Raw genomic sequence first — 113,019 nt, forward strand, 5'->3', positions numbered from 1 at the left:
CTCCAGACCCCCGGGGGCCCTCACCCCCGCCCCGCGTACATCCGCGCGATCACGTCCTCGATGTCCGGCTCCCGCACCGACAGGTCCAGCAGCGGGTACCGGGCCGCCACCTCCGCCACCAGCGGCGCCGCCGACGTCCCCGCCGGGAACGCCAGCCACTGCCGCGGGCCGTCCACCTTCACCACCCGCGCCCCCGCCACGCTGATCTCCGGAAGCTCCCGCTCCAGGTCCACCACCAGCGTCCGCTCTCCGCCGCCCTCCCCCATCGAGTGCAGGCCGGCCAGGGCCCCGTCGTACATCAGCCGCCCGTGGTCGATCACCATCACCCGCTCGCACAGCTGCTCGATGTCCTGCAGGTCATGGGTGGTGAGCAGCACGGTCGTGCCGAGCTCCGCGTTCAACTGCCGCAGGAAGCCCCGTACCTTCGCCTTGCTCACCACGTCGAGCCCGATCGTCGGCTCGTCCAGGTACAGCACGTCCGGATCGTGCAGCAGCGCCGCCGCGATGTCCCCGCGCATCCGCTGGCCCAGCGAAAGCTGCCGTACCGGGACGTCCAGCAGCTCGGCCAGGTCGAGGCGGTCCACGCAGCGCTCGAGGTTCTCCTCGAACCGGGCCGCCGGGATCCGGTACATCCGCCGCATCAGCCCGTACGAGTCCTTCAGCGGCAGGTCCCACCACAGCGTGGTCCGCTGCCCGAACACCACCCCTATCCGGTGCGCCAGCCGCATCCGCTCCCGCGCCGGATCGATGCCCGCGACCCGCAGCCGGCCGCCGCTCGGCGTGAGGATGCCGGTCAGCATCTTGATCGTGGTCGACTTCCCGGCGCCGTTGGGCCCGATGTAGCCGACCACCTCGCCCCGCGCCACCTCGAAGCTGATCCCGTCAACCGCTCTGACCTGCCGTTTCTCCCGCCGCAGCAGGCCCACCCGGCGCCGTACGTCGAAGACCTTCTCGACGTCGTCCAGCTCGATCAGCACATCCGTGCCCACAGCCGCTCAGCTCCCCGTACTCCGGTACGAACGAAGACCCGCACGCCACACCAGCGACGCGGGTACGAACACCACCACCGCCACCAGCGGGCTCAGGAACGCCACCCACCCCGGCAGCCCCAGCGGATCGGGCCGCCCCAGCACGTACAGGGCGGGCAGCCAGTTCACGAAGGCCAGCGGCACGACGAACGTCACCCCGCGCAGCAGGTCCTTCCCGAACACCGTCGGCGGGTACTGGAGCATCGTGTTGCCTCCGTACGTGAAGGAGTTCTGCACCTCCGCCGCGTCCCCGGCGACGAACTGGAACGCCGCCCCGGCCACCATCACGGCCCCGAAGATCGCCGCCCCGGCCACGACCATCACCGGCATCAGCCAGACCTTCCCGGCCGTCCACTCCACGTCCAGCGCCGAGACGGCCCAGACCAGCACCGCCACGCCCTGCCCGATCCGCCCCACCCGCCGCAGCGCGAAGCGGTCCGCCGCGACCTGCGCGAGCACCGGGACCGGGCGCACCAGCATGGAGTCGAGCGAGCCGTCGCGGATCCGGAGGCCGACCCGGTCCGCATTGCCGAGGAGCAGGTCCGCGAGCCCGAGCGAGGCCGAGGCGGACCCGTACAGCAGGGCGGTCTCGGGCAGCGTGAAACCGCCGAGCACGTCCACGTGCGAGAACATGATCCAGATCGCGACGAAGTCGAGGAGCGTGATCGCCGCGTTCCCGAAGGTGGAGAGCAGGAACGACGTCCGGTACGTCATCGTCGAGCGGACCCACATCGCCACGATCAGCCCGTAGCCGCGCAACCCCTCCACGGCCCGGTTCCGCGCCGGTACCTCCATCGGTTCTCCGGGCCGCCGCGCCGCGGCCACCACCGCCTCAGCCACCCTGGACCACCGCCTTCCGCGTCGCCGCCGACTGCAACAGCCGCCCCGCGCCCAGCAGTACGAGCACCCACCCCGCCTGGAAGCCCAGCGCCCGGACCGCGCCCCCGGCGCCGGCGCGCTCGCCCATCAGCACGTCCAGCGGCACCTGGATCATCGCCGCCCACGGCAGCACGCGGACGATCTCGCCGAAGCCTCCCGGGAAGACCGTCAGCGGCAGCAGCATCCCGGAGCAGAAGATCGTGACGACGACGGCCACCAGGTTGATCCCGGCCCCGTCCATCAGCCAGAACGCCGCCAGCCCCAGCAGGTACCGGATCCCGAAGCTGACGACCAGCCCGAGCAGTACGGACACCAGGAACAGCAGCCAGCGCACCGGATCGGCGGGCAGCGCCAGCTCGAACGCCAGCGCCCCCGCGAGCAGCGGCACCACCCCGCGCCCGAGCAACTGGAAGCCGGCGCGCCCCAGATCGGCCGCTAGCCACCACAACTGCAGATCGGCCGGCCGGTACAGGTCGACGGCGATGTCACCCGTACGGATGCGCTCCTGCATCTCCTCCTGGAAACCGCCGCCGATGAGCGCGCCCGCGGCGAGCAGCGACTGGCTCACCCAGACGAAGGTCAGCGCCTGCGCCTGGTCGTAACCGCCCAGTCCGGGCCGCTCGTCCCACAGCGCGACGTACGTGTACGCGAGGATGAAGCCGAAGACGGTGTTGGTGAACACCCCTGCCGCCGTCGCCGTCCCGTACGTGGCGTAGCGCCGGAACCCGCCGGCCGCGACGGCCGGATAGAGCCACGCTCTGCGAGCCGTTGCCTGGCGCACCGTATCCCTCCGATTTCCCTGGTCGTTCCTACGTCGGCCAAAGCGCGCGAGCTTAGTGCGGAGGGGCGATCCACGCGACCGGTTTACGCCCGTCCGAAGCGGAATGAGCGGTCATCAGGTAGACAGCACGGAGTACAGATGTGGATATTTCGTACGGCATCGAGGAGTCCTGGCGATGAGCGACCAGTCACCACCACCGGGCTGGACCCCTCGTGACCCGGACACCCCCGCAACACCTCCCGCCCAGCAGCCGCCGCCGCAGGAGACGCGGAAGTCGCAGGCGCCTTCCAGCGGGAAGCAGTCGCGCAGCGCCGCCAACAAGGCCGAGCGGAAACGGAAGCGGACCGGCTGGCGCCGCCTCGTCCCCACCTGGCGCATGGTCCTCGGCACCCTCCTGCTGCTCGCCCTGCTGGTCATCGGCGCCCTCGTCGCCGGCTACCTGCTGGTCCGCATCCCGCCCGCCAACGCCGCCGCCACCGCCCAGTCCAACCTCTACCTCTACGCCGACGGTTCCCAGCTCGCCCGCGACGGCGAGGTCAACCGCGTCAACGTTCCCCTCTCGCAGATCCCCCGCACGGTGCAGGAAGCCGTACTCGCCGCCGAGGACCGGGACTTCTACTCCGAACGGGCCGTGGACCCCAAGGCGATGATCCGCGCCGCCTGGAACACGGCGACCGGCAAGGGCACCCAATCCGGTTCGACCATCACCCAGCAGTACGTCAAGAACTACTACCTGGGCCAGGAACAGACGATCAAACGCAAGGTCAAGGAGTTCTTCATCGCGATCAAACTCGGCCGCGAGAAATCGAAGGACTACATCCTCGAGGGCTACCTCAACACGAGTTACTTCGGGCGCAACGCCTACGGCATCCAGGCCGCCGCCCAGGCCTACTACGGCAAGGACGTCGGCAAACTCACCACCGCCGAAGGCGCGTACCTCGCCACGCTCCTCAACTCCCCCAGCGCCTTCGACGTCGTCGCCCACCCCCAGAGCCGCACCCGCGCGCTCGCCCGCTGGAACTACGTACTCGACGGCATGGTCAAGAAGCAGTGGCTGCCCGCGGCCGGGCGGACCGCGACGCAGTTCCCCGAACCCGGCAAGGTCCGCCCGGCCGCCGGCCTCTCCGGACAGCGCGGCTACCTCGTCGAGGCCATCAAGGACCACATCGTCGAGCGCAAGATCCTCGACGAGAAGACCCTCGCCGAGGGGGGCTACCGCATCACCACCACCATCGACAAACGCCGCCAGAACGCCTTCGTCGACGCAGTCGACCAGAAGATGGCCGACGAGCTCGACCCGGAGACGCGCAAGGCCGACCGCGTCGTACGGGCGGGCGGGGTCTCCATCGACCCGGCCACCGGCAAGGTCGTCGCCATGTACGGCGGCATCGACTACACCAAGCAGTACGTCAACAACGCGACCCGGCACGACTACCAGGTGGCCTCCACCTTCAAGCCGTTCGTGTTCGCCGCCGCCGTCGAGAACGACTCCCGCACCCAGGACGGCCGCCCGATCACCCCCAACACCGTCTACAACGGCGACAACAAGCGCCGCGTCGTCGGCACCCGGACCCCCTACGCCCCCGAGAACGAGGGCCAGTTGTCGTACGGGGACATCACCGTCAACACCGCCACCGACCTGTCCGTCAACGCCGTCTACGCCCAGATGGTCGTCGACGTCGGCACCGCCAAGGTCAAGAAGACCGCCATCGACCTCGGCATCCCGGAGAACACCCCGAACTTCGTCGCGGGCCCCGCCATGGCCCTCGGCACCATGCAGGCCAGTGTCCTGGACATGACCCAGGCCTACGCGACGCTCGCCGACCACGGCCGCCACACCCCGTACACGTTCGTCGAGAAGATCACCAAGGGCAGCGACAGCGTCCCCCTGCCCGACCGCACCCCGAAGCAGGCCGTCAGCCGAGAAGCCGCCGACACCACCACGTCCATGCTGGTCAGCGTCGTCGACAACGGCACCGGTACGGCCGCCCTCGCCGCCGGGCACCCGGCCGCCGGCAAGACCGGCACCGGCGAACTGGACCGCTCCGCCTGGTTCGCGGCGTACACCCCCGACCTGGTCACGGTCGTCTCGATGATGGGCCAGGACCCCGACACCGGCGCCCTGGAATCCCTGTACGGGGCACTCGGCGAGGCCCGGATCGGAGGCGGCGGCTACCCGGCCCGGATCTGGGCGCAGTACACGAAGACCGCCCTGGAGGGCAGCGACCCGCTGGACTTCGACCTCGAACTCCAGCCGGGCGCCGCCCCGTCCCCGCCGCCGTTCGTCCCGGGCAGCCCGGAGCCCACGGCGGACGAGGACACCCCGCAATCCCCGGCACCGCCGAGCCGGCCGAACCGCCCGAACCGGCCGAACCGGCCGACACCGCCGGACGGCGACCAGGACGAGGGCGGCCGGAACCAGGGACAGGACACCGAGGGCCGGACCACGGAAGGCGACACCACCGGGGGCCAGAGCAACGAGGGCGCCACCACGGGAACGACGTCCGGGACCACCGCAACCACCGGAGGAACGGCATCGGGCACCACGGCCGGCACCACCGCAGGCGCCCTGGGCGGCATCACCGGCGGCCGCCCGCGCGGCCGGCCCCGGTCGGATTACCTGGAATGACCGGAAGCGCGGGACTAACCCGTACGGGGGGGGATCAGTGACCGGAGGTCGCCTTCAGCCCCACCACGGCGACCAGCAACAGGCAGATGAAGAAGATACGGGCGGCAGTGACGGGCTCACCCAGCACCGCCATGCCCAGCACCGCGGCCCCGGCCGCACCGATGCCCACCCAGACGCCGTACGCGGTACCGATCGGCAGGCTCTTGGCGGCGCACGAGAGCAGCACCATGCTCGCGACGATCCCGGCACCGGTGAACACGCTCGGCCACAACCGGGTGAAGCCCTCCGTGAACTTCATACCGATCGACCAGCCGACCTCGAGCAGACCGGCGACGAGAAGCAGAACCCAGGCCATGACAGGCACCTCCGGAACGAGAGCGAACGGGGTGCGTCGTCTTGTCGTACAGCCACGGCTACCCGGTACGGCGCGTCTCGTCGGGGGTTCCCCACCACCGTAGCAAAACCCGTGCAGAAGGGCCGGTGACCCCGGTCACCGGCCCTTCAACGATCGATCCCCACAGGTTCCAGCAGTTCCGGCAGATCTCTACGGGGCTCCTACAGGTACAGCCCGGTGGAGTCCTTGGACCCCTCCAGCCGCTCCGCGGCCACGGCGTGCAGATCCCGCTCGCGCATCAGCACGTACGTCGCACCCCGCACCTCGACCTCGGCCCGGTCCTCGGGGTCGTACAGCACCCGGTCGCCCGGCTCCACGCTGCGTACGTTCTGCCCGACCGCGACCACCTCGGCCCAGGCCAGCCGCTTGCCCACGGCAGCGGTCGCCGGAATCAGGATGCCGCCGCCCGAGCGCCGCTCGCCCTCCGGCGAGTCGGACTTCACGAGCACGCGGTCGTGCAGCATGCGGATGGGCAGCTTGTCGTGGGTGGTGGTGTTGTCGCTCACGCCACGAACCTACCCGCCCGCGCCCCGCCCGTGCGCCGCAGGGTCATCAGCGCTTGCGCCGCGCCGACACCACGAGCAGGCCGATCACACCCGCCGCGAGCAGCGCGACGGGCGCGATCCGCGCGGGACGCGGCGTACCGTCCTCGTGGCGGAAGCTCGCCCGCACATCCGTCAGCAGACGGTTCACGGCGACGACGGCACGCCCGGCGGTGTGGTCCACGGTCGAGGCGACCCTGGCCTTTGCGTCCCCGATGATCGTCTTCGGGTGCATGCGCACGCCGATCTCGTCGAGCGTCTCGGCGAGCTGCTCGCGGCGGCGGACGATGTCCGCCTCGATCTGTGCGGGGGTCCTGGCTTCCGGCACCGCGCTGCCTCCGTCGTCGTGGTCGTGGTCGCATGGGGGCGTAGTCCGCCATGAACAGTCTGTCAGCTTAGTCTCGGACCGTACCGATCCCCTCCCGAGGAGACTGTTGACATGAGCGAGCGACTCCAGCCGGGCGACACCGCCCCCGCCTTCACCCTGCCCGACGCGGACGGCAACGAGGTCTCGCTCGCCGACCACAAGGGCCGCAAGGTGATCGTGTACTTCTACCCCGCGGCCCTGACGCCGGGCTGCACGAAGCAGGCCTGCGATTTCACGGACAACCTGGCGGTGCTGGCCGAGGCCGGCTACGACGTGATCGGCGTGTCCCCGGACAAGCCGGAGAAGCTGGCGAAGTTCCGCGAGAAGGAGCACCTGAAGGTCACCCTGGTCGGCGACCCGGAGAAGAAGGTGCTCGAGTCGTACGGCGCGTTCGGCGAGAAGAAGCTGTACGGCAAGACGGTGACCGGGGTCATCCGCTCCACGGTGATCGTGGACGAGGAGGGCAAGGTCGAACGCGCCCTCTACAACGTCAAGGCCACGGGCCACGTAGCCAAGATCATCAAGGACCTGGACATCTGACCCCGGCCGGCCCTCCGCACCAGCGGCCCGCACCGACACACCGGTGCGGGCCGCTCCGTTTATCGGACGTAACTGTTCACATATCGGTTCGTTAACCCGTACGAGGCCACGAACGCGTGGCCGGACCGGAGGGGCAACGATGGCGGTGCGATACACACGGGACCTCTTGGAAGAGGCGGCTCGGGCCACGACGAACTTCAACGACGCGGTGATCTGGTGCGGGGGCACCCCGACGCCGGGCTCCAGGCGTTACCTGCGCGCGAAGATGCAGGAGGCAGGCGTCGACTTCTCCCACTTCCCGACGCAGTGGGTGCGGCACACGGAAGAACGACTGCGGGAGTTGGTCGCAACCTCGACGTCCGTCAGGGAGGTGGTCTCCCGGCTCGGCATCAGCCAAGTCGGCGGCAACCACACGCACATCAGCCGACGGATAGCGGCGCTGGACATCGACACCTCGCACTTCACCACGACGCGGAAGCAAAGGCCAAAAGGATCTCTGGGCCCCACGCTCGCCGTGCGGACACCCGAAGAGGGCAGGATCCCAGGCGAGCGGCTGCGCAGGGCTCTGCTCGGGTCCGGAGTGCCGGAGGAGTGCGCGGAGTGTGGCGTCGGAGTGGAGTGGAACGGCAAGCCGCTCCGCCACGAAGTCGACCACGTCAACGGCAATTGGTGGGACAACCGGGCAGAGAACCTGCGGCTCATGTGCCCCAACTGCCACGCCGCGACCGATACCTACCGCGGTCGGAACCGGCGGCGCTCAGCATGAACAGCCGACGGTACACCCGCGATCTGCTCGCAAGGAGCGCCCGAGACGCCGCCAGCCTCGTGGATCTGATGCGCCGACTTGGCGTCTCGCTCGAGAGCGGCCCTCGCAACTACCTGCGCAAACGACTGGCCCACTACGGAATCGACACGTCACACTTCGTCGACGAGGCGCTTCCCGCCCGAATCCCGCAGTCGTACACGAAGGAGCGGCTGGCGGAGGCCGCAGCCCACTCGCACAGCATCGCGGAGATGCTCGCTTACATGGGCGTCACACCCTACGACAGCGCGTTCGGCCACCTTCGGATGAAGCTCGATCGCTTCGATATCGATACGTCGCACTTCACCACACAACTGCGCGCCAGAGAGCGGCTCTTCCCAGGCGAGGAGATCACCCGTGCCGTGGCCGAGTCCCAGAGCCTTGCGGGAGTAATGCGATCACTTGGGCACCACGAGCTCAGCGGGGCCGCTCGCGGCAAGGCGAGACGGAGCATCGAGGAGTACGGCATATCGACAGAGCACTTCACAGGGCAGGGCCACACCGCAGGACGGACCTCACCGTCCCGCAGGCCGCCGGAGGGCATCCTCCAACGGCTGGAAGCCGGCTCCAACCGCGAGAAGACAGCCGTACTGCGCCGCGCACTTGATGACCTCGACGTACCGCACGTTTGCGACGAATGCGGAATCGGCGATACCTGGCGAGGCAAACGGCTCGTCCTGGAGATCGACCACATCAACGGGGACCGGCTGGACAACCGACGCGAGAATCTCCGCTACCTCTGCCCGTCCTGCCACAGCCAGACGGGTACGTTCGCGAAACGATCTCGCCGCACAGCACAGGGGTAGGCACAGTAAAGTAGCCGCGATGGGTCCGTACCCCAGCTGGCCGAGAGGGCGCCGGTTTAGGTCCGGTGTGTCGTGGGTTCGAGTCCCACCGGGCCCACTCCACGGAGGCCCCGTGCGCGATTTCTGCGTACGGGGCCTTCGGCGTGGCAGACCCGGGCTCAGCCCAGCAAGGCGCGGATGAACGGGACCAGGGCTCGGAAGGCCTGGCCGCGGTGGGAGATGGCGTTCTTTTCCGCCGGGGTGAGTTCCGCGCAGGTGCGGGTGTCGCCCTCGGGCTGGAGGATCGGGTCGTAGCCGAAGCCGCCGGTGCCGGAGGGGGTGTGGCGGAGGGTGCCGGGGAGGCGGCCTTCCACGACGCGTTCGGTGCCGTCCGGGAGGGCCAGGGCCGCCGCGCACGCGAAGTGGGCTCCGCGGTGTTCGTCGGCGATGTCCCCGAGCTGGGCCAGCAGCAGGTCCAGGTTCGCCTTGTCGTCGCCGTGCGTACCCGCCCACCGCGCCGAGAAGATGCCGGGGGCGCCGTTCAGGACGTCCACGCAGAGGCCGGAGTCGTCGGCGATCGCCGGCAGGCCGGTGGCCCGGGCCAGGGCGTGGGCCTTGAGGAGGGCGTTCTCGGCGAAGGTGACGCCCGTCTCCTTGACGTCCGGGATCTGCGGGTACGCGTCCGCGCCGACCAGCTCGTGCGGCAGGCCGGCGTCGGACAGGATGGCGTGGAGCTCGGCGATTTTGCCCGCGTTGCGGGTGGCGAGGATCAGGCTGCTGGTCATGCCGTCCATTATCCGGTCCCCTCCGGGCGGGTGGCGGTTCAGCCCGGGGTGCAGACCTTCGACAGTTCCTGCGCCGCGTCGGCGACGGGCTGGATGTCGGGGTTCGGGTTGCCGTTCTCGATGGCCGTGCGGACGTTCTTCACCGCCGTCGTCATGGAGGAGACGGCCTTGCTGAGGTCGGCGTTGTCCGTCTGGTCGCCGACCTTCTTGAGGTTCGTCTCGATCTGGTTCAGCGCGTTCTGGGCGTCCTGCGGGCTGTTGCCGGCCTGGGAGACCGCCTGCTGGAGATCGTTCGCGCCGTCCGTGATGGCCACCGCCGTGTTCGCGCAGTCCATCGCCGTCGAGATCGCGTCACAGGACGTCAGCGCCGGGACGGCGAGAGCCGCGGCGAGCACGACCGCCGCTATGCGGTGCTTCGGGTTCATGGTTCGGGTCTCCCAGGATCGGCACGGATGCGAGGACGGGCGCACGGCTTTGACACCGTGCGCCCGTATGCAAGGGGACGCAGGAGCGCGCCCCGTGGTTCTGCTTAGAGCTGGAGCGCGCCGAGCTGGATGGCCTCGAGGTCGGCGCAGCCGCCGGCGGCCAGGTCCAGGAGGGCGTTGAGCTCCTTGCGGTCGAAGGGCTCGCCTTCGGCGGTGCCCTGGACCTCGACGAAGCGGCCGTCGCCGGTGCAGACGACGTTCATGTCGGTCTCGGCGCGCACGTCCTCCTCGTAGCAGAGGTCGAGGAGGGGGACGCCGTCGACGATGCCGACGCTGACGGCGGCGACGGTGCCGGTGAGCGGTTTGCGGCCGGCCTTGATCAGCTTCTTCTGCTGGCCCCAGGCGACGGCGTCGGCGAGCGCCACGTAGGCGCCGGTGATGGCGGCGGTGCGGGTGCCGCCGTCGGCCTGGAGGACGTCGCAGTCCAGGACGATGGTGTTCTCGCCGAGGGCCTTGTAGTCGATGACGGCGCGCAGGGAGCGGCCGATGAGGCGGGAGATCTCGTGGGTGCGGCCGCCGATCTTGCCGCGTACGGATTCGCGGTCGCCGCGGGTGTTGGTGGAGCGGGGCAGCATCGAGTACTCGGAGGTGACCCAGCCTTCGCCGCTGCCCTTGCGCCAGCGGGGGACGCCTTCGGTGAAGGAGGCGGTGCAGAAGACCTTGGTGTCGCCGAAGGAGATGAGGACGGAGCCCTCGGCGTGCTTGCTCCATCCGCGTTCGATGGTGACCGGGCGGAGCTGTTCGGGCGTGCGGCCGTCGATGCGAGACATGCGTCCGAGCCTAGTCGGTGCGCGGATACGCGAAGACCCCGTCCGGGCGGGTGCGGGACGGGGCCTCGTGGAGGGTGTGCGAGCGGGAGTTCGGCTCGCGCGGCGCTGACTGCGTGGTTACATCATGTCTTCGATGTCGGCGGCGATCGGGTCGGCGTCGGTGCCGATGACGACCTGGATCGCGGTGCCCATCTTGACGACGCCGTGGGCGCCGGCGGCCTTCAGGGCGGCTTCGTCGACCTTGCTGGGGTCGATGACCTCGGTGCGCAGGCGGGTGATGCAGCCCTCGACCTCTTCGATGTTGTCGATGCCGCCGAGCCCGGCGACGATCTTCTCAGCCTTGGTGGCCATGTGTTTCTCCCTGGAGTTCTACGAAGAACGAGTCTCGGCGGCCCTGTTCCAGCCAGCGCGGTCCGCTTTGTCACGGTAGCCCACTGTTGGCCCAGCTACGCGAGCGCGGGTCCGGCTTCTGTCGAATGATGACGATCAGCGGCAACCTGCCCTCCGGGCGGGTGAGTGCGACCGCACCATAAGTGGTCTACACCAGTGTGCCGTACGGGGCGCACCTGCCCAAACGGGCCCGCCAGGAGGACGCCGATGAGCGCGAGCAGTGCCGAAGCAGCACCGCAGCCGAAGTGGTGGAGCGGCTTGTACCCGGGGTTGCAGAAGATGGGGCGCAGTCTTCAGCTGCCGATCGCGGTGCTGCCCGCGGCCGGGCTCCTCAACGGGCTGGGGCAGCCCGGCGTCTTGGGCGAGGAGGGCCTGAACTGGACGATCGTGGCCAAGGTGATGGTGGCCGCGGGCGGCGCCCTGCTGAACGCGGACATCGGACTGCCGCTGCTCTTCTGCGTCGGTGTCGCGATCGGCATGGCCAAGAAGGCGGACGGTTCGACGGCCCTCGCGGCGGTGGCGGGCTTCCTGGTCTACCGGGGTGTGCTGCACGCCTTTCCCAACATCTGCCCGGTCGGCACCGCGGACATCGGCGGCGGCTGCCTGGGGCCGAACAACACGTTCGTGGAGTTCACGTACCAGAACCCCGGGGTGTTCGGCGGCATCGTCATGGGGCTGCTGGCCGCCTGGTTCTGGCAGCGCTTCCACCGGGTGAAGCTGGTGGACTGGCTGGGCTTCTTCAACGGCCGCCGGCTGGTGCCGATCATCATGTCGTTCGTGGCGATCGGGTTCGCCGCGCTCTGCCTGTGGATCTGGCCGCCGGTCGGCAGCGCGCTGGAGAGCTTCTCCGACTGGCTGGTGGGGCTGGGTTCTTGGGGCTCCGGCATCTTCGGCGTGGCCAACCGCGCGCTGCTGGTGATCGGCCTGCACCAGTTCCTGAACGTGCCGGTGTGGTTCCAGTTCGGCAGCTACACCAAGCCGGACGGGACGACGGTGCACGGTGACATCAACATGTTCCTGGCGGGTGACCCGAACGCCGGGCAGTTCCTGACCGGCTTCTTCCCGATCATGATGTTCGCGCTTCCTGCGGCGGCGCTGGCGATCACGCACTGTGCGAAGCCGCAGCGGCGCAAGGAGGTCGCCGGTCTGATGCTGTCGGTCGGCCTGACCTCGTTCGTGACGGGCATCACGGAGCCGATCGAGTACTCGTTCCTCTTCGTCGCGCCGGTGCTGTACGCGATCCACGCGGTGCTGACGGGCGTGTCGATGGCGGTGACGTGGGCGCTGGGCGTTCACGACGGGTTCAGCTTCTCGGCGGGCCTGATCGACTACCTCATCAACTTCGGCCTGGCGACGAAGCCCTTGCTGATCATTCCGATCGGCCTGTGTTTCGCGGTGGTGTACTACGTCGTATTCCGCTTCGCGATCACGAAGTTCGACATCCCGACCCCGGGCCGGGAGTCGGACGAGGAGATCGCGGCGATGCAGGCGGACAACACGAAGGCGTAACGGACGCTCCACCGTGTCGAGGCCCTCGGATCCACGGGATCCGGGGGCCTTCCGCTTGTGCCGGGCCGCGGGTGGCCCACTGGAGCCGAGTGTGGTGTAGACCACAGGAAATCGAAGGTTCCTTATCTATCCCCGACCATGCTACAACTGGTCTACACCACGGATTGGTGTAGACCACGCAAGCCCGGTCCGGAGCTCGCGTACCCCCGTTCTGAGACGCCGCCATCCCCCGGTTGCACCCCCTGGGCGGCGCCTTGCCTTCTGGAGGAAGCCCATGTCCACAGCCACCGCTGCGGAAAAGAAGAAGGGCGCGGGCGTGATGGCCGTCATGCAGCGCATCGGCCGGAGCCTCATGCTCCCCGTTGCGGTGCTCCCGGCCGCCGCGCTGCTCGTCCGCCTCGGCGACAAGGACATGCTCGGCGACCCCTCGCTGCCGACGTTCCTGACCAAGATCGCCGGATACATGTCCGCCGGCGGTGGCGCGATCCTCGACAACATGGCGCTGCTGTTCGCCGTCGGCATCGCCATCGGCTTCGCCAAGAAGTCCGACGGCTCGACCGCGCTCGCCGCGGTGACCGGCTACCTGGTCTTCAAGAACGTGCTCGCCACGTTCACCGACTCGAACCTGCCGAAGATCGCCAAGGCGGTCGACGGCAAGGTCGTCATGATCGACGCGCCGGTCGACGCCAAGGTGCTCGGCGGTGTCGTCATGGGCATCGTGGTCGCCCTGATCTACCAGAAGTTCTACCGGACCAAGCTGCCCGAGTGGGCGGGCTTCTTCGGTGGCCGCCGTCTGGTCCCGATCCTCTCCGCGTTCGCCGGTCTCGTCATCGGCATCGTCTTCGGCCTGATCTGGCCGGTCCTCGGCACGGGTCTGCACACCTTCGGTGAGTGGCTCGTCGGCTCCGGCGCCGTCGGCGCGGGCATCTTCGGTGTCGCCAACCGTGCGCTGATCCCGGTCGGCATGCACCACCTGCTGAACTCCTTCCCGTGGTTCCAGGCCGGCGAGTTCCAGGGCAAGAGCGGCGACATCTCCCGCTTCCTGGCGGGTGACCCGAGCGCCGGACAGTTCATGACCGGCTTCTTCCCGATCATGATGTTCGCCCTTCCGGCGGCCTGCCTCGCGATCGTGCACTGCGCCCGCCCCGAGCGCCGCAAGGTCGTCGGCGGCATGATGTTCTCCCTCGCGCTGACCTCGTTCGTCACCGGTGTGACCGAGCCGATCGAGTTCACGTTCATGTTCATCGCCCCGGTCCTGTACGCGATCCACGCGGTGCTGACCGGTGTCTCCATGGCCCTGACGTGGGGGCTCGGCATGAAGGACGGCTTCGGCTTCTCCGCAGGCGCCATCGACTACCTGCTGAACCTGGGCAAGGCCACCAACCCGCTGGGCCTGGCGGTCGTGGGCCTGTGCTTCGCTGCGGTCTACTACGCGGTCTTCCGCTTCGCGATCACGAAGTTCAACCTCCCGACGCCGGGCCGCGAGTCCGACGAGGAGCTCGCCGAGCTCCTCAAGGCCGAGGCCAAGTAGCCACGGCGCCGCCTGCGGCGAAGCCCCCGCCCTCCCTTCCCGGGAGAGCGGGGGCTTCCTCGTGCGTACGACCGCAGCGCCGCACTCAGACCTCGTAGACGGCGCCCGCGTACGCGAGGTCGACCGGACCGTCGTAGGCCGCGCGGGCGTCTGCGAGGTTCTGGCGGGCGTCCGTCCACGGCGGGATGTGCGTCAGGACGAGCCGGCCGACCCTGCCGCCGCGCGCGAACTCCCCGGCCTCGCGGCCGTTGAGGTGGAGGTCCGGGATGTCCTCCTTGCCGTGCGTGAAGGAGGCCTCGCACAGGAACAGGTCCGTGCCCTCGGCGAGCATCCCCAGCTCGGGGCAGACACCCGTGTCGCCGGAGTACGTGAGGGAGCGGCCGCCGTGCTCGACGCGGATGCCGTAGGCCTCCACGGGGTGGCTGACCCGCTCGGTGCGCACCGTGAACGGACCGATCTCGAAGCTGCCGGACTTCAGGGTCCGGAAGTCGAAGACCTCGCTCATGGAGCGCTCGTCGGGGACGTCCTCGTAGGCGGTCGTCAAGCGCTTCTCGGTGCCCTCGGGGCCGTAGACGGGGATCGTGCCGCAGCGGCCGCCCTCGTGCCGGTAGTAGCGGGCGACGAAGTAGCCGCACATGTCGATGCAGTGGTCGGCGTGCAGATGGCTCAGGAAGATCGCGTCGAGGTCGTAGAGACCGACGTGGCGCTGCAGTTCGCCGAGGGCGCCGTTGCCCATGTCGAGGAGCAGCCGGAAGCCGTCGGCCTCGACGAGGTAGCTCGAACAGGCCGATTCCGCGGACGGGAACGACCCCGAGCAGCCGACGACGGTGAGCTTCATGGAGCGAGAACCTCCGGGGACGGTCCGTGGACGGAATGCGGGCCGTGCGTGGGTCGAGCGTAAGGCGCAAAACGTCGGGTCGCTCCTCCGCGGCAGGCCGTTGTGGGGGGAATCACCTGTGCTGTCACCCGGGGGAGCGACGGTGGGCACGGGCGTGCCGGTGCACTGCCGTGCTGAGGGGTCCGGGCGCGGCTACCTTCGGAATATGGACACGTCCTGGTGGCCCGCGGCGGCCGCGGTGGTGGCCGTGGTTCTGGTCGTGCTGGTCGCGGGGCGGCGGCCGGGCATGCCCCGGCGGGCCCCGCCACCGCACGGGCCGGGTGCGGCGCCGCGGCCCCGGGCGGGTGAGCTGTGGTGTCTGGCGGACGGGCGGCTGTGCCTGGTGCTGGCCGTGTCGTCCGTGCGGGCCCACCGGGCGCGGGTCGCGTGGATCACCGGGAAGTACGACGACCGGCGGGCCGGGGTGATCCCGCTGCCCCCGGGGACGGTGGGCGCGCAGGGCCGGGCGAGCTTCCTGGAGGCGGACCGGCCGGCGGAGGTGTGGGTGTGGGAGTTCCGGAGCCGGCTGGGCGTGCTGGATCCTGCGGTGTGGGACGAGGTCAAGGGACTCGGAGGTGGCTCGTGATCCGGTTGCGGCGTGTGTACGACCCCCCGGAGCCGGAGGAGGACGGCGTACGGGTGCTCGTGGACCGGCTGTGGCCGCGGGGCCTGGCGAAAGCGGCGGCGGGGGTGGACGAATGGCCCAAGGCGGTGACGCCGTCCGGGGAACTGCGCAAGTGGTTCCACGGGGGCGGGGGCACGGCGCAGGAGTTCCGGGCCCGCTACGAGGAGGAGCTGGCGGCGCCGGACGCGGCGGCGGAACTGGACCGGCTGCGCACGCTGGCCGAGGCGGGCCCGGTCACACTCCTGACCGCGGTCAAGGACCCCGCGTCGAGCCACGCCGCCATCCTGGCGGAGCTGTTGACCGGGTGACGTTCCCTGCCGGGCACCGGGGCCTCCGTGGAGGGGCCTGGTGGCCCGGCTTTCGGGCTCATGGGCGAGGCCTCGGCCGATCACCGTCCGGGGGCCTCTCCCCGGTGCCTCGTTTCCGGCGGGGCTGCATCCGGCGGCTGGTAGGAGCACCGGGGGGTGAGGGCACTGCGGTGGTGAGTCGAGGACGAGCGGTCACCGCCGAACGCGGGCCGGATGCGGAGAGGATCCGCGAGCCGACACGAACGTCCGGAGTGGCACCGCCCGGCCGCGGACCGCTCCCGCTCCGTGAGGCGGCGCTGCGCCGAAACCTCCGCCGCGGGACGGTCCGGGCCCCGTGGGCCCCGGGCCGGTCCCGCCCGCCGCCGGACCGCTGCGCGGTGCCTGCGCCCCGCCCCGTCCTCTCGCCGTTTCCCGGGCCACGCCCCGGGCCCCGTTGCGTCTGCGGCGCCGCTGTCGGGGCGCCGCCCCCGAACCCCCGCGCCTCTGACGCCGGCGGGGCTGGATTTCGCCCGGCGGAGCGGGGCGGGCTGCGGGGCTATGCCCAGAGCTGGCCCTGGAGGGTTTCGATCGCCTCTTCCGTCGTCTTCGCCGTGTAGACGCCGGTCGAGAGGTACTTCCAGCCGCCGTCGGCCACGACGAAGACGATGTCCGCCGTCTCGCCGGCGGCCACCGCCTTGCGGGCCACGCCGATCGCGGCGTGCAGGGCGGCGCCCGTGGAGACGCCCGCGAAGATGCCCTCCTGCTGGAGGAGTTCCCGCGTACGCGTCACCGCGTCCGCCGAGCCCACCGAGAAGCGGGTCGTCAGGACCGAGGCGTCGTACAGCTCCGGGACGAAGCCCTCGTCCAGGTTGCGCAGGCCGTAGACCAGGTCGTCGTACCGCGGCTCCGCCGCGACGATCCGTACGCCGGGCACGTGCTCGCGCAGGTAGCGGCCGACGCCCATCAGGGTGCCCGTCGTGCCCAGGCCCGCCACGAAGTGGGTGATCGAGGGGAGGTCCCGCAGGATCTCGGGGCCGGTGGTCGCGTAGTGGGCGCCCGCGTTGTCCGGGTTCCCGTACTGGTAGAGCATCACCCAGTCGGGGTGCTCCGCCGCCAGTTCCTTGGCCACCCGGACCGCGGTGTTCGATCCGCCCGCCGCCGGCGACGAAATGATCTCCGCTCCCCACATGGCCAGGAGGTCACGCCGCTCCTGCGAGGTGTTCTCCGGCATGACGCACACGATCCGGTAGCCCTTGAGCTTGGCCGCCATCGCGAGCGAGATGCCGGTGTTGCCCGAGGTGGGCTCCAGGATCGTGCAGCCGGGGGTCAGCCGGCCGTCCCTCTCGGCCTGCTCGACCATGTGGAGCGCGGGGCGGTCCTTGATCGAGCCGGTCGGGTTCCGGTCCTCCAGCTTGGCCCAGATGCGCACGTCGTCCGAGGGCGACAGGCGGGGCAGCCGGACCAGCGGCGTGTTGCCGACCGCGGCCAGCGGGGAGTCGTAGCGCATCAGACGGAGCCGCCGGCGACCGCCGGGAGGATGGTGACGCTGTCGCCGTCCTTGAGGGCGGTGGAGATGCCGTCGAGGAAGCGGACGTCCTCGTCGTTGAGGTAGACGTTCACGAAGCGGCGCAGCTTGCCGCCGTCACCCTCTTCGACGAGTCGCTCCCGGATGCCCTTGTGGCGCGTCTCGAGGTCCGCGAACAGCTCGGACAGGGTGGCGCCCTCACCGTTGACGGCCTTCTCGCCGTCGGTGTAGGTGCGGAGGATGGTCGGGATGCGGACCTCGATGGCCATGGCAGGCTCCAGTTGTGAAGTGATGCGGGAGGGGCTTAAGGGCGCGCGGCGCATGGGCCCCCGCGCGAGGGGCCGTGGTGCTCAGGCGGCAGGACAGATGCTGCTGGCGAGGCGGCACAGGTCGACGTGCAGCCGCGCCACAAGCAGGAGCCTGCTGGGCGTCTCGATGCTCACGTCGTGGGGAACCATGCGGTCATGTTAACGATTCCCGGTCCCCCGTTTGGAGTGTGATCCCGCATCGTGGACGCAAACCGCTCACATCGTGGTCAATAGGCCTCGACGACCCGTACTTCCTCCTCCGTGATGACGCCTTCGACGATCCGGTACGAGCGGAACTGGAACTCCCCGAGGCCGTCGGTGTCCGCCGTCGAGACCAGCACGTAGTGCGCGCCCGGCTCGTTCGCGTACGTGATGTCCGTACGGGAGGGGTAGGCCTCGGTGGCGGTGTGCGAGTGGTAGACGATCACGGGGTCCTCGTCCCGGTCGTCGAGCTCGCGGTACAGCTTCAGCAGATCCTTCGAGTCGAACTCGTAGAACGTGGGCGAGCGGGCCGCGTTGAGCATCGGGACGAACCGCTCGGGGCGGTCGGTGCCCGCCGGTCCGGCCACGACGCCGCACGCCTCGTCCGGGTGGTCCTTGCGGGCGTGCTCGACGATCTGGTCGTACAGCGCCTGGGTAAGGGTCAGCATGAGCGACAGGATAAGCAGACGGGCCCTCCCGTACCGAGATGTGGTACGAGAGGGCCCGAATGCTGGACAGAGGTGGTTAGGCGACCGGCTCCGCGGCCTTGCCGGCCTTGTTGAAGGCGGCTCCGGCCGGGTTGCGCTTCTTGAGCACCAGGTACGAGACGCCCAGGATCAGGCCCCACAGCGGCGCGCAGTACAGCGAGACGCGGGAGTCCTTGTCGATGCCCATCATCACGATGACCATGCCGATGAACAGCAGGGCGAACCAGCTGGTCCACGGGGCGCCGGGGGCGCGGAAGGGGGACTGCGGCAGCTCGCCGCGGTCGGCCTTGGCGCGGTAGCGGATCTGGCAGACGAGGATCATGATCCAGGCCCACATGCCGGAGATGGTGGCGAAGGAGACGACGTAGTCGAAGGCCTTGCCCGGGGCGACGTAGTTGATCCAGACGCCCACCAGCATCAGCGCGGCGGAGAACGTGGTGCCCACGAGCGGGGTGCCGCTCTTGGTGAGCTTGGTGAAGAACTTCGGGCCCTGGCCGTTGAGGGCGAGGTCGCGCAGCATGCGGCCCGTGGAGTACATGCCCGAGTTGCAGGAGGACAGCGCGGCGGTCAGGACGACGAAGTTGACGATCGCGGCGCCGACGCCGAGGCCCATCTTCTCGAAGGCCAGCACGAACGGGCTCTCGCCCGCCTTGAAGTTGGACCACGGGATGACCGACATGATCATGATGAGGGCGCCGAGGTAGAAGACGGCGATGCGCCACGGCACGGTGTTGATGGCCTTGGGCAGGGTCTTCTCGGGGTCCTTGGACTCGCCGGCGGTGACGCCGACCAGCTCGACCGCCAGGAAGGCGAACATGACGATCTGGAGCGTCATCAGCGTCTCGCCGATGCCGTTCGGGAAGAAGCCGCGGTCGCTCCACAGGTTGGAGACGGAGGCGGTGGCGGCCGCGTCGGAGAAGCCGACGGTGAGGATGCCGGCGCAGATCAGGATCATGCCGACGATGGCGGTGACCTTGACCATCGAGAACCAGAACTCGAGCTCGCCGAAGAGCTTCACGGAGATCAGGTTGGCGGCGTAGAGGATGACGGTGAAGATCAGCGCGTAGGCCCATTGCGGGAAGCTGTCATGGGTCCAGTACGACATGTACTTGGCCGCCGCGGTCACCTCGGTGATACCGGTGACCACCCAGAAGAGCCAGTACGTCCAGCCCGTCGCGTACCCCCAGAAGGGACCGAGGAACTCCCGGGCGTAGTCCGAGAAGGATCCCGAGACCGGGCGGTACATCAGCAGCTCGCCCAGGGCGCGCATGATGAAGAAGATGACCAGGCCCGCGATGGCGTAGGCCAGGATGAGGCTCGGGCCGGCCTTCGAGATGGCCTTGCCGGCGCCCAGGAAGAGGCCGGTGCCGATGGCTCCGCCGATCGCGATCATCTGGATCTGGCGGGCTCCGAGTGCGCGGTGGTAACCCTCGCCGCCCTCGGCCGCGGCGCCCTCGCCGGGTGCCCTGTCGTGCTGCTCGACCTGCACAGAGGTCATGTCTTGGTGCGCCTTTCTCCACGCCGACCCGCGCCTTCGAAAGGCAGCGGATCGGGTCCTCGATCCCCCCGGATACGGATGGAGTTGCACCCGGCGGTCAGCCGGTTCAAGCGGCCGGGGGACATGGGTGGCGCCCCGTCGGCGGTCGTGAAGATTTATCACGGGCTTACGGGTGGCCGAGGCGCGAAAAAGTGATCCGGGGCACATTCAATTCAGGACAAAGGTCCTGACACGCAGCAGATCACCGCATCGCGGTGATCTGATCGTTATCCGGATTTGAGCGTCCGCTGAGCGAACAATGCGCGAACAGTGTTCCCGCTTGAGGCTTTCCTGAGGTTTCCGAGGGTTCTCAGAGGGTTTCGATGAGCGTCTCCTGGAGGCCGCCGAGCCAGAGGTAGGCCATCACCATCGGCTTGCGCGGGTCGTCGTCCGGCAGCCGGAAGAGCATCGCGCTCTCGTCGTCCTCGGTGATGTCGAGGCGCGCCGCGATGGTCAGGCGCAGGTCGTTGAGCGCCCCCAGCCAGCGCAGCGGGAGTTCCCCGGTGAGCTCGAGCACGGCCGCCCCGTCCCCGCCGGGGGTGAGCGCGTCCAGGCTGCGCACGACGGCCAGCGCGTCCTCCCGCTTGCGGGAGCGCAGGTCGTTCTCGGTGAAGCGGCGGAATTCCGCCGACCGGGCGGCGAGCTCCTCCGGGTCCACCTTCTGGTCCTCGGGGCCGGGGCCGCCGTAGGCGTCGGGGAAGAGCCGGATCAGCGCGGGGTCGGAGGGGCGCTCGGTGGGCCCCTCGTTGCCCTCGGCGAAGAGCACGGCGAGCGGGTCGGCGTCCTCGTCGGGCTCGGGCGCGCCCGGGCCGATGAGCTCCAGCAGCTGGACGGCGAGGGAGCGCAGGATGGAGATCTCGATCTCGTCCAGCGCGACGACGGCGCCGCCCCCCTTGAGGGCTTCGAACATCCCGGCGGACCGCCCCATCAGAAGCGGTCCTGGGAGAGGGTCGCCCACAGGCCGTAGCCGTGCATGGCCTGCACGTCGCGCTCCATTTCCTCGCGGGTGCCGCTGGACACGACCGCCCGCCCCTTGTGGTGGACGTCGAGCATCAGCTTGTGCGCCTTGTCCTTGGAATAGCCGAAGTACGCCTGGAACACGTACGTCACGTAGCTCATGAGGTTGACCGGGTCGTTGTGCACCAGGGTCACCCAGGGAACGTCGGGTTCGGGGACGGCGAACGTCTCTTCGGCCGACTCGGTGCGTTCGATCTCAATGGGAGCAACACTCACTTGTCCCATGCTGCCACTGTGACCGGCCGGTCGCACAAACGGGTCCCGAGATCTCGTCACTTTGACGAAATGTGCGCTAGCATCCGTGACATGAACCCTGCGGACCTGGGCCTGCCGGTGGACGTGCCGTCGACAGCGCTCTTCACGGATCATTACGAGCTCACGATGCTGCAGGCCGCCCTGGCGAACGGCACCGCCGACCGCCGCTCGGTCTTCGAGGTCTTCACCCGGCGGCTGCCCGAGGGCCGCCGCTACGGGGTGGTGGCCGGCACCGGCCGCGTCCTGGACGCGGTGGAGAACTTCCGCTTCGACAGTGCGGTGCTGGAGTTCCTGCGGGAGCGGGCCGTCGTCGACATGCGGACCCTGGACTGGCTGTCCTCGTACCGCTTCTCGGGCGACATCTGGGGCTACCCGGAGGGCGAGGTCTACTTCCCCGGGTCCCCGGTCCTGCGCGTCGAGGGCAGCTTCGCCGAGTGCGTGCTGCTGGAGACGGTCATCCTCTCGATCCTCAACCACGACTCGGCGATCGCTGCCGCGGCCTCCCGGATGGCCTCGGCGGCCGGCGACCGGCCGCTGATCGAGATGGGTGCGCGGCGCACCCACGAGCTGGCGGCGGTGGCGGCCTCGCGCGCCGCGTACGTCGGCGGCTTCACCTCCACCTCGGACCTGGCGGCCGGCTTCCGGTACGGGATCCCGACGGTCGGGACCTCGGCGCACGCCTTCACGCTGGTGCACGACACCGAGCGGGACGCCTTCCAGGCCCAGGTGGCCTCGCTGGGCAGCGGGACGACCCTGCTGGTGGACACGTACGACGTGGCGGAGGCCGTGCGGACGGCCGTCGAGGTCGCCGGTACGGGGCTGGGGGCGGTCCGGATCGACTCCGGCGACCTGCTGCTGGTCGCGCACCGGGTGCGGCAGCAGCTGGACGAGCTGGGGGCGACCGCGGCGAAGATCGTGGTCACCTCCGATCTGGACGAGTACGCCATCGCCTCGCTGGCGGCGGCTCCGGTGGACGCGTACGGGGTCGGCACGCAGCTGGTGACGGGCAGCGGGCACCCGACGTGCTCGATGGTCTACAAGCTGGTGGCGCGGGCCGCGTCGACGGACCCGAAGGCTCCGCTGGTGCCGGTGGCGAAGAAGTCCACGGGCGGGAAGACCTCGATCGGCGGCCGCAAGTGGGCTGCGCGGCGGGTCGACGCGGAGGGCGTCGCCGAGGCGGAGGTGATCGGCACCGGGCCCGTCCCGTCCGCGCTGGCGGACCGGCAGCTGCTGGTCGAGCAGGTCAAGGCGGGCGAGGTCGTCGCCCGCGAGCCGCTGGAGGCGCCGCGCGACCGTCACCGCGAGGCCCGCGCCGGCCTCCCGCTCTCCGCGACGCAGCTCTCGCGCGGCGAGCCGGTCATCCCGACCGAGTACGCGTAGCCGGTCTGCGGGCCGGGGGCCGGCGCCCCCGGTTTCGGGGAGGGGCGGGGCGGGGGAAGAGCCCGCGCAGCGGCACATACGACAACCGAAGGACACGCGACATGCACCGCGCACTGATCGTCGTCGACGTACAGAACGACTTCTGCGAAGGCGGCAGCCTCGCGGTCGCCGGAGGGGCCGACGTCGCCGCCGCGATCACCGAGCTGATCGGCCAGGCCACGGCCGGCTACCGGCACGTCGTCGCCACCCGCGACCACCACGTCGACCCCGGGCCGCACTTCGCGCGCCCCCCGGCCGAGCCGGACTTCGAGACCTCCTGGCCGGTGCACTGCGTCGCCGGCACCGAGGGCGTCGGGTTCCACCCGAACTTCGCGCCCGCGGTCGCCTCCGGGGCCGTCGCCGCCGTCTTCGACAAGGGCGCGTACGAGGCCGCGTACAGCGGGTTCGAGGGCGCCGACGAGAACGGCACCGCGCTCGCCCGGTGGCTGCACGACCGGCAGGTCACCGAGGTCGACGTCGTCGGGATCGCCACCGACCACTGCGTGCGCGCCACCGCCCTGGACGCGGCCCGCGCCGGCTTCACCACCCGCGTGCTGCTGGACCTGACGGCCGCCGTGGCCCCCCACACCGCCGCGCGGGCGGTCGAGGAGCTCCGGTCGGCCGGGGTCGAGCTCGTCGGCGAGAGCCCCCGCCAGAGCCCGTGACGGGCGAGCGGGGCGGGGCCCGCCGCGTCAGTGCCCCAGGAGGGCGCGGATGGGATGCCAGAGCTCCTGGGCCCGGTCCGGGGCGCCGCGCCACAGCAGGCCGTCCGGGTGGTGCAGGACGGCCGTGACCTCGTCCGGGGTCGGTGGCTGCGCGTTGCCGCGCAGGTAGACCGCCCGCATCCCGAGGTTCCGCAGCCTGGTCAGGGCGCGGGCCCGGTTCGCGGCGTGCACCAGCACGCGGACGTTTCCGCCCTCGCCGCACGGCCTCGGCAGCGTGAGCGCGACCACCACGCTGCCGCCTGGCAGTCTGACGAAACCTCCACCGGGCATGATCTTCAGCTCCCCCGTCAATAAGAAAAGTCGCACCCGCATCTAAACGCGATCGGCCGCCGCCCGCTAGAGGGCGACGGCCGATCATGCTTTGACCTGCGGGTTTACCGAATTACTTGACGGCGGGCCCGACCTCGATCGTCATCTGGAGACCGTCGTAGGTCTCCTTCGCGATCTTGATCTTGGTGTTGGTGTCAGCGACCTTCACCGAACCGGTCGGGTTCTCGTCGTAGTAGTACTTGCCCTTGTGGTCGTCGAAGACCAGGTTCGCGGGCTTCGGCTTCAGGAACAGCGACTCACCGTTCTTGTGCAGGGTGAACGCGTCCGTCGAGTACGCGCTGAACGTCGCGTCGTACGGCTGGATCTTGTTCCGCAGCAGGGTGCCGTCCGCCCACTTCATCGGCTTGGCGTTGGCGTCGACCGGGAGGATCAGACCCTGGCCCGGGTGCTGGCTGGTGTTGTTGTCCTTCTGGGACTTGTCCCACAGCCAGATCAGCAGGCCGTCCTGGTACGGGTAGTGCTCGACCCAGCCCGGCTTGGAGTTGGCCCAGCCGAAGTTGTACGGGCCCACCTTGAGGGTGGAGTCGTACGAGACGTAGCGGCGGTTCTCCGCGATGTAGTACTGCGGGTACTCCTTGGTGAACCCGGCGCCGATGCGCGAGAAGCCCTTGCCGGTCCAGCCGTTGTCGCCATTCTCGGCGCCGTCGGTGAACAGGTTCTGGCCGTCCGCGGTGATGGTGAAGGCGTCACCGGTGAAGCCCTTGCCGCCCGCGCCGCCGTCCGTGGCGTAGCGGAAGCGGAGGTCGATCTTCTTGCCCGCGTACGCGTCGAGCGGGAACTTCAGGTCCTGCCAGCCGCCGGAGACGTCGGTCAGACCGGCGTTGCCCGCGGCGTCGGCCGGGATGGCCTTGCCGTTGGCCGTGCCGTTCAGGACGGTCCAGGTGGCGCCGCCGTCGGTGGACACCTCGGTGTAGAGGTAGTCGTAGTCCTTCTCGATGTCCCACCAGCCCTTGAGGGACAGTGCGGCGGAGGACTTGCCGGTCAGGTCGACCGAGCGCGACAGGGTGTTCTTGAGGTCGTCACCCATGTTGCTCCACCACTGCGAGGAGCCCTCGGCGGGAGCGACGATGTCGGTCTTGACCTGCTTCTTCGGCAGCTCGACGACCAGCGCCTGCTTGTCCTTGGTGTTGTACTCCGAGACGCCCAGCTTGTGGGTGGACTTCGTCGCGGCCTTCGCCGTGTCGTAGTTCAGCCAGCCCAGCTGGAGCTTGTCCCAGGCGGTCATGTCGCCCGGGAGGTCGCCTATGGAGTCCTTGCCGTTGCCGAGCCAGGAGCCGGCGGACATCAGGGACCAGAAGCCGACCGAGTTCTCGCCGCCACCGGAGGTGTCGTAGAGGTCCGGCAGGCCGAGGTCGTGGCCGTACTCGTGCGCGAAGACGCCGAGGCCGCCGTTCTCCGGCTGCATCGTGTAGTCGCCGACCCAGATGCCGGTGTTGCCGATCTGGGTGCCGCCGGCCTTGTTGTCGGCCGGGCCGGTCTTGCCCGCGTCGGTGCCGTAGGCGTACCAGCGGTGCGCCCACAGCGCGTTGGTGCCCTGGACACCGCCGCCGGCCGACTCGTCCTCGCCCGCGTGGACGATCTGGAAGTGGTCGATGTAGCCGTCGGGCTCGTTGAAGTTGCCGTCGCCGTCGAAGTCGTTGCGGTCCCACTGGTCGTACTGGGCCAGCGTGGCCTTGATCTCGGCGTCGGTCTTGCCGGCCTTCTTCTGGGCGTCGACCCACGCGTTGACACCGTCACGGACGGTGTCCCACACGTTGGCGCAGTTGGTCTGACCGCAGTAGTTCGAGCCGTAACGGGCCTCGTTGTACGGGATCTTGACCCAGTCGGCGACCTCGCCCTCGACCGAGTAACGGCCCGAGGAGGTCTTCTCGTAGTAGGTCTTCAGCGAGTTCTTGCCCTGGCCGGTACCGAAGTACAGGTCCTGGAAGTACTCGCGGCTGAAGTCCTTGCGCCAGGCGGTGCTGTTGTTCGTGGTGCGGTCCGGCTGGGCGATCTGGTTGCGCGCCGGACCGGGGTTGCCCCCGTACTTCGGGGCGGCCGGCTTCGGGCCGTCCGGACCGTCCGGGTCGAACATGGTCGTGTTGTCGACCTGGTCCCCGAACTCGACGAGGATCGTGAAGATCTTGTCGGTCTTCTCGCGGCCGAGCTCGACGTACTTGCTGTCGTCGAGCTTGACGACCTTGGAGGCGCCCCGCTGCTCGACGGTCTTCTTGCCGGACAGCACCTGCTCCAGGGCGGCTTCCCGCGCCTGTGCCTGCTGGTCGCTGAACGGGCCCTTCAGGTTGTGCTGGACCGCCTCCTTCGCGGGGGCGGTCGGGTCCTGGCGGTCCGAGGCGGGCGCGGTCGACGGCGCCTCGGAGGCCTGGGCAGTGACGAGGAAGGCGCCGGAAGCCGCTGTCGCGGCCAGGGTCACACCGATGGCTGCGGCGCGCAGCGCTCGTCGACGGCTGGAATTGCTGGTCACTTGATGTCGTTCCCCTCCCGCGGCCGCGACACAGGTCGGAACGTCTCCATAGGAGCGGGGGGTTCCGCGCGGCGCGCGTCTCAAGTGACGACATTTGACCGGAGAGTCTAAAGAAAAGACAGACCTTGACTTCTTCCTTACAACTGCACTATGCGGTCAGGGAGTTCCGCTATCCGGACGTTCCTCTGCCATATAGGACGAAGGGCGCGTCCTGACCACACTGTGGGACGGCCGGGTGAACCCGTGCGCCCCCCGTGCTCCGGCACCGTGGGTTAGGTCACGCTTACTGGCGGTTCCGCTCGGGAATCCCCCGACGTAGAGTCGCTTGACGCGCGACCTAGTTGAGCAGACTCCCCCTCCCCGCCTTGAGGACGGAAATCGCCATGCCGCGTCCGACTGCCGCCCAGCTGTTCTACGGGTCCGCCACCGTAGTCGTGTCGACGATCGCCATGCTGCTGCTCTCGGAGACGAGCACGGGGCGCGGGATCGCCGTCATCGCCACCGTCGCCCTGGCCCTCGGACTGCTCGTCGCGCTCACCGCCGCGAGCCCCCGGCGCCGCGGCCGGCACGCCGCCCCCGCCGGAGCTGCCGCCCGTACCCCTGCCGCTCCCCCCGGTGTTGCCGAAATCACGCCCGGACCGGTCCCCGTGGACACGGCGGCCGCAGACGCGGCGGCCGCCCGGGTGCCTGAACCCCGGGCGGCCGCCGTCGAACAGCCGGTGCACCACTGAGCCGTAGGCCGCCCAGCCGTACGCCGGTCCTCCTCGTCGCTACGCCGCACTCACCACCACGGTCTTGGCCACCTTGTCGTGCAGGCCCTGCTTGTACGGTTTGTCCACGAGGATCGACACGATCAGCACGATCTGCCACAGGCAGGGGCAGCACAGGAGCGCCGGCAGCCAGAGCATGGAGGCCCGCCCCAGGGCCGCGCCGGACTGCGGGACGCTGCCGTCGTTGAGCATCGCCACGCGCAGCCCGAGCGCCTTCTTGCCGATGGTCCTGCCGTCCTTCCGGGTGAACCACCAGTCGTAGCCGACGAACAGGACGATCGAGATCAGCGTCATGGCCAGCCCGCTGCCGCTGTACGACTTGGTGAAGACCTCGCTGACGTCCTCCCCCTTGTTCGTCTCGACCACGTAGCGGTTGGTGCCGAACGCCAGCTGGATGAGGAACAGCGGGACGAGCACGACGATCACGTCGATGATGCGGGCCCCGAGCCGCTTGCCGAAGTCGGCCAGCGGCGGCATCCCCGCGAGCGGATCGGGCATGCCGTAGCCGCCGCCGTACGGGTCACCCGGGCCGCCGCCGTACGGGGGCGGCGGGGGCGGGTATCCGCCGCCGCCCGAGCCGCCGTACGGGCCTCCCGGCGGCGGTGGGGTGCCGCCCGGGGGCGGGGGCGCGCCGCCCGGCGGCGGGCCGTACGGCGAACCGCCCGACGGAGGCGTCGGTTCCTGGGGCTTCTTGAGGAACGGGTCGTCCTCGGGCGGCTGGCCCGGCGGCGGCTGATCGGTACTCATGGCCCGAGTCGAACCCGGCTCCGCGGGCCCCGCAACGGGACGGCGTCCGTTCGGGGGAAGCCGCCCCCGGCGGCCCCCGCGGCGGGGCCGTGGCCGGGTCTCAGCGGGCCACGTACGTCCCGGCCGCCCGGTCGTGCCAGCCCCGGCGGCGGGGCCGGTCCACCAGGCACCAGAGGCTGCCGGGGAGCCCGAGGAACGCGTACACCAGCCAGCGGCGCAGTGCCGCCCCGAACGTGGGCGGGCGGAGCGTGGCGGCGGACAGCACCCGGACCCCGAGGAGCTTCTTGCCCGGGGTGCGGCCCCAGCGGGCCGTGGGCAGCGCCTCGTAGAACACCCCGAAGAGCAGTACGGCGCCCAGCACGAGGCCCAGGTATCCGGCGATGGTGGTGTCGAACAGCCACACGGTGGTGGTGCGGCCGCTGCCCTTCGCGGCGTCGACCTTGGCCTCGAGGTGGGCGGTGGCCACAGGGAGGAGGGGCCGGGCGGCACCCGCCGCGACCGCGCCGAGCACGAGGGTGTCCAGCGCGCGGGCCAGGGCCCGGCGCACCAGCCCGGCGGGGCGGACCGCCTGCTCCGCCATCCGCTCGAAGACGGCCCGCTCGGTGGGCCGGGGGGCCGTGCGACCGGCCTCCGGTGCCGGTGCCGGTGCCTGTGCCTGTGCCGGTGGCGCCGACGCCTCGAAGCCGTGATCCGGCTCGGCGGGGGCGTCCGTCCGGCGGGGGGCGGGGGCGGCCGCCGGGGACTGCGCAGCCGGCGACGAAGGCGCCGGTACGGACCGGGCTGCCGAAGCGGCGGCCTGGTCGCGCCGCAGCGGCGTCCCCGGCTCGGGGCGCGCCGCCGGGTCGCGGCGCAGCGGGGCCTCCGGCTCGGGCCGGGCCGCCGACTCCCAGGCCGCCGGGGCCTCCGGCTCGGGCCGGGCCGCCACCGGGTCGCCCGGTGGCGGGGTTCCGGGCTCGTGCCGCGGTGCCGGGTCGCGGTGCAGCGGGGTCTGCGGCCATGAGGAGGTGAGCCCGGACGACCCGGCACTGCCTCCGGGGGCGGCGGGCCACGCAGGCTCGACGGGAGCCGGGGCCGGGGCCGGAGCGGGCGCCGGGGCCTGTGCCGCCGGGGAGCGCGCGGACAGGATCCCCACGCCCTCGGCGGAGCCCCGGGCCGCGGCCTGCGCGGGGAACCGCTCCGCGGTCGCCGCCGCGGCGGACGGCGTACGGGCGAAGGACACCCCCGGCCCGCGCTCGGGCCGTTCGGCCGCGTCCAGCGGCTCCGGGCGCGGCCCGCGGCCCAGTGAGACCCCCGTCGAACGGGCGGCCGCGTGCCCCGCGTCGGGCTCGGGCGGCGGCGGGCTTCCCCAGGACACGCGGTGGTCGCGGGGCCCGCCGAAGCCGGACTGGTGCAGCGGGTCGGCCTGCCAGGCGGGTGCGGGAGCGGGAGCCGGTACGGCCGGCCCGGCGACGGGTTCGGGCCCGGGTTCGGGTTCGGGTTCGGGTTCGGGTTCGGGTTCGGGCAGCGCCTCGGTCACGCCGGTCTCGTCCAGGAACACCGGGCCGGTCTCGTCGGACCGCGCGGCAGGGCGGCTCGTACCCGGAACCCAGTTGAGGCCGTTCCAGTACCGGACGAACCCGGGGATGGACGGATCGGGGTAGTAGCCCTCGCGGGCCGCGTGCTCGCCGTCACCAGGGGAGGCCGTCAATGTCCCCAACTCCGATCGTGGCTTGAGGCTTGTGCAAGGGGAGGACCATAGCCAAGAACCGTGCCCCGACAGGTCCGGTAACGGGAGAATCCAAGCCTTTGAGCGAATGCCGCACCCTACGGCTGTTTTCAGTCACCCGACAGGATCAGGCCAATCCCGATGAGGTGCGCGAAGTCGCGTCATACCCGGGCACATCGGCGCTCTCTCCGGGTGTGGGGCGCGAACCCGGCCCCACGACACGAACCGGAGATCCCGAAGTGAGGCCGCCATGCACCACCCCGTCATCGAGCGCGAGCTGGAACTCAAGCTGGTCCTGTCCCCCGAGCGCAGCATCGCCGTCCCTGCCCGGCTGGTGTACCTGACGGACGACCCCTACGCCGTGCACATCACCTTCCACGCCGGCTCCAGCACCCCCGTCAACTGGACCTTCGCCCGCGAGCTGCTCGTCGAGGGGGTCTTCCGTCCGTGCGGCCACGGAGACGTCCGGATCTGGCCCACGAAGGTCGACAACAAGGCCGTCCTCTGCATGGCCCTGACCTCCCCCGACGGCGACGCCCTGCTGGAGGCCCCGGCCGGCTCGGTGTCGGCGTGGCTGGAGCGCACGCTGTGCGTGGTCCCGCCCGGCACCGAGGCCGAGCGGCTGGGCCTGGACGACGCGCTGGCGGAGCTGCTCGCGCCGACCCCGGCCGACGACCCGTGGATGCGGGACCCGTGGCCGTCGGACGAGTCGGCGGACGGCGACCTGTGATGCGGATCCGCCGCCTCGGGCTCGTACGTTCCATACCGGGCGTACGGTCAGAAGAGCTTGCCGGGGTTGAGCAGGCCGAGCGGGTCGAAGGCCTGCTTGACCGCGCGCTGCATCTCCAGCCCCACCGGCCCCAGTTCCCTCGCGAGCCACTCCTTCTTCAGGATCCCGACGCCGTGCTCGCCGGTGATGGTCCCCCCGAGGGCCAGGCCCAGCGCCATGATCTCGTCGAAGGACTCGCGGGCCCGGCGCGTCTCGTCCTCGTCGGCCGGGTCGAAGCAGACCACCGGGTGGGTGTTGCCGTCGCCGGCGTGCGCGCAGACCCCGATGAGCAGGCCGTACGTGCGGGCGATGGCGGCCGTGCCGTCCAGCATCTCGGCGAGCCGCGAGCGCGGTACGCAGACGTCGTCGATCATCGTCGCCGGGCGCAGGGTGTCCAGGGCGGTCAGCGACATCCGACGGGCCTGGAGCAGCAGTTCGGACTCGGCCTCGTCCTCGGCGGGGACGACGGCGGTGGCTCCGGCGGCCGTGCACAGCTTTCCCACGGCCGCGAGGTCGTCGGGCGCGTGCGGGGTGTCGAAGGCGGCGAGGAGCAGGGCCTCGGTGGTGTCGGGGAGGCCCATGTTGCCGAGTGCGTTGACGGCGCGGACGGTCGTACGGTCCATCAGTTCCAGCAGCGAGGGCGTGAGGCCGGCCTCCATGACGGCGCAGACTGCCGCGCAGGCGGCCGCGGCCGAGGGGAACTCGGCGGCCAGCGCGAGCTGCCGGGGCGGCGCCGGGCGCAGGGCGAGGACGGCCTGGACGACGACGCCGAGGCTGCCCTCGGAGCCGACGAAGAGCCGGGTGAGGTCGTATCCGGCGACTCCCTTGGCGGTACGCCGGCCGGTGCGCAGGAGCCTGCCGTCGGCGAGGACCACGTCGAGGCCGAGCACGTACTCGGCGGTGACCCCGTACTTGACGCAGCACAGGCCGCCGGACGCGGTGCCGATGTTGCCGCCGATCGTGCACTGCTCCCAGCTGGAGGGGTCGGGCGGGTAGTACAGGCCCTGCGCGGCGACGGCCCGTGAGAGCACCGCGTTGACGACGCCGGGTTCGACGACGGCGATGCGGTCGACTGTGTTGATCTCGAGGATCCGGTCCATCTTGACGAGGGAGAGCAGGATGCAGCCGTCGGAGGCGTTGGCGGCGCCCGAAAGACCCGTGCGGGCGCCCTGCGGGACGACGGGGACCCGTAGGGCGGTGGCGGTGCGCAGCACGTGCTGCACCTGTTCGACGGTGCGGGGCAGGACCACGGCCGCCGGGGTGCCGGCGGCGCAGAAGTTGGCCATGTCGGTGGCGTAGGAGGCGGTCACCTCGGGATCGGTGAGGAGGGCCTCGGCGGGGAGCCCCTCCAGGAGGCTCGCGCGCAGACGTACGGAGAGATCGTCGTCCATGACATCCATGAGCCCAGCGTGACACCGGGGGCCATCGGTGTGAACACGGCCGCGACGGGCTTCGGACACCTCTGCTCACTCATCATATTGACGCACAGTGACCCCATGGACCGTATCGACCGAATCGACGAGGAAGCTCAGCAGCCCGCGCCACCCGTGACCTTCACCGGCCGCAAGACGCTCGTGGCGGCCGCGGTCGCGGTGGTCCTGATCGCCGGGGCCCTGCTGATCCGGCCGGCCCGCCAGGGCGACGACGCGCGCCCGCCGGGGCCCACCGAGCGGGCCGCCTCGGCGGTCGGCATGGGTGCGCCGGCGGCGGCGGTGGACCTGACGGCGCTGGTCGCGGACCGGGAGCAGTGGGTCGCGGGGCACGACAAGGACGACGCGTCCTGGGCGGTGCTCGGGGCGGCGTACCTGGAGCAGGCGCGCCGGACGGCGGAGCCCGGCTGGTACCCGAAGGCGGAGAAGGCGCTGAAGCGGTCGCTGGAGATCCGCCCGGCCGAGAAGGGCAATTTCGACGCGATGACGGGCATGGGCACGCTGGCCAATGCCCGGGGCGACTTCGCAACCGGGAAGAAGTGGGGCGAGCTCGTACGGGCGCAGGCGCCGAAGCGGTGGACGGCCTACCCGGTGCTGGTGGACGCGTACACGGGCCTCGGCGACTACAAGGCCGCCGAGCGGTCGATGGAGCGGCTGGTGGACCTGCGACCGGGGCTGGCGGCGTTCATCCGGGCCTCGCAGGTGTACCGGGACCGCGGCTGGCGCGAGGACGCGACGATGGCGATGGAGCACGCGGCGGGTGCGGCGAAGTCGCCGGCGGAGAAGGCCTACGTGCTGTTCCGGCTCGGGGAGCTGGCCTGGGAGCGCGGGGACGCGAAGGAGGCGCTGCGCCAGTACGAGGGCGCGCTGCGGGCGGACCCGGCGCAGGCGGAGGCGCTGGGCGGCCGGGCCAGGGCGCTGGCCGGGCTGGGCCGCGGCGGGGAGGCGGTACGGGACTACCGGATGGCGCTGGGCCGGGCGCAGGTGCCGCGGCTGGCGCTGGAGCTGGGCGAGCTGCTGGATGCGCTGGGGCGCAGGGCCGAGGCGAAGGTCCCGTACGAGATGCTGCGCACGGCGGCGGCGCGGGGCGCGGCGGAGGGGGTGAACGAGGCGGTGGTCCTCGGCCTGTTCGAGGCGGACCACGGGGATCCGGCAGTGGCCGTGCAGCGGCTGACGCAGGAGTGGTCGCGGCACAAGAACATGCAGGTGGCGGACGCACTGGCGTGGGCTCTGCACAAGACGGGCGACGACGCGGGGGCGCTGGAGTACGCGAAGAAGTCGATGGAGCGGGGGGCGCGGAGTGCGGACTTCGCGTACCACCGGGCGATGATCGAGCGGAGTCTGGGCGACGACGCGGGGGCCCGGCGCCACCTGGAGGAGGCGCTGCGCACGAACCCGCGGTTCTCCCCCGCGCGGGTGCCGCTGGCGAAGGAGGCCCTCGCCTCGATCGGCCAGCCGCCGCCGGGCGGCCCGGAGAACGTGCAGCCGGCCAAGCCGTGGGTCGCCCCGGACCTCCCGAAGGCGGCGAAGCCGAAGCCGAGCCCGTCGCCCAAGCCGGCCACATCCGGCCCGGCCAAGGCCTGAGGCCGCCGGCGCATCCAGCCCCACCCGGGTGTACGGCGCGGGGGTCCGGGGGCTGCGACGGCGCCGCACCCGAAATCAACGGCAAGGCCCCCCCCCGGCGCCGACAGGCGGCGCCGGGGGGCCGGGGGGGGCCGGGACCTTCGGCCTACAGGTTGCCCCGCTTCTCCTGCTCCCGCTCGATCGCCTCGAACAGCGCCTTGAAGTTGCCCTTGCCGAAGCCCATCGACCCGTGCCGCTCGATGATCTCGAAGAACACCGTCGGACGGTCCTGCACCGGCTTGGTGAAGATCTGCAGCAGGTACCCGTCCTCGTCCCGGTCGGCCAGGATCTTCAGCTCGCGCAGTTCGTCGATCGGGACCCGCGTGTCACCGACCCACTCGCCGAGCGTGTCGTAGTACGAGTCCGGGACCGACAGGAACTGCACGCCCGCCGCGCGCATCGTGCGCACGGTCGCCACGATGTCGTTCGAGGCCAGCGCGATGTGCTGGACGCCGGGGCCGCCGTAGAACTCCAGGTACTCGTCGATCTGCGACTTCTTCTTCGCGATCGCCGGCTCGTTGATCGGGAACTTGACCTTCTTCGTCCCGTCCGCGACCACCTTCGACATCAGCGCCGAGTACTCGGTCGCGATGTCGTCGCCCACGAACTCCTTCATGTTCGTGAAGCCCATGACCTTGTTGTAGAACGCGACCCACTCGTTCATCCGGCCGAGCTCGACGTTGCCCACGCAGTGGTCGATCGCCTGGAAGGTCCGCTTGGCCGGCGCCGCCACCATCGGCTCGACGGCGACGTAACCCGGCAGGTAGGGCCCGGTGTAGTCGACGCGCTCGACCAGCGTGTGGCGGGTCTGCCCGTACGTCGCGATGGCGGCCAGCACGACCGTGCCGTGCTCGTCCTTCATCTCGTACGGCTCGTCCAGGCCGCGCGCACCCTGCTCGACGGCGTACGCGTACGCCGCCCGCGCGTCCGGGACCTCGATCGCGAGGTCGATGACACCGTCGCCGTGCTCGGTGACGTGCTCGGCGAGGAAACGGCCGTGGTCCGTCGTCGGCTTGATCACCGAGGTCAGCACGAAGCGCGCGGAGCCGTTGGTCAGGACGTAGCTGGCCGTCTCGCGGACGCCGTTCTCCGGTCCGGAGTAGGCGACGAGCTTCATGCCGAACGCGGTGGAGTAGTAGTGCGCGGCCTGCTTGGCGTTGCCTACGGCGAAGACGACCGCGTCCATGCCCTTCACCGGGAAGGGGTCTGCCTCACGCGCGGTGTGCGGGGTGGTCTCGAGGTTCACCAAAGACTCAGTCATAGCCGCAGAGTCCCGCCGATCCACAAGCTGCGCAATAGTTTCCTGTTTGGCTGTACAGGCTGACCAGTCGGGGCGGAGTATTACTGAGAGATCTGTGCAGTATGACCAGCCGATCGAGGGAAGGCTTCCATGGGCATCGACGAACTCGACGGCCGGCTCATCGTCCTGCTCGCCCGCGAGCCCCGGATCGGGGTCCTGGAGGCCTCGCGCCGGCTCGGCGTGGCCCGCGGCACCGTGCAGGCCCGGCTCGACCGGCTCCAGTCGAACGGGGTCATACGCGGCTTCGGACCGCAGGTGGACCCGGCGGCCCTCGGGTACCCGGTGACCGCGTTCGCGACGCTGGAGATCAAGCAGGGCCAAGGCGCCGACGTACGGGCGCACTTGAACGGCGTGCCGGAGGTGCTGGAGCTGCACACCACGACCGGGCACGGGGACATGCTGTGCCGGCTCGTGGCGCGGTCCAACGCCGATCTGCAGCGGGTGATCGACCGGGTCGTCGGATTCGAGGGGATCGTGCGGGCCTCGACGGCGATCGTCATGGAGAACCCGGTGCCGCTGCGGGTCATCCCCCTGGTGGAGCAGGCGGCGCACGAGGGCTGAGCCGCCGCCTCGACAGTTCCAAAGAACACGTTGCAAAGAAACCCTTGCATAGAAATCTTTGCAACTCTATGGTTGAGCCATGCCCGAAGAACCGAACACCGAAGAAGCCAACACCGAAGAACCGAACACCGAAGAGCCGAGCGCCGAAGAACCCAAGGTCCGTACGCTCGACGCCCGCTCCCTGCGCGGTCTCGCCCACCCCCTGCGCATGCGCATGCTGGCCGCACTGCGCCGCGGAGGCCCGGCCACGGCGTCGCAGCTGGCGGAACGGCTCGGGGAGTCCAGCGGCGCGACCAGCTACCACCTGCGCCAGCTCGCCGCGCACGGGTTCGTCGAGGACGCGCCGGAGCACGGCAAGGGCCGCGAACGCTGGTGGCGGGCCGTCCATGACGGCACCCGGTTCGACGAGCAGCTGCTGTACGACGAGGACCCGGCCACGCGCGGCGCGGCGGACCTCTTCCTGCACGAGCTCGCGACGATCCACACGCAGGAGCTGAGCACCTGGCTCGGCACGGCCCTCAGCTGGTCCCAGGACTGGCGGCGCGCCTCGGAGGTCAGCGACTTCACGCTGCGCCTGACACCCGGCCAGACCCTCGAGCTGATCCGCAAGATGCACGACTTGATCAACAGCTACCGCGACCTGCCGCCGTCGGAAGACACGAAGACGGTCCGCCTCCACTCGCACGTCTTCCCGCGGACCGGCGAGTAGCCACGTCCTTCCCCGCCCTCCTCGCATCCGCCGCATTCACCGCATTCGCCGCATTCGCCGTATCCACCGCTTCACTGCTTCACCGCAGAAGGAGTCCTGTCGTGCACGCCTTCACGCCCGCCGAGATCCACACCGTCACGCACGCCGCCCGTAGCGCCGAACTCGCCGCCGAGGCCGCCGCCTGGCACCTGGCCCGCGAAGCCGCCCCGGCCGCCCCCGCCCTGCGCAACCTGCTCGGGGAGGCCCTGATCAGCGCCGGGATCCGGCTGATGCAGCCCGCCCACCTCCACGCCCGCGTCCAGCACGCCGCATGAGCCGACGACCGTTCGCGGCCGTCCTGGCCGCCAACACCGTTTCCATAGCCGGTAGTTCCCTCACCCTGATCGGCGTCCCGTGGTTCGTGCTCCAGACCACGGGCAGCGCCGGCCGGGCCGGGGTCGTCGCCTTCTGCGCCACCCTGCCCGTCGTCGTCGCCGCGCTCGTCGGCGGCCCGGTCATCGACCGGATCGGCCGCCGCCGGGTCTCTGCGGCCTCCGACCTCATCTGCGCCTTCTCGGTCGGCGCGATCCCGCTGCTGCACTACGCGGGCGCGCTGGAGTTCTGGATGCTGTGCGCGCTGATGGCCGTCGGGGGCCTCGTCCACACCCCCGGCCTGACCGCCCGCGGCGTCCTGCTGCCGGACCTCGCCGAGCACGCCGGCACCACCGTGGCGCGGGCGGCGAGCCTGTACGACGCGGTCTCCCGCGGAGCCCGGATGATCGGGGCCGCGCTGGCCGGCGTACTGATCGCGGTCTTCGGTGCCGAGTCCGCCCTGCTGCTGGACGCGGCCACCTTCGCCGTGTCGGCGCTGCTGGTCACCGCCTTCCTGCGCGGGGTACCGGCCGCCGAGCCGCAGCGCGCCTCCGGGAAGATCTCCTTGGCCGGCTACCGGGCCGAACTGGCCGAGGGCTGGACCTTCCTCACCCGCTCGCGGCTGCTGGCCGGCATCACCGTGATGGTGATGATGACCAACGGCCTGGACCAGGGCTGGTCCGCGGTCCTGCTGCCCGTGCACGGCCGCGAGGCCCTCGGCGGCGCCACCGCGGTCGGCCTGCTCGTCTCCCTCTTCGGCGGCTTCGCGCTGCTGGGCGCCCTGCTCTACGGGGTGTGGGGCGAGCGGTTCTCCCGCAGGACCGTGTACGCGACTGCCTTCCTGCTGTGCGGTGCACCCCGGTACGCGGTGGCCGCCTTCACCGACACCCCGCTGCCGCTCGCGGTGACGATGGCGCTGTCCGGGCTGGGCGCGGGCATGCTGAACCCGATCCTGACCACCGTGCTCTACGAGAGGATCCCGGACGAGCTGCGCAGCCGCGTCTCGGGCGTGACCACGGCCGGCTGCGAGCTGACCATGCCGCTGGGCGGGCTCGCGGCGGGCCTGCTCGCCGACGGGTTCGGGGCGAGGCCGGCCCTGCTGCTGTTCGGCGGCGTCTACCTGCTGACCACGCTCGCGCCGCTGGTCTTCCCGGCCTGGCGCACGATGGAGCGCCTGCCGGAGACCGGCCGGGATCCGGTCGACCCGGCGGAGCTCAGCAGGACGGAACCGGCTCTCCCCGGGTCAGCGCACGCAGCGACTGCACCGCATCCGTCAGAGAACTGACGGGGACCAGACGGAGCCCCTCGGGGAGTTCGGACTGCGCATCGGCGCACTCGGCCTCCGGTACGAGGAACACGCTCGCCCCGTCGCGCTGCGCGGCCTGGGTCTTCAGGGCCACGCCGCCGACCGCGCCGACCTTGCCGTCCGCGCTGATGGTGCCCGTACCGGCGACGGTGCGGCCGCCGGTGAGATCGCCGCCGCTGCCGTCGCCGTCGAGCTTGTCGACGATGCCGAGGGAGAAGAGCAGGCCGGCGCTCGGGCCGCCCACGTCGGCGAGGTTGAGCTGGACCTTCACGTCCTTCGGGTCCTTGTGGAGGTAGCCGAGGGCGGCCTGGGCGGCCGTCGACTGCGACGTCGCCATTTCCTCCAGGTTGTGCTCCTCGATCTCCTTGTCGCTTCCGCCCGAGGGGTAGACCGCCTCCCTGGGCATGACCGCCCGGCTGCTGTCGAACCAGTCGTCGACGAGCTCGGGCAGGGTCACGGTGGTGGAGGGACCGGTGGCCTGGATGGTGGTCATCCGGAGCTGGCCCGTGGTCTGCCGGGTCGGGGCGCCCGTGACGGTGATCACGGGCTTGCCGTCGCGGGCGCCGAGCACGTCGGCCGTGGGCCCCGGCTGGGCGATCACGAAGGGCAGCGGCGCGAAGGCCGCGGCGGCGAACAGCCCGAGTACGGGCAGGGCGCAGACGGCCAGGGCGGCGGGACGCGGCAGACGTGTGAGGCGAGAGAGCACCCGCCCAATCTATCGGGCGCCCCCACCGCCCCCGCGCCCCGCCGTCCCGCCACCCTCGGCGCAGGGAGGGGGGCGCGCCTCGGCGCAGGGCGTGGCGCGCTTCGGCGCTGGACGTCAGCGCAGGGCGTGGCGCGCTTCGGCGCTGAACGTCAGCGCAGGGCGTGGCGCGCTTCGGCGCTGAACGTCAGCGCAGGGCGGACCCGCTCGGGCACGGCGTCGGCCAGCATCACGACGCCCACGCTGCCCTCCAGTCCCGTGATGCCCACGAGGGGCGCCGCCGCGCCGCTGGCGCCCGCTTCGAGCTCTCCGTGGGTCAGCGTGTAGCCGGGCTCGGTGAGCGTGCCCTGACGGGCCGCCAGAATGGCCCGCCCGGCTGCCCCGCGGTCCAGCGGGTGGCGGAATCCGGGCCGGTAGGCCACGTGGTAGTCGGTCCAGGTCGGCTCGACGACGGCCACGGCGAGCGCCTCGGTGCCGTCCACGAGGGTCAGGTGCGCGGTGGCGCCGATGTCCTCGGCGAGGGACCGGAGCGCCGGCAGGGCCGCCTCGCGCACGAGCGGGTGCACCTGCCGCCCGAGCCGCAGCACCCCGAGCCCGACGCGGGCCCGGCCGCCGAGGTCGCGGCGGACGAGGGCGTGCTGCTCGAGGGTGGCCAGCAGGCGGTAGACCACGGTGCGGTTCACACCGAGGCGGTTGGAGAGCTCGGTGACGGTCAGACCGTGGTCGGTGTCGGCGAGCAGTTTGAGGACTCTGAGTCCTCGGTCCAGAGTCTGGGAGGTTTCCGCGGTCACGACGCCTCTCCCTCTCTCGGTGAGCGGCGGTGACTCTCGGGATGGAACGACGCCGGTCCCACGGCGACGCACGGAGAGGCCGCCGGTAGCGGCCATGGCACCGGCTGCGCTCCCGCGGCGGCGCTGCCACGGGGCGTTCGATGCGGGGACAGTAGCGAGCGGGTCCGCTCAGCGGAAGGCCTCGTCCAGAATCCGGGCGCCAACTACCCCTTTATGCCGGTTCAGGAGCGCCCGCGGAGCCGGTTCGTGGCCTCGGCCCGCCGACGGCGCCTGTGCGATCCCCCGACGCCGGTGCCGCGTCCGCGGCCCCCGCAGCGCCGTACGCGGACCCGCGGACGGACACGGAACGTGACCGGGGCCCGTGCGAACCTCCGCACGGACCCGGCGTCACAGTCCGTAGAAATCCGCGGGACCGGGGACGGGACGACCGTACGAACAGGCGACCGGGGGCGGGCCACCGGGGCACCGGGGGCACCGGGCTACCGCATCCGCGTGGCCCACTCCTGCACCTTCTTGATCCGCTCCCGCAGCTGCCCCGCCGTCGCCTCCGCGCTCGGCGGCCCGCCGCACACCCGCCGCAGCTCCGTGTGGATCACCCCGTGCGGCTTGCCGCTCTGGTGGACGTACGCCCCCACCATCGTGTTCAGCGACTTCCGCAGTTCCAGCAGCTCCTTGTGCGAGACCACCGGGCGCCGGTCCGCCGGCAGCTCCAACAGGTCCGCCTCCGCGTCCGGCTTGCGGCGGCTGTGCGCGATCTGCCGCGACTGCCGCTTCTGCAGCAGCATCTGCACCTGGTCCGGCTCCAGCAGCCCGGGGATGCCGAGGTAGTCCTGCTCCTCCTCGCTGCCCGGGTGCGCCTGCATGCCGAACTCGGCGCCGTCGTACAGCACCCGGTCGAAGACGGCGTCGGACTCCAGCGCCTCGAAGGACATCTGCTCGTCTTCGCCGGTGTCCTCGTCCTCCTGCCGGTTCGCCTCGTCCATCTCCTTCTCGGACTCGGCGTACGGGTCGTCCTCGCCCTTCTTCTTCGGCTTGTCGAGGACGTGGTCGCGTTCGACCTCCATCTCGTTCGCGAAGCCCAGAAGATAAGGAATGGTCGGCAGGAACACGGAAGCCGTCTCGCCGCGCCTGCGCGACCGTACGAAACGGCCGACGGCCTGCGCGAAGAACAGGGGCGTCGAGATGGTCGTGGCGTACACCCCGACCGCGAGGCGCGGCACGTCGACGCCTTCGGACACCATCCGGACCGCGACCATCCAGCGGTCGTCGTTCCCGCTGAAGGTGTCGATGTTCTTCGAGGCGCCGGTGTCGTCGGAGAGCACCAGGGTGGCCTTCGTCCCGGTGATCTCGCGGATCAGCTTGGCGTACGCGCGCGCCGAGTCCTGGTCGGAGGCGATGACGAGCCCGCCCGCGTCCGGGATGCCCTTGCGGACCTCGGTCAGCCGCTGGTCGGCGGCGCGCAGCACGTTCGGCATCCAGTCGCCGCGCGGGTCCAGCGCGGTGCGCCAGGCCTGCGAGATGGCGTCCTTGGTCATCGGCTCGCCGAGCCGGGCGGCGATCTCGTCGCCGGCCTTGGTGCGCCAGCGCATGTTGCCGCTGTAGGAAAGGAAGATCACGGGCCGGACGACGCCGTCACCCAGCGCGTTCCCGTACCCATAGGTGTAGTCGGCGGACGACCGCCGGATCCCGTCGTTCCCTTCCTCGTAGGTCACGAACGGGATGGGATTGGTGTCGGACCGGAAGGGCGTACCGGTCAGCGCGAGGCGCCGGGTCGCCGGGTCGAAGGCCTCGAGGCAGGCCTCGCCCCAGGACTTCGAGTCACCGGCGTGGTGGATCTCGTCGAGGATGACGAGGGTCTTGCGCTGCTCGCAGCGGTTGCGGTGCAGCATCGGCCGCACGCCCACACCCGCGTACGTGACGGCGACCCCGTGGTAGTCCTTGCTCAGCGGCCCGGCGGAGTACTCCGGGTCCAGCCTGATGCCTATCCGGGCGGCGGCCTCGGCCCACTGCTTCTTCAGGTGCTCGGTCGGCGCGACGACGGTCACCTGCTGCACGACATGGTGGTGCAGCAGCCAGGACGCGAGCGTCAGCGCGAAGGTCGTCTTGCCTGCGCCGGGCGTCGCGACCGCGAGGAAGTCCCGCGGCTGGGTCTGCACGTACCGGTCCAGCGCACCCTGCTGCCAGGCGCGCAGCTTGCTGGCGGTACCCCAGGGGGCACGGCCGGGGAAGGCGGGTGAGAGGTGGTGGGAGGCGGTAGTAGTCACGGTCTCCGGTTCGGGCTCTCGGCGGCGGGCGCGGTGGTCGTACGTAGGACAACCGGGCCACCTTACCGGGGCCGGCCGGCCCCTCGCGGAGGGACAGGCCCGTGACCTCGGCGGGTGCGGTGAGCGTCACATCCGACCCGGATTCTCAGCCCGCGAACCTCGGCAGCTGCGCTGCGATCTTGGGGACGTCCAAGGCCCCCTGGCATACGTCCAGCACGAACTGCTCGGCCTCGTCCACGTCGAACGCCCGGTCAAGCGGATGGCCGTTCATGTGCAGGAAGACCCAGGTCGCGTACCAGGCGATGCGCTTGTTTCCGTCGACCAGCCCGTAGTTGCGGGCCAGTGACTCCATGAGCGCTGCGGCTTTCTGCCAGACGTCCGGGTAGGCGTCCTGTCCGAACACGATCGCCTGCGGGCGCGCCAGAGCAGAGTCGAGCAGTCCGTAATCGCGCACCTCGTTCGCACCAAGACGCTCCGCGAGGTTTAGCAGCTCGGGAAGCGTGAGGTAGTGCATCAGGCGAGCCTCCTGTTCAGCTCCGCGCTCGCCTTGAGAACGTGCTCCGCCGCCTCGTTGAACAGCCTGGAGTGTTCGTTTATGGCCTTGATGACCGCGTCGTGGGCGAATGACTGCATGCTGCGGCCCTCCGCCTCCGCGCGCTCACGCAGGGCGGCCAGCTCTTCTTCGGTGAATTTGACGTTGAGACCGGCCATGCACCAACGGATGTCAGGCGGTTTCGCGTCGAGGGACCCGCCCCCCGTCGATACCGGGCCGGCGGACGCCTCAGTCCCCCGCCGAGGCGGTCGGCGGATCGAGCCGGGTCGCGACCCAGGCCCCCGCCAACGCCACCGCGGCCATCGGCAGGAACACGACCAGGAACGCGGCGGGGTGCGAGCCCGGTCCCTCGGCGGCCACGGCATGCGCCGCCCCCACCGCTCCCCCGCCCAGCGCGGCGAACGCCGCGCCGCCCGCCGCCAGCAGCACGACATTGGCCAGCGCGTCCGAGATCTGCAGCGCAGCGGAGTTGGCCCCCGCCTCCTCCGGCGCCGAAAGCTCCAGCAGCAGCACGCTCGTCGAACCGATCACCAGCCCCATCCCCAGGCACCCCACCGCCCACGCGGCGGCCAGCGTCCACACCGGCACGGACTCGATCAGCACGGCCGGGGCCGTGGCGATGGCGAAGGCCACGAGCACCATCCCGGCGACCATCAGCCGCTCCCGGTACGGCGCCATCCGCCCCTTCGACTGCAGCCACGAACCGCCCGCCCAGGTCACCCCGCCCGCCGCCAGCGAGAACCCGGCCAGCGTCGGGCTCAGCCCCCGCTGGGTGACCAGCATCAGCGGCACGAAGCTCTCCGCCGCGATGAACGACCCCGCGGCCACCCCGCGCAGCAGCACCACCGATGGCAGACCCCGCCGCGCCAGGTAGGTCCCGCGCGGCAGCAGCCCCCGTACGGCGGGCACCAGCAGCGCCGTACCGGCCACGGCCGGAAGCAGCGACGGCCACCGCAGATCCTGGGCGGCGTACTGCAACAAGCCCGCCCCGACGGAGATCCCGAGCGCCAGCCGGATCCGCCGCCGGTCGGGGGCGGCGGGCGGCGCGTCCGGATCCACCGGCCCGGACGCGGTCCGCCGTATCGCCGGCAGGGCCACCACCAGCGGCACGACGACCAGCATCGGGATGCCGAGGAACACCCAGCGCCAGCCGAGGTGCTCGGTCACGGTCCCCGCAGCCAGCGGCCCGACGATGGACGGCACCACCCAGCTCGCGGCGAACGCGGCCATGATCGCGGGCCGCAGCCGCTCCTCGTACGCACGGCTCACCACGACGTACAGGGCGACGATGACGAGCCCCCCGCCGAACCCCTGCACGGCCCGCCCGAGGACGAACACCCACATGCCCCCGGCGGTCCCCGCCAGCACCAGCCCGGCGGCGAAGGCCCCGATCCCGACGGTCAGCGGCCCCAGCGGCCCCTGCCGGTCGGCCCACTGCCCGGACAGCACCATCCCGAAGAGGCTGGTGGTGAAGTAGGCGGAGAAGGCGAAGGCGTACAGCCCGATCCCCTCCAGCTCCCGCGCGGCGACGGGCATGGCCGTCCCCACCGCGGTCGCCTCGAAGGCGATCAGAAAGATGACGGAGATGATCCCGATACTGAGCGTCCGGTACGCGGACCCCAGAATCCCGCCCTGGGCTCGGGGCGGGACCGGCGAAGCATTGCGCTGTGGCACACGGGGTTCGAGGGCACTCATCGCCCCAGAGTAAGGCGCGTGCCGGGGTTGCGCCCCTGTCATTTCGGCGGATCCCGCACTGGTCCGCGAGACCTAGGCCCCACAGCCATGAACGCAGCATGGCAGTCATATTGCAGCCCCCACGCCCCTCTTCCCACCCCTCGGAACCCCTCGTACGGTCATACCCGTAACCACCCCACAGCCGTGTGCCCGAGTGGTTGAGGGACTCGCCTGCAAAGCGAGTTACGCCGGTTCGATTCCGGTCACGGCTTCTCCGAAGGCCGCTCAGGCTCCCCTGGGCGGCCTTCTCTTTGTCCGTCAGCAGTACGTCAAGACGCCGGGAGGGCAGAGGCGCTCTCGGGCAGTCCGCCGCCGCCCTCACACCCCAGTTCCTTGGCGATCGCGACCGCGGCGGAGTGGGCGAGGACGAGGTAGTCCTCACCCAGTACGGCGTCTCCCCTGCTGCTTCGGGACCGGTCCGTGTAGAAAGCCGTGATGCGCAGCGGCATGTCGCGGGTGGAGCCGACGCGGGTACTCACGCAGTCGAAGGCCACGCCTCGCTCCTTGTCGGCGCGCGTCACCCGGACACCCCTCTGGTCACTTCCTGGTGTGCCGGTGTTCCCGCGCTTGGCGGCGAGGCGAATCTCGCCGACCCTCTTCCCCCCGCCCACGGTTCCGGTAACCGTGCACGCGGGAGCGGCGACCTCCCCTGCCTTCGACCCGGCGCGGAAGGACTCCTCCAGGGCCTTGCCCATGGCCGTGACGCCGACGCTCTGCGCATCGTCGTTGACCAAATGCGAGGACTGCAACACCGCAGTGAGGGCCTTGCCGGCGGCATCTGTGATCAACCCTGGGCACGCCTGCGTCGGATCCACCTCCGGAGGCTTCGCCGAAAGCGACGCCTTGGGCTCGGGATCCGAGGTGGTGCATCCCGCGAGCAGGGTCACGAGCACGGCGAGTACTGCGACGCGGGCGGCGGGCGCCGTCAGAGCGCGCACTTCAGCTCCTCGTGGGGGAAGTCCTGGTCATCCTTGGGCAGCCGAACGTACATTGCGCGCCCGTCTCCCGGCCCAGGTGCGGCATGCCGTCGGCTCGCCCCGACCTCGAAGGGGACATCAAGATGCCCCCTTCGAGCTGTCCACCAAGTCACGGCCCACCGAATGCGCGACGGCCGATTCCTTGGACGCCACACCCGCGAGGGTGTCGATCTCCTTCTCTGACAGACCCGAGCCGGCAGCCGCATGCAGTACAGCCCTGCTGGCCGCATCGCTCGTGCGGCCTTCGGCGTCCGCGTACATCTTCGACACGCCCGCTTCGGTCTTGGCGGTGTTCTCCTTGCCCTTCTCCTTGGCGTCCTCGACGAAGATCTCGGTGACGTCTTCCTGGACCCATTCCACGACATCACCGGCGACCGGCACCATTTCTAGGTACTTGCCGCCCACGGCCGAAATACCGCGGTTGATCCACTTGGCGCCGTCCTCTACGCCCTTCACGTACTCCTCGTTCGTGTGGGCGGTCTCGGCGTGCATGTTCTGGGCGCGCGCTTCCGTCAGCATGCCCGCGATCTGTCCGCCGGGCTGCACGGCGTTCTCCACAGCCGCGTCCAGAAGGTCATTGCCTCCGCGATGCTGGACAACGTCGGTGATGAGGACCCCGGTGAACGCCTGATTGGCGTTCGTGATGGCACCGTAGGCCCCCGGGTCCTGGCCGACCGCGCCGAGGAATCGGGACATCGTCGACTTGTTGAACTCCGCCATGTCACCGGTGACCTTGATCTGGTTGCCGCCGTTCTCGGCGGACGCCTGGAGGTCCGGGATGTATTCCGCCGCCATGTTGCCGAAGTGCCCGGCCATGGCGCCCAGCTTCGGAGCCTTGTCCTTGTCCTCCGGGTCCGGCGCCACCAGGGACGGGTCGTCGCCGATCTTTTCGACGACGCGTTCCATGATCGCCGTCATTTCCTTGGTGTGGGGGACCGGCTTCGCGTCCTCGTCGCCCGGGACGCGGCCCGAGACGGCCGCTTCGAGGGCGCCGCCGAGGGCCTCCTGGGCCGGGCCCGCTTCGCCGTAGGGGTGTGCGGGCGTCCGGTCGAAGGCGTCGGCCCAGGACTCCTTGTCGAGCATGTAGTCGACCATGCCCCGCGCCTTGCCGTGCTGCCCGGACACCGCCTTGTCGGCCGTCGTGACGATGCCGTCGCCGTTGCTGTCCTGGCGGACCGGCTCGTTGAAGAAGGCCGTCGCCGCGTCCGGGTTGTGGGACATCGCGTCCATCAGGCCCGTCAGCGGGTAGAAGCCCCGGCTGCCGTCCTTGCCCTGGCTGAGCACCGTCTTCGGGTCGTACGGGGCGCCGTGCTCCCAGGCCTTCGGGTTCTCGCGGTCGAACGCCACCATGTCGCGGCCGACCGAGGTCAGGAACTCCTTGTCGTACTTGCCCTCGTGGAGCAGCGCGCCCAGCGCCTGGTAACCGTAGATCCTGCTGGTCAGGTCGCCGGTGACCTGCATCTCCTTGCGACCGGCCTTCATCAGGCCGGTCGTCCACGCCGCATCCAGGTGGTTCGGCGAGCTCTTCTGCGTCGCGAGACCCAGCATCGCGCCCATGTCGTTCTGGATGTTGCCGACCATCGCCAGCCGGTCCTTGCCCACATTGCCCAACGTCGACGCGTCGATGGACAGCTTCGCGTACGCCTCGAGGGTGCCTTCGGGGCCGAGCTTGCGGTAGAAGTCCGGCGCGAACTCGGCGTCGTCGCGGTTGTCGTCGAGCAGGTCCTCCAGCTCGCGCAGCATCTCGGGGTGGCGGGCCACGCCGCCCGGTTCCTTGCTGAGCTTCTTCATCAGCTCGGCCGCCCGGTCGGCCTGTTCGGCGTCCAGGGTGGTGTACTTCGGCGCGGTGAAGTCGTGGTCGTCCGCGACGTTCGTACGCAGCGCGCGGGCCAGGGAGTCGTCGGCATCCGCGCAGTCCTCGACGAGCCGGTCCACCCTCGCCTGCCAGGCCTTGCGGTTCTCCTCCTGCTTGCGCTTGAACTCCGCGTAGTCCGGGTCGTGGCGCGCCGCGTACTCGGTCTTCGGATCCATCGGAACGGCCGTGACCTTGCCGGCCGCGTCCACGCGGAACCCGGCGGCCGGGGCCTCCTCGTCGACGGCCTTCTTCAGCGCGTCGCGAGCCGTCTTGATGGTGGTGTGGCCGTCGCTGAGGAGCTGGTGGACGCCCTTGGCCTCCTTGGCCGCGTCTTCGAACTCCTTGGCCGTCTTGTCGACGAACGCCCGCCCGACGCCGGCGGTGACCCCGCTCCACTCGGCCTTGTCGGCCTTGGCCTTCATGCCGTTTCGAGCGGCCTCGGCCATCTCGTCCAGCTTGTCGGCCATGGCCTTCCAGTCCGTGACCGCCGTCTGGAGCTTGTCCAGGGGAGCGTTCATCACGTTCTCGTACGTCAGCATGGAGGCGCCGCCTACTTGAGGTACTTGTCGATCGCGGACGTGGTGAAGTCGGCGTGCAACTGCTGCTCTTCCCGGGCGTGGGACTTGAGCGAGTAGTTGAGGCCGTTCGAGATGTTCGCGCAGGCGGCCACGAGGGTCTTCACCTGGCTCTCCCACGTGGTGTTGAGCTTCAGCAGTGCGGCCCCGCTGGCGAAGCTCTCCTTCGTGAGCGCCCCGGCGGCCTCGCCGGTGGCGGTCGCGGCGTGCTTGCCGTCCGTCTGGAGCCGCGAGTGCAGCTTGTACGCCTCGGTGCCGATGGCGCCGATGTGGTCCTGGTTGAGCTCCAAGTCACCGCCGCCACCGCCGCCGGGCTCGACGGGTACGTGGTTGAGCCGCATGGAGACGTTGGCGGAGGCCGTGGCGCGTGCCGCCGACCATTCCTCGTCGAACGACATCGCGTGAACTCCTGTGAAAGAGAAGGTCCAATCAGTGGTGAGCCGTCGTCATCTGTTGCGGCGTATGACCACCGCGGTGACGGCGCCACCGATGAGCACGCAGGCTCCCAGACCGAGGGCGATCCAGGGAAGGGAACTGCCGCTCTTCTGCTCGTCGGCCTGGGGCGCCGGCTTGGGGGCCGCGGAGCCGGACGCCTTGCCGTCGGTGGACGGCGAGGGGTTCTTGGCCGCGTCGGCAGCAGCGAGGTCGGGCAGGGGGTACACATCGGCCGGCCCGGGGTCACCGGGGTTGGGCACCGCGATCCGGGGCCGGACGATGCCGTAGCCGATGTAGTCGTTGCGCTGAGAGCCGTCCGTCGGCTTGCCGGCGGTGTTCAGGAGGACCCGGAGGACCTGGTTGTTGGTCCAGTCGGGGTGCGCGGACCACAGGAGGGCGGCGGAGGCGGAGGCTAGGGCGGTTGCGTCGCTGGTGCCGTGGCTGGTGCAGAGTCCGGTCTTTCCTGCGCAAGCCGTGACAATGTCCATACCGGGTGCCGCCATGTCAAGCTGAGCGCCGTGCTGCGACTCCTTGGTCGGTTCGCCCTTGGAGTCCAAAGCGCCGACGGCCACTACTCCGGGGGTCGCGGCAGGGTACATGATCTTGTTAGTCGTATCTCCACTGTTACCAGCACCAGCAAAGATCAACTTTCCCTTGGAGAGCGCATACTTCACGGCTTCCCGACGAGATTCGTCGTCCTTCGGAGTGCCGGGGTAGGCGAGAGAGATATTGATGATCTTGGCGTCCGAGTCCGCCGCATAGCGAATTGCAGCAACCCACGATGGGGTGTCTGCCCCTTCCAACATGTCAGGAACACGGATCGGAAGGATCTTGCTACCAGGCGCAAGGCCAAAGGCGCCGTCACCGCTGGGATGGTTCCCGGTAGCGGCGATGATCGAGGCCATGCTCGTGCCGTGGCTACTGAGATCTTTCCGCTCGTCGCCTGCACCATCCCCTTGGACGAAGTCCTTACCGGACAAGACCTGTCCTTCAAGTTCCGGAATGCGATTCACACCGGAATCGATCAGCGCAACAGTAACCCCCTTGCCGTTGCTGATCTTCCAGATATCTTCGGCTTTCATGGTGTCGAGATGCCACTGCTTCGAGCGAATGGTCTCCGCGTGGGCCGGGGTCGCGGCGACCCCGGCCAGCAGCAGGCCGATAAAGGCCGCGGTCGCCTTGCGCATGTGCATCTCGTACAACGTCCGTTCTTCTCAGTCGATCACCGGCGGAGCAACACGACGGTTGCCCTGCCAGGTCTCTTCGTCCTCGACCAGGTAGTCCGGGCGCTCGCCGCCTTGGTCCTCGCGACGACTGCCCGGAGTCCGCATACCGGCACCTGCGTGGCCCATGGCGCCGCCACCGTTGCGTACGAGGCCCGAGCCGCCCTGGGTGAACGGCTGACCGCCGGTCGCCAGACGTCCGCCCGCCACAGACTGACGACCGCCCACGATGCCGCCCGGCTCCGAGGCCAGCCGACGCGCCGGGGTACCACCCAGACCGCCGGCGTGGGCACCCCCACCACCGTGAGGGCCGCCGCCCATCATGCCGCGGCCGGTCTGCGTGCCCTCGCCTCCGATGACCGTGCCGCGCGGGATTCCCGCGTTGGGGCCGCTGGTCGGTACGGCGCGTCCGCCCATGATGCCGGAATCCCGTGGGGACAAACCTGAGATCGGATTGGCCCTGCCGGGACCGCTGACGCCGGGACCGAGGGTCGGGGCCTTGCCTAGGCCGGGGCCAGGGCCCGTCTTGCCAGTGACTGGTGGAAGGCCCACAGGCGGGATGGGGACAACGGGTCCGGGGCCAGGGCCCACCGGGAGGTTGGGGACCGGTGTGCCCGTCGTCGGGGGCAAGGTCGTCGAGGGAGACGGCAGGGTTGCAACGTGGTCAAGGTCCACGTCTACGTCACGGTCCGGGATCCCGGGCAAGGACGGGTGCACCGTCGTCTGGGGCGCAGTGCTGTCCGCCTTTGACTGATGGCTTGGTCCCCAACCCTGCTCGTTCTCGGACCCCGTGTTGCCAGGCGCGTAGGACACGTGCGATGAGTTACCTGAACTCGAACCTCCCCCCGGGCGAGCCAGGTCGCCTTCCATGGAGACGTCCCTCGGAACGATCGCCGCCGGCGGCGGCGGGAACGTCGGGATCTCCGCCTTGTTCATCTCGCCGTACGACAGCTCGTACGACTGCGCCAGGTTGTTCATCAACCTGATCGACTCACGGTGATCCGCGTCGAGCTTGCTCCGCTCCTGGCTGGCGATCTGCTGCGCGTCCGGGTCGTTGTGTGCCTTGCGGGCCGCTTCCAGGTTCTCGGCGGCCTTCGTGTCGTAGGCGGGCATGTCCCGCGCCTCGATCATCTTCTGGACGGTGTCGCCCATCCACTTCGCGCCCGTCGCGCTGTACTCGCTCAGTCGCAGCGTCGCGTTGCCCGCCCGGCCCACCCATTCCTGGAAGGCCGTTGCCGCCTCGCCCTCCCACCCGGTGACCCGGTGGTTCTTCAGCTTCTCAGCGATCTTCGCGATGTCCTCGGACGCCTTCTGCAGGCGGTCGGCACGGTCCTTGACCGCCGTCGGGTCCAGTGAGGCCCGCATCTCGCGCAGCTTCTGGTGCGAGTAACCCTCGAAATTCGTCGCCATTAGTAGTCAGCCCCCTTCGGCTTGCCGTCCGAACCGGGAGTCTCGGAACCATGGTGCTTCGAGGCTTCCAGCTTGCGCTGCTCCTCGACATACGGGTCGCGCTTCGGGTCGTACTGCGCCTCCGCCGTCTGCGCCAGAGCGACCATCCGACGCTTCGTCTCGTAGTCCACGTCGGTGTAGCCGTTGCCCGCCGACAGGATCGCAATGCCCATGGCCTCGATGAGTCCGCCCAGGCCCTTCGAGAGCTTCTCCAGCTCCGTCACGACCGTCGTGTACGACTTGAACAGGGCGTCGGCCTCCGGGAAGCCCGAGCCGAGCTTGGCTGCCGGCAGGGTGTTGTTAGCCAGCTTCTTGTGGTCCGCAGCCGAGCCCGTGAGGTCGTCCAGGAGGTCATCGACCATCTTCTGGTACTCCGACAGCGTGTCGTGCTCGATCTTCAGGTCGGCCGCGGCCTGCTGTGAGACCGCCTGCCTCCTGATCGCATCCGCCAGGCCCGAACTGAGGCCACCCAGCCCCGCCAGCCCGCCCGGCGCCTTCTCCTCTGCCACGATGGCCTCCCCGACTCCCCGAAATCCCCGTGGGCGCAGCGTTTCCGCCGCGCCCCGTCCCCGTTCGCACCCGTTCGCACGCGCACGTACTACGTCTTACCGATCACTCTAGCGACCGGTTCCGACAGTCCCAAGCTCGGGGTTGCACGTGCAATGGGAGTCACACGGTCATGAGTTGGGCGCCGCGACCGCCGCCGAGGGGCGGATCGGGAGCCTGTTGACCGGGCGGCCCGTGGCCGACCGTACCGCCGAGGCTACCGCCGCCGGGGTCGTGACCACAGGGATCGCACTGGCCGCCTTCGCCCCGAACGGGGCCACCACGTCCCGCTCTTCGACCAGTTTGACGATGCGGACCACCGGGGCGTCCAGCGACGTCGGCAGCGCATAGCCCGTCAGGTCGGGGTGGCGGATCAGGCCCGAGGCCGAGCGGAGGTTCTCCGTCAGCGCCGCGCCCACGCCCTGCGTGACGCCCGCTTCGATACGGGCCTCCAGCTGGCGGGGGTTGAGGATGCGGCCCACGTCCTGGGCCACCGCCAGCTCCACCACCCGTACCGAGCCCAGCTCGATGTCCACGTCCACCACCGCGCGGATCGCGCAGAAGGCCAGGCCCACGAAGGCGTCGCCCTGGCCGTCGCCGTCCAGGGGCTCCGTCGGGTGGGGGCGGCACTGGGCCGTCGCCCAGAGTTCCTTGCCCGCCATGGCTTCCGCGACCGACATCGAGAACGCGCCGTCGTACGACGTGATCCGGCCGTCCTGGATCTGGAGGAGTTCCGTCGACATGCCCAGCTTGTGGGCCATCGGCTGGAGGAGCTGCGTGCGGACCATCTTGGCCGCGCGCTCCACCGCGCCTCCGCTCACCCACGTGTGGCGGCCGTGCGCCGCCGGGCCCGCCGGCGGCTGGTCGGTGTCGACCGGGGCCGTCACCACCTCGTCGACGCCCAGCGTCTCCTGGACGATCTGACGCGCGAGGGTCGAGAAGCCCTGCCCGGTGTCCACCGCCGCACAGATGACCGTCGCCGAGCCGTTGACGACCTTGACCGTCGCCGTCGAGACCTCGTCCGTTCCCTCCGCGCCGAGCATGTGGACCATGCCCACGCCGTACCCGACCCCGCGCCGCACCGCGCCCGGCTCGCCCGCGCCCTCCGGGCCGCCCGGCAGCAGCCAGTCCTCCTCCGGGGTGTCCTTCGGGAGGGAGGGGAGTTCGTGATCGCGGACCGCGCGCAGGAGTTCGGCCACGGGCGCCGGGCAGGTGACCGTCTGGCCCGTCGGGAGCAGGTCACCGGTCGCCAGGACGTTGCGCAGGCGCAGTTCCGCGCCGTCGATGCCGAGGGCCGCGGCCAGTTTGTCCATCTGGCCCTCGTACGCGGCGCAGACCTGCATCGCGCCCTCGCCCCGTACGTGGCCCGACGGCGGGTTGTTCGTACGGACCGCCCAGCCTTCCACGAAGGCGTGCGGGACCACGTACGGGCCGCACGCGAACGCCACCGCCGCGGCCAGCGATTCGGAGGAGGAGTCCGCGTACGCGCCCGCGTCCATCAGGATCTGGGCCTCGACCTTGACCAGGCGGCCGTCCGCGTCCGCGTGGTGGCGGTAGCGCAGCAGCGTCGGGTGGCGGTGGGTGTGGCCGAGGAAGGACTCCTCGCGGGTCGCGGCCAGCTTCACCGGGTGGCCGGTCCGCAGGGCCAGCAGGCCCAGCGGCAGCTGGAACGCCGCGTCCTCGCGGTCGGCGGTCGCGCCGGGGACGCCGGTCACCACGACCCGCACCCGGTCGGGTTCGAGGCCGAAGCACGCCGCCGCCAGGTCGCGGTCCAGGTGCGGGTCGGTGGAGGCGGTGTAGATCTCCACGCCGCCGTCGGGCCGCGGCACGGCCAGCCCGGCCTCGGCGCCGATGGGCGCGGGGTCCTGGCGGCCGATCCGGTACAGGCCCTCGACGACGACCTCGCCGGTGGCCTCCGGGTCGCCGTAGCGCAGCGGGATGTGCCGGATCAGGTTGCCGTCGGGGTGCAGCGCGGGGGCCCCGAAGGCCTGCTCGGGGTCCGTGACCGCGTCGAGCAGCTCGTACTCGACGGCGATCGCGGCGGCCGCGAGGCGGGCGGTGTCCGGGTGGTCGGCGGCGACGGCGGCGATGGGCTCGCCGTGGTGGCGTACGACGTCGTGGGCGAACACGGGCCGGTCGGCGATCCGGCGGCCGTGCGTGGTCGCGCCGGGGACGTCGGCGTGGGTGACGACGGCGCGCACGCCGGGCATGGCGGCGGCCGCGGAGGTGTCGACGGAGAGGATGCGGGCGTGGGCGTGCGGGGAGCGCAGGACGGCGGCCCAGAGCAGGCCCTCGGCCCACAGGTCGGCGGCGTACGGGAAGGTGCCCTCGCTCTTGGCGCGCGTGTCGGCGGCCGGTACGGAGGCTCCGATTCCGCGCGGTACCTCGTGCTCGCCCGCCTCGGGCGGCGCGGCCGCCGAAGCGCTCGTGGAGACCGTTACCGTCGCCGTTGCCGTGGCCGCGTCGTGCCCGCTCACGCCATGCCTCCGTGGTGGTGGATCCCGCCCTCGCCGGGCGGCGCCTGGTGCGGGATGCGCGCCTCCGGGCCGTTCCCGGCACCGGACCCGTCAGCGGGCCCGTTCCCGGACGCAGCCGCAGGCGCGTCGCCCACAGCCGCCGCCTCGCGCTCCGCGACGACCTCGCGGACGGCCTCGATGACGCCCTTGTAGCCGGAGCAGCGGCAGAGGTTCCCGCACAGGGCCTGCCGGGTCTCCAGCTCGCTGGGGGCGTGGTTGCCCTCCAGCAGGTCGTGGATGGTCATGGCCATGCCGGGCACGCAGAACCCGCACTGCACCGCACCCGACCTGCACAACGCCTGCTGCACGTCCGAAAGTTCCCCGCCGCTGGCGAGCCCCTCCACGGTGCGGACCTCGCTGCTCGCCGCCGTCGCGGCCGGGACCAGGCAGGAGGCCACGAGCCGGCCGTCGACCTGCACCGCGCACGCACCGCATTCGCCCTGCGAGCAGCCGTCCTTGGCGCCGGCGAGGCCGAGGCGCTCGCGCAGCACGTAGAGCAGGGACTCGCCGATCCACGCACCGGTGACGGGCCGGTCGGCGCCGTTGACGCGCAGGACGTAGGAAGCCAGCGGGTGCTCGTGATGGGCGACGGCCTCGGCAGTCGCTTCTTCTTCGTACGTCGGCCCCTCGAGCGGGAAACCTCCGGCCGATCCCGCATCCGGCGCTGCCACAGCGCTGTCGGCGGTGTCCGCACCCGGCGCGCCCGCAGCCCCGGCTTCGCCCGAGCCCGAGCCCGGACCCCCGACCGCCGCGGCCTGCGAAACCTCCCCGGCGGCTTCGCCCAGCCCGCCACCGCCACCGGTGCCGGCACCGCCGCCGAACTCGAAGCCGCGCCCGTCCGTGCCGACGGGCTCCGCCGTGAATCCGTGCTCACCGGCCTCACCGGCCGGCCCGGGCTCCGACCCGGCGGCGCCGTGGCCGGATGCCGTGAAACCGTGCGCGTTCGTGTCCCCCGGCTCCGCGAAGCCGCCGGTACCACCGATGCCGTCTGCGCCCGGACCACCCGCGAGGGCGTACTCCGGCGCCGCGACGGCGCTCACCTCGCGCTCCCGCTCCGCGGCCCCGGCCGCGTCGGCAGCCGCAGCCACCGCCGGCGGCTCGGGGGCCTCCGCCCCGGGATGCGGCCGCTCCGCCGTGACCGGCGTCGTCGCCGGGCCGTGGGCGGCCTCTACGTCGTGCGGAGCCGGATGTGCCGGCTCCCCCTCCGGGAGCGTGCCCACGCCGGGCCCGCCCAGCACCCTCGGACCGCGCCCGGGGCCACCGACCCCGGGGCCGCCGAGCCGCCGCAGGCCCGCGCCCGAGGTACCCGCGTCGATCGCGTCCGGACGCGCCTCGGGCAGCACGCCCGAGCTCATCCCGGCACCGGGAAGCGGATCCGGAACGGCACCAGGAACGGCACCCTGAACGGAGCCCGCAGCGGCATCCGGACGCCCGGCTGCCGCCGCCTCGAAGTCGGGGTGGGTCGCCCACGGGGCAGCCGCCCCGCCCGGCAGCGTCGCCGGAGCCTGGCTCCAGTCGGCCTCCAGCCCGCCCCGCCGGAACTCGCCCGTCTCCTCGGGGAGTTCCGGAAGGGTCCACTGGCCGGTGGTCACCGGCTCGGAGTCCTGCACGGCCTCCGGGAACCGCCACTCGGCGGTCGCACCGGGATCGTGCCCGGCGTCGGCCGAAGCCGGACCGTGGCCCGCGGCCCGGCCCTGGGCGGCGTGGCCGTGGGCCTGGCCCTGCCCGAGCTCCTGGCCATGGCCCGAAACCTGCCCCTGGCCCTGCCCCAGCCCCTGATCCGCGAACGCCGCAGCCACCGACGCCGGAATCGGGATCGAGGCCGGGATCGGCCCGCCGACCGGCGTGGGCGCGGCCGCGCCCACGGCAGCGGCGCCGCCGGACCCCGTACCGCCCTGGGGCGTCGTCCCCGCGTCCGGCCACTGCACCGGAATCGTCCACGTCCCCGTGGCCGCCGGATCGGCACTGGCGGAGCCCAGCGGCACGATCATCGGCGGCGGCACGTAGCCGTGCCCGGGCGCCGCGAGCGGCTCACCGGTGCCCAGCGCGTCCAGCATGTCCTGCGGCAGCTTCACGAAGGCCGTCGCGTCGGAGTCGTACTCGCCGCCCTGCGGCACCGGCTCCCAGCCCCAGCCGGCGCCGGTCCCGTCCGCAGGCCCTGTGGGTCCCGCGTCCCCCGTCGTTCCGCTCACGTTCTCGTTCTCACTCATGAGGTCAGCGCCCTCCCCAGGGCCCTCCGTGCCAGCACGGCCACCGTCCGCCGCAGATGCAGTACGCCGGGAGCCACCGGTTCCCCCTGGTCGGGCACGCAGGCGGCCGCGACGTACTCGCCGAAGGCCTCCAGCGCCTCGGGGGCCAGCGTCCGCCCCCCGTCCCAGTCGATCAGCGAAGCCACCCACTGCTCGGCCTCCAGCGGCCGCAGCGGCATCGGGGCGACCGCGCCGATCGCACAGCGCACATCCCGGCGCGCGGGGTCCAGTACGAGCCCCACGGACGCCACGGCGCGCCCGGGCCCCGTACGCCCCGTGGCCTTCAGGAAGACCTGCGGCGCGTGCAGCAGCGGCACCCGTACGAAACCGATCAACTCGCCGGGCCGCAGCATCTCGCGGCCGGCCAGCAGGTGCGAGACCGGGATCTCCCGGCGCGAGCCGCCCGGGCCGTGGATGACGAGGATCGCCTCCAGCGCGGCCAGTACGGGCAGTGCGTCGCCCGTCGGCGCGGCGGTGGCGATGTTGCCGCCGAGGGTGCCGGCGTTGCGGATCTGCGGCGGCCCGGCGGCGCGTGCGGCCGCGGCCAGCGCGGGGATCAGAGCGGCGAAATCCGGCCGTCCCATCCGCGCGTGGGTGAGCCCGGCGCCGAGCAGGGCGTGCCCGTCCTGGTACTGCCAGCCGCGGATCTCGTTGATCCGGCCCAGGCCCACCAGCGCGGCGGGCCGCAGCAGCCCGGCGTTGACGGCGGCCATGAGGTCGGTGCCGCCGGCGACGGGCACGGCAGCGGGCATGGCGGCGAGCGCCGCCACGGCCTCGTCGAGCGAGGCCGGCAGCGTCACGGACTGCGCCGCCTGCGGCCCCTGAGATGAATGCAGTGCATGCGGTGCGTGCGTGGTCAACCCAGCTGCCCCTTCCCGATGTCCCGGTCCCGGCGCTCACGCCTGTCCGCCGTACGGTACGTGCTCACCGCCGGGACGTGGCAACTCTGGCACATCTTCCCCACCATCCGGCGCGAGGGTCCGGCGGGCGCCCCCTGAAGCTCCCGGCCGTCCGGTTTCCCCCGTATCCACCGAATCAACCGAATCAACCGAATCGGAAGTATTCGCCGAATACGCCGAAATCGAGCAAGAGTTCCCGACAACCCCCAAGGACGAAGGACGTCCCGGAAGCCTCGAGAGTTCCGCAGAAGTCCGAAGGATTCCGAACAGTGCCGAACCGTCCGGAAGGCCGCACACGACGGCCCGCAGCCGCCGACCGCCGCCGACCGCCGCCCACGGCCGGCCGCGGCCCCCGTGAGCACCCCGCGAGACCTCACGAGGCCCCCGCGGCCGACGCGCAAGGGGCGTGCGAGGGCACGGCGGGCGCGCGGAAGGGCACGCACCGGCGCGGAAAGGTTCCGGCCACCGACGGCCGCCCACCCCCACCCGGATCACACGTTCGGGGGCTCCCCTTCGATCGGACGCCCGAGCACCCCGGGCCGCCGCTGCCACGGCAACGGCCCGCCCGGCGGCCGGTAGTCGACGCCCAGCGCGTCCAGCCGCCGGTAGTGCGCGTCCATCCGGGCCTCGAAGCCCGCGTAGTCCCGCTCCGCCGGCTCCGGCAGCCGCGACCACACCACCTCCGCGAAGGCCGCCAGCCGCGGGAACACCTGGTAGTCGACCCGGGCCTGGTTCTCCATCACCTCGGTCCACACGTTGGCCTGCGCGCCCAGCACATGGGCAGCGGCCTCCGCGGACAGCTTCGGCGGCACCGGTTCAAAGCGGTACACGTCCTCCAGCGAACGCACGTACCCGATCGGCATCGGCTCCTCGGCGCCGCCCGCCTGACGGTGGTCCAGGTACACCTGCTGCTCCGGGCACATCACCACGTCGTGCCCGGCCTCGGCGGCGGCGATCCCGCCCGCGTACCCGCGCCACGAGGACACCGCGGCCCCCGGCGCGAGCCCGCCCTCCAGGATCTCGTCCCATCCGACGAGCCGCCGCCCGCGCTCGGCGAGCCAGCCGTCGAAGTGCCGGATGAACCAGGACTGCAGCCCGTCCTCGCCGTCCACCCCCAGCTCCCGGATCCGCTCCTGCGCGACCGCCGAGGCCCGCCACTGCCCCTTGGGGCACTCGTCGCCGCCCACGTGCACGAACGGCGAGACGTCCGCCGGGAACAGCTCCAGCAGTTCCTCGAAGACCCCCTCGTAGAACCGCAGTACGGTCTCGGTCGGCGCGAGCACGTTCTCGTTGATCCCCCAGTCGTCCCACACCTCCAGGGCGGCGGTGTCCACGACGTCGGTGTTCCCGAGCTCCGGGTACGCGGCGATCGCGGCCTGCGAATGCCCCGGCAGGTCGATCTCCGGGACCACCCGGACGTGCCGCTCGGCGGCGTACGCGACGATCTCGCGGACGTCGTCCTGCGTGTAGAAGCCGCCGTGCGGGGTCTGGTTCCACAGCGGCGAGGCCCTGTGCCCCCAGCGGCTGCGCGGCCGCCACGCACCGACCTCGGTGAGCCGCGGGTGGCGCTTGATCTCGACCCGCCAGCCCTGGTCGTCCGTCAGGTGCAGGTGCAGCACGTTGAGCTTGTGCGCGGCGAGCAGGTCGATGTACCGCAGCACCCCGTCCTTGGGCATGAAGTGCCGGGCCACGTCGAGCATCATCCCGCGCCAGCCGAACCGGGGCCCGTCCTGGACGCCTCCCACCGGAAGCCGCCAGCCGCGGCCCGGCGCCGTGGGCGCGCGCCGGCAGGCCTCGGGCCCGAGCAGCTGACGCAGCGTCTGGGCGGCGTAGAAGAGGCCCGCCGGGTCGGCGCCTTCGAGGAGCACCCGCCGTTGCGTGACGTGCAGCTCGTACGACTCGGCGCCGGCGCTCGTCGCGGGCTCGGGGCGGAGCGTCAGCCGGATCACCGCGCGCTCGCCGTACGACTCCCCCGCCGCCGGCGCGGGCAGCTCCCAGCCGGTGGCGGCGCCGACCTCGCGGCGCAGCCAGCGGGCGGTGCCCTCGGCGCCGGGGCCGACGTCGAGCAGCGGATCGTCCAGCACGCACGTGCCGGCGTCGCGGGCGAATCGCGCGTACCGCGGCTCCGGAATCAACTCGGGCATGGCCTCGGCCCCTCCACCGTCCGGGCGTTGCGCACTGCGCAACGCACGTTTCGCAGGGCGCTTGGCGCCTGCGCTGCGGCCGACCTTAGCCCTCGCCCCGGGCACGGCAAAGGCTCCGGGCACGCAAAGGCTCCGGGCACGCAAAGGCCCCCGGACGCGCACCGGCGCATCCGGGGGCCTCGGCCCTGCCGGGCAGGGCGGAGGACTGCTCGAGGACTACTTGTCCTTGCCGCCCTTGTCCTTGTCCCCGCCGGGACCCATCGACTCGTAGATCTCCTTGCACATGGGGCAGACCGGGTACTTCTTCGGGTCCCGGCCCGGCACCCAGACCTTGCCGCAGAGCGCGACGACGGGGGTCCCGTCGAGGGCGCTCGCCATGATCTTGTCCTTCTGGACGTAGTGGGCGAAGCGCTCGTGGTCGCCGTCGCCGTGGGACACCTGCGGCGTCGGCTCTACGAGGGTCCCCGTACCAGTCCCGCGCTCGGGCTCAAGAGTGCTCATAAAAGCCAGGGTACCGACCCCGCCGCGGGTCAGTTGAGCGACGGGTCGTCCGGATAGGTGGCGACCATCGCGAGCTCGCTGCGCTGGCGGCGCAGCACCGCACGCCACAGCCTTTCCGGGTCGGGGAACGACACGTCCCCCGGCTCCGACTCGACGACGTACCAGGCGCCGTCCCCGAGCTCGAGCTCCAGCTGGCCCGGGCCCCAGCCCGAGTAGCCGGCGAAGATCCGCAGCGAGCCGAGGGCCGCGGCCAGCAGCTCCGGCGGGGCCTCCAGGTCGACCAGGCCGATCGCCCCGTACACGCGGCGCCATCCGAGTGGCCCTTCCTCGCCGGGGATGACCGCCACCCCGAGGGCAGAGTCCAGGCCCACCGGGCCGCCCTGGAAGACGACCCCCGGATCGCCGGCCAGCGTCGCCCAGGGCAGCAGGACGTCGCCGACGCCCACGGGGGTGGGCCGGTTGAGGACCACGCCGAGCGAGCCCTGCTCGTCGTGGTCGAGCAGGAGCACCACCGCGCGGTCGAAGTTCGGGTCCGCGAGGGCGGGGGTGGCCACGAGCAGCCGCCCTGTGAGGGAGGACACCTCGGTCATGCCGACATGATCTCGCACATTCGGCCTCCAGGGGGAGCGGGCGGAGGCATCGGATCGATCGCAGCTCAGGGGCGCACCGCAGCAGGAAGGAGCGCGCGGGGCCGGTACGGGCGGAATGCGACACTCCGCCATGGGGCGGGCACTGAGGGTGTTGTGGCTGATTCATGACAGTCCTGCGGCCGCGTCGGCCTTACGAACAAGGGGGTCGTGCCCCTTACCCTTTTCCCTGGCCCCCTGCCCACCCTCCTCTGGCTTCGCCGGGGGAGCCCCTCTCCGGAACGCGAGATTCATGACCGGCACAGACAGAGACGACGTACTACTTGTCCATGGCGGTACCCCGCTCGAGGGCGAGATCCGTGTCCGCGGTGCGAAGAACCTCGTGCCCAAGGCCATGGTCGCCGCTCTGCTCGGCAGCGGACCCAGCCGGCTCCGCAACGTTCCCGACATCCGCGACGTCCGGGTCGTGCGCGGGCTGCTCCAGCTGCACGGGGTGACCGTGCGCCCCGGCGAGGAGCCGGGCGAGCTGGTGCTCGACCCGACGCACGTCGAGAGCGCGAACGTTGCGGACATCGACGCGCACGCGGGCTCGTCGCGCATCCCGATCCTGTTCTGCGGCCCGCTGCTGCACCGTCTCGGCCACGCCTTCATCCCGGGCCTCGGCGGCTGCGACATCGGCGGCCGGCCGATCGACTTCCACTTCGACGTGCTCCGCCAGTTCGGCGCGACCATCGAGAAGCGCGAGGGCGGCCAGTACCTGGAGGCCCCGCAGCGCCTTCGCGGCTGCAAGATCCGCCTGCCCTACCCCTCGGTCGGCTCGACCGAACAGGTGCTGCTGACGGCCGTCCTGGCCGAGGGCGTCACCGAGCTCAGCAACGCCGCGGTGGAACCGGAGATCGAGGACCTCATCTGCGTCCTGCAGAAGATGGGCGCCATCATCTCCATGGACACCGACCGGACGATCCGGATCACCGGTGTGGACCGTCTCGGCGGCTACAACCACAAGGCGCTCCCGGACCGCCTGGAGGCCGCGTCCTGGGCTTCCGCGGCGCTGGCGACCGGCGGCAACATCTACGTGCGCGGCGCGCAGCAGCGCTCGATGATGACCTTCCTGAACACGTTCCGCCGTGTCGGCGGCGCGTTCGAGATCGACGACGAGGGCATCCGCTTCTGGCACCCGGGCGGCCCGCTCAAGGCGATCGCGCTCGAGACGGACGTGCACCCCGGTTTCCAGACCGACTGGCAGCAGCCGCTGGTGGTGGCCCTGACCCAGGCCGCGGGCCTCTCGATCGTCCACGAGACGGTCTACGAGTCCCGGCTGGGGTTCACCTCGGCCCTCAACCAGATGGGTGCACACATCCAGCTGTACCGGGAGTGCCTGGGCGGCAGCGCCTGCCGCTTCGGCCAGCGCAACTTCCTGCACTCGGCGGTCGTCTCCGGCCCGACGAAGCTGCAGGGCGCCGACCTGGTCATCCCCGACCTGCGCGGCGGGTTCTCGTACCTGATCGCGGCTCTGGCCGCCGAGGGCACCTCGCGGGTCCACGGCATCGACCTCATCAACCGCGGCTACGAGAACTTCATGGAGAAGCTCGTGGAGCTGGGAGCCAAGGTCGAGCTCTCGGGCGGCGACCTCGTCTGAGGCGTTTCGCCGGGCGAGTTCGAGGCGGGCGCCCCCCCAGGGTGGCGCCCGCACCCCGCGCCGCCGGCCCTGCAGAGGCCCGCAGATGCCCCGTCAAGGCCCTGCAAGGGGCCCTGGACAGGCCGAAGGGCGGCCACCCACCCGGGTGGCCGCCCTTCGGCGTTTCTCTGCGTACTGCTGCCGTCCCGAGGGCCTGTGCGGCCCCCGGCACAAGGGCGGACTACTTGCCCTTGGCGGCTTCCTTGAGCTTGGAGCCCGCGGAGACCTTCACGCTGAAGCCGGCCGGGATCTGGATGGGGTCGCCGGTCTGCGGGTTGCGCGCGGTGCGAGCGGCACGGTGGGTGCGCTCGAAGGTCAGGAAGCCGGGGATGGTGACCTTCTCGTCGCCCTTGGCGACAATCTCGCCGACGGTCTCGGCGAGCGCGGCCAGAACGGCGTCGGCGTCCTTGCGGGTCACCTCGGCGCGCTCGGACAGAGCGGCCACCAGCTCACTGCGGTTCATGTTGTACTCCCGTGTTCAACTTGCCTTAGAGGCGTGAGATCGAAGCCGATGCTGCCAGGGCCCTCGGACAGTCCCCGGACCCGGGTCTGAACGTCAGACCCTCTCGCCCGGTTACGCATCCTGCCCCCACCAGCGGCGGGAAAGCCAATCCGGCACCCGCCAGGGTCACACGAAAAGCGCCACAGTCACGCCGCGGTGACGCTCCGTCCGCACTTGGTGGACGCGGACCGCGGACCTCGCGGGCATCCCCGCAACCCTAGAGGCGGCCCGGCGGGCCCGCATCTCGCGACGCGCCGGGATCGGGAAGCCGTGAGGGCCGTCACAGCGGCCCTCACGGCCCGTGCCGGACCCCGTCGGGCCCGGGCCGGGACCCGCGTCGACCGGAGCCTGCGTCAGGTCCCGGAGGCGGCCTTGCGGACGGCTCCGGCGACCGCGCCGGCCACCTTGTCGTTGAAGACCGACGGGATGATGTAGTTCGCGTTCAGCTCGTCCTCGCCGACGACGTCCGCCAGCGCGCTCGCCGCGGCCAGCATCATGTCCGTGTTCACCGTGCGGGACTGGGCGTCCAGCAGGCCGCGGAAGACACCCGGGAAGACCAGCACGTTGTTGATCTGGTTCGGGAAGTCGGAGCGGCCGGTGGCGACGACGGCGGCGGTCTGGCGCGCGACGGCCGGGTCCACCTCGGGGTCCGGGTTCGCGAGCGCGAACACGATCGCGCCTTCCGCCATGGCGGCAACGTCCTCGCCGGACAGCACGTTGGGGGCCGAGACGCCGACGAACACGTCCGCGCCGACCACGGCCTCCTTCAGAGTGCCCGTGTAGCCCTCGGGGTTGGTGTTGTCGGCGATCCAGCGCAGCGGGGAGTCGGCGTCCGCGTCGACCAGGTCGGGGCGGTCCGCGTGCACGACACCGTGGATGTCGGCGCTGACGACGTTCTTGACGCCGGCCGCCAGGAGCAGCTTGAGGATGGCCGTACCGGCCGCGCCGGCGCCCGACATGACGACCTTGACGTCGCCAACTGCCTTGCCCACCACGCGAAGTGCGTTGGTCAGGGCGGCGAGGACGACGATGGCGGTGCCGTGCTGGTCGTCGTGGAAGACGGGGATGTCGAGGGCCTCGCGCAGGCGGGCCTCGATCTCGAAGCAGCGCGGCGCGGAGATGTCCTCAAGGTTGATGCCGGCGAAGCCCGGGGCGATCGCCTTGACGATGGAGACGATCTCGTCGGTGTCCTGGGTGTCCAGGCAGATCGGCCACGCGTCGATGCCGGCGAAGCGCTTGAAGAGGGCCGCCTTGCCCTCCATGACGGGCAGCGCGGCCATGGGGCCGATGTTGCCGAGGCCCAGGACGGCGGAGCCGTCCGTCACGACTGCGACGGAGTTGCGCTTGATGGTGAGGCGGCGCGCGTCCTCGGGGTTCTCGGCGATGGCCATGCACACGCGGGCGACGCCGGGGGTGTAGATCATCGAGAGGTCGTCGCGGTTGCGGATGGGGTGCTTGGACGCCATCTCGATCTTGCCGCCGAGGTGCATCAGGAAGGTTCGGTCGGAGACCTTGCCGAGGCTGACGCCCTCGATCCCCCGGAGCTTGCCGACGATCTCGTCGGCGTGCGCGGTGGAGGTCGCGGCGATGGTGACGTCGATACGGAGCTTCTCGTGACCGGAGGCGGTCACGTCGAGGCCGGTGACCGATCCACCGGAAGACTCCACGGCGGTGGTGAGCTGGGAGACCGCGGTTCCGCTCGCGGGCACTTCCAGGCGGACCGTCATCGAGTACGAGACGCTGGGCGCCGTTGCCATGGCCGTGTTCCTCTGTTCTGTCCCTGGTTCTTCTGTACGCACAGGGTCCCGCTGCACGCCGGGCGCGGCAGGACCTGTTGTCCGATCGTCCCACCTACCAGCCAGTACAAGGTAACCAGCTACAAATTTCGGAAAGACTCTTCCACCATACGAGATTGCTGGGGTGTGTGGGAAGCGCAGTCGGGCACGAAAAAAGGTCCGCGTCCCTCGGTGACCGAGGGGCGCGGACCTGTATGAACGCCTATGACACCGACCCGCCATGCTCGCCTCGCGGCAAGTGGTCGCTCTAAGCGACGAAGGTTGGGCCCGGGGGCTTGGATCGAGTCGGTGCCGTACCCAGGCTAACAAAGGATCGCCGGAAGCGATCCCCCTCCAGGGGCTTGACCTCGCCCGACCACGCCGTTGGCTGCGGGCCATCCGGTCGTACGGGGCGGGTTCGGCAGGACTACGGCCTCAGCAGCGCGGGGACGCCCGCCGCGTCGGGCTCGTCGCGGGCCGTCGAGACCACCGTCAGCTGCTGCGTCGCGCGGGTCAGGGCCACGTACAGGACGCGCAGGCCCGCCGGGGACTCGTCCCCGATCTCCGCAGGGGAGACGACCACCGTGGCGTCGTACTCCAGGCCCTTCGCCTCGAGGCTGCCGAGCGCCACCGCCCGCTCCCCCAGGTCCGCCAGCCAGCCCGCGGCCTCCGCGCGCCGGTCCATGGCCACGACCACGCCGACCGTGCCGTCCACCTGCTCCAGCAGCCGCCGGGTCTCCTCCCGGACCGCCGCGCCCAGATCCGCCCCGGCAGCCGTGAAGCGGGGCTCCAGACCCGTGGAGCGGACCGCCGTCGGCGGCTCCATTCCCGGCATCGCCAGCCGCAGCACCCGGGCCGCGACCTCCGCGACCTCCGCCGGGTTGCGGTAGTTCACCGTCAGGGTGAACCGCCGGCGCGGCCGGGACCCCAGGGCCTCGTCCCGCGCAGCCGCCGCCTCGTCCGGGTCCGTCCACGAGGACTGCGCCGGGTCGCCGACCACCGTCCAGGTGCCGTGCCGGCCGCGGCGGCCCACCATCCGCCACTGCATCGGCGTCAGGTCCTGCGCCTCGTCCACGATCACGTGCGCGTACTCGGTGCGCTCCGCCGCGATCCGCTCCGCCCGCTCCCACTGGGTCTCCTCGCGGGTCGGCATCAGCTCCTCCAGCCCGCTGAGCTGGTCCAGCGGGTCGAGCTGCCGCTTGCGCTTGGGCCGGGCCGGCGCGCCGAGCAGCAGCTGGAGCTCGTCCAGCAGCGCCACGTCGTGCACCGACAGCGGGCCCTTGCCGTCCGGGCCCACCCGGCGCAGCGAACGCGCCAGCTGGCGGGTCTCGCGCGGGTTCAGGACCCGCCGCGACCAGCGCCCGAGTCGGCGCTCGTCGGCCATCGCGGCCAGCACCCCGCGCGGGGTCAGCTCGGGCCACCAGGCGTTCAGGAAGTCGATGAACGCGTCCTCGGTGGAGATGTCCTCGTCGAACGCGGAGCGCAGCTCGGCGGCGAGCTCGGGATCGCTGTGCCGGCCGGCCCCGCCGGAGCGCGCGTACAGGGCGTCGAGGAGCAGCTTGCGGGCGCGCGGGCGCAGCAGGTTCACCGGCGCGGTGCCGCTGAGCACGTTCTGCCGGATCCGGTTCAGCTCGCCGGCCTCCAGCTCCTGGCGCCGCCCGAAGGCCACGACGCGCAGCCGCTCGGGCGCGTCCCCGAGTTCCAGTGCGCCCCGTACGGCCTTGTGGAGCACCTTGCGCATGCGGGAGGAGCCCTTGATGCGGGCCACGGCCGGTTCGTCGTACGTCGTCGCCTCCGCGCCGTCGACCAGCGAGCCGAGCGCCCGGATGGCGACCTGGCCCTCCTCGCCGAGGGAGGGCAGCACGCCCTCGGTGTACGCGACGAGCAGCGGGGTCGGCGAGACGATCAGGATGCCGCCGGAGTAGCGGCGCCGGTCCTGGTAGAGCAGGTAGGCGGCGCGGTGCAGGGCGACGGCGGTCTTGCCGGTGCCGGGCCCGCCCGCGACCTCGGCGACCGAGGCGGCGGGGGCCCGGATCACCATGTCCTGCTCGGCCTGGATGGAGGAGACGATGTCCCGCATCGAGTGCGTACGGGCCCGCCCGAGCGCGGCCATCAGGGCGCCGTCGCCGATGGCGGGCAGCTCCCGGCCGTCGAGGAACGCGGTGATCTCGGGGCGCATCAGGTCGTCCTCGACGCCGAGCACCTTGCGGCCCTTGGAGCGGATGACGCGGCGCCGCACGACCCGGCCGGGGTCCTTGGGCGTGGAGCGGTAGAACGGCGCGGCGGCCGGCGCGCGCCAGTCGATGACCAGCGGCGCGTAGTCGGCGTCGAGCACGCCGATGCGCCCGATGTGGAGCGTCTCGGCGATGTCGGCGGTGAGGTCCGCGCGGATCGCGTCGTCGGCGGGCTGGACGGAGGTGTACGCGCCGTCGGGCCCGCGCTCCCCGTCCTTGCCGAGGACGAGATCGATCCGTCCGAAGAGGAAGTCCTCGAACTCGTTGTTCAGCCGGTTCAGGTGGATGCCTGCCCGGAAGACCTGCGCGTCGCGCTCGGCGAGCGCGCCGGGCGTGCCGACCTGACCGCGCTTGGCCGCGTCGTTCATCAGGAACTCGGCCTCGTCGATCTTCTCCTCGAGGCGGCGGTACACCTGGTCCAGATGCGTCTGCTCGACCGCGATCTCCCGATCGCGGACGGAATCCGCCGTGCTGTCGACAGCGGCATTCTGCGCGGCCACCAAGGCCCCCTTCTGACGTGCATGGGCGACCGTCAACCGTACGCGAATCCGCACCCGGTCCGCACGCCCGTTCCGGAGACCGGGCGAAGATCACTGCCCGGGCGCCGTCCTGGCGCTACCCGGGGCGCGCCGCGAGGACCCTGCGGCGGTGCCGGGCGACCCGCTCGCGGTTGCCGCACAGCTCGCTGGAGCACCAGCGCCGCCGGTGGCCCCTCGAAGTGTCCAGGTAGACCCGGGTGCAGCCGTCCCCCTCGCAGGACCGCAGCAGGGCCCGCTCGCCGGGGTCGGTGAGCAGTTCCACCGCGTCCCGGGCGACGGCGGCGAGCAGCGCACCGCACTCCACCCCGCCGCACAACTCCCGGACGAGGTGACCCTCTTGGTCCTGGACGGCACACAGTCCCGGGGGTGGACCGGCGGCCAGCGCGTTGACCCGGGCCAGCGCGCCCTCGTCGGGGCCGGCCCCGGCGAGCTCGGCCCGTACGAGGCTCCCCACGTCGCAGCGCAGCGCCCGGAAGGCCTCCACCCAGTCGGGGCCCACCCGGGCGATCGGCGTCCGGTCGGGCACGAGCCCGGCTCCGGCGAGCCACAGCCGCAGCTCGTCGCCGTCCTGGATCTCCTCGGCGCCCGCGGGGGCGGCGAAGGTGGCCACCAGGTCCAGGCAGACCCGCCCGGAGTCGAACCACATGCCCGTCACCGCCTCTTGCGCCGGACACCCCGTGGGGGCGTGCCTCTCAGAGTGCCGCGCGCCGCTGCGATGCGGAACCCCCCGTACGGGGGCCGGGGCGCGCCTCTAGAGCGGCGGGTCGTCGTGCAGGAGGCGCTGGAAGAGCCGGTGGTCGCGCCAGGCGCCGTTGATGTGCAGGTAGCGGGGCGCGAGGCCGTACTGCTCGAACCCGGCCTTGGCCAGGACGCGCTGCGAGGCCACGTTGTCGACCAGGGTCCCGGCCTCCACGCGGTGCAGCCCGATCTCGTCGCGGGCGATCCGGCAGACCTCCTCCAGGGCGGCGGTGGCCAGCCCCTTGCCGGCCCAGGCCTGGTCGACCCAGTAGCCGACGCCGCCGCTGCGGAAGGGCCCGAGGCAGATGCTGCCGAGGTTGATCGTCCCGACGGGCGCGCCGGTGGCGGCCTCGACGAGCACGTACGGCGCGAGGCGACCGCCGTCGCGCTCGGCGAGCAGCGCCTCGATCCGGGCGACCTGGCCCTCCTTGGTGAAGAACACCTCGGACCGCCACGGCTCGAAGGGCGCCATGTACGCCCGGTTCCGCGCCAGCACATCGGCCAGCCCCCCGGCATCCCCGACCTCGACGCCCCGCATCTCCACCCCGTCAATGATCATGCCCGCATCATTGCAGCGCCGAAGACGAAAATCAGCCCGGCCCGAGCCTGAGCCGCATCCGGCCCCGCCGGCGTGCGAGGCGCGGGGTCCGGGACGGAGCCCGGCGGGGGCACCGCACCCGAGCCCGTTCAGCCGGCGGAGCCACTGGCGCACTCACCCGCGTCCAGCGCCAGCCGGTACCCCCTCTTCACCACCGTCTGGATCAGATTCGGCACGCCCAGCGCCCCCCGCAACCGCGCCATCGCCGTCTCCACGGCGTGCTCGTCCCGTCCCGCCCCCGGCAGCACCCGCAGCAGCTCCGGCCGCGCCACCACCCACCCCGGCCTGCGCGCCAGCGCCCGCAGCAGGGCCATCCCCGCCGGCGGCACCGGCCGCAGCTCCGCGTCCACGAGCACCCCGTGCCCCCGGATCTCCATCCGGTGACCCGCCACCGGCAGCACCCGGGCGCGCCCCGGCAGCTCCTGGCACAGCAGCTGCACGAGCGGGCCCAGCCGGAACCGCTCCGGCTGCACGGTGTCCACCCCGCGCGCCTGCAGCGGCAGCGCCGTCACCGGCCCCACGCACGCCGACAGCACGTCCCCCCGCAGCCCCGCGAGCACCGCCTCCGCCATCCCCCGCTGCTCCGCCCGGGACAGCAGCGAGGCGGCCGCCGGAGCCGAGGTGAAGCTCACCGCGTCGACCCCGCCGCAGGCCACCGCGTCCAGCAGCCGGTCCAGCGGCCCGAGGTCCTCCGGGGCCATCCACCGGTACACCGGGACCACGACCACTTCGGCCCCGCCGGCCCGCAGCGCCTCGACGAACCCGGGCAGCGGTTCCCCGTGCAGCTGGAGCGCGATGCGCCGCCCGGCGACGCCGGCGGTGAGCATCCGGTCGAGCACCTCGGCGAGGGACTCCGATTCCGGGGACCAGGTCTCCACCAGCCCGGCGGCCCGGACGGCGCCCTTCACCTTCGGTCCGCGCACGAGCAGTTCGGCGGCCCGCAGCCGCGCGAGCAGATCCTCGCCGATGCCCCACCCGTCGGCGGCCTCGATCCAGCCGCGGAATCCGATCGCGGTGGTGGCGACCACCGTGTCCGGCGCGCAGCCGATCAGCTCCTTCGTGGCGGCCAGCAGTTCGCTGTCGTCGGCCAGCGGCACGATCCGCAGGGCCGGGGCGTGCAGGACCGTGGCGCCCCGCCGGCGCAGCAGGGCGATCAGGTCGTCCGCCCGCCGGGCTGCGGTGACTCCCACGGTGAATCCCGCCAGCGGGCCCGCCGTCGGGGCGGTGCCGGTGTGCGTGTCGTCCATGGTGACCTGCCTTGCCCAGTGGGTCGGTATCACATCGCGCGATCACGTGTCGCGTGAACGGGACCGAGCCTGTCAAGTCGGCGTGTCAGGCTCGGTTCCGTCGTATTTCGTGTCCGTAAACCGCCGTTACACCGAGGTGAGCTGCGGCTTCGCCTCGGCCCCGGCCGCCGGGAGCACCGCGGGGGCGGGCCGGCGAAGGTATACCGCCCACGTCACCGCGCAGCACGCCGCGTAGAAGCCGAGGAAGGTGACGAAGGCGGCCGTCCCGGACCCGGAGGTCGAGAACGCCTCCCGGAACACCAGGTTGATGCCGAGTCCGCCGAGTGCGCCCACCGCGCCGATGAGCCCCATGGCGGCCCCGGACAGCCGGCGCCCGTACGCGGCGGCGGCCTCGGCGCCCATGCCCCGCGCGAGCCCCTTGGCCTGGAAGATGCCGGGGATCATCTTGTACGTGGAGCCGTTGCCCAGCCCGCTCAGCACGAACAGGGCCACGAATCCGACGAGGAAGACGGACAGCGACTTCTGGCCGGAGGCGTAGACGACGACCCCGGTCGCGGCGGCCATCGCGACGAACGTCGCGAGGGTGATCCGCGCCCCGCCGAACCGGTCCGCGAGGGCGCCGCCGACGGGCCGGATCAGCGAGCCGAGCAGCGGGCCGATGAAGGTGAGCGAGGCGGCCTGCAGCGGGGTGCGGCCGAACTGCGTCTGGAGCACGAGCCCGAAGGCGAAGCTGTAGCCGATGAAGGACCCGAAGGTGCCGATGTAGAGGAAGGCCATGATCCAGGTGTGGGCCTCCCGGGCCGCCTCGCGGACGGCGCCCGCGTCGTTGCGTACGGGAGCCAGGTTGTCCATCCGCAGCAGGGCCAGCGCGGCCGCGGTCACGATCAGCGGCAGGTAGACCGCCAGGAGCAGCCTCGGGTGTCCGGCCCCGGCGGTGCCGATGACCAGCAGGGCGACGAGCTGCACCACGGGCACGCCGATGTTGCCGCCGCCCGCGTTCAGGCCGAGCGCCCAGCCCTTCTTGCGCAGCGGGAAGAAGGCGTTGATGTTGGTCATGGAGGAGGCGAAGTTCCCGCCGCCCACGCCCGTCAGGGCGGCCACCGCCAGGAAGGTCCCGTACGAGGTCCCGGGCTCCATGACGACCAGTGCGGCCACCGTCGGCGCGAGCAGCAGCAGGGCGCTGACGACCGTCCAGTTCCGGCCGCCGAACCGGGCGACGGCGAAGGTGTACGGCACCCGGACGAAGGCGCCGACGAAGGTCGCGGTCGCGATGAGGAAGAACTTCCCGGCCGGGTCGATCCCGTACGCGGGGCCCATGAAGAGCACCATCACCGACCACAGGGACCAGATGGAGAAGCCGATGTGCTCGGAGAGCACGGAGTAGAGGAGGTTCCGGCGGGCGATGCGCTCCCCGGACTCCTTCCAGAACGTCTCGTCCTCGGGTTCCCACCGCTCGATCCAGCGGCCCCCCTTGCGCGGTGCGGTCGTACCGGTCATCACACGCCTCCACAGCTGTCGCGTCCGTTGTGAAGACCGTAGGAACGGCGCGTTTCGGCCCCGGTCCCCGCCGGATGACCGGTGGGAAACCTTGCACTCACCCACCGCCGGGGGCGCCTGTGAGCGCCGCGGGGCGCCAGCCGGCCAGGGGTACGTCCAGCCAGCCGCGCTCGGCGGCGATCCCGGCCGCGGCCTGGTGCAGTGCGTCGAGCCCGGGGTGGCTGAAGCCCTTGCGCCAGACCATCGACAGCGGGGACAGCGGCAGCGGATCGACCAGCGGCCGTTTCACGGCCCCGGGCAGGTCGAGGAAGTCCACGGTGACCAGCACCGGATTGCGGGTCTTGGCCATGACCCGGCGGAACTCCTCCTTCCCGATCGCGACGGGGGCGGGCGGCGCCAGGGCGATCCCGCGCCCGGCGAACAGTTCGCGGGCGAGCCCGGTCCACTCCAGGGTCCGCGGATTGCCGGCCCCCGCGTACACGGTCTCCCCGGCCAGCGCATCGAGCGGTACCTCGGCCCGCTCGGCCAGCGGATGCCCGACGGGCAGCAGCACCGCGAGCGGCTCGTACCGTACGGGCCGGTGCGCGAGGCGGGCCCGCAGCGCCGGGTCCAGCCCGTGGGCGTACCCGAAGGACACGTCGAGTCGCCCGGCGGCGACCTCGGCGGCGGCGTACGTCAGCCCGCTCTCGAAGCGGGCCATCAGCTCGCAGTCCGGGGCGAGTTCCCGGGCCCGCTCGAGCACCGTACGGGCGGTGCTCGGCCCGTCGGTGTTCACGTCCACGAGCAGCGGCCGGGGGACTGCGGAGGCGAACGCGGCGGCGAGCGCCTCGTGCGCGGCCAGCACCCGCCGGGCCAGCGGCAGCAGCCGCTCCCCGTCGGCGGTCAGCTCGACGGCGCGGGTCGTGCGGACGAAGAGCCCTGCGCCCAGGGCCGCTTCGAGCCGCCGCACGTCCCGGCTGAGCGCCTGCTGGGCGACGTACAGGCGGGCGGCGGCGCGGGTGAAGTGCAACTCCTCGGCCACGGCGACGAACCCGCGCAGCAGCCGGGGTTCCACATCACGGGGATTCACCCGAGGAGACTAACAACGGAAGCGGGTGAATGGCCCCGGAGCAGGTGTTGGACGCCCGGGCACCGCACGCCGGAGCCTTGGACCATGCCGCCGCTGATGACCGTGACGGGCTCGACGCTCGTGATAGCCCCCGCCCCGCACCGCCGCCGACCCCGCGCCCGGGGCCCGTACGCACGCCTGTTCTCACACCCCGGGACCCGGGCCTTCACCGCCGGGAACCTCATCGCCCGCCTCCCCATGGGCATGTTCGGCATCAGCGCGGTCATGATGATCGCCGGCCAGCGCGGCTCGTACGCCCTCGCCGGTGCGGTCACCGCCACCGGGCTGGCCGCCACCGCGGTGGTCGCGCCCTGGACGGCCCGCCTGGTCGACCGGTACGGCCAGGCCCGGATCGCCGTCCCGGCGACGCTGATCGCGGTGCTCGGCTCGGTGGGGCTGATCCTCTGCGTCCGTGCGCACGCCCCCGCCTGGACCCTGTTCGCCTCCTACGCCGCCACCGCGACCACCCCCAACATCGGCGGCATGTCCCGGGCCCGCTGGACCCACCTGCTGCGCGACTCCCCCGCCGCGCACCACACGGCGATGTCGTTCGAGCAGGCCGCGGACGAGCTGTGCTTCATGTTCGGCCCCGTGGTGGCGGCGTTCCTCTGCTCGGCCGCGTTCCCGGAGGCGGGCACCCTCACTGCGGCCGCCCTCCTGCTCACCGGCATGCTCGTCTTCACGTCACAACGGGCCACGCAGCCCCCGGTGTCGGGGCCCGGCCGGGGCACCTCCCCGCTCCGCGCGGTACGCCCCCTCCTGGCGCTCTTCCTCCCCCTGGGCGTGCTCTTCGGCTCGATGGAGGTCACTTCGATCGCCCACCTCGAGGCCCGCGGCCTGGGCGCCGCCACCGGCCTCGTCCTGGCCCTCCAGGCGGCGGGCTCCTGCGCCGCCGGCCTGCTGTACGGCGCCTTCCGCCCGCGCAGCCTGCGGACCTGCCTGATCACCCTGTCCGCGGCGATGGCCCTCCCCTGGGCGGCAGCCGCCACGGGCTCCCTCCCGCTGCTGGCCGGCGCCCTGCTCCTGGCGGGCATGGCCACGGCCCCGACGATGGTCACGGCGATGTCCCGCATCCACGCGGTCACCCCGCAGGGCCGCCTCAACGAGGGCATGACCCTGGCGGTCACGGCCATCCTGGCGGGCATAGCCCTGGGCTCGGCCACGGCAGGCCCCCTGATCGACCACCTGGGCCCCACCACCCCCTACGCCCTCCCGGCCGCCGCGGCCGTCCTGGCCCTCGCCGTCGGCAGTGCGGGCATGCCAAAGGCCCCGCAGCCGTGAGGCTGCGGAGCCTGCGGCCCCACAGTGCGGACCGATCTCACCCCAGGTCGCCGCCGCATGGGAGGACTTCCTGTTCTGGCTCTCCGCCGACCGGAAAACGGCGCGCCGGATCACCCGCCTGATCGGCGAGATCCAGCGGGACCCGTTCACCGGCATCGGCAAGCCCGAGCCACTGAAGGGCGAGCTGTCGGGCTACTGGTCGCGCCGCATCGACGACGAACACCGCCTCGTGTACCGGGCGGACGACAAAGAGGTGGAGATCCTCAAGGCCCGCTATCGCTACTGACGCCGCCGGCCCCGGGGCATGACGAAGGCCCCGCAGCCTGACCGGCTGCGGGGCCTTCGCCCACATGGGATGAGTGGAGATGGCGGGAATCGAACCCGCGTCCAACGGTGCAGAAGCAGGGCTTCTCCGAGCGCAGTCCGCTGCGCTTTTCTCGGCCCCGGAGATCACACGGACAAGTCTCCGACGGGCTCAGTCACTGTTTGGTTTCCCTCCAACCCCCGTGACCGGGGCTAGAGGTTTAGATCCCTAATTGACGCCAGGATCCGGACCGGGACCACTTCCGGGCTGACGCTCCTCACAGAGGCTTCAGCTCACTGTTATTAGGCAGCGAGGGTGAAGCGGGAGTTATCGCTCTTGGAGTTGGCGATTATTTTTTGCGACATGTGGTTAGCGAGATCATTGCCGCTTCCTCGGCTCGCTTCCCCTGCATCGACATCCGCTGTCGAAACCGATCATCCCCATGTTTTTTTAACAAGGTGCTCCACCCCGGGGGGCGGTGCTGACGCCATGGTACGCGAAGTGGACCACGGGATGCCAGGAGATTACAGCTGACCGCGCTCCTTGCGCTTCACGGCCGAGATCACCCGGTTCGTCTCGCGCGTGTCCTGCTTCTCGCGCAGGGCCTGGCGCTTGTCGTACTCCTTCTTGCCCTTCGCCAGCGCGATCTCGACCTTCGCCCGGCCGTCCTTGAAGTACAGCGAGAGCGGCACGATCGTGTTGCCCGTCTCGCCGGTCTTCGAGTCCAGCTTGTCGATCTCCTCGCGGTGCAGGAGGAGCTTGCGCTTGCGGCGGGCGCTGTGGTTGGTCCAGGTGCCCTGGCTGTACTCCGGCACGTGCACGTTGTAGAGCCAGGCCTCGCCGCTCTCCACCGACACGAAGCCGTCCACCAGCGAGGCCCGGCCCTGGCGCAGGGACTTGACCTCGGTACCCGTGAGCACGAGGCCGCACTCGTAGGTGTCGATGATCGTGTAGTCGTGCCGTGCCTTCTTGTTCTGGGCGATCAGCTTGCGCCCTTTTTCCTTAGCCATAGTGCGGTCATTTTCGCACTACGGACCCACCCCGAGGCCACCCAATACCGTGCGCGCCCGTTCCTCGACGCCGTCGCCCGCCGCGAGGTCCGGCGTGATGCCGTCGCCGTCGAGGCTGCGGCCCGCCGGGGTGCGGTACGTGCCGACCGTCAGCTCCGCCACCGAGCCGTCCGGGAGCTCCGTCGGCATCTGGACCGCTCCCTTGCCGAAGGTCCTCGTGCCCACCGCCACGGCGCGGCCGCGGTCCTGGAGGGCGCCCGTCACCAGCTCCGCCGCGCTCATCGTGCCGCCGTCGACCAGCGCCACCAGGGGTCTCGCGGTGTCCCCGCCGGGGCTCGCGTACAGGGCGCGCTGGGCCCCCCGTACGTCGTACGTGGCCACCAGCCCGCCGTCCAGGAAGGCGGAGGCGGCCGTCACGGCCTCGGTGACCAGGCCGCCCGGGTTGCCGCGCAGGTCGAGCATGAAGCCGGCGCCCGACGGGTGCGCGCGGACGGCGGCCCGGACCTGCTCCCCCGAGCCGCGGGTGAAGGAGGCGACCTTGATGACGGTGATCCCGCCCGGGAGCTCCCGTACGGTCACGGGCTCGGTGTGCAGCTGCTCGCGGCGCAGGGTCTCGGTGCGGTCGACGCCGTCCCGGGTGAGGCGCAGGACGACGGGGGTGCCGGCCTCGCCGCGCAGCAGGGCGACCACGTCGCAGACGCGCAGGCCGGCGACGGGGTGGCCGTCGACGCTCAGCAGCCGGTCCCCGGCGCGCAGGCCGGCCCGGGCGGCGGGGCTGCCGGGCTGCACCCGCTCGACGGCGATGCGGTCGTCGCTGCGGCTCTCGATCCAGAGCCCGACGCCGGTCCAGCGGCCGTCGAGGTCGTCGCTGAAGGCTGCGTACTCGCCCTGGTCGTAGACCATGCCCCAGCGGTCGCCGCTGCGGCTGACCACCTCCTGGGCGGCCTTCTTGCCGGACTTGCCCTCGGCGACGGCTTCGGCTGCGGCACGGGCGACGGCCTCGCGGTCGGCGGTGCCGCCCTCCCGGGGCGCCTCGGAACCCCCGGACGCGGGGGTCTGCGTACCGGCGGCCGTTAACCCGGCGCCGGCGGCCCCGAGGGCGTCCGCGCGGTCCCAGCAGCCGGTGCCCGCCGCGGTGCCGACGGCGGCGATGAAGGCCAACGTCAAAACGGCCCCGCAACGCAGGTCGCGGGGCCGGAGACGGAAGGCGGACAGACCCGGCATGGCGCCGAGTCTAGGACAAGCCCCGTGGGGGCACGGCGGGTTGGCCGGACCTCACACGGGGCGCTTGTCACACCTTCAGGTACTTGCGCAATGCGACGAAGGCGGCCAGCGAGGGCATCAGCACCCCGATGACCAGCACCAACGGCAGCTTGGTCAGGACGGAGTCCCAGCCGATGAAGTTGATCAGCTCCATCTTGGTGCGCAGCGAGGCGCCGTGGTCGATGACGAAGTACTGGCCGGCGCCGAGCATGACGCAGGCGAACACGCCGCCGATGAGGCCCGCGAAGGCGGCCTCCATGATGAACGGGACCTGGATGTAGAAGCTGGAGGCGCCGACGAGCCGCATGATCCCGGTCTCCCGCCTCCGGCTGAAGGCGGAGACGCGCACGGTGTTGACGATCAGCAGCAGGGCCACGATCAGCATGATCAGCATGATGCCGAGGGCCGCCAGGTTGAGGTAGCCGAGCATCGTGAAGAGGTTGTCGAGCTCCTGGTGCTGGTCCTCCACCGACTGCACGCCGTCGCGGCCCGCGAAGGCGGTGGTGATGACCTTGTACTTCTCGGGCTGCTCCAGCTTCACCCGGAAGGATTCGGGCATCTGGTCCGGGGTGATCACCGAGGCGAGCGCGGTGTGCCCGAAGCGCTCCTTGTAGTGCTTGAAGGCCTCGTCCGAGGACTCGTAGTGGACCGTCTCGACGAGGTCCATCTTCTTCAGGTCGGCCTCGATCTGCTGCTTCTGCTCGGGCGTGACCGCGCCCTTGGCGCAGGCCTTGCTCCCGCTCTCGCTGTTGTCCTCCGCGTCACTCTTGTTGCAGAGGTAGATCGAGACGTTGACCTTGTCGTACCAGTAGCCCTTCATCTGGCTCACCTGGTCGCGCATGAGCAGGGAGCCGCCGAACAGGGCCAGCGACAGGGCCACGGAGATGATGACCGCGAAGGTCATGGTGAGATTGCGACGGAGACCGACGCCGATCTCCGACATGACGAACTGGGCGCGCATGACGTCTCAAAGCCCTTCAGTGCTGGTAGCCGTAGACGCCGCGCGACTGGTCGCGTACGAGTCGGCCCTGTTCGAGTTCGATGACGCGCTTGCGCATCTGGTCCACGATCTGCTGGTCGTGCGTGGCCATGATCACGGTGGTGCCGGTCCGGTTGATCCGGTCCAGCAGCTTCATGATGCCGACCGAGGTCTGCGGGTCGAGGTTGCCGGTGGGCTCGTCCGCGATCAGGAGGGCCGGCCGGTTGACGAACGCGCGGGCGATGGCCACGCGCTGCTGCTCACCGCCGGAGAGCTCGCCGGGCATCCGGTCCTCCTTGCCGCCGAGGCCCACGAGCTCCAGGACCTGCGGTACGGCCTTGCGGATCTCGCCTCTCGGCTTGCCGATGACCTCCTGGGCGAAGGCGACGTTCTCGGCCACGGTCTTGTTGGGGAGGAGGCGGAAGTCCTGGAAGACGGTCCCCAGCTGGCGCCGCATCTGCGGAACCTTCCAGTTGGAGAGCTTGGCGAGGTCCTTGCCGAGCACGTGGACCTGGCCGTGGCTCGCCCGTTCCTCGCGCAGGACCAGCCGCAGGAAGGTGGACTTGCCGGAGCCGGAGGAGCCGACCAGGAAGACGAACTCGCCCTTCGCGATGTCCAGGGAGACATCTCTGAGTGCAGGACGGTTCTGCTTCGGGTAGGACTTGGAGACGTTGTCGAATCGGATCACGGGTGCACCACGGTCGCCGGGAGTAGGTGTGCGGAGTCGGTGTGCGTGACCATACGCGAACGGGCGGGGGGTGGGGACCCGGCGTCCGGAGTTGCCCGATATATCCCCTGGTCCGGGAGGGGCAGGTCCGTGATTGCCCGGACGGGCCGCGCCGAATGTCGCGGGAGCTGGCACAGTGGTAGGGGAACGGACTCGTTCCGTCAGGCGTTGTTCAAGGGGACGAGAGGAGGAGTGCGCATGACATATGACCGGCTCGTGTGCGCGAACTGCGCCGCGCCCGTCAGTCAGGGCCGCTGCCCGGTGTGCCGGGCGAACCGGCAGCGCCTCCAGCAGGAGGGCCCCTTCGCCGGCCTGAACCCCATGGCGCTCATCTTGCTCCTGGTGGTCCTGGTGGCAGCCCTGGCCTGGGTGGCACAGCAGGCGGCGTAGCCTCCCCGCGCGTCCCGATCATGACATTCCGGCATGGGAAGGGCCCGGACACCTCGGGTGTCCGGGCCCTTCCTGCGTCGTTCGCCGCCTTACGCGGTCTGCTCCTGCTGCTTGCGCCAGCGGATGCCCGCCTCGAGGAAGCCGTCGATCTCGCCGTCGAGCACCGCCTGCGGGTTGCCGACCTCGAACTCCGTCCGCAGGTCCTTGACCATCTGGTACGGGTGCAGGACGTAGGACCGCATCTGGTTGCCCCAGGAGCTGCCGCCGTCCTTGAGGGCGTCCATCCTGGCCTGCTCCTCCTGGCGGCGCCGCTCGAGCAGCTTGGCCTGGAGGACGTTCATGGCGCTGGCCTTGTTCTGGATCTGCGAGCGCTCGTTCTGACAGGAGACGACGATGCCGGTCGGGAGGTGCGTGATGCGCACCGCCGAGTCGGTCGTGTTGACGCCCTGGCCGCCCGGGCCGGAGGCGCGGTACACGTCGATGCGCAGCTCGGTCTCGTCGATCTCGACGTGGTCGCTGGTCTCGACGACGGGCAGCACCTCGACGCCCGCGAAGGAGGTCTGGCGGCGGCCCTGGTTGTCGAAGGGCGAGATGCGCACGAGGCGGTGGGTGCCCTGCTCGACCGAGAGCGTGCCGTAGGCGTACGGGGCCTTGACCACGAAGGTGGTCGACTTGATGCCGGCCTCTTCCGCGTACGAGGTCTCGTAGATCTCGGTGGGGTAGCCGTGGCGCTCGGCCCAGCGCAGGTACATGCGCTGCAGGCGCTCGGCGAAGTCGGAGGCGTCGACGCCGCCGGCCTCGGCGCGGATGTTGACCAGCGCCTCGCGCTCGGCGTACTCGCCGGAGAGCAGGGTGCGGACCTCCATCTCGTCCAGCGCCTTGCGGACGGAGGTCAGCTCGGCCTCGGCCTCGGCGAGGGTGTCCGCGTCGTCCATCTCCTGGGCGAGCTCGAACAGCACCGCGAGGTCGTCGATGCGGCCGCGCAGGGTCTCGGTCTTGCGGACCTCGGCCTGGAGGTGCGAAAGCTTGCTCGTGATCTTCTGGGCGGCCTCCGGGTCGTCCCACAGGGACGGCGCGGCGGCCTGCTCCTCGAGCACGGCGATTTCTGCCCTCAGCTTGTCGAGGTCCAGGACGGCCTCGATCGACCCCATGGTCGAGGAGAGGGACTTCAGCTCTTCGGAAACATCGACGACTGCCACGGGTCCAGCGTAGCCGGTCCGCGGACGGCACTGTCCGGGCAGGCCGGATCACCCGTTCTGGTGGCCGGGGGAACGGGCGTACGCTCACGGTATGACTCTCCTCCTCGTCAAGCGCCGCCATGTGGACCACATGCGTGTCACGACGACGAGCTGTCTGCCGCCGGACCATCCCCAAGCCTGATCCACCCCGATCCGACTTGGTCCTGTACGCGGCCCAAGCGGCTCCGGCGCCATCCCTGCCGGCGGCCCTCCCCATCCGCTGCCCCGACACCCTTTGGGGAACAGGACCCCGTGACATCCGAAACGGAGCCGTCATGCCGTCCGCGCACACTTCTCTTCCCGTCATCGATCTCTCCCAGGCCGACGACCCGGCCCAGCGGGGCGACTTCCTGAAGCAGCTGCACGCGGCAGCCCGGGACACCGGCTTCCTGCACCTGACCGGGCACGGCATCACCGATGCGGAGACCGCCCGCGTCCTTGAGCTGACCAGGGCTTTCTTCGCCCTGCCCGAGGCCGACCGGCTCGCCGTGAGCAACCTGAACTCGCCGCACTTCCGCGGCTACACCCGTATCGGCCACGAGCTGACCGGCGGGGCCTCCGACTGGCGCGACCAGCTGGACGTCGGCGCCGAGCGCCCGGCGCCGGTGGTGGGCCCCGACGACCCGCCGTACCTGTGGCTGGAGGGCCCGAACCAGTGGCCGCAGGCCCTGCCGGAACTGCGTCCGGTCGTGCTGGAGTGGCAGTCCCGGCTGGCCGCGGTGGCGCACCGCCTGCTGCAGGAGCTGCTGACGTCGATCGGCGCCCCCTCCGACTTCTTCGACGAGGCCTTCGCGGACCGGCCGCACCTGCACACGAAGCTGATCCGCTACCCGGGCTCCTCCCCGACCGGCGCCGACCAGGGGGTCGGGGCCCACAAGGACTACGGCTTCCTGACGCTGCTGCTGCAGGACTCGGTGGGCGGCCTGCAGGTCCGGCAGGGCGACGGGTTCCTGGACGTCCCGCCGATGCCGGGTGCGTTCGTGGTCAACCTGGGCGAGCTGCTGGAGATCGCGACGGAGGGGTACCTGGTGGCCACGGACCACCGGGTGGTCAGCCCGCCGGGGGCGGTGGAGCGGTACTCGGTGCCGTTCTTCTACAACCCCCGGCTCGACGCGGTGGTGGAGACGGTTCCCGGGGAGTACCTGCGCTCGGCGCCGGGGGTCGCGCACGACGCGTCGAACCCGCTGCACGCGGAGTACGGCCGCAACGAGCTGAAGGGCTGGACCCGGGCCCACCCGGCGGTGGCCCGCCGCTGGCACCCGGAACTCGTCGCCTCGGGCACGTAGCCCCTGCCAGGCCACCGGGGCGCCGCCTCCGCAGCACGGGCGGCTGCGGAGAGGGCGGCTACGGCTTCGACGGGGCCGAGTGCTTGCCGTCCTGCGGGGGTGGCGGCTCGTCGCCGGAGGCGGCCAGCCAGCCGCCGACGCCGAGGGCCGCCGCCAGGGCGACGGCTCCGGCCGTCAGCGCCAGGCGCCGCTTGCGGGCCGTCTCCGCGCGATGGCGGGCCGAACCCGGCCGGTGGCCGCCCGCGGGGCGGGGGACCCGGGCCGTGCCCAGCGCGCCCCCGGCCAGCTCGTCCGGCCCCGGTACCCGCATCGAGGTGTGCGTGTCCCGGTTCGAGTCCGTCGCGGAGCCCGGCACCAGCGGGACCACCCCGCGGCGGCGGACCGGGCCGCCGCCGGCTTCCACCGGCTGCGCCGACTCCGGCTCGGGCTCCGGGTCGTCCGGCTCGTCCACGTCCAGCGGCGGCATCCCGGCCAGCAGGGGGAGCAGGTCCCGCAGCCGGACCGACAGCTCCGACGCGCGAAGGCGCGACGCCGGCGCCTTCGCGAGGCACTCCACGATCAGCTGCCACAGCTCGTCGGGGATCCCGGGGAGGGGGACGACGGTCTCCGTCACGTGCCGGCGCAGGACCGCCCCCGGGTGGCCCCCGCCGAACGGTGTGAAGCCCGCCAGCAGTTCGTACAGGACGGTCGCCAGGGCGTATATGTCCACCGCAGCCCGCGGCGGCAGGCCCTCCACGATCTCCGGCGCCAGGTAGTCCGGGGTGCCGATGATCCGGGTCGTCGGGGCCGAGGCCCGCGCGCCCGGCACCCCGGCGGCCCGCCGCGGCGAGTCGATCAGCTTGGCCACGCCGAAGTCCGTCAGCAGCGCCGGGTGGGATCCGCCCGGTCCCAGCGGCCCCTGCATGTCCAGCAGGACGTTCTCCGGCTTCACGTCCCGGTGCACGACCCCGGCCGCATGCGCCGCCGCCAGCGCGTCCGCGACGTCGGCGACGATCGCCACGGCCGCCTCGGGGGCGAGCCGGCGCTCCCGGTCGAGGCGCGTGCGCAGGTCCGTACCGCGTACGAGGTCCATGACCAGGGCCAGATCGTTGCCGTCGACGACGAGGTCGCGGACGGAGACGACGTGGGGGTGGTCCAGGCCGAGCAGCGCGCTGCGCTCCTGGACGAAGCGCCCGACCAGCTCCTGGTCGGACGCGAGGTCCTCGCGCAGCAGTTTTACGGCGACGGGCCCGTCCGGCCCCTCGCCCAGCCACACCGTGCCCGCGCTGCCGCGCCCCAGGATCTGGTGCGCGGTGTACCGGCTGCCGATCTTCCGTGCCACGACTGCTCCCTCAGCGGCTGGCGTACGCACCAAAGCTACGCGGCCGGGTGGGGGTTGGACGCCCCGGAACGCGGCGACCTTCACTTCTGGGGGCGAAATCACGTCCCAGAAGTCGACAAATCCACGAAGTCGGCGCTACGAGGGCCCGGTTCAGGGCGTGCCGGTGCCCGTTCCGCCGCCCGTGGCGTCGCCGATCGCGCCGACCCAGTCGACGATGTCGGAGCCCCAGGTCCACAGCTGGTCCCACCAGCCCTTGCCGGTGCCGACCCACTCCTGGAGCGGGGTGAGCTCCCAGACCAGCCAGCCCGCCACGACGAACAGCAGGATCATGACCAGGCAGCCCTTGAGGCAGCCCAGGCCCGGGATCTTGACCGGGTTGGCGCTGCGGCGGCGCGGCTCGCGCGGCTCCCGGGGGGCGCGCTGCGGCGGCGGGGCCTGCGGAGGCTGCTGCTGCGGGGGCGCCTGGCGCTGGGGCTGCTGCTGGTACGGGGGCTGCTGCGGCTGCTGGTACTGCTGGGGCGGCGGCTGCGGCTGGTAGTACGGCTGCTGCTGCGGAGGCTGCTGGTGCTGCGGCGGCTGGGGGCGCTGCGGCTGGTACGGCTGCTGCGGCGGGCCCTGCCGGTACTGCGGGGGCTGCTGCGGCCGTTGCTGCGGCGGCGGGGGTGCCTGGCGCTGCGGGCGCCGGCGCAGCGGGTCCTCGCTCGGGTCGAGGTACTGCATCTGCGTCTGCTCGTTGCGGTCGCGCGCGGCCCGCATCTGCGACTGCCACGGGTGCGGCTGGTCCGGCTGCACCGGGGGCATGACCGAGGTCGGGTCCGCGCCGGGGCCGCCCGCGCTGGGCAGCACCGAGGTGGCGTCGGCGGCGCCGATCGGCGGGAGCACGCTGGTCATGCCGTTCGGGTCGTACGCGCCCATCGGCGACGCGGTGGCGCTACGGCCGGGCAGGGCCTGGGTCGGGTCGGCGGCGCCGCCCGGGGTCTCGGGGACCGGAGCGGGCGAGGGGTCGGGCGCGAGCAGCGCGCCGACGCCGAGAGCCGCCTCCACCTCGGAGGGGGCGCTGTGCACGCCGATGCCGGAGGCGACCACGCGCAGTCCGCGGGCCAGGTTCTCGGCGCTGGGGCGCTCGTTCGGCTCCTTGCGCAGGCAGCGCTCGATGACGATCCAGAGCGGCTCGGGCACGTTCGCCGGGCGCTGCGGGTCCTCGCTGAGGTGGCGGTGGAGCACTTCGAGGGCGGTGCCCCCGGCGAACGGCGGGCGTCCGGTGACCAGTTCGTACAGCAGGATGCCGGCGCCGTAGATGTCGACCGCGGAGGTCTGCGGGCGGCCCTCGGCGGACTCGGGGGCGACGTAGGCGGGGGTGCCGACGAACTCGTGCGTGCGGGTCAGGCCCGGGGAGTCGGCGAGGCGGGCGATGCCGAAGTCGGTGAGCATCGGCTTCATCTGGCCGCCGCGCTCGTCCAGCAGGACGTTGGCGGGCTTCAGGTCGCGGTGGACCACGCCGTCGGCGTGGCTGGCGGCGAGCGCGTCCGCGATCTGGGCGGTCAGCAGGCTCGCCGCGACCGGCGTGAAGGGGCCGTTCTGCCGGATGTACTTGTGCAGGTCCGGGCCGTCGATCAGGTCCATGACGAGGGCGAGGAGATCGCCCTCGACGACGAGGTCGCGGGTGCGCACGATGTTCGGGTGCGTCAGGCGCAGCAGGACCGAGCGCTCCCGCAGGAAGCGCATGACGATGTCCGCGTCCTGGGCCAGCTCCTCCTTGAGGACCTTGATGGCCACGGTCTCGCCGGGCTGCCCGGCGACGGCTGCCTCCGCGCCGGCGGTCTCCCGCTGGCGGGCACGCCAGACGGTGCCCGTGGCGCCGCGTCCGAGCGGCTCCTCGAGCAGGTACTTGCTGCCGACTGGCCGCACGTCTCGCGCTCCCTGCTGTCGTCCTGCTGTGGTTCGTTTCGTGGTTCGTTTTTCCGGCCCACTCTAGGGGGTGTCCCCGGGGAAGACGCGGGCTGCCGGGGGTTGGTTGCCGCACATATATACGAAGAGTGATGTTTGCCGGGGTATGCCGGGGGCGATTTTCCCCCGGGGTTGCCCGGCAGTCCTCGGCTTTCCCCGGCTTTCGCCGGCTCGTATGTCCGGATGCGCACCCCGGGCGGACGAGGGGTGCGATCATTCAAGATCATTTATTGGCCCGTGCCGGGCGTGTTGTCCGTGACAGGTGCGAGGATGCACCCGTACGGAACGGCCGGGACGGGAGCCCCGCCTTCCGGGCAGACCTGACCGGACGACGCGCCGTGCCGGGTGGGGGGTTGATCGGGCAGGCACGCCCGTCGTACCCCTGCCGGGCGCACGCACCGCGCACCGCGCAGAAGGGACCGCTGACGGCGATGCAGATCCGGCTGACCGTCCTTGGGTCGCGCAGCGGCCACCAGACCGCGCCCGCCGGCTGTGACGTGCTCGTCACCGCGCCCGTGGGCACCGCCCTCGCCGCCGTGGCCTCCGGCCTGGCGGCGACCGTCGGCGGACCCGACACCGGCGGCACGGTCGTGCTGTACGCCGGCACGGAGCGGCTCGACCTCCAGCGGCGGGTGCTCGGTGAGCCGCCGCTCGTGGACGGGGCGGTGCTGGGGCTGCACGCGCCGGTGCCGGACGTCCTGCCGGACGGGACGGACGGCGCGCAGCTGCACGTGGTGGCGGGCCCTGACGCGGGCGGGGTGCACCTGCTGCACCCCGGGGCGATCCGGATCGGGCGCTCGGCCGACGCCGATGTCCCGCTGGACGACCCGGACGTGTCGCGGCTGCACTGCGCGGTGACGGTGATGCCGGACGGGCGGGTGACGGTGGCCGACCTGAACTCCACGAACGGCACGACGGTGGACGGTGCGGTGGTCGGGTCGCAGCCGGTGGCGCTGCCGCCGGGTGCTTTGCTCCGCATCGGGGAATCGACCCTCCGCCTGGCTCCCGACGCGGCGTCCCCGCTCCCGGTCGTCCCGGACCTGGAGGGCCACCTCTCCCTGGCGGGCCCGCCCCGCCCGGGCAGCGCACCGTCCGAGGGGGGCCCGGCGCCCTCCCGGCCGGGGGCGGCCGGCTCTGCCGCTGCCCGGCAGGGATCGTTCCCCCACCCCGCCCCTTCCCGAAACGGGGGCTCCGCCCCCGACCCCGCAGCGGACCCCGGCGCCTCCGGCGCCGACCGGACCTCCGGCCGGCCCTCCGGGCCAGGACGGGCCGGCGGAGCAGAACACGGCCCGGCGCACGGGACACCGCCCGGCGCGGGCCGGGCCGGGGCCGGGCACGGCGCCGACGGCAGTGGCCGGGGCGGCGCAGCCGGATCCCGCCCGGGCTCGGCGCCCGGCGGGCCCTCCGGGGCCGCTTCGGGGACGGGCCTGCACATCGGCACGCCCGGCGCCGGCCAGGCCGGTCAGACCGCCGCTCCGCACGGCGCCCCCGGCGCCGGGCGGAGCGGCGCAACCGAACCCGGCGCGGGCGGGCAGGGGGGGTCCGGCGAGGAGCGGGCCGGGGGTGAACAGCGCGGGGGGCTCCGGCGCGGGATCGGGGCCTGGGCGCGGAAGTGGGTCCGGGGGGACGAGGGGCCCCCGAACGGGAGCGCCGTCGCCGAGGCGGGCGTGACCGCCGTGCCCGACGCCGATGATCCTGCCGCGCTGCTGCTGGCCGCGCTCGGGCCGACCCGGCGGTTGTGGTCCCGTACCCGGGGGCAGCTCGACGTCGGCCTCGGGGCCGGCAGCCGGATCGCGTTCCAGGACGTCGGCTCGCTCGGCATCGCCGGGCCCCGCGGGCGGCTGGCCGGGGTCGCCCGGTCGGTCGTCGCCCAGCTCGCCGGGCTGCACGCGCCGGGCGAGCTGGAGATCGTGCTCCTCGCCGCCGACCGGGCGCGCGGTGCCGCCGAGCGGCGCGGCGACTGGGGGTGGCTCGGCTGGCTGCCGCACGTGCGCGCCGCGCACGGCCAGGACTGCCGGCTGCTCCTCGCGTACGACCGCGACCAGGCCGCCGCCCGCACCGGTGAGCTGACCCGCCGCCTCGACGACAGTCCCCTCGGCACGCACTGGGCCGCCGCCGAGCCCGGCAGCGTCCGTGAAGCCGCGTACGCCCACCAGGGCCCGTACACGCTCCTCGTCGTCGACGGCGATCCCGGCTCCGGGGCGCTGCGCGACATCACCGGCCGGCTCGCCTCGCACGGGCCGGCCGCCGGGATCCACGTCCTCGTGCTGGCCGAGACCCCGGCCGCCACGCCCGCCTCCCCGCTCGCCGAGACGTACGAAGCCGCCTGCGCGAGCAGCCCCGCCTTCCGGGACTGCGGGGCGGTCGCCCTGCTCAGCGGCGATGTGGCCACGACCGTACGGGCGTTCACGGTGACCGGTGGCAAGCCGGTCCCGCCCGGCACCACCGCCACCGCCGACGCCGTCTCCGCGGCCTGGGCCGAGCGGTTCGCCCGGGCCCTGGCCCCGCTGCGCGCGGAGCCCTCCCCCGCCGCGCCCCGGCGGGCCGTCGCCGCCGCGCTGCCGAACACCGCACGCCTGCTGGACGAGTTGGGGCTGGCCCGGGCCACCCCGGCCTCCCTGATGGCCCGTTGGGCCGCCGCCACCGACCAGGGGCAGGAGGTGGGCGGCCGCGCCGAGCTCGTGCTCGGCAGCGGGCGCCGCGGGCCGGTCGGGGCCGAACTCGTCCAGGACGGTCCGCACCTCCTCGTCGAGGGGCCCGCCGGCAGCGGCCGTACCGAGCTCCTGCGGGCGGTGGCCGCCTCCCTCTCCGCGGCCGCCCGGCCCGACCGGCTGGGCCTCGTCCTGCTGGACGGGGCCGGCGGCGAGCGCGGCGACGGGCTGCAGCCCTGCACCGAGCTCCCGCACGTCGCCGCCCACCTCGTGGCCTCCGACCCGGTCCGGATGCGGGAGTTCGCGCAGGCCCTCGGCGCCGAGCTGAAGCGCCGGGCCGAGCTCCTGGACGGGGTTCCGTTCGCCGAGTGGCACGCCCGGCACGAGGTGTCCGACCGGATGGTCTCGCCACGTCGGCCCGGCCCCGGGGAGCTGCTCGGCGACCTCGACCCGCAGCGCACGGGCACCCTCCGGCTGCGCACCGCCGCCCCGCGTACCGAGCCTGCCGGGCCGAGCCCGCTGCCCCGGCTGGTGGTGCTGGTGGACGACTTCGACGCGCTGGTCGCGCCGGGGCTCGGCAGTACGGGCCGCCCCGCCGCCGGCTCCGTCGTACGGGCGCTGGACGCGGTGGCCCGCGACGGCGCCCGGCTCGGCGTGCACCTGGTGGCCGCCAGCGCCCGCCCGGACCGTACGGCCGACAGCGAGCTGTCCCGTACGAAGCCGCTCCGGATCGATCTGGACGCCCCCGACCAGCCGGGTCCCGGCCGGGGCCTGCTGCGGTACGCGGACGGGCGGACGGTCCCGTTCCAGGCCGGCCGGGTGACCGGCCGGATCCCGCGGACGGCGACGCAGCGGCCGACCGTGGTGCCGGTGGAGTGGGAGCGGATGGGCGATCCTCCGGCCCGTCGGCCCGTGCGCGAGCTGGGCAACGGGCCCACCGACCTGGCGCTGCTGGCGAGCGCCCTGGACCGGGCCTCGCACCTGGTCTCGGCGATACCCGTGCTGTTCCCGCCGGCGCCGCCGGCCGCCCCGGCGCCGTGAGCCCCGATCCCTGACCCCGCGACACGCGGTGACACGGCTGAGGCGGTATTGCGGGGGTGCGCGGCTCGGCGTAGACCTTGTGGGACCAGTCACACCACGGGCATCGGGGGCAGAGCCATGCGCAGGCAGGGAACGAGCCGTACGACGAACCGTAGAAGCAGCCGCGCCGCCGCCTGGACGGCACTCGCGGCCGCGGGCGCCCTCGCGCTGAGCGCGTGCGGGGACGGCGGGGGCAAGAAGGACGGCCCGCCGCAGGGCGGGGAGGCGCCCACGGCCGGGCAGCGGGTGGAATTACCGAAGCTGAACGGCGAGAAGCTGGAGGTCGCGGCGGTCTGGACGGGGCCGGAGCAGGCGAACTTCACGAAGGTCCTGAAGGAGTTCGAGAAGCGGACGGGTGCCACGGTCACCTTCGTCCCGGCCCAGGACCCGATCGTCACCTTCCTCGGTACGAAGATCGCGGGCGGCCAGCCGCCGGACGTGGCGCTGCTGCCGCAGGTCGGGGCCCTGGTCTCGGCGGTGCAGAACAAGTGGGTGCAGCCGGTCGGCCCGGAGGCCAAAGCGCAGCTCGACAAGAACTACTCGGACGGCTGGAAGAAGCTCGGCGCGGTCGACAGCACCCAGTACGGGGTGTACTACAAGGCCGCCAACAAGTCGCTGGTCTGGTACAACGCGAAGGCCTTCGAGGCGGCGGGCGTGCAGCCGCCGAAGACCTGGAAGGAGCTGCTGACCGCGGCCGACACCCTCTCCGCGTCCGGTACCCCGGCCGTCTCGGTGGCCGGTGCGGACGGCTGGACCCTGACGGACTGGTTCGAGAACGTCTACCTCTCGCAGGCGGGCCCGCAGAAGTACGACCAGCTCTCCAAGCACCAGATCAAGTGGACGGACGACAGCGTCAAGCAGGCGCTGACCACCCTCGGCGAGCTGTTCGGGCGCAAGGACTTCCTGGCGGGCGGCCCGAGCGGGGCGCTGGCCACCGAGTTCCCGAAGTCGGTGACGCAGACCTTCACCGGGGGCGACCGGCCGGCGGCCGCGATGGTCTACGAGGGCGACTTCGTGGCGGTGAACATCGGGCAGACCGAGGCGAAGGTGGGCGAGGACGCCCTCGTCTTCCCGTTCCCGGCGGTCGGCGGCAAGGCGCCGGTGGTCTCGGGCGGCGACGTCGCGGTCGCGCTGAAGCCGTCGGCCGGGGCGCAGGCGCTGCTGACGTTCCTGGCCTCACCGGACGCGGCGGAGATCCAGGCCCGCGAGGGCGGTTTCGTCTCCCCGAACAAGTCCGTCGACCCGAAGGCCTATCCGAACGACATCCAGCGGGACATCGCCAAGGCCCTGATCGCGGCGGGCGACGACTTCCGCTTCGACATGTCGGACCAGGCCCCGGCGGCATTCGGCGGGACCCCGGGCGCGGGCGAGTGGAAGGCGCTGCAGGACTTCCTGGCGAACCCGTCGGACGTGGCGGGCATCCAGGCCAGACTGGAGGCGGACGCGGCCAAGGCCTACGGGAACTGATCCCGTGGCAGCCAAGGCCACCGCGCCCACCAAGGCCATACCCGCCTCGGCTTCACGGTCCTCGGAGGCCCGGCGCCGCCGCATCGTCGCGGCGGCGTTCCTCCTGCCCGCCCTGGTGCTGCTCGGCGCGCTCGTCGTGCACCCCATCGGCTATTCGGTCTACCGCAGCCTCTTCGACCGCTCCGGCGACACGTTCGTGGGCGGCGGCAACTACCGGGAGATCCTGCACGACGACACGATCCGCACGGCCCTGAAGAACACGGCGCTGTGGGTGGTGCTGGCGCCGACCACGGCCACCGCCCTCGGCCTGATCTTCGCGGTGCTCACCGAACGGGTGCGCTGGGGCACGGCGTTCAAGCTGCTCGTCTTCATGCCGATGGCGATCTCGATGCTGGCCGCGGGCATCATCTTCCGGCTCGTGTACGACCACGACCCCGACCGGGGGGTCGCGAACGCGGTCTGGGTCGGGGTCCACGACACGTTCGCGGAGTCCTCCGCCTTCCCGAAGGCCCGTCCGGGCCGCGACTCCCCGCTGGTCCCGGCCGCCGGAGCCGCCGCGGGCGGCTTCACCACCCGGGATCCCGTACGGGCGGGCGTACCGGTGCTGCTCCCGCTGGTCGGCGTGGCCCCTGAGGACCTGCCCGAGGGGACCCGTACGGCCCGGGCCGCGCCCGCCGAGCCCGGCAAGGTCACCGGGACGGTCTGGCAGGACTTCACCCGGGGCGGCGGCGGCCGGACGAACGGCGTCGACCCGACCGAGTCCGGCTTCGCGGGGATGCGGATCGAGGCGGTCGAGGACGGCAAGGTGGTCGACTCGGCGACCGCCCGCGCCGACGGCACCTTCGCCCTGTCCGCGAAGGCCGACGGAGCGCTGCTGCGGCTGCCGGCGTCGAACTTCCGGGAGGCGTACGCGGGGGTGGAGTGGCTCGGCCCGACGCTGGTGACCCCGGCGGTGATCGGGGCGTACGTCTGGATGTGGGCCGGTTTCGCGATGGTGCTGATCGGGGCCGGGCTGGCCGCCGTACCGCGGGAGCTGCTGGAGGCGGCGCGGGTGGACGGCGCGAACGAGTGGCAGGTGTTCCGCCGGGTCACGGTGCCGCTGCTGGCGCCCGTGCTGGCGGTCGTCCTCGTCACCCTCGTCATCAACGTGATGAAGATCTTCGACCTGGTCTTCGTGATCGCCCCGGGCTCGGTGCAGGACGACGCGAACGTGCTCGCCCTCCAGCTGTACCGCACCTCCTTCGGCACCGACGCCGATCCGGGCCTGGGCAGCGCCATCGCCGTACTGCTGCTGGCGCTGGTGGTCCCGGTGATGCTCTACAACATCCGCAGGCTGCGGAAGGAGGGTTCCCGATGAGCGCCTCCGCCCAGGCCCGCCCGGGAGCACGTGCCGGTGCCCGCCCCGTTCCCCGCGCCGGTGCGCGGGCCGGCCGGCTCGCGGCCGGCGCGGCGGCGGGGGCCGTCCGCGTGTTCCTGGTACTGGCCGCGCTGTTCTGGCTGATGCCCACCCTGGGGCTGCTGATCTCCTCGTTCCTCTCCCCCACCGGCCTGAACAAGGGCGGCTGGTGGCAGGCGCTGACCGCGCCGACGCGGCTGACGTCCGACAACTACGAGCGGCTGCTGGCCAACGACACCATCACGGGTGCGCTGCTCAACACGGTGGCCATCGCCGTCCCGGCGACGCTGCTCGTGCTCGTGCTGGGCGCGTTCGCCGGATACGCCTTCGCCTGGCTGGAGTTCCCCGGCCGGGACTGGCTGTTCCTGGTCGTGGTGGGGCTGCTCGTCGTCCCCGTGCAGGTGGCGCTGATCCCGGTCTCGGAACTCTTCGGCGCCATCGGGCTGTTCGAGACCACGGCCGGGGTGGTCCTTTTCCACACCGCGTTCGGGCTGCCGTTCGCCGTGTTCCTGCTGCGCAACTTCTTCGCGGAGATCCCGCGCGAGCTGCTGGAGGCCGCCCGCCTCGACGGGGCGGGCGAACTGCGGCTGTTCTCCCGGGTGGTGCTGCCGCTGGGCGGGCCGGCGATCGCCTCGCTCGGCATCTTCCAGTTCCTGTGGGTGTGGAACGACATGCTGGTCGCGCTGGTCTTCGCGGACTCGGCGAACCCGCCGGTCACGGTCGCCCTCCAGCAGCAGGTCCGGCAGTTCGGCAACAACATCGACGTGCTGGCGCCCGGCGCGTTCCTGTCGATGCTGGTGCCGCTCGTGGTGTTCTTCGCCTTCCAGCGGCAGTTCGTCACGGGGGTGATGGCCGGAGCGGTCAAGTGACCCGACAGCCCCACCGATCCCGTAAGACTCCGGCAGCCCGGTTGACGTGCGGCGTTGACGCTCGGTAACCCGAATGCCACACGCTGCGTAACCCGATCGCCACGCCGGGGGTTGCCGGGCAATATGCCCGCGCCGACCTCTGGATGTGCCGTGCCCCGGTTCAGCGTCATCGTGCCCGCGTACGAGGTTCAGGCATACCTCCAGGAGAGTCTGGACTCGGTCCTGTCCCAGTCCTGCCCGGATCTGGAACTGATCGCGGTGGACGACGCCTCCCCGGACGCCTGCGGCTCGATCATCGACGAGTACGCGGCGCGGGACGCCCGGGTGACCGCCGTGCACCTGGCGCACAACCTCGGCCTGGGCCCGGCCCGCAACGCGGGCCTGGCCCGGGCGACCGGCGACTACCTGATCTTCCTCGACGGCGACGACACCCTCGCCCCGGGCGCCCTGCAGGCCATCACCGACCGGCTCAAGGACACCGGCTCCCCCGACGTCCTCGTCTACGACTACGCGCGCACCTTCTGGACGGGGGAGCTGGTGCGCAACCGCCTCGCGCACCGGCTGTCCGAGGAGGGCCCGGCCAGCTTCCGGCTCGCGGACCGCCCGGCCCTGCTCGGCATGCTGATGGTCGTCTGGAACAAGGCCTACCGCCGCGAGTACGTGGAGCGCGAGGGCCTGGAGTTCCCGCCCGGGTTCTACGAGGACACCCCCTGGACCTACCCGGCGCTGCTGGCCGCCGAGTCCCTCGCCGTCCTGGACCGGGTGTGCGTGCACTACCGCCAGCGGCGCACCGGCTCGATCCTGACCACCACCAGCCGCCGCCACCTCGACATCTTCGACCAGTACGACCGGGTCTTCGGGTACCTCGCCGGCCGGCCCGAGCTGGAGCGCTGGCGCCCCACCGTGCACCGGCGGATGGCCGAGCACTTCTGCGCCCTGTACGCGGACCCGCACCGCCTCCCGCGTACGAGCCGCGCCGAGTTCTTCCACCGGGCCTCGGGGCTGCTGCGCCGCTACCGGGCCGCCGGCTCGCGGCCGCTGGCCCTGTCGCGCACCGACCGGCTCCGGCACACCCTGATGCGGTTCGGGGTGCGCCGGACGTACCGCACGCTCTCGCTGCTCCGCTCGGCCGCGCTGGCGGCGGGGCGCATGGGGGCGTCGCTGTGGCGGGGCCTGCGCGAGAGCGCGCTGCGCCTGCACTACCGCGTCCAGCGGCTGCTGCCGCTGCGCCCGGAGCTGGCGGTCTTCTCCGCGTACTGGCACGGCGGCTACGCCTGCAACCCGGCGGCCGTGGAGGCCAAACTGCGCGAGCTCGCGCCCCGGATGCGGACGGCGTGGATCTGCGACCCTCAGTACGCGGCGACGCTCCCGCCGCAGACGGCGATGATCCGCCCCGGCTCCGCCGCGTACTGGACTGCGCTCGCCAGGGCCACGTACCTCACCACGAACGTCAACTTCGACCGCGCCCTGGTCAAGCGGCCGGGCCAGGTGCTGCTGCAGACCCAGCACGGCACCCCGCTCAAGCGGGTCGGCCTGGACCTCCAGGACCGGCCCGCGGCCACTCCCACCACGGATTTCGCGGGCCTGCTGCGCGGCGCGGACCAGTGGGACTACCTGCTCTCCGCAAACCGGCACTCCACCCTGGTGTGGGAGAAGGCGATCCCCTCCTCGTACACCACGCTCGAGTACGGCTACCCGCGCAACGACGCCTTCCACCGGGCCGCCCTGGACGACGTCCTGGCGCTGCGCGAGCGCCTCGGCATCCCGGCGGGCTCGACGGCGGTCCTGTACGCGCCGACCCACCGCGACTACCGGCGCAGCCGGCCCGAGCACCTCGACTTCGAGCGGGTGCTGCGCGACCTGGGCCCGCGCTTCACGATCCTGGCGCGTACGCACCTGACGTACGCGGACGCGCCCGGCCGGCAGGTGCGCCACCCGCGCCTGGTCGACGTCTCCGCGTACCCGTCGGTGGAGGAGCTCTGCCTGGCCTCGGACGCGCTGGTGACGGACTACTCGTCCCTGATGTTCGACTACGCGGCACTGGACCGGCCGATCGTGATCCACGCGGACGACTGGGAGGCGTACGAGGCCGCCCGCGGCACCTACTTCGACCTGCGGTCGTGCCCGCCGGGAGCGATCGCCCGGACCGAGGACGAGCTGGTGGACATCTTCGCCACCGGCCACTGGCAGGGCTCGCGTTCGGCGCAGCTTCGGGCGGCGTTCCGCTCCCGTTTCTGCTCGTACGACGACGGCCGCGCGGCCGAGCGCGTCGTCCGCCGTGTCTTCCTGGGCCAGCCGGCCGCGGTCCCGCCGGTCGTCCCGCTCGCGGAGCGCCGCCCCGCTCCGACGGCCCCGTCCCCGGCCGCGTGCGCCACCCGCGAACCCATACTGGCCCCGCTGACAACTCCCGGTCTCCGGCCGTAGCCGTGCCGTTGTCCCGTTCCGATTAATCGGCCCGCGGAGCGGCTTCTTCTGGGCCACTATGGGAGCGCCTTGCTTGTGTGTCGATCGTCGGGCGTCCCCACACGGAAGAGGTATCACCATGGCGTTGACCGGACCGTGGAACGCGGAGTTAGCCAGCCGGCTCGTGGAATCGAACTTCGTTCAATGGCAGTACGGTGCACGTTTCCTGCCCACCGCTTCCGTCCCGCTGCACCCGGCGGTCGAGGAGGCGAGCCGGCTGGTCCCCGAGAGCGGCGTCGAGCGGCATCCGTTCTTCGCCCTGGCCGGGGCGTCGCGGCCGGCCCTGGAGTTCTGGGTCACGCAGGAACTGTTCGTCACCGGGGTGTTCGCGCAGCTGCTCGGCCTCACGTCGAGCGCGCTGGTCAACGTTCACCAACGGGCCCGTTTCAACCTGGTGTTGCAGGGGGAGCACGGAGGCGTGAAGGACGGGGTCGCACGGGCGTCCCACCCGTGGCTGCTGCACAAGCTGGCGCACAGCATGGGCATCGTGCCCGACTCCGTCACACCGGCCGAACCGACCTACGAGTTCCTGCGGGACCTGGCGTCCTCCATGAGCTCCCCGATCAGCGCGCTGGGCGCGCTCGGAGTGGGAAACGAGCAGATGCTGGTCCCGGAATACGGGGCCGTCAAAAGTGCTTTCGAAAACGCGGCACCGGATGTGGACCACGGCGATTTCCTGAACGCCAACATCTATGAGGATACGGAACACTCGGCGCTCATCGCGCATATAGCATCCGAGCTGATCGCGCACGATCCGTCGCTGGCCGAGGACTACTTGACGGCCGCCCGTAGCTCTGTCACCGCGCGGATGCGGTATTACGACAGGTTGGCCGATCTCTTCACATGACCATCAGTCACTATCCGACGTTTGGGGTATCGCGTGGCCGATCTGGGAAAGATCCTCGTAACGGGCAGCAGCGTGGCGCAGAAGCACCTCGACCGGCTGTCCGAGTCCGGCTTCCGGGTGCACTCGGTCCCGGGCCTGCTCAGCGAGGACGAGCTGGGCACGGAGCTGGAGTCGTGCACCGCCTACCTGCTGGGCGGGGATGAGTTCGCCTCCCGCGCAGCGCTCACCCGGGCCAAGTCGCTGAAGGTCGTGGGCTTCCTGGGGGTGGGCTACCAGTCCTTCGTCGACGCCGATGCCGCGGCCGAACTCGGCATCGCCGTGACGAACACCCCCGGAACGCTCACCAACAGCGTCGCCGAGTTCACGGTGGGCCTGCTCCTCGCCCAGCGCCGGCAGATCCCTTCGTACGCCGACGACTTCCGTTCCGGGCGCTCGGGAGGCGAGGAGAAGCAGCACGACCTCGCGGGGCACCGGCTCGGCATCATCGGCCTGGGCGCGATCGGCACCCGTATCGCCGAGATCGGCGCGCTGGGGCTGGCGACGGAGACGGCGTACTTCTCCCGGACCCGCAAGCCCGAGGTCGAGGAGCGCCTGGGCATCGCGTACAAGGACCTGCCGAGCCTGCTGTCCTGGGCCGAGAACGTGATCGTCATGGTGCCGGACACCCCGGAGACGCGGGGCATGATCGGCGTGGACGAGGTGGCGCTGCTGCCGGCCGGCGGGATCACCCTCGTCAACACGGCGCGGCCCTCCGTGGTCAGCCCGGCGGCGCTGCTCCAGGGCCTGAAGAGCGGGCGCATCCACACGGCGGCGTTCGACGGCTTCTACGATGCGGACGTCCCCGAGACGGCGGAGCTGCTGGCGCTGCCCGCATCGAAACTGCTGGTCACCGGGCACATCGGCTCGCTGACCCACGACGCCCGCGATGCGATGGCCGTCAAGTGCATCCAGTCCATCGTCAACGTGGTGACGGGAGAACAGGACTCCTACGTCGTCAACCGGAGCAGCTGAGCATGGGCTCCGCACTCGTCGTCGTCGGAGCGGGCGTCATAGGCTGCGCGGTCGCCGCGGCGGCGAGCGACCTCTTCGACAAGGTCGTGCTCCTGGACGCCCGGCCGGACACCGGGCTGGCGGCGAGCTGGGCGGCCATCGGCGGGATCACACCTCAGAGCGACGACTTCTGCCGCGGCCCGCTGCGGCAGTTCGCCGAGGCGAGCCGGCGGATGTACCCGCAGTGGCTCGCGGGGCTGGAGGCCGGATCCGGGATCGCGGTGCCGTTCCTGGACTCCGGGCTCCTCCAGGTGGCCCTGGACCCCTCGGAGCGGCAGCGGGTCCACGAGCAGCTGGTCCCCCAGTGGGTGGAACAGGGCTTCCGGGTCGAGCAGCTCGATGCGCGGACCACGGCGGATGCCGAGCCTCTGCTGTCGCCGGCCGTGCTGTCGGCCGTACGGCTGCCGAGCGAGGGGGCCCTGGAGCCACGGGTGCTGATGTCCGCGCTGCGGGAGGTGCTGCGCCGGGACCCGCGGATCGAGGTCGTGGCGCGGGCCAGGGTGCAGGCCGTGACGCCGGGCGCCCGGGGTGTCGAGGTGCTGCTGGAGGGCGGTGACGTCGTCCGGGGGGACCGGTGCGTGGTGGCCGCGGGGGCGTGGAGCTCCGAGCTCGTGCCCACCCGGCCCGGCGGGCAGTTCCCCGTACGGGGCCAGGCCGCCGAGCTGGTGGTGCCGGGCGGCGGGGGCTATCCGCTGCGCCACCACGTGTACTGCAAGGTCGCCTTGGACGACACCACGGTCTCGTCGTACGTGGTCCCGCGCCACGACGGCCGGGTGGTGGTCGGCGTGACGTACGACCAGGGCCGCTGGGACGAGGAGCCGGAGGACCATGCGACCGAGCGGCTGCTGGCCGCACTGCAGCTGGTGGTGCCGGCCTCGCGGGACTGGCGGCTGACCGGTTCCTGGGCCGGGATCCGGCCCGGGACGGCCGACGGCTACCCGCTGGTGGGGAACGCCGACTCCGACGGCAGGGTCGTCATGGCGACCGGGCACTTCGGCGTCGGGATCACTCTCGCCCCGATCACGGCGGCGCTGGTACGGAGCATCCTGTCCGGGGCCGCGCTGACGGCCGGCCAGGCGGATGCCCTGCGTGTGATGGACCCGCGGCGATTCCTGTGAGGTGCGTACCGAGTGGCGGCAGCAGACCTGAAGGTCATATGGCGTAGCGGGGCGATGCGCTGGGGGCTCCTGGCCGTGGTGGTCCTGCTCCTGTCCCTTCCGTTGTGGGGGCTGAAGCCGTACGGCAAGAAGTTCGACCACGACGCGGCGGGCACTTGGGGGGACTGGGTCAGCGGGGTGGGCCAGGTCGGTGCGGTCACGGCCGCGGTCGGCACCGTCCTGCGCTCCGAGAACCGGGATCGCAGGAGGCAGCGCACCGCCGCGGCCGCCTGGATGACGGTGCTCTCGGACGACGGCCAGCCGTACTGGGCGGTGCAGGTGGAGAACTCCACTTCCTTGCCGGTCTTCCGGTGGCGGGCGGACAGCCCGGACGGCTCGGTGCACCTGTGCCACGAGGACCTGGGGCCGCTGGTCCCGGGCCGGTCGGACTACGAGGTCCCGCTGGACGTGCAGCCGGACCAGAGCCGGGCGCTCCCGCTGAAGTTCGTGTTCGTTGACAGCGATGGGCGGTTCTGGAGCCGGTCGGAGCTGGGGGGCATCACCGCCGTCCCCGAGCCCGTGTCCTGGCATCCGGCCGGCCCGTGATGGGTGAGTGAGGTGACATGGCCCCTGAAGAGGGTTCCGGGCCCCAGGAGACGCGCCGGGCCCGGCGCATCGACCCGTCGGCGCCGCGCGGGACGGGCGGCCGCGTACCGGACCAGCCGGCTCCGGCGGGTCCGGCCGGTCCATCGGGCCCGGCGGGCCCGGCCGGTCCCGCTGCGCCGGACCCGCCTCCGGCTCCTGACCCGACCGCGGGCCCGGAGCCGCGGGAGCTTCCCGTGGAGCTGGTCCACTACCTGGGCGCGCTGCGCGCCCTGTCGGCGACCAGCCAGGAGGGCGCGGACGCCGTCGCCTTCCCCGACCGTCCGCTGGACGCGGTCTGGATCCCCCGGGAGGTGCGGGAGATCGACGCGCTGGCCCGGACCGCCCCGCCGGGCGACGAGGACACGCCGGGCCTGCCCCTCGACGGCATCGTCCTGCACGGCGCGGGCCGCTCCGTGGTGCTCATCGGGCCGCCCTGCTCCGGGCGCACCTCGATCTGCACGCACTACGCCTCGCTGCTCGCGGAGCGGGCGCTGGACGGCGATGCGGAGGCGCCCGTACCGCTGCTCGTCAACGCCCTCGACGTGCCCGCGCAGGGCGACTTCGCGGCGACCGCCGAGGCCATCACGGACGCCGCCGTCACCCGTTCGGGGATCGGGGTCTACGGCGGCACCGCACGCACCCTGCTGCGGGGCTCGCTCGACCGGGCGTTCCTCTTCGTGGACGGCGTGGAGGACGTGCCCCTGCACGGCCACGCGAGTTCCGACAACTGGTCGCCGCGTACCGTCCTGCAGACCCTGGCGCAGCTCCACGTGCACTACCGGAACCTGCGCGTCCTCGTGACCATCTCGGATTCGGGCTGGTTCTCCGCCGAGTGCGCGCGGGCGCGCGACGTCAGCGCCTACTTCCTTCGGCCGCCCAAGCAGCGCGACCTCGAGAACTACATCACCGGATGGTTCACCACCTGATGACCCCGCACGAAGGAAAGCTCTCGGAGCGGCTCATCGCCGCGATCCGGGGCGACAGCGCCCTCGCCTCGGCCGCCCGCGTCCCGTACCTGCTGCACCTCCTGGTCGTCTCCACGGAGCGCAACCACGAGGTCCCCACGTCCGTCGGGCACTTCTGCCGGCTGGCCTCGGAGGAGTTCCTGCACAAGCGTCCCCGCAGGCGCGCCGCGGCCGCCGCGGAGCCGTGCCTCCTGCGGCCCGGCTACGACACGGAGATCCAGCGGATCATCGAGGAAGTCGGCTTCTCCATCACCACGCTGAGGTCCGCGCAGGCCGAGGCGAACTCCATCTCCGCGGCGGCCGTCCACGAGCCGATCCTGCGGGCGCTGGGCGAGGAGCGGGAATTCCTCGACGCGTACCCGGCCGTGGTCGACTACGTGCAGTTCCTCAGGAAGGGTCACGGGATACTCGCGGTCGACGCGGCCACCCAGCTCTCCTTCAGGGAGAACCTCTTCCGCGACTACTTCGCCGGCTGCGCGCTGGCGCGCCGGGACTCGGAGACCATCGTCGGCCTGTGCCGCCATCCCATCTGGCACGCCCCGCTGCGCTACTGGGCCAGCGCCCAGACCACGGCCGAGGGGCACCGCCTGGTCACCGGCACGGCGGCCGAGCTGGCGGGCGCCGCGCAGGAGGCGGGGGACGAGGGGCTGCCGCTGTGGCTGCTCGCCGGCGAACTGCTCGTGATCCTCGCGGCGGCCCGGCCGAACGCGGAGCCGTCGGGGCTCGTACGGCAGCTGCGGCGCTCGGTCTCGGACGCCGTCGCCGTCGCCCGCGGGGACCGGGGGCAGGATCTGGAGACCCGGGCGCGCGCGGCCACCGTACAGGCACAGCTCAACCCGTCCACCTGGGAGGAGAGAGCGCGCACCTTCCTCGCCCACAGCTGCGTCATACCGGCGGGCGAATACCCCATCGGCTCCACGACCCCGCTCAACTCGCAGGACGACAAGTACCGGCACATCGACTGGTTCCCGCAGCGCATGGAGACCATCGGCTCCTTCCGGATCTCCACGCTGCCCGTCACCAACCGGGACTACGCGCAGTTCGTCGCCTCGGGCGGGTACCGGGACCTGGACTGCTGGCCGGACGGACCGGCGCGGCTGTGGGTCAGCCACGACCCGTCCTTCATCGACGCGCCGGACGGACCGCGCGCCGGGTCGACGGACACCCAGCGGATCCATCTGAGCAAGGAGATGCGGGAGGGCATCGTCGACGAGGAGTCCCTCCAGGAGTACGTGGACCAGCTGCTGCTGCGCCGGGTGCCGCTCTACTGGTGGGACCCCCGCTACAACCAGCCCACCCAGCCGGTCGTCGGGGTCAACTCGTGGGAGGCGCTGGCGTACTGCCGCTGGCTGACGAAACGGCTGCGCGAGCGGAACGTGCTGGACGAACACAGCTACGCGGACATCCCCACCGAGGCCGAATGGGAATGCTCCTGCCCGGGCCGGCCGGCCTCCGACCCCTACCCGTGGGGAAGCGAGTGGGAGGAGGGCATGGCCCATGTCCGCACCGCGCAGGGCTGGACCCAGCGCTCCGTGCCCGTGGGCCTGTTCCCCTGGGCGGCCGGGGAGGGCGGGCCCCAGGACATGATCGGCAACGTCTGGGAGTGGACGCGGTCCCTGGCCTGGTCGTACGGCGACACCCGGCCCGGCCGTGAGGACCTGCGGGCCCCCGGCGACCGCATCGTCCGCGGGGGCTCCTGGTTCTCCCGCGAACAGCGCGCCCGCATGGTCCAGTTCCGCTCGTACGACCCGCCCCAGAACGCGTACGTGGACCTGGGCTTCCGCGTGGCGTTCTACACCCGCTAGTCCGCGGTCCCCGGCTTCGGCGGCCCCCTCGTCCGTGTCAGGACGACGGGGCCGTGAGGCCCGCCACCACCGATCGGGCCAGGTCGTCCAGGTACTGCGCCGACACGGCGTCGCGCACGACGACCTGCCGCCAGTAGAGCGGGCCGATCGCCAGGTCCAGCGCCCGGCCCGGGTCCGTTCCCGCCGCGAGTTCGCCCCGCGCCACCGCCTCCGAGACGATCCCCTCGGCCATCCGCCGCTCCCCCTCCAGCAGGGCGCCGCGCACCGCGTCCGCGATCTCCGGATTGCGGGCCGCCTCGACCAGCAGGTCCGGGATCACCGCCGAGGCGACCGGGTGCCGCAGCACGTGGGACATCACCTCGAGCAGGGCCCGTACGTCCCCGTACAGCGAGCCCGTGGCCGGCACCGGCAGGCCGTCCACCGCGAAGGCCCCCACCAGGTCGAGCACCAGGTGCAGCTTCGACTTCCAGCGCCGGTAGACGGCCGTCTTGCCGACGCCCGCGCGCCGGGCGATCCCCTCGATGGACATCCGCGAGAACCCGACCGCGGCCAGTTCGTCCAGTACCGCGGCCCGGATCGCCTCGGTCACGTCCTCGCGCAGGACGGCGGCCCCGGCGGGGGCACGGCGGGCGGGAGCAGGGGCGGGAGCGGTGCCGGCGGCAGGGTCGGTGGTCATGCACAGAGCATAGCCGGGCACGCCGGGACCAGCCCGTCACGACGATACGGTTGCGTTCCGACGTACTGCGCCCTAACCTCGCCGTAGCGACGATACGGACCCGTCCCATCGCCGGCCGACGCCCCGACCCCGTCGAAAGCGACCCCCGTGACAGTGACCACCCACCCCGCCGAACCGGCGACGGAACCGACGGCACCCGCCTCGCTCGCAGCACTGGCGGCGGCCCACGGCCTGACCGTCAGCGGCGCCCGCCCCCCGCTTCCGAGCTACGTGCGCCGGCTCTGGGCCCGCCGTCACTTCGTGACCGCGTACGCCACCGCCCGGATGCACGCCACGTACAGCACGGCCCGGCTCGGCCAGGTCTGGCACCTGGCGACCCCGCTGCTCAGCGCAGCCGTCTACTACTTCATCTTCGGCATCGTGATGAACGCCGGCCACGACGTGCCGGACTACGTCCCGTTCCTGATCACCGGCGTCTTCGTCTGGGACTTCATCGGCAGCTCCATCAACGCCTCGACCCGTGCCGTGCACAGCAACCTCGGCCTGGTCCGCGCCCTGCACTTCCCGCGCGCCAGCCTGCCGCTGTCGACCGTGTTCCAGCTCTTCCAGCAGCTGCTCGTCACCATGGGCGCGCTCGTCCTGCTCCTGCTCGCCTGCGGCCAGACCCCGGCGCCGAGGTGGCTGCTGGCCGCTCCCGCCCTGGCCCTGATGGCCGTCTTCTGCGCCGGCGTCGCCATGGTCATGGCCCGCATCGGCAGCAAGAACCCGGACGTCAGCCAGCTGATGCCGTTCATCCTGCGCACGTGGATGTACTCCTCCGGGGTCATGTGGTCCATCGACCACATGCTCAGTAAGGACCACCTCGCGCACTGGGTCACCGTCGTGCTCAAGACCAACCCGGCAGCCGTCTACATCGACCTGATGCGCTACGCGCTGATCGACAGCTTCGACCCGCACGCGCTCCCGCACCACGCATGGGCGATCGCCGTCGGCTGGGCCCTGCTCGCCGGCGTCGGCGGATTCATCTACTTCTGGAAGGCTGAGGAGGAGTACGGCCGTGGCTGACACCGCAACCGCCCCCGCACACCGCGCACCGTCCGCGGCGGTCGACGACACGCGCGTCCCCACCGTCATCGCCGACGACGTCCACGTCGTCTACAAGGTGCACGGCTCCGGTGGCCGCAAGGGCGGCGCCACCGCCGCCCTCAGCCGGATCTTCTCCCGCAAGCCGGCCCCCGGCATGCGCGAGGTGCACGCCGTCAAGGGCGTCACCTTCGTCGCGTACAAGGGCGAGGCCATCGGCCTGATCGGCTCCAACGGCTCGGGCAAGTCCACACTGCTCTCCGCGATCGCCGGCCTCCAGCCCGTGGCACGCGGCAGGATCTACTCCCACGGCCAGCCCTCGCTCCTCGGCGTGAACGCCGCCCTGATGAACGACCTCACCGGCGAGCGCAACGTGGTCCTCGGCGGCCTCGCGATGGGGATGTCCAGGCAGCAGATCCACGAGCGCTACCGGGGCATCGTCGACTTCTCCGGCATCAACGAGAAGGGCGACTTCATCTCCCTGCCCATGCGCACCTACTCCTCCGGCATGGGCGCCCGGCTGCGCTTCTCCATCGCCGCCGCCAAGGACCACGACGTCCTGATGATCGACGAGGCCCTCGCCACCGGCGACGCCGCCTTCCAGCGCCGCAGCCAGGCCCGCATCGAGGAGCTCCGCGAGCGCGCCGGCACCGTCTTCCTCGTCAGCCACGGCATCGGCACGGTCCGCGAGACCTGCGACCGGGCGATCTGGCTGGAGGCCGGCGTCCTGCGCATGGACGGCCCCTCCGCCGAGGTCTGCGACGCGTACGAGAAGTTCACCTCGGGCCGCTGACCCCGTCGCCGCCACCCCCTACGAGAACGGGCGGCCCCGGGACCATCAGGTCCCGGGGCCGCCCGTTCAGCCGTTGCGGCGGGGCGCAGCGACTAGGCGTGGGCCCGCAGCAGCGAGCGCATCGTCCGCATCGCCACGGACAGGTTCGCCAGGTCGAAGTCGTCCGACCCCCGGATCTCGTCCAGGGTCGTCCGGGCCCGGCTGATGATCGCCGCGTTCTTCTCCTCCCACGCCTTGAAGCGCTCCTCGGGAGTCGAGTCGCCGTTGCCCACCGCCAGCACGTCGGCGGTCAGCGCCGCGTGCGCCGCGAACAGGTCCTCGCGGATCGAGGCGCGGGCCATGGACTGCCAGCGGTCGGCCCGGGGCAGCTCGATGATCCGGTCCATCAGCTGCGTGATCTCCAGGCGGTCGGCGAGGTCGTAGTACACCTCGGCGACACCCAGCGGGTCGACGCCGGTGCGGTCCGAGATCGCGACGATGTCCAGCGTCGGGAAGGCCGAGGAGAATCCGGCGACCTTGGCCGCCAGCTCCTCCGGCACGCCCTCGCCGGTCAGCTCGTCCATGATCGACTGGTACCACTCGAGGTCGGCGCCGCGCACCAGCTTGGGCACCTCGGACCAGACCGTGCTCACCCGGTCGGCGAAGAGCTCGATGGTCTCGGTGATCTGGAGCGGCTGCGGCCGGTTGTTCAGCAGCCAGCGGGTACCGCGCTCGACCAGGCGCCGCGAGTGCAGCCGCACCCGGGTCTGGACGTCGGCCGCGACCTTGTTGTCCAGCGCCTCGACCGCGTCCCACACCTCGGCCAGGCCGAAGATCTCGCGGGCCGAGAGCTGCGCCCGGACGATCTCCTCCGTGGAGGCGCCGGTCTCCTCGCGCAGCCGGTGCAGGAAGGTCGAACCACCGGTGTTGACGGTGTCGTTGACCAGCAGCGTCGTGATGATCTCGCGGCGCAGGGCGTGCGCGTCGATCTGCTCGGGGAACTGCCCGCGCAGGGCCGCCGGGAAGTACGCGTGCAGCAGGCGGCGCAGGTACGGGTCGTCCGGCAGCTCGGTGGCGATGAGCTCGTCCGCCACCGTGATCTTGGTGTAGGCGAACAGGACGGCCAGCTCCGGCTGGGTCAGGCCCTTGCCGTTGTTCAGCAGCTCGCGGATCTGCCGGTCGGGGGGCAGGAACTCCAGGCTCCGGTCCAGCAGGCCGGCCGTCTCCAGGCGGCGCATGAAGCGCTGCTGGGCGTGCAGCAGGCTGGGGGCCTGGGCGATGCCGTTGGCGAGGGCCGTGTTCTGCGCGTAGTTGTTGCGCAGCACCAGGTGGCCGACCTCGTCGGTCATCTCCGCCAGCAGCTTGTTGCGCTGCTTGACGGTCATGTCCCCGTCCGTGACGACCGCGTTGAGCAGGATCTTGATGTTCACCTCGTGGTCGGAGGTGTCCACGCCCGCGCTGTTGTCGATGGCGTCGGTGTTGACCTTGCCGCCCTCGCCGCCGGCGCCGATCCGGGCGAACTCGATCCGGCCGAGCTGGGTCAGGCCCAGGTTGCCGCCCTCGCCGATGACCTTGGCCCGGACGTCGCCGCCGTTGACGCGGATGGCGTCGTTGGCCTTGTCGCCGACGTCCGTGTGCGTCTCGGTCGACGCCTTGACGTACGTACCGATGCCGCCGTTCCACAGCAGGTCCACGGGGGCCTGCAGGATCGCCTTCATCAGGTCGGCCGGGGTCATCTTGGTGACGCCCGCCTCGATCCCGAGGGCCTCGCGGACGTGCGCGTTGACCGGGATGGACTTCGCCGAGCGCGGGTGGATGCCGCCGCCCGCGGAGAGCAGCTCCGCCTTGTAGTCGGCCCACGAGGAGCGCGGCAGCTCGAACAGGCGCCGGCGCTCGGCGTACGAGGTCGCCGCGTCCGGGGTCGGGTCGAGGAAGATGTGCCGGTGGTCGAACGCGGCGACCAGGCGGATGTGCTCGGAGAGCAGCATGCCGTTGCCGAACACGTCGCCGGACATGTCGCCGACGCCGACGACCGTGAAGTCCTCGCTCTGGGTGTTGTGGCCGAGCTCGCGGAAGTGCCGCTTGACGGACTCCCAGGCGCCGCGGGCGGTGATGCCCATGCCCTTGTGGTCGTAGCCGGCCGAGCCGCCCGACGCGAACGCGTCGCCCAGCCAGAAGCCGTACGACTCGGCGACGCCGTTGGCGATGTCGGAGAAGGTCGCGGTGCCCTTGTCGGCGGCGACGACGAGGTAGGTGTCGTCCTCGTCGTGGCGGACCACGCCGTTCGGGGGCACGACCACGCCGCCGACCATGTTGTCGGTGATGTCGAGCAGCGCCGAGATGAAGATCTTGTACGAGGCGATGCCCTCGGCGAGCCACGCGTCGCGGTCCACCGACGGGTCCGGCAGGTTCTTGGCGACGAAGCCGCCCTTGGCACCGACCGGCACGATGACGGTGTTCTTGACCATCTGCGCCTTGACCAGGCCGAGGATCTCCGTACGGAAGTCCTCGCGGCGGTCGGACCAGCGCAGGCCGCCTCGGGCGACCTTGCCGAAGCGCAGGTGGACGCCCTCGACGCGCGGGGAGTACACCCAGATCTCGTAGGCCGGGCGCGGGGCCGGGAGCTCCGGGATGGCCTGCGGGTCGAACTTCATCGACACGTACGCGTGCTGCTCGCCCGCGTCGTTGAGCTGGAAGAAGTTGGTGCGCAGGGTCGCCTTGATCAGCGTGAGGAAGGACCGCAGGATCCGGTCCTCGTCCAGCGAGGCGACCTGGTCCAGGGCCCCGGCCAGCTCCTCCAGCATGGCGTCGATGAGCTCGGTGCCGGCGGACTGGCGGCCGGGCGACAGCCGGGCCTCGAAGAGCGAGATCAGCAGCCGGGTGGTGTGGACGTTGTTGCGGAGGGTGTCCTCCATGTAGTCCTGGCTGAAGTTCACGCCGGCCTGGCGCAGGTACTTGGCGTACGCGCGCAGCACCACGGCCTGGCGCCAGGTGAGCCCGGCGCTCAGCACCAGGGTGTTGAAGTTGTCGTTCTCGGCGTCGCCCTGCCAGACCGCGGTGAAGGCGTCCTGGAAGCGCTCGCGGGCGTCGTCGCCGAGGTAGGCGGCGTCGCCGTTGCCGGCGGGCAGCGGCATCCGCAGGCCGAAGTCGTAGATCCACGCGTTGCTGCGGTCGCTGCAGCGCAGCTCGTACGGGCGCTCGTCGGTGACCTCGACGCCCAGGCGCTGGAGCACGGGCAGCACCGCGGACAGCGAGACCTGCTCACCGGTGCGGTAGATCTTGAACCGGCGCTCGCCGGGGGCCGCGCCGACCGGCTCGTACAGCGAGAGGGCGAACTGCCGGTCGCTGGCGGAGAGCCGCTCGATGTGGCAGAGATCGGCCACGGCCGCGCGCGGCGAGTGGTCGGCCTTGTAGCCCTCGGGGAAGGAGGTGCCGTACTTGCGCAGCAGTTCGGCGGCGCGCTCCTCGCCCAGCTCGGCGACCAGGGCCTCGCCGAAGCCGTCGGCCCAGGACCGGGCGGCCTCGACCAGGCGGGTCTCGAGGCGCTCGACGTCGGCGTCGGTCAGCGCGGGCAGCTCCGTGCCCTGCGGGACGCGGACCACGAAGTGGATGCGGGAGAGGATCGACTCGGTGTTCCAGGCGGTGAAGTCGACGCTGCTGCCGCCGAGCTCCTCCTTCAGGATGTCCATCAGGCGCAGCCGGACGCCGGTGGTGAACCGGTCGCGCGGCAGGTAGACGAGCGCCGAGTAGTAGCGCCCGTACTCGTCCTGGCGCAGGTACAGCCGCAGCCGGCGGCGCTCCTGGAGGTACAGGACGGAGGTGGCGATCTCGCGGAGCTTGTCGACCGGCGTCTGGAACAGCTCGTCGCGCGGGTAGGTCTCCAGGATCTGCAGCAGGTCGCGGCCGTCGTGGCTGCTCGGCGAGAAGCCGGCGCCTTCGAGGACCTCCGCGACCTTGCGGCGGATGACCGGGACGCGCCGTACGGACTCGGTGTACGCGGCGGAGGAGAACAGGCCGAGGAAGCGGCGCTCGCCCACGACGTTGCCCTCGGCGTCGAACTTCTTGACGCCGACGTAGTCGAGGTACGAGGGGCGGTGCACGGTGGAGCGGCTGTTGGCCTTGGTCAGCACCAGCAGGCGGTGCTCGCGGGCCTTGGCGCGGGCGTCGGCCGGCAGCCGGTTGAAGGACGGCGAGACCGGGTGGCCGTCGTCCTTGCCGCTGTGGTGCGGGTCGGAGCGCAGGATGCCGAGGCCGGTGCCGGGGACGGCGGCCAGCGAGTCGCCGTCGACCAGGTTGTACTCGCGGTAGCCGAGGAAGGTGAAGTGGTCGTCGGAGAGCCAGCGCAGCAGTTCACGGGCCTCTTCGAGCTCGTACTCGCGCAGGTCCGGGGCGACCGGCTCGTCGGGCAGGGCGTCGGCGATGCGCAGCGCGGCGTCGCGCATCTTCTCCCAGTCCTCGACGGCCTCGCGGACGTCGGACAGGACGCGCTTGAGATCGTCGTTGATCTGCTTCAGGTCGGCGCGGTCGGTCTCGCGGTCGATCTCGACGTGGATCCAGGACTCGACGAGGGAGTCGTGGGGGCGCGCGGTCTTGGGGCCGTGCGCGTCGCAGTCGGGGCCGAGGATCTCGATGAGCTTGCCGGTCACGTCACGGCGGACGACGACCTGCGGGTGGATCACGACGTGGATGCCGCGGCCCTGCCGGGACAGCTCGTTCGTCACGGAGTCCACGAGGAACGGCATGTCGTCGGTGACGACCTCGACGACCGAGTGGCTGGACGTCCAGCCGTTCTCCTCGACCGTGGGGGTGTGGACGCGCACGTTCGCGGTGCCCTGCGGCCGGTTCTCGGCGAGACGGTAGTGCGAGAGCGCCGCCCCGAACACGTCGACCGGGTCCCGGTCGAGGAGGTCCTCCGGGGCGGTGTGCAGGTAGTAGCGCTGGAGGTAGGCGAGAGTGGTGTCCCGGTCAGGGCGCTTTCCCTGCTCGGCCCCAGTCGGAAGTAGCCCCCCGGCCGGGCTGTGCTCAGCTACCCGGGCCGCCCGCGCGAGCAGCTCGGCCTTTGCTTCGTCCAGCTTGGTCTGCATGTCCTCTGGCTCCTGTCGCGCGCCATTGCGTGACGTAGGTGAAGGAAGGAATGGCAGGGCGCCGCGACGCGGGGTGACCGCAGGGGATCGGCGCTCTGCCGTGATGTGAGGCGGCCGGGAAGGAACTGGCCATGATCGGCTGCGGCTCCCGGCAGCAGGGATCAGCGAAGGCCCGGGCACGGTCGTGCGCCGGGCGCTGGCCGGAGGCGTCAATGCCTCCGATGACTATCGCGCTGATCACGGGTACCAGGCTATCTCGCCTGACCCCCTGTCCGTCACGCACCGGATCTGTACAAAAGCAGGTCCCGAACTTTGACGTTGTGCGCAGTGACGGGGGCATATGCAGCACGTATTTATTCGGCCAGTCGGCGAGCAGCGGATACGGCTTCTGCCAGCGTGTCGACGACGGTGACACCCGCCGATTCCAGACTGCGTCGGCTGTGCGAACCACCCGTGTAGAGGACGGCTCTCGCACCGACGTGCGCAGCGGCCAGGGCATCGTCCACGGCGTCCCCGATGAGGACCGTACGGGCGGCGGTCACGCCCGTCTGCTCCAGTGCCGCCAAATGGCGTACGAGATGTCCTGCCTTGCTCGTGTGCGAGGGGCCGGTACGGCCGTCGACGCGCAGGAAGTGCCGGTCGATGCCGTGCGCCTGTACGAGCGGTACGAGCTTCTCGTGGGGCGCCAGGGAGAGCAGGGACTGCGTGAGCCCGTCGGCCTGCCAGTCGCGCAGGAGCTCGCGGGCCCCCTCGGCGAGCCCGGCGGCGTCGGCGGCGGCCCAGTAGTGGCGGTGGAACGTGGCGTCCATGACCTCCCACTCGGCGTCGGTGGGCAGCCGTCCCATCAGCCGCTCGTAGAACTTCGGGACGGGTACGACGTACAGCTCGCGGTAGCGCTCCAGGGTGATCGGAGCGAAACCGAACTCGGCGAAGGAGGCGTTGGTGGCGACGATCACGGCGTCGATGTCGTGCAGCAGCGTGCCGTTCCAGTCCCAGACTATGTGGACGGAGGCGGCGGGGTCGGCCGGGATACCGGAAGCGATCACTTGAGCAGCCCCGGGATCTCCTGGACGCCGAACCACAGCAGCTCGTGGTCCTCGGCGCCGTCCACGGCGAACTGCGCGTCGTCGTCCCCGCTTTCAGCGGCCCCGAGGGCAGCGGCGGCGGCCGTCACGTCGCCCAGGGCGTCATCGGCGTCCACGTGCACGGCGGCGGCCACGGAGAGGCGTACGGCGGCGGCGAGGGTCACCTGGCCGAGGGTGGCCTCGTCGCCCCCGGGGGTCGCGGCGGCGGCCTTGTCGTCCACGTCGACGGCGACGACGACCCGCTTGCGCGGGGCGGCCGCGTCCTCGGCGAGCATCCGGAGGGAGGCCGCGGCGGCCCGGCCGAGGGCGGCGTACTCCAGCTCCTCCAGGTCGTCCGACACGCACCACTCCCGCAGGCCGGGCGTGACGGCGTACGCACGCAGCGGGGCGGGGCCCAGCTCACCCGCCCTGTGCGCCTCGGCGAGCCCGGGGAGGGTCAGGGGGACGTACACGCGCATGGCCGGCTGCTTTCGGTAGTCGGAAACGCCCTCAGGATACGACTTGGCGGAACTCCGCCGGGTGACGGCTCCGGTCCCCCTTCGGGCTCCCGTCCGGCGCCCGGATTCCGTCCACCGCGTGCCGCTGTGAGGCGTGGCGACCGGCCGGGGGCGGCGCGGCGCCCACCCAAATAGGTGAACGGGTCCCGGCCCGCGCGGGCCCCGCGGACGCCGTTGCGGAGGGTGGTCACGGCCCGTAGAAGTCCCCTACCAAGTTACCGCCCGGTACCGCCGGGCCCGGACTTCTCGGGGAAACCGCCATGACCAGGACCAGGAACACCACCCGGCCCCCCGGCCGCCACGACCAGCGCCGCCCCCGCATGCCGCGGGGCCCGCACGACTGGTTCGCGGAGCGGCTGCTGGCCGTGGTCAGCGGCCAACGGCCGGTCCACTCGCTGCTGGGCCACACGATCGGCCCGGCCTACGACCAGCTGGTCACCCTGGCCCCCACGGCCCCGCTCCGGGACCGGCTCCGCCCGGTCCTGCGCCAGTGCGGCCGCTTCCACCCGGGCCCGGGCGTGATCGAGGCCTTCGCCCGCATCACGACGGGCGACCGCGTCTCGGCGATGGCCTTCCGCCTGGAACAGGGCCCGGACCTCCGCTGGCGCTGCGCAGCCGTCGAAATGGCGCCCCTCCCGTGACCGGGGCCCCTACCGGCCGGTTCCGCGCGGGGGTTCGGGGGCCCGGCTCGGGGGCCGGGAAACGCCGCGGGGCCGGACACCGTCTGCGGTGTCCGGCCCCGGCGGGGTGCCCGTGGGGGCAGGGGTCACTTCTTGCGGCGGCGGCCGCCCGCGGCCTTCTGGGCCTTGCGGCGCTCGGCCCGCGTCATCCCGTCACCGGCCTCGTCGGCGTCGAAGTCGCCCTCGACGACCCCGCCCTCGCCGTCCACCGTCGGCGCCGAGAAGTGCAGCCGGTCCGGCCGCTGCGGGGCGTCCAGACCCTTGGCCCGGATCTCCGGCTTCGTCAGCGACGGCGCCGCGTCCTGCACCGGAACCTCCTCGACCTGCTGCTCGACCTGGACCTCCAGGTTGAACAGGTAGCCGACGGACTCCTCCTTGATGCCCTCCATCATGGCGTTGAACATGTCGAAGCCCTCGCGCTGGTACTCGACCAGCGGGTCCTTCTGGGCCATCGCCCGCAGGCCGATGCCCTCCTGCAGGTAGTCCATCTCGTACAGGTGCTCACGCCACTTGCGGTCCAGCACCGACAGGACCACGCGCCGCTCCAGCTCGCGCATGATGTCGGAGCCCAGCGCCTTCTCGCGCGCCTCGTACTGCTCGTGGATGTCGTCCTTGACGGACTCCGCGATGAACTCGGCGGTGATGCCCGCGCGGTCGCCCGCCGCGTCCTCGAGCTCGGCGACCGTGACCTTGATCGGGTAGAGCTGCTTGAAGGCGCCCCACAGCCGGTCCAGGTCCCACTCCTCGGCGAAGCCCTCGACCGTCTCGGCCGCGATGTACGCGTCGATCGTGTCGTCCATGAAGAAGCGCACCTGCTCGTGCAGGTCCTCGCCCTCCAGGACGCGGCGGCGCTCGCCGTAGATCACCTCGCGCTGGCTGTTGAGGACCTCGTCGTACTTCAGGACGTTCTTGCGCGTCTCGAAGTTCTGGGTCTCGACCTGCGACTGGGCCGACGCGATCGCGCGCGTCACCATCTTGTTCTCGATCGGCACGTCGTCCGGCACGTTCGCCATCGACATGACCCGTTCGACCATCTGCGCCTTGAACAGGCGCATCAGGTCGTCGCCCAGCGACAGGTAGAAGCGGGACTCGCCCGGGTCGCCCTGACGGCCGGAGCGGCCGCGCAGCTGGTTGTCGATGCGGCGCGACTCGTGCCGCTCGGTGCCCAGCACGTACAGCCCGCCGAGCGCCTTGACCTCTTCGAACTCGGCCTTCACGGCCGCCTCCGCGCGCTGCAGCGCGGCGGGCAGGGCGTGCGCCCACTCCTCGATGTGCTCTTCCGGGTCCAGGCCCTGCTGGCGCAGCTCCGCCTCGGCGAGGTCGTCCGGGTTGCCGCCGAGCTTGATGTCGGTACCGCGGCCGGCCATGTTCGTGGCAACCGTCACGGCGCCGCGGCGGCCGGCCTGGGCGACGATCGAGGCCTCGCGCTCGTGCTGCTTCGCGTTGAGCACCTCGTGCGGGATGCCCCGCTTGGAGAGCTGCTGCGAGAGGTACTCGGACTTCTCGACCGAGGTGGTGCCGACGAGGATCGGCTGGCCCTTCTCGTGCTTCTCCGCGATGTCGTCGACGACGGCGGCGAACTTCGCGACCTCGGTCCGGTAGATCAGGTCCGGCTGGTCCTTGCGGACCATGTCGCGGTTGGTCGGGATCGGGACGACACCGAGCTTGTAGATCTGGTGGAACTCGGCGGCCTCGGTCATGGCCGTACCGGTCATGCCCGACAGCTTGGTGTAGAGGCGGAAGAAGTTCTGCAGGGTGATCGTGGCGAGGGTCTGGTTCTCGTCCTTGATGTCCACCCCTTCCTTCGCCTCGATCGCCTGGTGCATGCCCTCGTTGTAGCGGCGGCCGGCGAGGATACGGCCGGTGTGCTCGTCGACGATCATGACTTCGCCGTCGATGACGACGTAGTCCTTGTCCTTCTTGAACAGTTCCTTCGCCTTGATGGCGTTGTTCAGGTAGCCGACGAGCGGGGTGTTCACCGACTCGTACAGGTTCTCGATGCCGAGCCAGTCCTCGACCTTGGCGACACCCGCCTCGTGGATGCCGACGGTGCGCTTCTTCTCGTCGACCTCGTAGTCGCCGGTCTCCTCGATGCCCTTGAGCGGCTGGCCGGCCTCGCCCTTCGTGAGGCGGGTGACCAGCTTCGCGAAGTCGGCGTACCACTTCGTGGCCTGGTCGGCCGGGCCGGAGATGATCAGCGGGGTACGGGCCTCGTCGACCAGGATCGAGTCGACCTCGTCGACCACGGCGAAGTTGTGGCCGCGCTGCACCAGCTCGTCCGCCGACCACGCCATGTTGTCGCGCAGGTAGTCGAAGCCGAACTCGTTGTTCGTCCCGTACGTGATGTCGCTGCTGTACTGCTCCCGGCGCTGGGCCGGGGACATGTTCGCCAGGATGCAGCCGACCTCGAGGCCGAGGAACTTGTGCACCCGGCCCATCATCTCGGAGTCGCGCTCGGCGAGGTAGTCGTTCACCGTGATCAGGTGGACGCCCTTGCCGGACAGCGCGTTCAGGTACGCGGGGAGCGTGCCGACGAGGGTCTTGCCCTCACCGGTCTTCATCTCGGCGACGTAGCCGAGGTGCAGCGCGGCGCCGCCCATGATCTGGACGTCGTAGTGCCGCTGGCCGAGGACGCGCTTGGCGGCCTCGCGGACGGTCGCGAAAGCCTCGGGCAGCAGGTCGTCCAGGCTCTCGCCGTCCTGGTGGCGCTGCTTGTACTCGTCCGTGAGCGCCCGCAACTCGGCGTCGGAGAGGTTGACGAAGTCCTCTTCGATGGAGTTGACCTGGTCCGCGATGCGGTGCAGTTTGCGCAGGATCTTGCCTTCGCCTGCACGCATGAGCTTGTTGAAGACGGACACCGAGGTTTGTCTCCTTGCCGGTCGGGCCTGGCACTGGTTCGTACACGGGCACGGAGGGTGGGCCCCACCGCAACGGCCATCGTAAGCGAGGACGCGGTCGCGTCGGGAGGTCCGCACCTTCCGCAGGGCGCGAGCGCCCGGAATGAGAACGTACGGGAGCCGCCGAAGGTGCCGGGGCAGACGAAAAGTGTTCGCCCCCGGCACAGCGGCGGACCAGAATCACCCCATGGAGCCCACCACCCTGAACACCACCCGTCTGGAGCTGCGCCCCTTCGGCCCGGCCGACGAGGACGAGGTCTACGCGGCCTGCCAGGACCCCGACATCCAGCGCTGGACCCTGGTCCCCTCCCCTTACGCGCGCGAACACGCCCGCGGCTTCGTCGGCGAGTTGGTCCCTGGCGGCTGGCGCGACGACACCGCCTACTCCTTCGCCGTCCGCCTCGGCCCCGGCGGCCCGCTGGTCGCGGCCGTCGGCGTCCACGTGCACGAGGTCTTCGGGACGAAGGCGTACGAGATCGGCTTCTGGGCGGTGAAGGAGCACCGCGGGCAGGGGTTCATGACCGAGGCGGTGAGCGCCGTCGCCCGCTGGGCCTTCACCGAGCTGGGCGCCGACCGCCTGGAATGGCGCGCCGAGGTCGGCAACACCGCCTCCCGGGCCGTCGCCGAAAGGGCAGGCTTCCACATGGAGGGCCTCCTGCGGGCCTCCCTGCACCGCGCCGGCTCCGTCCGCGACTCCTGGG

99 protein-coding genes, 2 tRNA genes, 1 other RNA gene, 1 pseudogene and 1 riboswitch (1 of these 104 only partly in view) are annotated in these 113,019 nt (G+C 71.7%); of the genes and pseudogenes, 39 read left to right on the plus strand and 64 right to left on the minus strand.

Features of this window, described 5'->3' with window-relative positions:
• Nucleotides 1–20: 20 nt before the first annotated feature.
• Genes IF09_RS0127100 through IF09_RS0127110 form a run of 3 tightly spaced genes read right to left on the minus strand, consistent with a single transcriptional unit; the run spans nt 21 to nt 2,688 of the window.
• Nucleotides 21–989, minus strand: coding sequence for an ABC transporter ATP-binding protein (locus tag IF09_RS0127100; RefSeq protein ID WP_030299863.1), 969 nt, complete (start codon nt 987–989; stop codon nt 21–23).
• A 6-nt stretch (nt 990–995) separates the two neighbouring features.
• Nucleotides 996–1,868 (minus strand): ABC-2 family transporter protein, encoded by an 873-nt coding sequence (locus IF09_RS0127105; RefSeq protein WP_030299864.1) that lies wholly within the window; start codon nt 1,866–1,868, stop codon nt 996–998.
• On the minus strand, nt 1,861–2,688 hold the full coding sequence (locus IF09_RS0127110) for an ABC transporter permease (RefSeq protein WP_030299865.1): 828 nt from the start codon (nt 2,686–2,688) through the stop codon (nt 1,861–1,863). Before IF09_RS0127110 ends, IF09_RS0127105 begins: the two co-directional genes overlap by 8 nt.
• Nucleotides 2,689–2,863: 175 nt before the next feature.
• Between IF09_RS0127110 and IF09_RS0127115 the strand changes: the two genes are divergently transcribed.
• Nucleotides 2,864–5,317 (plus strand): transglycosylase domain-containing protein, encoded by a 2,454-nt coding sequence (locus IF09_RS0127115; RefSeq protein ID WP_030299866.1) that lies wholly within the window; start codon nt 2,864–2,866, stop codon nt 5,315–5,317.
• A 34-nt stretch (nt 5,318–5,351) separates the two neighbouring features.
• Here the strand turns inward: IF09_RS0127115 and IF09_RS0127120 are convergent, their stop codons facing one another.
• The 3 genes from IF09_RS0127120 to IF09_RS0127130 all read right to left on the minus strand — a co-directional run bounded on the left by IF09_RS0127120 (nt 5,352) and on the right by IF09_RS0127130 (nt 6,581).
• Nucleotides 5,352–5,672: a DMT family transporter gene (locus IF09_RS0127120; protein ID WP_030299867.1), complete on the minus strand. Its 321-nt coding sequence runs from the start codon at nt 5,670–5,672 to the stop codon at nt 5,352–5,354.
• A 30-nt stretch (nt 5,673–5,702) separates the two neighbouring features.
• Nucleotides 5,703–5,781, minus strand: a riboswitch (guanidine-III (ykkC-III) riboswitch).
• 91 nt (nt 5,782–5,872) lie between these two features.
• Nucleotides 5,873–6,217, minus strand: a complete 345-nt coding sequence (locus IF09_RS0127125; protein ID WP_030299868.1) for a GroES family chaperonin — start codon at nt 6,215–6,217, stop codon at nt 5,873–5,875.
• Between the two features lie 46 nt (nt 6,218–6,263).
• Complete coding sequence (locus IF09_RS0127130; protein WP_030299869.1) at nt 6,264–6,581, minus strand: DUF3618 domain-containing protein; 318 nt, start codon at nt 6,579–6,581, stop codon at nt 6,264–6,266.
• A 111-nt stretch (nt 6,582–6,692) separates the two neighbouring features.
• Here IF09_RS0127130 and bcp point away from each other — a divergent pair, with 111 nt between their 5' ends.
• From bcp to IF09_RS0127150, 4 genes are all read left to right on the plus strand, one after another.
• On the plus strand, nt 6,693–7,160 hold the full coding sequence (gene bcp / locus IF09_RS0127135) for a thioredoxin-dependent thiol peroxidase (protein ID WP_030299870.1): 468 nt from the start codon (nt 6,693–6,695) through the stop codon (nt 7,158–7,160).
• A gap of 139 nt (nt 7,161–7,299) precedes the next feature.
• On the plus strand, nt 7,300–7,926 hold the full coding sequence (locus IF09_RS0127140; protein ID WP_030299871.1) for an HNH endonuclease: 627 nt from the start codon (nt 7,300–7,302) through the stop codon (nt 7,924–7,926).
• Entirely contained in the window at nt 7,923–8,768 is an 846-nt protein-coding gene (locus IF09_RS0127145; protein ID WP_030299872.1) for an HNH endonuclease signature motif containing protein, read from the plus strand. The genes IF09_RS0127140 and IF09_RS0127145 overlap by 4 nt, the downstream gene beginning before the upstream one ends.
• Nucleotides 8,769–8,789: 21 nt before the next feature.
• Nucleotides 8,790–8,865 (plus strand) — tRNA-Leu (locus IF09_RS0127150).
• A 61-nt stretch (nt 8,866–8,926) separates the two neighbouring features.
• Here the strand turns inward: IF09_RS0127150 and rdgB are convergent.
• The 4 genes from rdgB to IF09_RS0127170 form a co-directional block, all read right to left on the minus strand.
• Nucleotides 8,927–9,532, minus strand: coding sequence for an RdgB/HAM1 family non-canonical purine NTP pyrophosphatase (gene rdgB / locus IF09_RS0127155; protein ID WP_030299873.1), 606 nt, complete (start codon nt 9,530–9,532; stop codon nt 8,927–8,929).
• 38 nt (nt 9,533–9,570) lie between these two features.
• Nucleotides 9,571–9,957: a hypothetical protein gene (locus tag IF09_RS0127160; RefSeq protein WP_030299874.1), complete on the minus strand. Its 387-nt coding sequence runs from the start codon at nt 9,955–9,957 to the stop codon at nt 9,571–9,573.
• Nucleotides 9,958–10,061: 104 nt separating this feature from the next.
• On the minus strand, nt 10,062–10,787 hold the full coding sequence (gene rph, locus IF09_RS0127165) for a ribonuclease PH (RefSeq protein ID WP_030299875.1): 726 nt from the start codon (nt 10,785–10,787) through the stop codon (nt 10,062–10,064).
• A gap of 117 nt (nt 10,788–10,904) precedes the next feature.
• The gene (locus tag IF09_RS0127170) at nt 10,905–11,138 is read right to left on the minus strand and encodes a glucose PTS transporter subunit EIIB (RefSeq protein ID WP_030299876.1); all 234 of its coding nucleotides are present in this window, start codon (nt 11,136–11,138) and stop codon (nt 10,905–10,907) included.
• Between the two features lie 246 nt (nt 11,139–11,384).
• Here IF09_RS0127170 and IF09_RS0127175 point away from each other — a divergent pair, with 246 nt between their 5' ends.
• Together IF09_RS0127175 and IF09_RS0127180 are read left to right on the plus strand one after the other, a co-directional pair.
• Complete coding sequence (locus tag IF09_RS0127175; protein ID WP_030299877.1) at nt 11,385–12,686, plus strand: PTS transporter subunit EIIC; 1,302 nt, start codon at nt 11,385–11,387, stop codon at nt 12,684–12,686.
• 274 nt (nt 12,687–12,960) lie between these two features.
• Nucleotides 12,961–14,217: a PTS transporter subunit EIIC gene (locus IF09_RS0127180; protein WP_030299879.1), complete on the plus strand. Its 1,257-nt coding sequence runs from the start codon at nt 12,961–12,963 to the stop codon at nt 14,215–14,217.
• An 85-nt stretch (nt 14,218–14,302) separates the two neighbouring features.
• Here IF09_RS0127180 and IF09_RS0127185 read toward each other — a convergent pair whose 3' ends face one another.
• On the minus strand, nt 14,303–15,055 hold the full coding sequence (locus IF09_RS0127185; protein WP_030299881.1) for an MBL fold metallo-hydrolase: 753 nt from the start codon (nt 15,053–15,055) through the stop codon (nt 14,303–14,305).
• A gap of 205 nt (nt 15,056–15,260) precedes the next feature.
• Here IF09_RS0127185 and IF09_RS0127190 point away from each other — a divergent pair, with 205 nt between their 5' ends.
• Nucleotides 15,261–15,680: a hypothetical protein gene (locus IF09_RS0127190; protein ID WP_030299883.1), complete on the plus strand. Its 420-nt coding sequence runs from the start codon at nt 15,261–15,263 to the stop codon at nt 15,678–15,680.
• A complete protein-coding gene (locus IF09_RS0127195; RefSeq protein WP_030299885.1) occupies nt 15,677–16,027 on the plus strand; it encodes a DUF488 family protein in 351 nt (116 codons plus the stop codon). Before IF09_RS0127190 ends, IF09_RS0127195 begins: the two co-directional genes overlap by 4 nt.
• A gap of 535 nt (nt 16,028–16,562) precedes the next feature.
• Here the strand turns inward: IF09_RS0127195 and IF09_RS0127200 are convergent.
• From IF09_RS0127200 to clpS, 8 genes and pseudogenes are all read right to left on the minus strand, one after another.
• On the minus strand, nt 16,563–17,513 hold the full coding sequence (locus tag IF09_RS0127200) for a PLP-dependent cysteine synthase family protein (protein WP_030299888.1): 951 nt from the start codon (nt 17,511–17,513) through the stop codon (nt 16,563–16,565).
• Nucleotides 17,513–17,800, minus strand: coding sequence for a MoaD/ThiS family protein (locus IF09_RS0127205; RefSeq protein WP_030299892.1), 288 nt, complete (start codon nt 17,798–17,800; stop codon nt 17,513–17,515). Before IF09_RS0127205 ends, IF09_RS0127200 begins: the two co-directional genes overlap by 1 nt.
• Nucleotides 17,801–17,881: 81 nt before the next feature.
• Nucleotides 17,882–17,989: a putative leader peptide gene (locus IF09_RS48325; protein ID WP_311318620.1), complete on the minus strand. Its 108-nt coding sequence runs from the start codon at nt 17,987–17,989 to the stop codon at nt 17,882–17,884.
• Nucleotides 17,990–18,066: 77 nt separating this feature from the next.
• Complete coding sequence (locus IF09_RS0127215; protein WP_030299894.1) at nt 18,067–18,489, minus strand: Mov34/MPN/PAD-1 family protein; 423 nt, start codon at nt 18,487–18,489, stop codon at nt 18,067–18,069.
• A 76-nt stretch (nt 18,490–18,565) separates the two neighbouring features.
• Nucleotides 18,566–20,026: an amino acid permease gene (locus tag IF09_RS0127220; protein ID WP_030299896.1), complete on the minus strand. Its 1,461-nt coding sequence runs from the start codon at nt 20,024–20,026 to the stop codon at nt 18,566–18,568.
• Between the two features lie 207 nt (nt 20,027–20,233).
• Nucleotides 20,234–20,332: pseudogene (locus IF09_RS48595) on the minus strand (hypothetical protein); the annotation flags it as partial.
• A 43-nt stretch (nt 20,333–20,375) separates the two neighbouring features.
• A complete protein-coding gene (locus IF09_RS0127225) occupies nt 20,376–20,993 on the minus strand; it encodes a DUF2017 domain-containing protein (RefSeq protein ID WP_030299898.1) in 618 nt (205 codons plus the stop codon).
• Nucleotides 20,993–21,307, minus strand: coding sequence for an ATP-dependent Clp protease adapter ClpS (clpS, locus tag IF09_RS0127230; RefSeq protein WP_030299901.1), 315 nt, complete (start codon nt 21,305–21,307; stop codon nt 20,993–20,995). The genes IF09_RS0127225 and clpS overlap by 1 nt, the downstream gene beginning before the upstream one ends.
• Before the next feature lie 81 nt (nt 21,308–21,388).
• Here clpS and IF09_RS0127235 point away from each other — a divergent pair, with 81 nt between their 5' ends.
• Together IF09_RS0127235 and IF09_RS0127240 are read left to right on the plus strand one after the other, a co-directional pair.
• Nucleotides 21,389–22,717 (plus strand): nicotinate phosphoribosyltransferase, encoded by a 1,329-nt coding sequence (locus IF09_RS0127235; protein ID WP_030299904.1) that lies wholly within the window; start codon nt 21,389–21,391, stop codon nt 22,715–22,717.
• A 101-nt stretch (nt 22,718–22,818) separates the two neighbouring features.
• The gene (locus IF09_RS0127240; protein ID WP_030299906.1) at nt 22,819–23,421 is read left to right on the plus strand and encodes an isochorismatase family protein; all 603 of its coding nucleotides are present in this window, start codon (nt 22,819–22,821) and stop codon (nt 23,419–23,421) included.
• A 27-nt stretch (nt 23,422–23,448) separates the two neighbouring features.
• On the opposite strand, the gene IF09_RS0127245 is transcribed toward IF09_RS0127240, so the two are convergent.
• Nucleotides 23,449–23,751, minus strand: a complete 303-nt coding sequence (locus IF09_RS0127245) for a hypothetical protein (RefSeq protein ID WP_030158646.1) — start codon at nt 23,749–23,751, stop codon at nt 23,449–23,451.
• A gap of 112 nt (nt 23,752–23,863) precedes the next feature.
• The gene (locus IF09_RS0127250; RefSeq protein ID WP_234321169.1) at nt 23,864–26,275 is read right to left on the minus strand and encodes an immune inhibitor A domain-containing protein; all 2,412 of its coding nucleotides are present in this window, start codon (nt 26,273–26,275) and stop codon (nt 23,864–23,866) included.
• Between the two features lie 383 nt (nt 26,276–26,658).
• Here IF09_RS0127250 and IF09_RS0127255 point away from each other — a divergent pair, with 383 nt between their 5' ends.
• Nucleotides 26,659–27,006 (plus strand): hypothetical protein, encoded by a 348-nt coding sequence (locus IF09_RS0127255; RefSeq protein WP_030299911.1) that lies wholly within the window; start codon nt 26,659–26,661, stop codon nt 27,004–27,006.
• A 39-nt stretch (nt 27,007–27,045) separates the two neighbouring features.
• Here the strand turns inward: IF09_RS0127255 and IF09_RS0127260 are convergent, their stop codons facing one another.
• Both IF09_RS0127260 and IF09_RS0127265 read right to left on the minus strand, forming a co-directional pair.
• A complete protein-coding gene (locus IF09_RS0127260; protein ID WP_030299913.1) occupies nt 27,046–27,792 on the minus strand; it encodes an RDD family protein in 747 nt (248 codons plus the stop codon).
• 100 nt (nt 27,793–27,892) lie between these two features.
• Nucleotides 27,893–29,479 carry an RDD family protein gene (locus IF09_RS0127265; protein WP_030299914.1) on the minus strand — a complete coding sequence of 529 codons (1,587 nt, stop codon included), beginning with the start codon at nt 29,477–29,479 and terminating at the stop codon, nt 27,893–27,895.
• Nucleotides 29,480–29,747: 268 nt separating this feature from the next.
• Here IF09_RS0127265 and IF09_RS0127270 point away from each other — a divergent pair, with 268 nt between their 5' ends.
• The gene (locus IF09_RS0127270) at nt 29,748–30,227 is read left to right on the plus strand and encodes an SsgA family sporulation/cell division regulator (RefSeq protein WP_030299917.1); all 480 of its coding nucleotides are present in this window, start codon (nt 29,748–29,750) and stop codon (nt 30,225–30,227) included.
• Between the two features lie 47 nt (nt 30,228–30,274).
• Here IF09_RS0127270 and IF09_RS0127275 read toward each other — a convergent pair whose 3' ends face one another.
• On the minus strand, nt 30,275–31,657 hold the full coding sequence (locus tag IF09_RS0127275; RefSeq protein ID WP_030299919.1) for an FAD-binding oxidoreductase: 1,383 nt from the start codon (nt 31,655–31,657) through the stop codon (nt 30,275–30,277).
• Nucleotides 31,658–31,762: 105 nt separating this feature from the next.
• Between IF09_RS0127275 and IF09_RS0127280 the strand changes: the two genes are divergently transcribed.
• On the plus strand, nt 31,763–33,280 hold the full coding sequence (locus IF09_RS0127280) for a tetratricopeptide repeat protein (RefSeq protein WP_199920488.1): 1,518 nt from the start codon (nt 31,763–31,765) through the stop codon (nt 33,278–33,280).
• Nucleotides 33,281–33,425: 145 nt separating this feature from the next.
• On the opposite strand, the gene hppD is transcribed toward IF09_RS0127280, so the two are convergent.
• Nucleotides 33,426–34,580, minus strand: a complete 1,155-nt coding sequence (hppD, locus tag IF09_RS0127285; protein ID WP_030299922.1) for a 4-hydroxyphenylpyruvate dioxygenase — start codon at nt 34,578–34,580, stop codon at nt 33,426–33,428.
• Nucleotides 34,581–34,709: 129 nt separating this feature from the next.
• Between hppD and IF09_RS0127290 the strand changes: the two genes are divergently transcribed.
• The 4 genes from IF09_RS0127290 to IF09_RS0127305 all read left to right on the plus strand — a co-directional run bounded on the left by IF09_RS0127290 (nt 34,710) and on the right by IF09_RS0127305 (nt 37,525).
• Nucleotides 34,710–35,180: an Lrp/AsnC family transcriptional regulator gene (locus IF09_RS0127290; protein ID WP_030299924.1), complete on the plus strand. Its 471-nt coding sequence runs from the start codon at nt 34,710–34,712 to the stop codon at nt 35,178–35,180.
• Between the two features lie 79 nt (nt 35,181–35,259).
• Complete coding sequence (locus tag IF09_RS0127295) at nt 35,260–35,889, plus strand: ArsR/SmtB family transcription factor (RefSeq protein ID WP_030299926.1); 630 nt, start codon at nt 35,260–35,262, stop codon at nt 35,887–35,889.
• A 101-nt stretch (nt 35,890–35,990) separates the two neighbouring features.
• Nucleotides 35,991–36,203, plus strand: a complete 213-nt coding sequence (locus IF09_RS0127300) for a hypothetical protein (protein WP_030299928.1) — start codon at nt 35,991–35,993, stop codon at nt 36,201–36,203.
• Nucleotides 36,200–37,525, plus strand: coding sequence for an MFS transporter (locus tag IF09_RS0127305; protein WP_030299929.1), 1,326 nt, complete (start codon nt 36,200–36,202; stop codon nt 37,523–37,525). The genes IF09_RS0127300 and IF09_RS0127305 overlap by 4 nt, the downstream gene beginning before the upstream one ends.
• Here IF09_RS0127305 and IF09_RS0127310 read toward each other — a convergent pair.
• The 6 genes from IF09_RS0127310 to IF09_RS0127340 all read right to left on the minus strand — a co-directional run bounded on the left by IF09_RS0127310 (nt 37,455) and on the right by IF09_RS0127340 (nt 43,552).
• Nucleotides 37,455–38,252 (minus strand): S16 family serine protease, encoded by a 798-nt coding sequence (locus IF09_RS0127310; RefSeq protein WP_030299932.1) that lies wholly within the window; start codon nt 38,250–38,252, stop codon nt 37,455–37,457. The genes IF09_RS0127305 and IF09_RS0127310 overlap by 71 nt on opposite strands.
• 149 nt (nt 38,253–38,401) lie before the next feature.
• The gene (locus tag IF09_RS0127315; RefSeq protein WP_030299934.1) at nt 38,402–39,040 is read right to left on the minus strand and encodes an IclR family transcriptional regulator; all 639 of its coding nucleotides are present in this window, start codon (nt 39,038–39,040) and stop codon (nt 38,402–38,404) included.
• A gap of 479 nt (nt 39,041–39,519) precedes the next feature.
• A complete protein-coding gene (locus IF09_RS0127325) occupies nt 39,520–41,304 on the minus strand; it encodes a DEAD/DEAH box helicase (RefSeq protein WP_030299935.1) in 1,785 nt (594 codons plus the stop codon).
• A 145-nt stretch (nt 41,305–41,449) separates the two neighbouring features.
• Nucleotides 41,450–41,818: a type II toxin-antitoxin system death-on-curing family toxin gene (locus tag IF09_RS0127330; protein WP_030299937.1), complete on the minus strand. Its 369-nt coding sequence runs from the start codon at nt 41,816–41,818 to the stop codon at nt 41,450–41,452.
• Complete coding sequence (locus IF09_RS0127335; RefSeq protein WP_030299940.1) at nt 41,818–42,015, minus strand: hypothetical protein; 198 nt, start codon at nt 42,013–42,015, stop codon at nt 41,818–41,820. Before IF09_RS0127335 ends, IF09_RS0127330 begins: the two co-directional genes overlap by 1 nt.
• 70 nt (nt 42,016–42,085) lie before the next feature.
• Nucleotides 42,086–43,552, minus strand: coding sequence for an MFS transporter (locus tag IF09_RS0127340; RefSeq protein WP_030299942.1), 1,467 nt, complete (start codon nt 43,550–43,552; stop codon nt 42,086–42,088).
• Between the two features lie 179 nt (nt 43,553–43,731).
• Between IF09_RS0127340 and IF09_RS0127345 the strand changes: the two genes are divergently transcribed.
• A tRNA-Cys gene (locus tag IF09_RS0127345) sits at nt 43,732–43,803 on the plus strand.
• 57 nt (nt 43,804–43,860) lie between these two features.
• Here IF09_RS0127345 and IF09_RS0127350 read toward each other — a convergent pair.
• The 12 genes from IF09_RS0127350 to IF09_RS0127405 form a co-directional block, all read right to left on the minus strand.
• The gene (locus tag IF09_RS0127350) at nt 43,861–44,529 is read right to left on the minus strand and encodes a hypothetical protein (RefSeq protein ID WP_030299944.1); all 669 of its coding nucleotides are present in this window, start codon (nt 44,527–44,529) and stop codon (nt 43,861–43,863) included.
• Between the two features lie 117 nt (nt 44,530–44,646).
• Nucleotides 44,647–46,962, minus strand: a complete 2,316-nt coding sequence (locus IF09_RS0127355) for a hypothetical protein (RefSeq protein WP_030299946.1) — start codon at nt 46,960–46,962, stop codon at nt 44,647–44,649.
• A gap of 11 nt (nt 46,963–46,973) precedes the next feature.
• The gene (locus IF09_RS0127360; RefSeq protein ID WP_030299948.1) at nt 46,974–47,396 is read right to left on the minus strand and encodes a hypothetical protein; all 423 of its coding nucleotides are present in this window, start codon (nt 47,394–47,396) and stop codon (nt 46,974–46,976) included.
• Between the two features lie 48 nt (nt 47,397–47,444).
• A complete protein-coding gene (mycP, locus tag IF09_RS0127365) occupies nt 47,445–48,626 on the minus strand; it encodes a type VII secretion-associated serine protease mycosin (RefSeq protein ID WP_234321170.1) in 1,182 nt (393 codons plus the stop codon).
• A gap of 21 nt (nt 48,627–48,647) precedes the next feature.
• The gene (locus tag IF09_RS44955; RefSeq protein WP_051832965.1) at nt 48,648–50,066 is read right to left on the minus strand and encodes a WXG100 family type VII secretion target; all 1,419 of its coding nucleotides are present in this window, start codon (nt 50,064–50,066) and stop codon (nt 48,648–48,650) included.
• A complete protein-coding gene (locus tag IF09_RS40720) occupies nt 50,066–50,614 on the minus strand; it encodes a hypothetical protein (protein WP_234321171.1) in 549 nt (182 codons plus the stop codon). Before IF09_RS40720 ends, IF09_RS44955 begins: the two co-directional genes overlap by 1 nt.
• Nucleotides 50,615–50,782: 168 nt before the next feature.
• Nucleotides 50,783–53,128: a molybdopterin cofactor-binding domain-containing protein gene (locus IF09_RS0127380; RefSeq protein ID WP_030299956.1), complete on the minus strand. Its 2,346-nt coding sequence runs from the start codon at nt 53,126–53,128 to the stop codon at nt 50,783–50,785.
• Complete coding sequence (locus IF09_RS44960) at nt 53,125–55,377, minus strand: (2Fe-2S)-binding protein (RefSeq protein ID WP_051832967.1); 2,253 nt, start codon at nt 55,375–55,377, stop codon at nt 53,125–53,127. Before IF09_RS44960 ends, IF09_RS0127380 begins: the two co-directional genes overlap by 4 nt.
• Complete coding sequence (locus tag IF09_RS0127390; RefSeq protein ID WP_051832968.1) at nt 55,374–56,276, minus strand: FAD binding domain-containing protein; 903 nt, start codon at nt 56,274–56,276, stop codon at nt 55,374–55,376. The genes IF09_RS44960 and IF09_RS0127390 overlap by 4 nt, the downstream gene beginning before the upstream one ends.
• 530 nt (nt 56,277–56,806) lie before the next feature.
• Nucleotides 56,807–58,459, minus strand: a complete 1,653-nt coding sequence (locus tag IF09_RS0127395; RefSeq protein WP_030299962.1) for a beta-N-acetylhexosaminidase — start codon at nt 58,457–58,459, stop codon at nt 56,807–56,809.
• Between the two features lie 216 nt (nt 58,460–58,675).
• The gene (locus IF09_RS0127400; protein WP_030010729.1) at nt 58,676–58,960 is read right to left on the minus strand and encodes a DUF3039 domain-containing protein; all 285 of its coding nucleotides are present in this window, start codon (nt 58,958–58,960) and stop codon (nt 58,676–58,678) included.
• Between the two features lie 29 nt (nt 58,961–58,989).
• Complete coding sequence (locus IF09_RS0127405; RefSeq protein WP_030299965.1) at nt 58,990–59,550, minus strand: YqgE/AlgH family protein; 561 nt, start codon at nt 59,548–59,550, stop codon at nt 58,990–58,992.
• Nucleotides 59,551–59,839: 289 nt separating this feature from the next.
• Between IF09_RS0127405 and murA the strand changes: the two genes are divergently transcribed.
• A complete protein-coding gene (gene murA, locus IF09_RS0127410; RefSeq protein ID WP_030299967.1) occupies nt 59,840–61,186 on the plus strand; it encodes a UDP-N-acetylglucosamine 1-carboxyvinyltransferase in 1,347 nt (448 codons plus the stop codon).
• A 220-nt stretch (nt 61,187–61,406) separates the two neighbouring features.
• On the opposite strand, the gene IF09_RS0127415 is transcribed toward murA, so the two are convergent.
• The 8 genes from IF09_RS0127415 to IF09_RS0127450 all read right to left on the minus strand — a co-directional run bounded on the left by IF09_RS0127415 (nt 61,407) and on the right by IF09_RS0127450 (nt 71,424).
• A complete protein-coding gene (locus tag IF09_RS0127415) occupies nt 61,407–61,688 on the minus strand; it encodes an HU family DNA-binding protein (protein WP_030161324.1) in 282 nt (93 codons plus the stop codon).
• 392 nt (nt 61,689–62,080) lie between these two features.
• Nucleotides 62,081–63,484: an NAD-dependent malic enzyme gene (locus IF09_RS0127420; RefSeq protein WP_030299969.1), complete on the minus strand. Its 1,404-nt coding sequence runs from the start codon at nt 63,482–63,484 to the stop codon at nt 62,081–62,083.
• A gap of 445 nt (nt 63,485–63,929) precedes the next feature.
• A complete protein-coding gene (locus IF09_RS0127425) occupies nt 63,930–66,236 on the minus strand; it encodes a HelD family protein (RefSeq protein WP_030299974.1) in 2,307 nt (768 codons plus the stop codon).
• 115 nt (nt 66,237–66,351) lie between these two features.
• The gene (locus IF09_RS0127430) at nt 66,352–66,921 is read right to left on the minus strand and encodes a CGNR zinc finger domain-containing protein (protein WP_030299976.1); all 570 of its coding nucleotides are present in this window, start codon (nt 66,919–66,921) and stop codon (nt 66,352–66,354) included.
• A gap of 105 nt (nt 66,922–67,026) precedes the next feature.
• A complete protein-coding gene (locus IF09_RS0127435) occupies nt 67,027–67,572 on the minus strand; it encodes a GNAT family N-acetyltransferase (RefSeq protein WP_030299978.1) in 546 nt (181 codons plus the stop codon).
• A gap of 128 nt (nt 67,573–67,700) precedes the next feature.
• Nucleotides 67,701–68,858: a uroporphyrinogen-III synthase gene (locus IF09_RS0127440; protein WP_037636139.1), complete on the minus strand. Its 1,158-nt coding sequence runs from the start codon at nt 68,856–68,858 to the stop codon at nt 67,701–67,703.
• A gap of 126 nt (nt 68,859–68,984) precedes the next feature.
• On the minus strand, nt 68,985–70,355 hold the full coding sequence (locus IF09_RS0127445) for a nitrate/nitrite transporter (protein WP_030299982.1): 1,371 nt from the start codon (nt 70,353–70,355) through the stop codon (nt 68,985–68,987).
• Nucleotides 70,356–70,452: 97 nt separating this feature from the next.
• On the minus strand, nt 70,453–71,424 hold the full coding sequence (locus IF09_RS0127450) for a LysR family transcriptional regulator (protein ID WP_030299985.1): 972 nt from the start codon (nt 71,422–71,424) through the stop codon (nt 70,453–70,455).
• Between the two features lie 84 nt (nt 71,425–71,508).
• On the opposite strand from IF09_RS0127450, the gene IF09_RS0127455 reads away from it, so the two are divergent.
• Nucleotides 71,509–72,744 carry an MFS transporter gene (locus IF09_RS0127455; protein ID WP_234321172.1) on the plus strand — a complete coding sequence of 412 codons (1,236 nt, stop codon included), beginning with the start codon at nt 71,509–71,511 and terminating at the stop codon, nt 72,742–72,744.
• 34 nt (nt 72,745–72,778) lie between these two features.
• A complete protein-coding gene (locus tag IF09_RS0127460; protein ID WP_030299988.1) occupies nt 72,779–73,030 on the plus strand; it encodes a Txe/YoeB family addiction module toxin in 252 nt (83 codons plus the stop codon).
• Between the two features lie 71 nt (nt 73,031–73,101).
• On the opposite strand, the gene ssrA is transcribed toward IF09_RS0127460, so the two are convergent.
• From ssrA to ftsE, 5 genes are all read right to left on the minus strand, one after another.
• Nucleotides 73,102–73,490: a transfer-messenger RNA gene (gene ssrA / locus IF09_RS42430) on the minus strand.
• Between the two features lie 82 nt (nt 73,491–73,572).
• Nucleotides 73,573–74,058, minus strand: a complete 486-nt coding sequence (gene smpB, locus IF09_RS0127465; protein ID WP_030161337.1) for an SsrA-binding protein SmpB — start codon at nt 74,056–74,058, stop codon at nt 73,573–73,575.
• Between the two features lie 18 nt (nt 74,059–74,076).
• Nucleotides 74,077–75,282: a S41 family peptidase gene (locus IF09_RS0127470; protein WP_030299990.1), complete on the minus strand. Its 1,206-nt coding sequence runs from the start codon at nt 75,280–75,282 to the stop codon at nt 74,077–74,079.
• A 67-nt stretch (nt 75,283–75,349) separates the two neighbouring features.
• The gene (ftsX, locus tag IF09_RS0127475; protein ID WP_030299995.1) at nt 75,350–76,282 is read right to left on the minus strand and encodes a permease-like cell division protein FtsX; all 933 of its coding nucleotides are present in this window, start codon (nt 76,280–76,282) and stop codon (nt 75,350–75,352) included.
• Between the two features lie 16 nt (nt 76,283–76,298).
• Nucleotides 76,299–76,988: a cell division ATP-binding protein FtsE gene (gene ftsE, locus IF09_RS0127480; protein WP_030161344.1), complete on the minus strand. Its 690-nt coding sequence runs from the start codon at nt 76,986–76,988 to the stop codon at nt 76,299–76,301.
• Between the two features lie 237 nt (nt 76,989–77,225).
• Here ftsE and IF09_RS0127485 point away from each other — a divergent pair, with 237 nt between their 5' ends.
• A complete protein-coding gene (locus tag IF09_RS0127485) occupies nt 77,226–77,417 on the plus strand; it encodes a hypothetical protein (RefSeq protein WP_030299997.1) in 192 nt (63 codons plus the stop codon).
• A gap of 89 nt (nt 77,418–77,506) precedes the next feature.
• On the opposite strand, the gene prfB is transcribed toward IF09_RS0127485, so the two are convergent.
• Entirely contained in the window at nt 77,507–78,616 is a 1,110-nt protein-coding gene (gene prfB, locus IF09_RS0127490) for a peptide chain release factor 2 (RefSeq protein WP_030299999.1), read from the minus strand.
• A gap of 314 nt (nt 78,617–78,930) precedes the next feature.
• Here prfB and IF09_RS0127495 point away from each other — a divergent pair, with 314 nt between their 5' ends.
• Nucleotides 78,931–79,941 (plus strand): isopenicillin N synthase family dioxygenase, encoded by a 1,011-nt coding sequence (locus IF09_RS0127495; RefSeq protein ID WP_030300002.1) that lies wholly within the window; start codon nt 78,931–78,933, stop codon nt 79,939–79,941.
• 58 nt (nt 79,942–79,999) lie between these two features.
• Here the strand turns inward: IF09_RS0127495 and IF09_RS0127500 are convergent, their stop codons facing one another.
• Together IF09_RS0127500 and IF09_RS0127505 are read right to left on the minus strand one after the other, a co-directional pair.
• On the minus strand, nt 80,000–81,262 hold the full coding sequence (locus tag IF09_RS0127500; protein ID WP_030300004.1) for a serine/threonine-protein kinase: 1,263 nt from the start codon (nt 81,260–81,262) through the stop codon (nt 80,000–80,002).
• A gap of 150 nt (nt 81,263–81,412) precedes the next feature.
• Nucleotides 81,413–83,170, minus strand: coding sequence for a serine/threonine-protein kinase (locus tag IF09_RS0127505; RefSeq protein WP_030300006.1), 1,758 nt, complete (start codon nt 83,168–83,170; stop codon nt 81,413–81,415).
• Nucleotides 83,171–83,640: 470 nt separating this feature from the next.
• On the opposite strand from IF09_RS0127505, the gene IF09_RS0127510 reads away from it, so the two are divergent.
• From IF09_RS0127510 to IF09_RS42030, 11 genes are all read left to right on the plus strand, one after another.
• Nucleotides 83,641–86,901, plus strand: a complete 3,261-nt coding sequence (locus IF09_RS0127510) for an FHA domain-containing protein (protein WP_037636142.1) — start codon at nt 83,641–83,643, stop codon at nt 86,899–86,901.
• A gap of 117 nt (nt 86,902–87,018) precedes the next feature.
• Nucleotides 87,019–88,407 (plus strand): ABC transporter substrate-binding protein, encoded by a 1,389-nt coding sequence (locus IF09_RS0127515; RefSeq protein WP_030300010.1) that lies wholly within the window; start codon nt 87,019–87,021, stop codon nt 88,405–88,407.
• 37 nt (nt 88,408–88,444) lie between these two features.
• On the plus strand, nt 88,445–89,764 hold the full coding sequence (locus IF09_RS0127520; protein ID WP_051832973.1) for a carbohydrate ABC transporter permease: 1,320 nt from the start codon (nt 88,445–88,447) through the stop codon (nt 89,762–89,764).
• On the plus strand, nt 89,761–90,672 hold the full coding sequence (locus IF09_RS0127525) for a carbohydrate ABC transporter permease (protein ID WP_030300014.1): 912 nt from the start codon (nt 89,761–89,763) through the stop codon (nt 90,670–90,672). The genes IF09_RS0127520 and IF09_RS0127525 overlap by 4 nt, the downstream gene beginning before the upstream one ends.
• 150 nt (nt 90,673–90,822) lie before the next feature.
• Nucleotides 90,823–93,096, plus strand: coding sequence for a bifunctional glycosyltransferase/CDP-glycerol:glycerophosphate glycerophosphotransferase (locus IF09_RS0127530; RefSeq protein WP_030300016.1), 2,274 nt, complete (start codon nt 90,823–90,825; stop codon nt 93,094–93,096).
• Between the two features lie 118 nt (nt 93,097–93,214).
• On the plus strand, nt 93,215–93,982 hold the full coding sequence (locus IF09_RS0127535) for an iron-containing redox enzyme family protein (protein ID WP_158710071.1): 768 nt from the start codon (nt 93,215–93,217) through the stop codon (nt 93,980–93,982).
• Between the two features lie 33 nt (nt 93,983–94,015).
• Nucleotides 94,016–94,993, plus strand: coding sequence for a 2-hydroxyacid dehydrogenase (locus tag IF09_RS0127540; RefSeq protein WP_030300018.1), 978 nt, complete (start codon nt 94,016–94,018; stop codon nt 94,991–94,993).
• Nucleotides 94,924–96,150 (plus strand): NAD(P)/FAD-dependent oxidoreductase, encoded by a 1,227-nt coding sequence (locus tag IF09_RS0127545; RefSeq protein WP_324606870.1) that lies wholly within the window; start codon nt 94,924–94,926, stop codon nt 96,148–96,150. Before IF09_RS0127540 ends, IF09_RS0127545 begins: the two co-directional genes overlap by 70 nt.
• Nucleotides 96,151–96,162: 12 nt before the next feature.
• The gene (locus IF09_RS0127550) at nt 96,163–96,735 is read left to right on the plus strand and encodes a hypothetical protein (RefSeq protein ID WP_158710072.1); all 573 of its coding nucleotides are present in this window, start codon (nt 96,163–96,165) and stop codon (nt 96,733–96,735) included.
• Nucleotides 96,736–96,968: 233 nt separating this feature from the next.
• On the plus strand, nt 96,969–97,700 hold the full coding sequence (locus IF09_RS0127555) for a hypothetical protein (RefSeq protein ID WP_030300022.1): 732 nt from the start codon (nt 96,969–96,971) through the stop codon (nt 97,698–97,700).
• Nucleotides 97,700–99,544: an SUMF1/EgtB/PvdO family nonheme iron enzyme gene (locus IF09_RS42030; protein ID WP_051832969.1), complete on the plus strand. Its 1,845-nt coding sequence runs from the start codon at nt 97,700–97,702 to the stop codon at nt 99,542–99,544. Before IF09_RS0127555 ends, IF09_RS42030 begins: the two co-directional genes overlap by 1 nt.
• Before the next feature lie 37 nt (nt 99,545–99,581).
• Here IF09_RS42030 and IF09_RS0127565 read toward each other — a convergent pair whose 3' ends face one another.
• Nucleotides 99,582–100,220 (minus strand): TetR/AcrR family transcriptional regulator, encoded by a 639-nt coding sequence (locus IF09_RS0127565; protein ID WP_030300026.1) that lies wholly within the window; start codon nt 100,218–100,220, stop codon nt 99,582–99,584.
• A 147-nt stretch (nt 100,221–100,367) separates the two neighbouring features.
• On the opposite strand from IF09_RS0127565, the gene IF09_RS0127570 reads away from it, so the two are divergent.
• Both IF09_RS0127570 and IF09_RS0127575 read left to right on the plus strand, forming a co-directional pair.
• The gene (locus tag IF09_RS0127570) at nt 100,368–101,285 is read left to right on the plus strand and encodes an ABC transporter permease (protein ID WP_418953077.1); all 918 of its coding nucleotides are present in this window, start codon (nt 100,368–100,370) and stop codon (nt 101,283–101,285) included.
• Complete coding sequence (locus IF09_RS0127575) at nt 101,278–102,096, plus strand: ABC transporter ATP-binding protein (RefSeq protein WP_051832970.1); 819 nt, start codon at nt 101,278–101,280, stop codon at nt 102,094–102,096. The genes IF09_RS0127570 and IF09_RS0127575 overlap by 8 nt, the downstream gene beginning before the upstream one ends.
• Nucleotides 102,097–102,188: 92 nt before the next feature.
• Here the strand turns inward: IF09_RS0127575 and IF09_RS0127580 are convergent, their stop codons facing one another.
• The 3 genes from IF09_RS0127580 to IF09_RS0127590 all read right to left on the minus strand — a co-directional run bounded on the left by IF09_RS0127580 (nt 102,189) and on the right by IF09_RS0127590 (nt 108,702).
• The gene (locus tag IF09_RS0127580) at nt 102,189–107,159 is read right to left on the minus strand and encodes an NAD-glutamate dehydrogenase (protein ID WP_030300033.1); all 4,971 of its coding nucleotides are present in this window, start codon (nt 107,157–107,159) and stop codon (nt 102,189–102,191) included.
• Nucleotides 107,160–107,512: 353 nt separating this feature from the next.
• Nucleotides 107,513–108,205, minus strand: a complete 693-nt coding sequence (locus IF09_RS0127585; RefSeq protein ID WP_234321173.1) for an HAD family hydrolase — start codon at nt 108,203–108,205, stop codon at nt 107,513–107,515.
• Nucleotides 108,202–108,702: a DUF6912 family protein gene (locus IF09_RS0127590; RefSeq protein ID WP_030300036.1), complete on the minus strand. Its 501-nt coding sequence runs from the start codon at nt 108,700–108,702 to the stop codon at nt 108,202–108,204. The genes IF09_RS0127585 and IF09_RS0127590 overlap by 4 nt, the downstream gene beginning before the upstream one ends.
• 299 nt (nt 108,703–109,001) lie before the next feature.
• On the opposite strand from IF09_RS0127590, the gene IF09_RS0127595 reads away from it, so the two are divergent.
• Entirely contained in the window at nt 109,002–109,382 is a 381-nt protein-coding gene (locus IF09_RS0127595) for an Rv3235 family protein (protein ID WP_030300038.1), read from the plus strand.
• A 125-nt stretch (nt 109,383–109,507) separates the two neighbouring features.
• Here the strand turns inward: IF09_RS0127595 and secA are convergent, their stop codons facing one another.
• Nucleotides 109,508–112,279 carry a preprotein translocase subunit SecA gene (gene secA / locus IF09_RS0127600; RefSeq protein WP_030300040.1) on the minus strand — a complete coding sequence of 924 codons (2,772 nt, stop codon included), beginning with the start codon at nt 112,277–112,279 and terminating at the stop codon, nt 109,508–109,510.
• A 226-nt stretch (nt 112,280–112,505) separates the two neighbouring features.
• Here secA and IF09_RS0127605 point away from each other — a divergent pair, with 226 nt between their 5' ends.
• Nucleotides 112,506–113,019 carry the 5' portion of a GNAT family N-acetyltransferase gene (locus tag IF09_RS0127605; RefSeq protein WP_030300043.1) on the plus strand. The gene runs 71 nt beyond the window's last position, so 514 of the gene's 585 nt are visible here — the first part of the coding sequence; it begins with the start codon at nt 112,506–112,508; its stop codon lies off the right edge, out of view.

The sequence above is a fragment of the Streptomyces katrae genome (genome assembly GCF_000717655.1).
GTDB classification, from domain to species: domain Bacteria; phylum Actinomycetota; class Actinomycetes; order Streptomycetales; family Streptomycetaceae; genus Streptomyces; species Streptomyces katrae_B.

What these genes read in the sequence shown, in the direction of transcription:
- IF09_RS0127255 (WP_030299911.1), top strand. Translation starts at nt 26,659, where the DNA reads ATGCCGCGTCCGACTGCCGCCCAGCTGTTCTACGGGTCCGCCACCGTA.
- IF09_RS44960 (WP_051832967.1), bottom strand. Translation starts at nt 55,377, where the DNA reads ATGAGTGAGAACGAGAACGTGAGCGGAACGACGGGGGACGCGGGACCC.
- mycP (WP_234321170.1), bottom strand. Translation starts at nt 48,626, where the DNA reads ATGCACATGCGCAAGGCGACCGCGGCCTTTATCGGCCTGCTGCTGGCC.
- IF09_RS0127435 (WP_030299978.1), bottom strand. Translation starts at nt 67,572, where the DNA reads ATGATCATTGACGGGGTGGAGATGCGGGGCGTCGAGGTCGGGGATGCC.
- IF09_RS0127225 (WP_030299898.1), bottom strand. Translation starts at nt 20,993, where the DNA reads ATGGGGCGGTCCGCCGGGATGTTCGAAGCCCTCAAGGGGGGCGGCGCC.
- IF09_RS0127260 (WP_030299913.1), bottom strand. Translation starts at nt 27,792, where the DNA reads ATGAGTACCGATCAGCCGCCGCCGGGCCAGCCGCCCGAGGACGACCCG.
- IF09_RS0127305 (WP_030299929.1), top strand. Translation starts at nt 36,200, where the DNA reads ATGAGCCGACGACCGTTCGCGGCCGTCCTGGCCGCCAACACCGTTTCC.
- IF09_RS0127170 (WP_030299876.1), bottom strand. Translation starts at nt 11,138, where the DNA reads ATGGCCACCAAGGCTGAGAAGATCGTCGCCGGGCTCGGCGGCATCGAC.
- IF09_RS48325 (WP_311318620.1), bottom strand. Translation starts at nt 17,989, where the DNA reads ATGGTTCCCCACGACGTGAGCATCGAGACGCCCAGCAGGCTCCTGCTT.
- IF09_RS0127430 (WP_030299976.1), bottom strand. Translation starts at nt 66,921, where the DNA reads ATGTGGTTCGACTCCGGGCGGGTCTGCCTGGACCTGGTGGCCACCTTC.
- IF09_RS0127535 (WP_158710071.1), top strand. Translation starts at nt 93,215, where the DNA reads ATGGCGTTGACCGGACCGTGGAACGCGGAGTTAGCCAGCCGGCTCGTG.
- IF09_RS0127185 (WP_030299881.1), bottom strand. Translation starts at nt 15,055, where the DNA reads ATGAAGCTCACCGTCGTCGGCTGCTCGGGGTCGTTCCCGTCCGCGGAA.
- IF09_RS0127355 (WP_030299946.1), bottom strand. Translation starts at nt 46,962, where the DNA reads ATGCTGACGTACGAGAACGTGATGAACGCTCCCCTGGACAAGCTCCAG.
- IF09_RS0127115 (WP_030299866.1), top strand. Translation starts at nt 2,864, where the DNA reads ATGAGCGACCAGTCACCACCACCGGGCTGGACCCCTCGTGACCCGGAC.
- IF09_RS0127335 (WP_030299940.1), bottom strand. Translation starts at nt 42,015, where the DNA reads ATGGCCGGTCTCAACGTCAAATTCACCGAAGAAGAGCTGGCCGCCCTG.
- IF09_RS0127220 (WP_030299896.1), bottom strand. Translation starts at nt 20,026, where the DNA reads ATGACCTCTGTGCAGGTCGAGCAGCACGACAGGGCACCCGGCGAGGGC.
- IF09_RS0127470 (WP_030299990.1), bottom strand. Translation starts at nt 75,282, where the DNA reads ATGCCGGGTCTGTCCGCCTTCCGTCTCCGGCCCCGCGACCTGCGTTGC.
- IF09_RS0127280 (WP_199920488.1), top strand. Translation starts at nt 31,763, where the DNA reads ATGGACCGTATCGACCGAATCGACGAGGAAGCTCAGCAGCCCGCGCCA.
- IF09_RS0127240 (WP_030299906.1), top strand. Translation starts at nt 22,819, where the DNA reads ATGCACCGCGCACTGATCGTCGTCGACGTACAGAACGACTTCTGCGAA.
- IF09_RS0127275 (WP_030299919.1), bottom strand. Translation starts at nt 31,657, where the DNA reads ATGGACGACGATCTCTCCGTACGTCTGCGCGCGAGCCTCCTGGAGGGG.
- IF09_RS0127580 (WP_030300033.1), bottom strand. Translation starts at nt 107,159, where the DNA reads ATGCAGACCAAGCTGGACGAAGCAAAGGCCGAGCTGCTCGCGCGGGCG.
- IF09_RS0127590 (WP_030300036.1), bottom strand. Translation starts at nt 108,702, where the DNA reads ATGCGCGTGTACGTCCCCCTGACCCTCCCCGGGCTCGCCGAGGCGCAC.
- IF09_RS0127400 (WP_030010729.1), bottom strand. Translation starts at nt 58,960, where the DNA reads ATGAGCACTCTTGAGCCCGAGCGCGGGACTGGTACGGGGACCCTCGTA.
- IF09_RS0127415 (WP_030161324.1), bottom strand. Translation starts at nt 61,688, where the DNA reads ATGAACCGCAGTGAGCTGGTGGCCGCTCTGTCCGAGCGCGCCGAGGTG.
- ftsX (WP_030299995.1), bottom strand. Translation starts at nt 76,282, where the DNA reads ATGCGCGCCCAGTTCGTCATGTCGGAGATCGGCGTCGGTCTCCGTCGC.
- smpB (WP_030161337.1), bottom strand. Translation starts at nt 74,058, where the DNA reads ATGGCTAAGGAAAAAGGGCGCAAGCTGATCGCCCAGAACAAGAAGGCA.
- IF09_RS0127290 (WP_030299924.1), top strand. Translation starts at nt 34,710, where the DNA reads ATGGGCATCGACGAACTCGACGGCCGGCTCATCGTCCTGCTCGCCCGC.
- IF09_RS0127205 (WP_030299892.1), bottom strand. Translation starts at nt 17,800, where the DNA reads ATGGCCATCGAGGTCCGCATCCCGACCATCCTCCGCACCTACACCGAC.
- IF09_RS0127420 (WP_030299969.1), bottom strand. Translation starts at nt 63,484, where the DNA reads ATGGCAACGGCGCCCAGCGTCTCGTACTCGATGACGGTCCGCCTGGAA.
- hppD (WP_030299922.1), bottom strand. Translation starts at nt 34,580, where the DNA reads ATGACTGAGTCTTTGGTGAACCTCGAGACCACCCCGCACACCGCGCGT.
- IF09_RS0127360 (WP_030299948.1), bottom strand. Translation starts at nt 47,396, where the DNA reads ATGTCGTTCGACGAGGAATGGTCGGCGGCACGCGCCACGGCCTCCGCC.
- clpS (WP_030299901.1), bottom strand. Translation starts at nt 21,307, where the DNA reads ATGGGACAAGTGAGTGTTGCTCCCATTGAGATCGAACGCACCGAGTCG.
- IF09_RS0127180 (WP_030299879.1), top strand. Translation starts at nt 12,961, where the DNA reads ATGTCCACAGCCACCGCTGCGGAAAAGAAGAAGGGCGCGGGCGTGATG.
- IF09_RS0127140 (WP_030299871.1), top strand. Translation starts at nt 7,300, where the DNA reads ATGGCGGTGCGATACACACGGGACCTCTTGGAAGAGGCGGCTCGGGCC.
- IF09_RS0127525 (WP_030300014.1), top strand. Translation starts at nt 89,761, where the DNA reads ATGAGCGCCTCCGCCCAGGCCCGCCCGGGAGCACGTGCCGGTGCCCGC.
- IF09_RS0127175 (WP_030299877.1), top strand. Translation starts at nt 11,385, where the DNA reads ATGAGCGCGAGCAGTGCCGAAGCAGCACCGCAGCCGAAGTGGTGGAGC.
- IF09_RS0127445 (WP_030299982.1), bottom strand. Translation starts at nt 70,355, where the DNA reads ATGACCGGTACGACCGCACCGCGCAAGGGGGGCCGCTGGATCGAGCGG.
- IF09_RS0127340 (WP_030299942.1), bottom strand. Translation starts at nt 43,552, where the DNA reads ATGAGTGCCCTCGAACCCCGTGTGCCACAGCGCAATGCTTCGCCGGTC.
- IF09_RS44955 (WP_051832965.1), bottom strand. Translation starts at nt 50,066, where the DNA reads ATGGCGACGAATTTCGAGGGTTACTCGCACCAGAAGCTGCGCGAGATG.
- rdgB (WP_030299873.1), bottom strand. Translation starts at nt 9,532, where the DNA reads ATGACCAGCAGCCTGATCCTCGCCACCCGCAACGCGGGCAAAATCGCC.
- IF09_RS0127395 (WP_030299962.1), bottom strand. Translation starts at nt 58,459, where the DNA reads ATGCCCGAGTTGATTCCGGAGCCGCGGTACGCGCGATTCGCCCGCGAC.
- IF09_RS0127295 (WP_030299926.1), top strand. Translation starts at nt 35,260, where the DNA reads ATGCCCGAAGAACCGAACACCGAAGAAGCCAACACCGAAGAACCGAAC.
- IF09_RS0127565 (WP_030300026.1), bottom strand. Translation starts at nt 100,220, where the DNA reads ATGACCACCGACCCTGCCGCCGGCACCGCTCCCGCCCCTGCTCCCGCC.
- IF09_RS0127455 (WP_234321172.1), top strand. Translation starts at nt 71,509, where the DNA reads ATGCCGCCGCTGATGACCGTGACGGGCTCGACGCTCGTGATAGCCCCC.
- IF09_RS0127510 (WP_037636142.1), top strand. Translation starts at nt 83,641, where the DNA reads ATGCAGATCCGGCTGACCGTCCTTGGGTCGCGCAGCGGCCACCAGACC.
- IF09_RS0127215 (WP_030299894.1), bottom strand. Translation starts at nt 18,489, where the DNA reads ATGCTGACCCTTACCCAGGCGCTGTACGACCAGATCGTCGAGCACGCC.
- IF09_RS0127515 (WP_030300010.1), top strand. Translation starts at nt 87,019, where the DNA reads ATGCGCAGGCAGGGAACGAGCCGTACGACGAACCGTAGAAGCAGCCGC.
- bcp (WP_030299870.1), top strand. Translation starts at nt 6,693, where the DNA reads ATGAGCGAGCGACTCCAGCCGGGCGACACCGCCCCCGCCTTCACCCTG.
- IF09_RS0127405 (WP_030299965.1), bottom strand. Translation starts at nt 59,550, where the DNA reads ATGACCGAGGTGTCCTCCCTCACAGGGCGGCTGCTCGTGGCCACCCCC.
- IF09_RS0127200 (WP_030299888.1), bottom strand. Translation starts at nt 17,513, where the DNA reads ATGCGCTACGACTCCCCGCTGGCCGCGGTCGGCAACACGCCGCTGGTC.
- IF09_RS0127235 (WP_030299904.1), top strand. Translation starts at nt 21,389, where the DNA reads ATGAACCCTGCGGACCTGGGCCTGCCGGTGGACGTGCCGTCGACAGCG.
- IF09_RS0127595 (WP_030300038.1), top strand. Translation starts at nt 109,002, where the DNA reads ATGACCAGGACCAGGAACACCACCCGGCCCCCCGGCCGCCACGACCAG.
- IF09_RS0127440 (WP_037636139.1), bottom strand. Translation starts at nt 68,858, where the DNA reads ATGGACGACACGCACACCGGCACCGCCCCGACGGCGGGCCCGCTGGCG.
- IF09_RS0127120 (WP_030299867.1), bottom strand. Translation starts at nt 5,672, where the DNA reads ATGGCCTGGGTTCTGCTTCTCGTCGCCGGTCTGCTCGAGGTCGGCTGG.
- IF09_RS0127145 (WP_030299872.1), top strand. Translation starts at nt 7,923, where the DNA reads ATGAACAGCCGACGGTACACCCGCGATCTGCTCGCAAGGAGCGCCCGA.
- IF09_RS0127270 (WP_030299917.1), top strand. Translation starts at nt 29,748, where the DNA reads ATGCACCACCCCGTCATCGAGCGCGAGCTGGAACTCAAGCTGGTCCTG.
- IF09_RS0127485 (WP_030299997.1), top strand. Translation starts at nt 77,226, where the DNA reads ATGACATATGACCGGCTCGTGTGCGCGAACTGCGCCGCGCCCGTCAGT.
- IF09_RS0127190 (WP_030299883.1), top strand. Translation starts at nt 15,261, where the DNA reads ATGGACACGTCCTGGTGGCCCGCGGCGGCCGCGGTGGTGGCCGTGGTT.
- murA (WP_030299967.1), top strand. Translation starts at nt 59,840, where the DNA reads ATGACCGGCACAGACAGAGACGACGTACTACTTGTCCATGGCGGTACC.
- IF09_RS0127495 (WP_030300002.1), top strand. Translation starts at nt 78,931, where the DNA reads ATGCCGTCCGCGCACACTTCTCTTCCCGTCATCGATCTCTCCCAGGCC.
- IF09_RS0127245 (WP_030158646.1), bottom strand. Translation starts at nt 23,751, where the DNA reads ATGCCCGGTGGAGGTTTCGTCAGACTGCCAGGCGGCAGCGTGGTGGTC.
- IF09_RS0127160 (WP_030299874.1), bottom strand. Translation starts at nt 9,957, where the DNA reads ATGAACCCGAAGCACCGCATAGCGGCGGTCGTGCTCGCCGCGGCTCTC.
- IF09_RS42030 (WP_051832969.1), top strand. Translation starts at nt 97,700, where the DNA reads ATGACCCCGCACGAAGGAAAGCTCTCGGAGCGGCTCATCGCCGCGATC.
- IF09_RS0127330 (WP_030299937.1), bottom strand. Translation starts at nt 41,818, where the DNA reads ATGCACTACCTCACGCTTCCCGAGCTGCTAAACCTCGCGGAGCGTCTT.
- rph (WP_030299875.1), bottom strand. Translation starts at nt 10,787, where the DNA reads ATGTCTCGCATCGACGGCCGCACGCCCGAACAGCTCCGCCCGGTCACC.